At 39.8% G+C, this 94,624-nt stretch carries 94 protein-coding genes, 10 tRNA genes, 1 rRNA gene and 1 other annotated feature; of the genes, 18 read left to right on the forward strand and 87 right to left on the reverse strand.

What is annotated here, in order from left to right:
• Positions 1-217: 217 nt before the first annotated feature.
• Complete coding sequence (locus ACTQXY_RS02325) at positions 218-718, forward strand: GNAT family N-acetyltransferase (protein ID WP_004614634.1); 501 nt, start codon at positions 218-220, stop codon at positions 716-718.
• 34 nt (positions 719-752) lie between these two features.
• Here the strand turns inward: ACTQXY_RS02325 and ACTQXY_RS02330 are convergent, their stop codons facing one another.
• The 5 genes from ACTQXY_RS02330 to ACTQXY_RS02350 form a co-directional block, all read right to left on the reverse strand.
• Entirely contained in the window at positions 753-1,763 is a 1,011-nt protein-coding gene (locus ACTQXY_RS02330) for a hypothetical protein (protein WP_441658119.1), read from the reverse strand.
• Positions 1,764-1,775: 12 nt separating this feature from the next.
• Positions 1,776-2,753, reverse strand: coding sequence for a prolyl oligopeptidase family serine peptidase (locus ACTQXY_RS02335; RefSeq protein ID WP_441658120.1), 978 nt, complete (start codon positions 2,751-2,753; stop codon positions 1,776-1,778).
• Between the two features lie 16 nt (positions 2,754-2,769).
• Positions 2,770-3,426, reverse strand: a complete 657-nt coding sequence (locus ACTQXY_RS02340; RefSeq protein ID WP_441658121.1) for a hypothetical protein — start codon at positions 3,424-3,426, stop codon at positions 2,770-2,772.
• Between the two features lie 214 nt (positions 3,427-3,640).
• Positions 3,641-3,714: transfer RNA gene (locus ACTQXY_RS02345), tRNA-Pro, on the reverse strand.
• Between the two features lie 10 nt (positions 3,715-3,724).
• Positions 3,725-3,795: transfer RNA gene (locus ACTQXY_RS02350), tRNA-Gln, on the reverse strand.
• A 179-nt stretch (positions 3,796-3,974) separates the two neighbouring features.
• Between ACTQXY_RS02350 and ACTQXY_RS02355 the strand changes: the two genes are divergently transcribed.
• From ACTQXY_RS02355 to ACTQXY_RS02365, 3 genes are all read left to right on the forward strand, one after another.
• Positions 3,975-4,616, forward strand: coding sequence for a DUF6198 family protein (locus ACTQXY_RS02355; RefSeq protein WP_441658122.1), 642 nt, complete (start codon positions 3,975-3,977; stop codon positions 4,614-4,616).
• A gap of 16 nt (positions 4,617-4,632) precedes the next feature.
• Complete coding sequence (locus ACTQXY_RS02360) at positions 4,633-5,424, forward strand: MerR family transcriptional regulator (RefSeq protein ID WP_441658123.1); 792 nt, start codon at positions 4,633-4,635, stop codon at positions 5,422-5,424.
• 153 nt (positions 5,425-5,577) lie between these two features.
• Positions 5,578-6,261 (forward strand): phosphoribosylaminoimidazolesuccinocarboxamide synthase, encoded by a 684-nt coding sequence (locus ACTQXY_RS02365; RefSeq protein WP_004614648.1) that lies wholly within the window; start codon positions 5,578-5,580, stop codon positions 6,259-6,261.
• A gap of 47 nt (positions 6,262-6,308) precedes the next feature.
• Here ACTQXY_RS02365 and ACTQXY_RS02370 read toward each other — a convergent pair whose 3' ends face one another.
• From ACTQXY_RS02370 to ACTQXY_RS02390, 5 genes are all read right to left on the reverse strand, one after another.
• A complete protein-coding gene (locus ACTQXY_RS02370; RefSeq protein WP_441658124.1) occupies positions 6,309-7,523 on the reverse strand; it encodes an LL-diaminopimelate aminotransferase in 1,215 nt (404 codons plus the stop codon).
• A gap of 16 nt (positions 7,524-7,539) precedes the next feature.
• On the reverse strand, positions 7,540-8,373 hold the full coding sequence (dapF, locus tag ACTQXY_RS02375; RefSeq protein ID WP_441658125.1) for a diaminopimelate epimerase: 834 nt from the start codon (positions 8,371-8,373) through the stop codon (positions 7,540-7,542).
• Positions 8,374-8,393: 20 nt separating this feature from the next.
• Positions 8,394-8,942: an ANTAR domain-containing protein gene (locus ACTQXY_RS02380; RefSeq protein WP_441658126.1), complete on the reverse strand. Its 549-nt coding sequence runs from the start codon at positions 8,940-8,942 to the stop codon at positions 8,394-8,396.
• A 43-nt stretch (positions 8,943-8,985) separates the two neighbouring features.
• Positions 8,986-10,239, reverse strand: coding sequence for a type I glutamate--ammonia ligase (gene glnA, locus ACTQXY_RS02385; RefSeq protein ID WP_441658127.1), 1,254 nt, complete (start codon positions 10,237-10,239; stop codon positions 8,986-8,988).
• Between the two features lie 133 nt (positions 10,240-10,372).
• Positions 10,373-11,122, reverse strand: coding sequence for a polysaccharide deacetylase family protein (locus ACTQXY_RS02390; RefSeq protein ID WP_441658128.1), 750 nt, complete (start codon positions 11,120-11,122; stop codon positions 10,373-10,375).
• Between the two features lie 192 nt (positions 11,123-11,314).
• On the opposite strand from ACTQXY_RS02390, the gene rd reads away from it, so the two are divergent.
• Positions 11,315-11,473 (forward strand): rubredoxin, encoded by a 159-nt coding sequence (gene rd, locus ACTQXY_RS02395; protein WP_004614654.1) that lies wholly within the window; start codon positions 11,315-11,317, stop codon positions 11,471-11,473.
• A 47-nt stretch (positions 11,474-11,520) separates the two neighbouring features.
• Here rd and ACTQXY_RS02400 read toward each other — a convergent pair whose 3' ends face one another.
• The 8 genes from ACTQXY_RS02400 to ACTQXY_RS02435 all read right to left on the reverse strand — a co-directional run bounded on the left by ACTQXY_RS02400 (position 11,521) and on the right by ACTQXY_RS02435 (position 18,815).
• Positions 11,521-12,840, reverse strand: a complete 1,320-nt coding sequence (locus ACTQXY_RS02400; protein WP_441658129.1) for an ATP-binding protein — start codon at positions 12,838-12,840, stop codon at positions 11,521-11,523.
• Complete coding sequence (locus ACTQXY_RS02405) at positions 12,830-13,510, reverse strand: winged helix-turn-helix domain-containing protein (RefSeq protein WP_373206944.1); 681 nt, start codon at positions 13,508-13,510, stop codon at positions 12,830-12,832. Before ACTQXY_RS02405 ends, ACTQXY_RS02400 begins: the two co-directional genes overlap by 11 nt.
• Before the next feature lie 24 nt (positions 13,511-13,534).
• A complete protein-coding gene (gene phoU, locus ACTQXY_RS02410; RefSeq protein WP_441658130.1) occupies positions 13,535-14,191 on the reverse strand; it encodes a phosphate signaling complex protein PhoU in 657 nt (218 codons plus the stop codon).
• 1 nt (position 14,192) lies between these two features.
• Positions 14,193-14,942, reverse strand: a complete 750-nt coding sequence (gene pstB, locus ACTQXY_RS02415) for a phosphate ABC transporter ATP-binding protein PstB (RefSeq protein WP_441658131.1) — start codon at positions 14,940-14,942, stop codon at positions 14,193-14,195.
• The gene (pstA, locus tag ACTQXY_RS02420; protein ID WP_441658188.1) at positions 14,929-15,789 is read right to left on the reverse strand and encodes a phosphate ABC transporter permease PstA; all 861 of its coding nucleotides are present in this window, start codon (positions 15,787-15,789) and stop codon (positions 14,929-14,931) included. The genes pstB and pstA overlap by 14 nt, the downstream gene beginning before the upstream one ends.
• Positions 15,790-15,793: 4 nt before the next feature.
• On the reverse strand, positions 15,794-16,684 hold the full coding sequence (pstC, locus tag ACTQXY_RS02425) for a phosphate ABC transporter permease subunit PstC (RefSeq protein ID WP_441658132.1): 891 nt from the start codon (positions 16,682-16,684) through the stop codon (positions 15,794-15,796).
• A 19-nt stretch (positions 16,685-16,703) separates the two neighbouring features.
• Complete coding sequence (locus ACTQXY_RS02430) at positions 16,704-17,612, reverse strand: substrate-binding domain-containing protein (protein ID WP_441658133.1); 909 nt, start codon at positions 17,610-17,612, stop codon at positions 16,704-16,706.
• Positions 17,613-17,783: 171 nt separating this feature from the next.
• Entirely contained in the window at positions 17,784-18,815 is a 1,032-nt protein-coding gene (locus ACTQXY_RS02435) for a putative sulfate exporter family transporter (protein WP_441658134.1), read from the reverse strand.
• Positions 18,816-18,962: 147 nt separating this feature from the next.
• Between ACTQXY_RS02435 and ACTQXY_RS02440 the strand changes: the two genes are divergently transcribed.
• Positions 18,963-19,853 (forward strand): LysR substrate-binding domain-containing protein, encoded by an 891-nt coding sequence (locus ACTQXY_RS02440; RefSeq protein ID WP_441658135.1) that lies wholly within the window; start codon positions 18,963-18,965, stop codon positions 19,851-19,853.
• A gap of 36 nt (positions 19,854-19,889) precedes the next feature.
• Here ACTQXY_RS02440 and ACTQXY_RS02445 read toward each other — a convergent pair whose 3' ends face one another.
• Both ACTQXY_RS02445 and ACTQXY_RS02450 read right to left on the reverse strand, forming a co-directional pair.
• The gene (locus ACTQXY_RS02445; RefSeq protein WP_373206949.1) at positions 19,890-20,591 is read right to left on the reverse strand and encodes a GTP pyrophosphokinase; all 702 of its coding nucleotides are present in this window, start codon (positions 20,589-20,591) and stop codon (positions 19,890-19,892) included.
• A 117-nt stretch (positions 20,592-20,708) separates the two neighbouring features.
• Positions 20,709-21,773, reverse strand: a complete 1,065-nt coding sequence (locus tag ACTQXY_RS02450; RefSeq protein ID WP_441658136.1) for a PTS sugar transporter subunit IIC — start codon at positions 21,771-21,773, stop codon at positions 20,709-20,711.
• A gap of 154 nt (positions 21,774-21,927) precedes the next feature.
• On the opposite strand from ACTQXY_RS02450, the gene ACTQXY_RS02455 reads away from it, so the two are divergent.
• Positions 21,928-22,191, forward strand: a complete 264-nt coding sequence (locus ACTQXY_RS02455; RefSeq protein WP_156558047.1) for a hypothetical protein — start codon at positions 21,928-21,930, stop codon at positions 22,189-22,191.
• Positions 22,192-22,249: 58 nt separating this feature from the next.
• On the opposite strand, the gene ACTQXY_RS02460 is transcribed toward ACTQXY_RS02455, so the two are convergent.
• The 4 genes from ACTQXY_RS02460 to ACTQXY_RS02475 all read right to left on the reverse strand — a co-directional run bounded on the left by ACTQXY_RS02460 (position 22,250) and on the right by ACTQXY_RS02475 (position 27,890).
• A complete protein-coding gene (locus tag ACTQXY_RS02460) occupies positions 22,250-23,650 on the reverse strand; it encodes an FtsX-like permease family protein (protein ID WP_441658137.1) in 1,401 nt (466 codons plus the stop codon).
• Positions 23,619-25,109: a COG1361 S-layer family protein gene (locus tag ACTQXY_RS02465; protein WP_441658138.1), complete on the reverse strand. Its 1,491-nt coding sequence runs from the start codon at positions 25,107-25,109 to the stop codon at positions 23,619-23,621. The genes ACTQXY_RS02460 and ACTQXY_RS02465 overlap by 32 nt, the downstream gene beginning before the upstream one ends.
• Positions 25,096-25,818 (reverse strand): ABC transporter ATP-binding protein, encoded by a 723-nt coding sequence (locus tag ACTQXY_RS02470; RefSeq protein ID WP_004614673.1) that lies wholly within the window; start codon positions 25,816-25,818, stop codon positions 25,096-25,098. Before ACTQXY_RS02470 ends, ACTQXY_RS02465 begins: the two co-directional genes overlap by 14 nt.
• A 149-nt stretch (positions 25,819-25,967) precedes the next feature.
• Complete coding sequence (locus tag ACTQXY_RS02475) at positions 25,968-27,890, reverse strand: C69 family dipeptidase (protein WP_441658139.1); 1,923 nt, start codon at positions 27,888-27,890, stop codon at positions 25,968-25,970.
• Between the two features lie 242 nt (positions 27,891-28,132).
• Here ACTQXY_RS02475 and ACTQXY_RS02480 point away from each other — a divergent pair, with 242 nt between their 5' ends.
• Positions 28,133-29,074 carry a PD-(D/E)XK nuclease family transposase gene (locus tag ACTQXY_RS02480; RefSeq protein ID WP_441658140.1) on the forward strand — a complete coding sequence of 314 codons (942 nt, stop codon included), beginning with the start codon at positions 28,133-28,135 and terminating at the stop codon, positions 29,072-29,074.
• 21 nt (positions 29,075-29,095) lie between these two features.
• On the opposite strand, the gene ACTQXY_RS02485 is transcribed toward ACTQXY_RS02480, so the two are convergent.
• From ACTQXY_RS02485 to ACTQXY_RS02575, 19 genes are all read right to left on the reverse strand, one after another.
• Positions 29,096-30,736 carry a Na/Pi cotransporter family protein gene (locus tag ACTQXY_RS02485; RefSeq protein WP_441658141.1) on the reverse strand — a complete coding sequence of 547 codons (1,641 nt, stop codon included), beginning with the start codon at positions 30,734-30,736 and terminating at the stop codon, positions 29,096-29,098.
• Positions 30,737-30,839: 103 nt separating this feature from the next.
• Positions 30,840-31,196 (reverse strand): SpoVA/SpoVAEb family sporulation membrane protein, encoded by a 357-nt coding sequence (locus ACTQXY_RS02490; RefSeq protein ID WP_004614680.1) that lies wholly within the window; start codon positions 31,194-31,196, stop codon positions 30,840-30,842.
• A gap of 13 nt (positions 31,197-31,209) precedes the next feature.
• Positions 31,210-32,214 carry a stage V sporulation protein AD gene (locus ACTQXY_RS02495; protein WP_441658189.1) on the reverse strand — a complete coding sequence of 335 codons (1,005 nt, stop codon included), beginning with the start codon at positions 32,212-32,214 and terminating at the stop codon, positions 31,210-31,212.
• The gene (locus tag ACTQXY_RS02500) at positions 32,214-32,672 is read right to left on the reverse strand and encodes a SpoVA/SpoVAEb family sporulation membrane protein (protein WP_441658142.1); all 459 of its coding nucleotides are present in this window, start codon (positions 32,670-32,672) and stop codon (positions 32,214-32,216) included. Before ACTQXY_RS02500 ends, ACTQXY_RS02495 begins: the two co-directional genes overlap by 1 nt.
• A 13-nt stretch (positions 32,673-32,685) precedes the next feature.
• On the reverse strand, positions 32,686-33,102 hold the full coding sequence (locus ACTQXY_RS02505) for a stage V sporulation protein AB (protein WP_441658143.1): 417 nt from the start codon (positions 33,100-33,102) through the stop codon (positions 32,686-32,688).
• Entirely contained in the window at positions 33,062-33,727 is a 666-nt protein-coding gene (locus ACTQXY_RS02510; protein ID WP_441658144.1) for a stage V sporulation protein AA, read from the reverse strand. Before ACTQXY_RS02510 ends, ACTQXY_RS02505 begins: the two co-directional genes overlap by 41 nt.
• Positions 33,718-33,885, reverse strand: a complete 168-nt coding sequence (locus ACTQXY_RS02515; RefSeq protein ID WP_441658145.1) for a hypothetical protein — start codon at positions 33,883-33,885, stop codon at positions 33,718-33,720. Before ACTQXY_RS02515 ends, ACTQXY_RS02510 begins: the two co-directional genes overlap by 10 nt.
• A gap of 100 nt (positions 33,886-33,985) precedes the next feature.
• The gene (gene sigF / locus ACTQXY_RS02520) at positions 33,986-34,699 is read right to left on the reverse strand and encodes an RNA polymerase sporulation sigma factor SigF (RefSeq protein ID WP_441658146.1); all 714 of its coding nucleotides are present in this window, start codon (positions 34,697-34,699) and stop codon (positions 33,986-33,988) included.
• Positions 34,678-35,133, reverse strand: coding sequence for an anti-sigma F factor (spoIIAB, locus tag ACTQXY_RS02525; RefSeq protein ID WP_441658147.1), 456 nt, complete (start codon positions 35,131-35,133; stop codon positions 34,678-34,680). Before spoIIAB ends, sigF begins: the two co-directional genes overlap by 22 nt.
• Positions 35,130-35,444 carry an STAS domain-containing protein gene (locus tag ACTQXY_RS02530; protein ID WP_441658148.1) on the reverse strand — a complete coding sequence of 105 codons (315 nt, stop codon included), beginning with the start codon at positions 35,442-35,444 and terminating at the stop codon, positions 35,130-35,132. The genes spoIIAB and ACTQXY_RS02530 overlap by 4 nt, the downstream gene beginning before the upstream one ends.
• Before the next feature lie 99 nt (positions 35,445-35,543).
• Positions 35,544-36,881 (reverse strand): tetratricopeptide repeat protein, encoded by a 1,338-nt coding sequence (locus ACTQXY_RS02535; RefSeq protein ID WP_441658149.1) that lies wholly within the window; start codon positions 36,879-36,881, stop codon positions 35,544-35,546.
• Between the two features lie 19 nt (positions 36,882-36,900).
• On the reverse strand, positions 36,901-37,035 hold the full coding sequence (locus ACTQXY_RS02540) for a hypothetical protein (protein WP_022250536.1): 135 nt from the start codon (positions 37,033-37,035) through the stop codon (positions 36,901-36,903).
• Positions 37,028-38,332, reverse strand: coding sequence for a glutamate ligase domain-containing protein (locus ACTQXY_RS02545; protein ID WP_441658150.1), 1,305 nt, complete (start codon positions 38,330-38,332; stop codon positions 37,028-37,030). Before ACTQXY_RS02545 ends, ACTQXY_RS02540 begins: the two co-directional genes overlap by 8 nt.
• A 34-nt stretch (positions 38,333-38,366) precedes the next feature.
• Positions 38,367-40,568: an LTA synthase family protein gene (locus tag ACTQXY_RS02550; protein WP_441658151.1), complete on the reverse strand. Its 2,202-nt coding sequence runs from the start codon at positions 40,566-40,568 to the stop codon at positions 38,367-38,369.
• 38 nt (positions 40,569-40,606) lie between these two features.
• Positions 40,607-43,255, reverse strand: coding sequence for a valine--tRNA ligase (locus ACTQXY_RS02555; RefSeq protein WP_441658152.1), 2,649 nt, complete (start codon positions 43,253-43,255; stop codon positions 40,607-40,609).
• 71 nt (positions 43,256-43,326) lie between these two features.
• Positions 43,327-43,572: a binding site (T-box leader), on the reverse strand.
• Positions 43,573-43,652: 80 nt separating this feature from the next.
• Entirely contained in the window at positions 43,653-44,300 is a 648-nt protein-coding gene (locus tag ACTQXY_RS02560) for an HAD-IA family hydrolase (RefSeq protein WP_441658153.1), read from the reverse strand.
• Positions 44,301-44,317: 17 nt separating this feature from the next.
• Positions 44,318-45,181, reverse strand: coding sequence for a YitT family protein (locus ACTQXY_RS02565; RefSeq protein ID WP_441658154.1), 864 nt, complete (start codon positions 45,179-45,181; stop codon positions 44,318-44,320).
• Positions 45,182-45,199: 18 nt separating this feature from the next.
• Positions 45,200-46,210: a type I asparaginase gene (locus ACTQXY_RS02570; protein ID WP_441658155.1), complete on the reverse strand. Its 1,011-nt coding sequence runs from the start codon at positions 46,208-46,210 to the stop codon at positions 45,200-45,202.
• 75 nt (positions 46,211-46,285) lie between these two features.
• Entirely contained in the window at positions 46,286-46,912 is a 627-nt protein-coding gene (locus ACTQXY_RS02575) for a TetR family transcriptional regulator (RefSeq protein ID WP_441658156.1), read from the reverse strand.
• 161 nt (positions 46,913-47,073) lie between these two features.
• Between ACTQXY_RS02575 and ACTQXY_RS02580 the strand changes: the two genes are divergently transcribed.
• Together ACTQXY_RS02580 and ACTQXY_RS02585 are read left to right on the forward strand one after the other, a co-directional pair.
• Positions 47,074-49,176 carry an MMPL family transporter gene (locus ACTQXY_RS02580; protein WP_441658157.1) on the forward strand — a complete coding sequence of 701 codons (2,103 nt, stop codon included), beginning with the start codon at positions 47,074-47,076 and terminating at the stop codon, positions 49,174-49,176.
• Positions 49,157-51,412 carry a hypothetical protein gene (locus tag ACTQXY_RS02585; protein ID WP_441658158.1) on the forward strand — a complete coding sequence of 752 codons (2,256 nt, stop codon included), beginning with the start codon at positions 49,157-49,159 and terminating at the stop codon, positions 51,410-51,412. The genes ACTQXY_RS02580 and ACTQXY_RS02585 overlap by 20 nt, the downstream gene beginning before the upstream one ends.
• A 167-nt stretch (positions 51,413-51,579) precedes the next feature.
• Here the strand turns inward: ACTQXY_RS02585 and ACTQXY_RS02590 are convergent, their stop codons facing one another.
• The 9 genes from ACTQXY_RS02590 to ACTQXY_RS02630 all read right to left on the reverse strand — a co-directional run bounded on the left by ACTQXY_RS02590 (position 51,580) and on the right by ACTQXY_RS02630 (position 56,714).
• Positions 51,580-52,116 (reverse strand): HD domain-containing protein, encoded by a 537-nt coding sequence (locus tag ACTQXY_RS02590; protein WP_441658190.1) that lies wholly within the window; start codon positions 52,114-52,116, stop codon positions 51,580-51,582.
• A 228-nt stretch (positions 52,117-52,344) separates the two neighbouring features.
• Complete coding sequence (locus ACTQXY_RS02595) at positions 52,345-52,659, reverse strand: ArsR family transcriptional regulator (protein WP_441658159.1); 315 nt, start codon at positions 52,657-52,659, stop codon at positions 52,345-52,347.
• 63 nt (positions 52,660-52,722) lie between these two features.
• Positions 52,723-53,142 carry a PPC domain-containing DNA-binding protein gene (locus ACTQXY_RS02600; protein ID WP_156557006.1) on the reverse strand — a complete coding sequence of 140 codons (420 nt, stop codon included), beginning with the start codon at positions 53,140-53,142 and terminating at the stop codon, positions 52,723-52,725.
• A gap of 14 nt (positions 53,143-53,156) precedes the next feature.
• Positions 53,157-54,140, reverse strand: coding sequence for a Gfo/Idh/MocA family oxidoreductase (locus ACTQXY_RS02605; RefSeq protein ID WP_441658160.1), 984 nt, complete (start codon positions 54,138-54,140; stop codon positions 53,157-53,159).
• Positions 54,137-54,337, reverse strand: a complete 201-nt coding sequence (locus ACTQXY_RS02610) for an FCD domain-containing protein (RefSeq protein ID WP_441658161.1) — start codon at positions 54,335-54,337, stop codon at positions 54,137-54,139. Before ACTQXY_RS02610 ends, ACTQXY_RS02605 begins: the two co-directional genes overlap by 4 nt.
• 49 nt (positions 54,338-54,386) lie before the next feature.
• The gene (locus tag ACTQXY_RS02615) at positions 54,387-54,830 is read right to left on the reverse strand and encodes an Rrf2 family transcriptional regulator (protein WP_004614710.1); all 444 of its coding nucleotides are present in this window, start codon (positions 54,828-54,830) and stop codon (positions 54,387-54,389) included.
• 68 nt (positions 54,831-54,898) lie between these two features.
• A complete protein-coding gene (locus ACTQXY_RS02620) occupies positions 54,899-55,309 on the reverse strand; it encodes an arsenate reductase/protein-tyrosine-phosphatase family protein (protein WP_441658162.1) in 411 nt (136 codons plus the stop codon).
• A gap of 14 nt (positions 55,310-55,323) precedes the next feature.
• Positions 55,324-56,337 carry a permease gene (locus ACTQXY_RS02625; protein WP_441658163.1) on the reverse strand — a complete coding sequence of 338 codons (1,014 nt, stop codon included), beginning with the start codon at positions 56,335-56,337 and terminating at the stop codon, positions 55,324-55,326.
• A 104-nt stretch (positions 56,338-56,441) separates the two neighbouring features.
• Entirely contained in the window at positions 56,442-56,714 is a 273-nt protein-coding gene (locus tag ACTQXY_RS02630) for a metalloregulator ArsR/SmtB family transcription factor (protein ID WP_441658164.1), read from the reverse strand.
• A 145-nt stretch (positions 56,715-56,859) separates the two neighbouring features.
• Here ACTQXY_RS02630 and ymfI point away from each other — a divergent pair, with 145 nt between their 5' ends.
• Positions 56,860-57,594, forward strand: a complete 735-nt coding sequence (ymfI, locus tag ACTQXY_RS02635) for an elongation factor P 5-aminopentanone reductase (RefSeq protein WP_441658165.1) — start codon at positions 56,860-56,862, stop codon at positions 57,592-57,594.
• Between the two features lie 17 nt (positions 57,595-57,611).
• Here the strand turns inward: ymfI and ACTQXY_RS02640 are convergent, their stop codons facing one another.
• Both ACTQXY_RS02640 and ACTQXY_RS02645 read right to left on the reverse strand, forming a co-directional pair.
• The gene (locus ACTQXY_RS02640; RefSeq protein WP_441658166.1) at positions 57,612-58,382 is read right to left on the reverse strand and encodes a type III pantothenate kinase; all 771 of its coding nucleotides are present in this window, start codon (positions 58,380-58,382) and stop codon (positions 57,612-57,614) included.
• Positions 58,383-58,395: 13 nt separating this feature from the next.
• Positions 58,396-59,052, reverse strand: coding sequence for an ECF transporter S component (locus ACTQXY_RS02645; protein ID WP_441658167.1), 657 nt, complete (start codon positions 59,050-59,052; stop codon positions 58,396-58,398).
• A gap of 290 nt (positions 59,053-59,342) precedes the next feature.
• On the opposite strand from ACTQXY_RS02645, the gene coaBC reads away from it, so the two are divergent.
• Positions 59,343-60,542 (forward strand): bifunctional phosphopantothenoylcysteine decarboxylase/phosphopantothenate--cysteine ligase CoaBC, encoded by a 1,200-nt coding sequence (gene coaBC, locus ACTQXY_RS02650; protein WP_441658168.1) that lies wholly within the window; start codon positions 59,343-59,345, stop codon positions 60,540-60,542.
• A 156-nt stretch (positions 60,543-60,698) separates the two neighbouring features.
• Here the strand turns inward: coaBC and ACTQXY_RS02655 are convergent, their stop codons facing one another.
• From ACTQXY_RS02655 to ACTQXY_RS02710, 12 genes are all read right to left on the reverse strand, one after another.
• Complete coding sequence (locus tag ACTQXY_RS02655) at positions 60,699-62,219, reverse strand: hypothetical protein (RefSeq protein WP_441658169.1); 1,521 nt, start codon at positions 62,217-62,219, stop codon at positions 60,699-60,701.
• Between the two features lie 23 nt (positions 62,220-62,242).
• The gene (locus ACTQXY_RS02660) at positions 62,243-62,731 is read right to left on the reverse strand and encodes a hypothetical protein (RefSeq protein WP_441658170.1); all 489 of its coding nucleotides are present in this window, start codon (positions 62,729-62,731) and stop codon (positions 62,243-62,245) included.
• Entirely contained in the window at positions 62,731-64,122 is a 1,392-nt protein-coding gene (locus tag ACTQXY_RS02665; RefSeq protein ID WP_441658171.1) for a cation:dicarboxylate symporter family transporter, read from the reverse strand. Before ACTQXY_RS02665 ends, ACTQXY_RS02660 begins: the two co-directional genes overlap by 1 nt.
• A gap of 166 nt (positions 64,123-64,288) precedes the next feature.
• A complete protein-coding gene (locus ACTQXY_RS02670; protein ID WP_441658172.1) occupies positions 64,289-64,819 on the reverse strand; it encodes an isochorismatase family protein in 531 nt (176 codons plus the stop codon).
• A gap of 14 nt (positions 64,820-64,833) precedes the next feature.
• A complete protein-coding gene (locus ACTQXY_RS02675) occupies positions 64,834-65,586 on the reverse strand; it encodes an exodeoxyribonuclease III (RefSeq protein WP_022250512.1) in 753 nt (250 codons plus the stop codon).
• Complete coding sequence (truA, locus tag ACTQXY_RS02680; protein WP_441658173.1) at positions 65,583-66,332, reverse strand: tRNA pseudouridine(38-40) synthase TruA; 750 nt, start codon at positions 66,330-66,332, stop codon at positions 65,583-65,585. The genes ACTQXY_RS02675 and truA overlap by 4 nt, the downstream gene beginning before the upstream one ends.
• Before the next feature lie 64 nt (positions 66,333-66,396).
• Complete coding sequence (gene nrdR, locus ACTQXY_RS02685) at positions 66,397-66,849, reverse strand: transcriptional regulator NrdR (RefSeq protein ID WP_441658174.1); 453 nt, start codon at positions 66,847-66,849, stop codon at positions 66,397-66,399.
• 51 nt (positions 66,850-66,900) lie between these two features.
• Positions 66,901-67,161, reverse strand: a complete 261-nt coding sequence (locus ACTQXY_RS02690; RefSeq protein WP_441658175.1) for a YlmC/YmxH family sporulation protein — start codon at positions 67,159-67,161, stop codon at positions 66,901-66,903.
• Positions 67,162-67,206: 45 nt separating this feature from the next.
• The gene (locus ACTQXY_RS02695) at positions 67,207-68,421 is read right to left on the reverse strand and encodes an ABC transporter permease (RefSeq protein WP_441658176.1); all 1,215 of its coding nucleotides are present in this window, start codon (positions 68,419-68,421) and stop codon (positions 67,207-67,209) included.
• Positions 68,422-69,195, reverse strand: a complete 774-nt coding sequence (locus tag ACTQXY_RS02700) for an ABC transporter ATP-binding protein (protein ID WP_004614728.1) — start codon at positions 69,193-69,195, stop codon at positions 68,422-68,424.
• A 100-nt stretch (positions 69,196-69,295) separates the two neighbouring features.
• Positions 69,296-70,780 carry a glutamate/gamma-aminobutyrate family transporter YjeM gene (gene yjeM / locus ACTQXY_RS02705; protein WP_441658177.1) on the reverse strand — a complete coding sequence of 495 codons (1,485 nt, stop codon included), beginning with the start codon at positions 70,778-70,780 and terminating at the stop codon, positions 69,296-69,298.
• An 18-nt stretch (positions 70,781-70,798) separates the two neighbouring features.
• Positions 70,799-72,196 (reverse strand): aminopeptidase, encoded by a 1,398-nt coding sequence (locus ACTQXY_RS02710; RefSeq protein WP_441658178.1) that lies wholly within the window; start codon positions 72,194-72,196, stop codon positions 70,799-70,801.
• 227 nt (positions 72,197-72,423) lie between these two features.
• Here ACTQXY_RS02710 and ACTQXY_RS02715 point away from each other — a divergent pair, with 227 nt between their 5' ends.
• Positions 72,424-73,110 carry a helix-turn-helix domain-containing protein gene (locus ACTQXY_RS02715; RefSeq protein WP_022250506.1) on the forward strand — a complete coding sequence of 229 codons (687 nt, stop codon included), beginning with the start codon at positions 72,424-72,426 and terminating at the stop codon, positions 73,108-73,110.
• Here ACTQXY_RS02715 and ACTQXY_RS02720 read toward each other — a convergent pair.
• From ACTQXY_RS02720 to ACTQXY_RS02735, 4 genes are all read right to left on the reverse strand, one after another.
• The gene (locus tag ACTQXY_RS02720) at positions 73,094-73,627 is read right to left on the reverse strand and encodes a ferritin-like domain-containing protein (protein WP_441658179.1); all 534 of its coding nucleotides are present in this window, start codon (positions 73,625-73,627) and stop codon (positions 73,094-73,096) included. The genes ACTQXY_RS02715 and ACTQXY_RS02720 overlap by 17 nt on opposite strands.
• 87 nt (positions 73,628-73,714) lie before the next feature.
• Positions 73,715-73,897, reverse strand: coding sequence for a ferredoxin (locus ACTQXY_RS02725; RefSeq protein ID WP_004614733.1), 183 nt, complete (start codon positions 73,895-73,897; stop codon positions 73,715-73,717).
• Positions 73,898-73,953: 56 nt separating this feature from the next.
• The gene (locus tag ACTQXY_RS02730) at positions 73,954-75,690 is read right to left on the reverse strand and encodes an ABC transporter ATP-binding protein (RefSeq protein WP_071143663.1); all 1,737 of its coding nucleotides are present in this window, start codon (positions 75,688-75,690) and stop codon (positions 73,954-73,956) included.
• Positions 75,683-77,416 carry an ABC transporter transmembrane domain-containing protein gene (locus ACTQXY_RS02735; RefSeq protein ID WP_441658180.1) on the reverse strand — a complete coding sequence of 578 codons (1,734 nt, stop codon included), beginning with the start codon at positions 77,414-77,416 and terminating at the stop codon, positions 75,683-75,685. The genes ACTQXY_RS02730 and ACTQXY_RS02735 overlap by 8 nt, the downstream gene beginning before the upstream one ends.
• A gap of 169 nt (positions 77,417-77,585) precedes the next feature.
• Here ACTQXY_RS02735 and ACTQXY_RS02740 point away from each other — a divergent pair, with 169 nt between their 5' ends.
• From ACTQXY_RS02740 to ACTQXY_RS02750, 3 genes are read left to right on the forward strand one after another with little or no spacing between them, the layout of a single operon-like run.
• Positions 77,586-78,137: a prolyl-tRNA synthetase associated domain-containing protein gene (locus tag ACTQXY_RS02740; RefSeq protein ID WP_373206976.1), complete on the forward strand. Its 552-nt coding sequence runs from the start codon at positions 77,586-77,588 to the stop codon at positions 78,135-78,137.
• A 22-nt stretch (positions 78,138-78,159) separates the two neighbouring features.
• Positions 78,160-79,062, forward strand: a complete 903-nt coding sequence (locus tag ACTQXY_RS02745; protein ID WP_373206977.1) for an ABC transporter ATP-binding protein — start codon at positions 78,160-78,162, stop codon at positions 79,060-79,062.
• Positions 79,037-81,058, forward strand: a complete 2,022-nt coding sequence (locus tag ACTQXY_RS02750) for a DUF6449 domain-containing protein (protein WP_441658181.1) — start codon at positions 79,037-79,039, stop codon at positions 81,056-81,058. Before ACTQXY_RS02745 ends, ACTQXY_RS02750 begins: the two co-directional genes overlap by 26 nt.
• Before the next feature lie 46 nt (positions 81,059-81,104).
• On the opposite strand, the gene ACTQXY_RS02755 is transcribed toward ACTQXY_RS02750, so the two are convergent.
• Positions 81,105-82,841 (reverse strand): S8 family serine peptidase, encoded by a 1,737-nt coding sequence (locus ACTQXY_RS02755; RefSeq protein WP_441658182.1) that lies wholly within the window; start codon positions 82,839-82,841, stop codon positions 81,105-81,107.
• 106 nt (positions 82,842-82,947) lie between these two features.
• On the opposite strand from ACTQXY_RS02755, the gene ACTQXY_RS02760 reads away from it, so the two are divergent.
• Positions 82,948-84,090 (forward strand): DUF4317 family protein, encoded by a 1,143-nt coding sequence (locus tag ACTQXY_RS02760; protein WP_441658183.1) that lies wholly within the window; start codon positions 82,948-82,950, stop codon positions 84,088-84,090.
• Positions 84,091-84,132: 42 nt separating this feature from the next.
• On the opposite strand, the gene rbr is transcribed toward ACTQXY_RS02760, so the two are convergent.
• Both rbr and ACTQXY_RS02770 read right to left on the reverse strand, forming a co-directional pair.
• Entirely contained in the window at positions 84,133-84,738 is a 606-nt protein-coding gene (gene rbr, locus ACTQXY_RS02765; RefSeq protein WP_004614768.1) for a rubrerythrin, read from the reverse strand.
• Between the two features lie 57 nt (positions 84,739-84,795).
• A complete protein-coding gene (locus ACTQXY_RS02770) occupies positions 84,796-85,812 on the reverse strand; it encodes a glycosyltransferase family 2 protein (protein WP_022250496.1) in 1,017 nt (338 codons plus the stop codon).
• 131 nt (positions 85,813-85,943) lie between these two features.
• Between ACTQXY_RS02770 and ACTQXY_RS02775 the strand changes: the two genes are divergently transcribed.
• Positions 85,944-87,164 (forward strand): diphosphate--fructose-6-phosphate 1-phosphotransferase, encoded by a 1,221-nt coding sequence (locus tag ACTQXY_RS02775; protein WP_441658184.1) that lies wholly within the window; start codon positions 85,944-85,946, stop codon positions 87,162-87,164.
• Positions 87,165-87,353: 189 nt separating this feature from the next.
• Here ACTQXY_RS02775 and ACTQXY_RS02780 read toward each other — a convergent pair whose 3' ends face one another.
• The 14 genes from ACTQXY_RS02780 to ACTQXY_RS02845 form a co-directional block, all read right to left on the reverse strand.
• Positions 87,354-89,258 carry a hypothetical protein gene (locus tag ACTQXY_RS02780; protein WP_441658185.1) on the reverse strand — a complete coding sequence of 635 codons (1,905 nt, stop codon included), beginning with the start codon at positions 89,256-89,258 and terminating at the stop codon, positions 87,354-87,356.
• Positions 89,243-90,646 carry a tetratricopeptide repeat protein gene (locus ACTQXY_RS02785; protein ID WP_441658186.1) on the reverse strand — a complete coding sequence of 468 codons (1,404 nt, stop codon included), beginning with the start codon at positions 90,644-90,646 and terminating at the stop codon, positions 89,243-89,245. Before ACTQXY_RS02785 ends, ACTQXY_RS02780 begins: the two co-directional genes overlap by 16 nt.
• A 184-nt stretch (positions 90,647-90,830) precedes the next feature.
• Positions 90,831-92,063 carry a 6-phosphofructokinase gene (locus tag ACTQXY_RS02790; protein ID WP_004614773.1) on the reverse strand — a complete coding sequence of 411 codons (1,233 nt, stop codon included), beginning with the start codon at positions 92,061-92,063 and terminating at the stop codon, positions 90,831-90,833.
• 102 nt (positions 92,064-92,165) lie between these two features.
• Positions 92,166-92,735, reverse strand: coding sequence for a glycerol-3-phosphate responsive antiterminator (locus tag ACTQXY_RS02795; protein WP_004614774.1), 570 nt, complete (start codon positions 92,733-92,735; stop codon positions 92,166-92,168).
• Positions 92,736-92,751: 16 nt separating this feature from the next.
• Positions 92,752-93,453 (reverse strand): transglycosylase domain-containing protein, encoded by a 702-nt coding sequence (locus ACTQXY_RS02800; RefSeq protein ID WP_441658187.1) that lies wholly within the window; start codon positions 93,451-93,453, stop codon positions 92,752-92,754.
• A gap of 183 nt (positions 93,454-93,636) precedes the next feature.
• Positions 93,637-93,710 (reverse strand) — tRNA-Arg (locus ACTQXY_RS02805).
• A gap of 4 nt (positions 93,711-93,714) precedes the next feature.
• Positions 93,715-93,801 (reverse strand) — tRNA-Leu (locus ACTQXY_RS02810).
• Positions 93,802-93,826: 25 nt separating this feature from the next.
• Positions 93,827-93,899: transfer RNA gene (locus tag ACTQXY_RS02815), tRNA-Val, on the reverse strand.
• A 37-nt stretch (positions 93,900-93,936) separates the two neighbouring features.
• A tRNA-Asp gene (locus ACTQXY_RS02820) sits at positions 93,937-94,010 on the reverse strand.
• Positions 94,011-94,029: 19 nt separating this feature from the next.
• Positions 94,030-94,103 (reverse strand) — tRNA-Ile (locus ACTQXY_RS02825).
• A 50-nt stretch (positions 94,104-94,153) separates the two neighbouring features.
• Positions 94,154-94,226, reverse strand: a tRNA-Thr gene (locus ACTQXY_RS02830).
• Positions 94,227-94,240: 14 nt separating this feature from the next.
• A tRNA-Glu gene (locus ACTQXY_RS02835) sits at positions 94,241-94,312 on the reverse strand.
• 5 nt (positions 94,313-94,317) lie between these two features.
• Positions 94,318-94,390: transfer RNA gene (locus ACTQXY_RS02840), tRNA-Asn, on the reverse strand.
• 86 nt (positions 94,391-94,476) lie between these two features.
• A 23S ribosomal RNA gene (locus ACTQXY_RS02845) occupies positions 94,477-94,624 on the reverse strand; the annotation flags it as partial.

Raw genomic sequence — 94,624 nt, forward strand, 5'->3', positions numbered from 1 at the left:
CGGTATGTAATTGGATTGCGCCCAATGAAGCATTTAGAAGAAGTGTTAAATTCTTAAAAAAGAGACAGCAGGCAAAGTCAGAAAAAGAGGATCATTCATGCGTTTGTCGTGTAGCATAAATTGTTACCATTGACATACGACTCTTTCTCCCTTTACAATAAAACTTAATCACGTGTTACTGTGAACAGCAACACTCAAACAAAGGAGGATTACTATCTTGGATGGTTTAAGAATTATTCCCGTCACAAATGAAGAGCTTATTTTTTCTGTTTCCGCACTTGCAGATGAAATCTGGCATGAACACTTCTCATCGATTCTTTCAACAGAACAGATTGATTATATGCTCGAAAAATTTCTTTCACCGGAGGCTTTGGCAGACCAGATTAATCATGATTATGAATATTTTTTATTTTCATACGAGTACACATTTGCTGGATTTGCCGGCATTCACGAAGAAAATGGCAGCCTGTTTTTAAGCAAGCTCTATGTACATAAAGATTTTCGCGGCAAAAAAATCGCTTCTTATATGTTCCGGAAATTTATCGAGATCTGCAAGATGAGAAATCTGAATAAGATTTGGCTTACCTGCAATCGTTTTAATGAGAGCACACTTGCGGTCTACGAACATCTCGGATTTCAAAAAGTGAGAACCGAAGTAACCGATATCGGACAAGGTTATGTGATGGACGACTATATCTTAGAATATAAAGTAGAATAGTATCAGGGCAGAGTGATTACACTCTGCCCTGATACTATTCTACATACTGATCTGCATAATATGCCCCATAATCTTCCGATTCAATTTTCTCACTCGGTGTGAGAATGATAATTCCTTCTTCCACCGTCACGGTCGTTCCTTCCGGCAGCACCACGTTGTGGTAAATTTCCCCCGGTTCTCCAAGCAGCACACTTCCTGTGCTTATTTCATACTCTTCAATATCCTCTTCGCGAATGGTACCCGGCACAATGTATTTCATATATCCCATTCCATACTCCTCTTCATCAGGACGCCGAAACGTGACATCATAAACTCCCGCCGGAAAATCTTTCCCCGCAACCGCATCCTCTTTGATCTCCACGCTTTCTGTCAAAGGATTTTCCATTCCCGATTTCATTCCTTGCACCTGTGCATTCTCAGAGATGAATTTTACTTCCAACTGTGAATCTATATCTACTTTCGCCCCTGCAAACAAACGAAAATCTTCTATCTCTCTTTCCACACCTTCCTCTTGTGCATCTGCCAAAAATTCAGAATAGTACACATGGTTTTCACTGTCTTCCAAATCAACGCTTCCACTTCCTGATAACAATTCTACCCTGTACTGACCCTCCGGAATATGCAGCCCGACAATATATTCTCCTCCCGTGTAGGTCTCCTCAAAGCGCTCTCCTGTCTCAGGCAGCGTCTTCTCCAAATACTTATATGGATCATATTCCGCCACAGATTCTTCTTTCCAACTGCTCATTTGTATCTTTTGAGCAATTTGGACAAATCCATTGATCACAAATATCAAAATCCCTATGACAACAAAAATCTTAACCGTATGTTTGCCTTTCTGAAATTGTTTTGCCGGCTCCTTCTCCACAGTATGGACTTTCGAAACTGTCTCCGCCTCATGATGTACATGCGTCAAAGGCTTATGAGTGCATCTGCTTTCATTCACTCTGTAAGATGCATCACTTTTTGAATTGTCCAGACCACACTCCACGCATTTATTGTTTACCAGTTTTCCTCCGCATAAGCTACATCTTCGTCTTCTCATTAGGCTCCTCCTTTATCGGACATTCCTCTTAACGTTTACCAAAATTGCTTTCACCCAACGGTCGGCAAGCTCCGGCCAGATAGACACCTCTTCATTCGGTTCATCTTTCGGTCGAACCTTTGTGACTTCTTCATAAACTTTTTCTTCTGCCTCTTTCGGCAATGTAATCGTTCCATTTTCGATGCTTTTTACCAAAAGCTGCATCTGCTCTTTTGTATATGCGCCTCCGCATTCTCTGCTCGCCCACTGTTCATTGGCAAGTGACAAGCCATGCTTTCCGTGTGAAAATATGTGGAACGCATACAAAACGCCCTGATCTTTACAAGCTCTTGCAAACAAGTGGCTGTTCTCCACCGGCACGGTCTGATCATCTACCGTGTGCCACACAAAGCAAGGCGGCATTTTCTCTGTCACATGTTTTTCCGGCGACATATATTCCATCTCTTTTTCAGAAGGCTCTTTTCCGTATAGCGCTTCAAACGAACCTCTATGCGCATATACTCCGGAAGTAATAACCGGATAAGATAAAATTACCGCGTCCGGTCTGCACGAGAAATGTTTATACACTCTGTTCTCATCCTGAATCTCTTCATAGTGTACGCACACGCTTGCGCAAAGATGACCACCTGCCGAAAATCCACACAAAATAACTTTTTCTGGATCTATCTGATATCGTTCCGCTCCCTGCCTGATCTTGCGGATAGCACGCGCCAAATCTTTCATCGGCTGCTCCTTTAACGGTTCTGTCATCGTCAAATCGGTCGTATACGTCAGCACAAACGTGTTATATCCCTTATCATAAAACGCTCTTGCCACAATCTCACCTTCCCGCTGTGAGACAAATCGATACCCCCCGCCCGGAACGATGATCATGCAAGGTCTGACCTTTTCATCTTCATGAATATAACTCACCAGATTCGGTACAAATCCACATGCAAGCGGATACGAATATTCTCCGTTTTCCCATAGTCTGATCACTTCTCCAAACATCTTTTCCCCTCTCTTTTTACAATGCTTTTACAGCATCTAAAACAGCATCTCGCTCCGCTGTATTCTCAGGTCCATACGCAATACCGATCAGCACCGCATATCCATCTACCATACGAACATACGACTCACTGCATCGCTTTGTGTCATCCGATGTAAAATCAAGTTTCAGACACTCGTATGTCTCACCTGCAATTTTTTTTGAAAATATCTCTCCATCATTTGTAAATTTTACTTTCGTCTCATATTGCTGCATAACTGTCTTTTTACTGGACTCCACATATTGTTCTGCCGACATATCGTCACCTTCCATGTTCCATGTAATCACACTGACAGATGTTCCTTTTTCCGAGATCGCTGCCATCTCCATGCGTCTTCCACTTGTACTTTTCATTACATTAGCAAAAGAAACACTTGATTTCAATTGCTCATCAATCTGATCCTGAGAAGACATCTCAAATCCTTCCGGCGCGTCAAAAGAAATACCCAGCAGCTCACTTTCGTAATGAGTACCCGTAATCTTTCCTGGTTTGTAAGAATCTTTTTCCATAATCATCTCCACGATTACCAATCCCATAATCGCAAAAACAACCAATAACAATAAAGGCAGCGCCGTACGGACATACCCCGGCTTCGTTTTTACACTTTGAAAGTTTCTTTTTTCTACTTTTTTCATGCGCGTTCTCTCTTTCTTTTCTATATTCTCTTTTCCTATTTTCTTATAGTAAATATAGTAACTTTTTTTCCGCATTTAAGCAATAGTATTCTACTCAAATAAGCACTAAAGATTTCCTATGCAACAAAAATAAGCTTTCAGATAAAACAACACAATCTCTGTCATCTCATCTCAAAGCTTATCGCTAAACAATATACGAATTTCCAATAAAAAATCGGAGTGACGTGATTCGAACACGCGACCTCTACGTCCCGAACGTAGCGCTCTACCAAGCTGAGCCACACTCCGTTTTTTGTAACTACGGAAAAGGGATTCGAACCCCTACTAACAGAGTCAGAGTCTGCTGTGCTACCATTACACCATTCCGCAATGTTCTGTTTTCTCTTGCGAACAAATATTATTATACATATATTTCAAAAAATTGCAAGCACTTTTTTAAATTTTTTTTATTTTTTTGTTTTTTCTTACAATTCGCACTAGAAATCCCTTGACCTTGGCATTATACTAAGGTTTACCATTTGATTATCAAATCTAGGAGGTACTTCATAATGAAAACGATTTGGGAACGGTTCACAGACGGATTTACTCTTAAAAAGATCACATGGATCGTACTTGGCGCTGCCATTTGTTCTTTTGGAATTTACAATATTCATCAACAGACAGGAATTACCGAAGGAGGCGTGCTTGGCATGATGCTGCTTATCAATCACTGGTTTGGCATCTCTCCTTCTGTTATCACTCCGATACTGGATATTTCCTGCTATCTGCTTGCCTTCAAATATTTGGGCGGTAGATTTATCAAGATTTCCATTGTCTCTACGCTCAGCGTCTCTTTGTTTTTTGAAATTTGGGAATTATTCCCTCCGGTCATTCCGGATCTGACACCTTATCCACTTGCCTGCGCTTTGCTTGGAGGTATTTTTGTCGGAATCGGAGTTGGTCTGATCGTTCGGCAAGGCGGCTCAAGTGGTGGTGATGACGCGCTGGCACTCACAATTTCCAAAGTGACGCGTTGGCGCCTTTCCAGAGCCTATCTGTTTACGGATTTTCTGGTACTTGGATTGTCTTTGTCTTACATTCCTTTTGAACGAATCATTTTTTCTGTAATAACTGTTATGGTATCGTCACTATTGATTGATTTTGTCCAAAATTTCAATTTAGACGAAACTTCTGTACCTGCCAGCGAATAAATAGGAGATATGCATTATGAAAAAATATTTTAAAATTGGGGAAATCGCAAAACTTTATCACATTGGAACGGATTCTTTGCGTTATTATGAAAAACTTGGGATTTTGACTCCCAAGCGCAGCGAAAATGATTATCGGCTATATAGCCTTCATGATATTTGGCGTCTGAATGTCATTCGTGACCTGCGAAATCTGGATTTTTCAATGGAACAGATTAAAGACTATCTGAATAACCGCAGCATTACCTCTACCGAATCTCTGTTTGAACAGGAATTGTCTGCAATCGATAACAAACTGGAAGAATTATATGCGCTGAGAGAAAATGTTCAAAATCGTCTTCAGACTTTAAAAGACGTCAGGCGCCATCCTCTTGGCATCATAGAGCAGACTTATCACCATACGAGACATTGCCATATGATACAGTCCGGCTACCAGACAGATGAGGAGATGGACGTTCTGATCAAGCAGCTGCTAAATAAAGATGAACATAATCTTTATATCATCGGAAATAATCGGATTGGCTCTCTTCTTGCTTTAAACGATGTGCGTAAACGGTATTTTCAGGGTTATCAGGCTGTATTTATCATTGATGAGCACGGAAACGACACACTTCCCGCCGGTAATTATCTTTCACTTTGCTATCAGGGAAGCTGCAACCAAAACGCCAAATACATACCCAAAATGCTTGACTACGCATCCCAAAACGGATTGACACCTGTCGATCCTGTTCTTGAAATTCTTTGGGTTGACATCCATCAGTCAGAAGATGCAAATGAACACATCATACAATTGCAGATACGATGTATCTAATTTTTAATCTGTTTTTTTTATTTTTTTATACAAAATCACTTTTTTTGAAATCTTTACAAAAAATAAATTGTACAAATTCCAATTTTGTGATAAAAAATAAAGGTAAGGTTTTTATTCTAGCCCTTAATTCAAACACAGAAAGGATATTTTAAGATGAAAAAGATTTATGAAGGAAAAACAAAAGACGTATTTAGCCTTGACAACGGAAATGTATTATTAAAATTTAAAGACGACTGTACTGGAAAAGACGGAGTATTTGATCCAGGCGAAAATGCTGTTGGTTTAACAATCGAAGGAATCGGAAAAGCAAACTTAGAGACTTCTGTTCATTATTTTGAATTATTAAAAGAAGCCGGAATCAAAACACACTATGTAAGTGCGAATGTAGAAGAAGCTACTATGGAAGTACTTCCAGCAACTGTATTCGGACACGGACTTGAAGTAATCTGCCGCCTTGTTGCAACAGGAAGCTTCATTCGCAGATACGGAGAGTACATGGAAGACGGGACTGTATTAGACGGTGGATATGTAGAATGTACATTCAAAAATGACGCTCTTGGCGATCCACTTGTTACAAGTGAAGGTCTTGCAGCTTTGGGAATCATGACACCTGAGATGTTCGAAAGCATGAAAGAACAGACATTAAAGATTACAAAGATCGTTGCTGATGATTTAAAATCAATCGGTCTTGATTTATGGGATATCAAATTCGAATTTGGTTACAACAACGACGAAGTAATCCTAATCGATGAGATCGCTTCTGGTAACATGCGCGTATACAAAGACGGAAAAATTGTAGAGCCAGTTGAATTGACAAAATTAATTTTAAATAGATAATTCTTTTTTAAGGAACGTGAGAAATTTTCCCACGTTCCTTTGTTTTATTACAATTTCTGAATCCGCTCGATCGCTGCAACTGTATTTTCATATGTTCCAAACGCTGTCAGTCGGAAATACCCTTCCCCGCTCGGGCCAAATCCAGAACCAGGTGTTCCAACAATTCCTGCATTCTCTAACAGATAATCAAAGAACTCCCATGAAGTCATCTGATCAGGTGTTTTCAGCCAGATATATGGTGCATTGATTCCACCTGATACAGTGTAACCCGCTTCCTTCAGACCATTCGAAATCGTCTTTGCATTTTTCATATAATACGCTACCTGTTCTTTCAGCTGCGCTTTTCCAACCTCTGAATACACAGCTTCTCCTGCTCGCTGAACAATATACGGCGCCCCATTGTACTTTGTGCCATGACGTCTCGCCCACAGTGAATGCAGTGTCACATCTCCACATTTCAACTCTTTTGGAATGACTGTAAATCCAAGACGGACACCCGTAAATCCGGCATTTTTTGAAAAACTGCGAAGTTCGATTGCGCAAGTTCTCGCCCCATCACATTCATAGATACTGTGCGGCACATCTTCTTCTGAAATGTATGCCTCATACGCCGCATCATATATGATGACAGCTCCGACTTTATTCGCATAATCAACCCACACCTGCAGTTGTTCTTTTGTAATCGTAGAACCTGTAGGGTTATTCGGGAAACAAAGATAGATAATATCCGGTGTCTCCTTTGGCAGTTCCGGTGCAAATCCATTTTCAGCAGTACATGGCATATAGATCACATCGCTCCACATCTCTGTCTTTGCATCATACACTCCGGTGCGCCCTGCCATGACATTCGTATCCACATACACAGGGTAAACCGGATCACATACTGCAATTTTATTGTCTTTGCTGAAAATCTCCTGAATATTTCCGGAATCACATTTTGCACCATCCGAAATAAAAATCTCGTCCGCTGAGATGTCGCAGCCTCTTTGGACATAGTCATTTTTTGCGATTGCACTTCTTAAAAATTCATATCCCAAATCCGGCGCATAGCCATGAAATGTCTCCGACACTCCCATCTCGTCTACCGCCGTATGAAGCGCGTCAATGATCGCAGGCGCAAGCGGTTGTGTCACATCGCCGATTCCAAGTCGGATGATTGACTGTTGCGGATTTGCCTGTGTATAGGCAGCCACTTTCTTTGCAATTGTCGAAAACAGATAGCTTCCCGGCAGTTTCAAATAGTTGTCATTTATTTTAAACATATTCTTTTCCCTCCGTTTATAGGTTTATTTCTCCGTCAAATGAAACTTCAGCCGGACCGGTCATATATACCTTGTCCGCCTCTTTATCCCATTCGATTTGTAAATCCCCTCCAAGTAATTTTACTGTCACTTTATCTTCTGTAAGTCCATTTAGAATACATGCGACTGCGACTGCACACGCTCCCGTACCGCAGGCCATCGTCTCTCCCGATCCACGTTCCCACACACGCATCTCAACTGTATTTCGATCAAGCACTTTCACAAATTCTGTATTCACACGATTCGGAAAACGCTCATGATTCTCAAATGCCGGACCGATTGTCTCAATATCAAGTCCTTTCACATCTTCTACATAGACGACCGCATGAGGATTTCCCATTGAGACTCCGGTCATACGGTACTCAATTCCATTCACATTGATAGGCTCATCAATCACACGGTCCCCATCCGCCACAATCGGAATATTTGCCGGCACAAGCTTCGGACTTCCCATATCTACTTTTACAAGTTTCACTTTTCCATCTTCCACTGTCAAATCTAAGTATTTGATTCCGGCAAGTGTCTCAACAGAGATATGCTCTTTCTCTGTCAGACCGTAATCATACACATACTTTCCAACACAGCGGATTCCGTTCCCACACATCTCACTTCTCGAACCATCCGCGTTGTACATCTCCATCTCAAAATCAGCCACATCGGACGGATTAATCATGATCAATCCGTCTGAACCGATTCCAAAATTCCGGTTGCTTACCTTTTTCGCCATCTCTGGCGGATTTTCAATAGTCTCTTTAAAACAATTCACATATACGTAATCGTTTCCCAAACCTTGCATTTTCGTAAATTTCATTTCATTTCTCCTAAACTCTCTTATCCTGACATAACACTTAGTACCATCTGTGCCGTCTCTACCATATTTGTTCCACTGTCCATACTACATCTTTGCAAATAATGATGAGCCTCGTCCTCAGTCATGTTGTTACGGTTCATCAGTAATACTTTCGCTTCTCTCAGTAACGCCTGTTCTTTCTCGCTGCGGGCTTTCGGCTTCACATTCCTCTTCTTTCTCCGCCGTTCTATCGCCTGCAGCATCATATTCAGCGTGCTGAGCAAATCGTGCACCTTCAGCGGCATCGTAAGTCCTACCACGCCGTTTACAATCCCATCTCCCCATTTATCCGGAGATGCGATCACGAGCATCTCAAATGTATCCGGCAGATATTCCCGCAATTCCGTATACATCATATCCAGCATCTTATAACCGCAAATCACAATTCCTTCATCCAACGTCTCCGCACTTTGTATTGCCTGGGCTCCTGTCGTCCCGATTCCTGTAACTGCCAGACCATTTCGCACTAAGATATTACGAATATTCGTTGCTGTATCCTTTTTGGGAAACACAACAATAATTTTACTCATACTTACCTCCTTCGGCTCAACGGGTTATTCATTACAGAAAGACTCAAATCTTGTGCAAATATTTTTCCAGTTCCCAGCCTGTCACATACTCTCGAAACTGCTGGTATTCATTTTTCTTTGCCATCACATATTTGGCTGATAGATCTTCTCCCAAAACATTTTGAACAAATGTATCCTCTTCAAAAGCTCTGACTGCTTCCAGGAGACTTCCCGGAAGTAACTCATTATATTTTTCCATGTGTTCCGGCGGAAGGATCTTCTTTTCAATTCCTTCTAATCCAGCCGCGAGACACACTGCAAATGCGAGATATGGATTGGCAGATGGATCTGGACTTCGCAACTCAACTCTCGTTTTCTCCCCGCGTTCTGCCGGAATCCGAAATACCGGTTTTCTTCTTGTCACGAGTCTTTTATAAGAATTTACAATCGGATTGGTGATCAGTGTAATCGCCTGAATATGTTTCATAATTCCTCCGATGAAATAACTTGCTTCCTGACTCAGTCCATTCTCACCGTTCTCATCGGCGAACAGATTCACTCCGTCTTTTGTCAGAGACATATTCAGATGCATACCCGAACCATTTTCTCCTGATTTTGGTTTCGGCATAAATGTTGCATGCAGTCCGTGCCGTTTTGCAATCGTCTTTACCACAAGTTTAAATGTCATCATCTTATCGGCGGCAGCCAATGTCTCATCATATCGGAAATCAATCTCATGTTGTGCCGCAGCCGCTTCATGATGAGAAGTCTCGATCTCAAATCCCATATCCTCCAATGTCAGGACCATATCACGTCTTGCATTCTCCCCGAAATCCAGAGGTCCCAAATCAAAATATCCTGCATTTTCATGGGATACGGTTGTCGGGAGTCCATGATCATCTGTATGGAACAAAAAGAACTCACACTTCGGGCTTACTTGTAGTTGATATCCCATAGATTTTGCTTTCTCAACCGTCTTTTTTAGAATATGCCGCGGATCATTCTCAAAAGGGGTTCCGTCCTGACGATACACATCACAAATGAGTCTCGCAACCTTTCCCTGCTGTGGTCTCCACGGAAAAATCTCAAATGTATTCAAATCCGGATACAGATACATATCCGAGTCCTCATCCTTTGCAAATCCCTCGATGGAAGAACCGTCAAACACACATCGGTTATCCAGCGCTTTTTCCAGCTGGTTTGTCGTGATTGCTATATTTTTCATCATTCCATATATATCTGTAAATTGAAGCCGGATAAAGCCGACATCCTCTTCTTCTACAAGTCTGTATATGTCTCTTCTTGTATAGTTTCTCACTGATATCCCTCCAAATCATGAAATAAAAATGGACGTTCTCACTCCACGGAAAACGCCCTTGTTTCTTATAATTATATCTACCTGCTTTACGTTTGTCAATTACTTCTAAAATGATTTTATCAGTCTTAATTTCTCATTTATTTTTTATCTGTCTTCCGGTCACATCCAAATGATAATTTTCTTTATAAATCAGTTCTGACACCGGAACCAATTCATATCCTTGTTCTCGAAGCCCCAAAATCACAGATTCCAAAGCATCTTTTGTATATTTTGCTCCACTATGCAGCAAAATAATCGCCCCGCCTTTTAATTCTTTATTTTCTAAAATAGTTTTTACAATGCTCTCCTTCCCATAATCCTTCCAATCCTGAGAATCAATCGACCACTGTATCACTTCGTATCCACAAGCTTTTGCTGTCTTGATCACTTGATCATCATAATCTCCATAAGGAACTCGAAACAGTTTCATCTCCATCCCAGTCAAGGCTTTTACTTTTTCGTGTACAGATACAATCTCTTCTTTGCAAGCTTCCTTTGAGAGCTGGCTCATCGATTTGTGATTCTCACTATGATTTCCGATATCGTGCCCTGCAAGCTGAATCTGTTTTACATCTTCCGGATATTTCCCTACCCAGTTTCCTGTAAGAAAAAACGTTGCCTTCACATCATATTTATCCAGCACATCCAAAATCTGCTTCATATATTCATTTCCCCATGTTGCATCAAAGGAAAGCGCCACCCGCTTTGCTTCTGTCTCTACAGAATAAATCGGCAATTCTCTGCCGTTGACTGTGTTGCTTACAGATATTTCTCTCACCGCACCCACACACGTTCCTAGAATAAACAAGCAAACCAATACAGACATCAGATTTTTTCTCTTCATCCAAACACCCACTCTCTCTTTTTATTAATATATGCACAAACTTTTCAGACATAACATCTATGCAAATTGCACAAAATAGGAAAGATTACTATTTTTATCTAGACATTTACCAAAAATTCTGCTAGAATAAATTTTGTCAAAAAGATTATGATAGTAACTGATCTATCATGTTATTTATAAGGAGGTATTACTATGAAGAAATATATTTGTGAACCATGTGGCTATGAATACGATCCAGAAGTTGGTGATCCAGATAACGGAATCGCTCCTGGAACAGCTTTTGAAGATATCCCGGAAGATTGGGTATGTCCAATCTGCGGAATGGGTAAAGAAGTATTTGTAGAAGCTTAATCTTTCATAAAAATAGAATGTGCAACATCCGCACATTCTATTTTTTATTATTTACGCTCAAACAAAATCTCCATTCTTGTTCCTTCTCCAACTTTACTGTTCACTGTAATCTCTGCATTGTGCAAAATCGCACCGTGCTTCACAATCGAAAGTCCAAGCCCAGTTCCTCCGGTCTCTTTTGAATGACTTTTATCCACACGGTAAAAGCGCTCGAAAATACGTTCTTTCTGGTCTTCCGGTATTCCAATCCCGGTATCCTGAACAATCACTTTCGGTCCTTTGAGTGTATTGCCCGCCCAGATTTTCACTTCACCGCCTGACACATTATACTTGATCGCATTTTCACAGACGTTGTAGATCATCTCATCCAAAATTCTTTTTACACCATGATAAATCACCGTTTCTCCAATCACTTCCAGATGAACTTTCTTCTTCTCTGCCTGCGGTGCCAATCTGCTGCAAATTTCCCGCGCTAATCCGAATAAATCCACATCCTCCTGTTCGATTTCCACATTCCCCTCATCCAACTTAGACAACTTAATAATATCTTCAATCAAGGTAATCAGACGACTTGCCTCATTATATATCCGCTCAGAAAATCCAATCATGTCATCCGGTTTCACAAGTCCGCTCTTCATAATCTCAGCATATCCAGAAATAGAAGTAAGCGGTGTCTTCAATTCATGAGAAACATTTGCAGAAAATTCCTTTCGCATGTTTGCCACAGCCTCTTTTTCTTTGTTCTGTTTGTCAATACTTAGCAACAATGGTTTCAATTCTTCATATACATTGTTCTCAAGCGGTTCTTCCAAATTCAGATTATTAATTGGGCGTATCAATCTCGACGTCTGCCATTTTGCAAGAAAATAGGCAAAGCAAAACATTCCAACCGCAATTACCGCCATATAAGGCAGCATATCCATAATTGCCGGCTGCACATTATCTACTGTTTTTGCAACTCGCAGGATATTTCCATCATTCAAGGTCAGTGCGTAGTAATATGTCTGCTCTCCTAAGGTGTTCGACCTTCTCAAATCTTCCCCCCAACCATTTGCAAATGCATCCTTGACTTCTTTTCTCTCTTTGTGATTTTCAAATGTGAAATCATCTTCTTTTGAATCATATAAAACAGTGCCATTCTCATCAATCACTGTCAGCCTCGTCTTCACCTGTGCCGCATCCATATCTTCCAGATACTTTGTCCCGGATATGTTGATTGCCGTCTGAATATATACTGCCTCCTGCTTTAGCTCTTCTTTCATATTATTCAAAGACTGGAAATACGTAGCCGCAATCAAAAGCGAAAAGGTTATAAGAAGTGTAATGCAAAGTACTAAAAGCATACTTTTTTGTATTTTAGCTCTCATTGATCTCACCTAATCTGTAGCCGACTCCCCGCACAGTCTGAATCATATCACCGGCGCTTCCAAGTTTCTGTCTGAGTGTTCGCACATGAACATCCACTGTACGTGTCTCTCCGTCAAAATCATATCCCCATACTTCCTCTAATAAACGGTCTCTCGTCAACACAATATTCTGGTTCTGCACAAGGCGACCGAGCAGTTCAAATTCTTTCAACGTAAGAGTCACCTGTTTTCCATCCACAAACACTACATGCTTTTTCAAATCCATGGAAAGGCTGCCGACAGAATACTGTCCCTCTTCCTTCTCTTTTTTTGTTCTTCGAAGCACTGCCTTGATTCGTGATACCAACTCCATCATTCCAAACGGTTTTGTCACATAGTCATCCGCTCCACCATCAAGACCTACTACTTTGTCATACTCCGCCCCTTTTGCTGTCACCATAATGACCGGTATTTCCTTTGTCTTTGCCGAATTCTTAAGTTTCTTTAACAATGATAGTCCATCTTCACCCGGAAGCATGATATCAAGCAAAATAAGCTCTGGCGTCTCAAACGCCAAAGCTTCCATAAAGGATTTTCCATCTTCAAACCCACGGGCTTCCATCCCCGTCGTGTTCAATGTGTATACTACCAGTTCCCGAATATTCCCATCGTCTTCTACACAATATATCATCCCTTGATTCTCCTTTATCTTTTCCTATACAGCTGCCATTCCTTTGTGTACACCTGTGATAGAAAATTCTACCCATTCCGCAATATTTGTCGCATGGTCTCCGATACGCTCCAAATATTTTGTGATCATAATCAGATCGATTGCTTTTTCTCCCTGATTTCCATGATCCTCAGCAATTAATTTTACCAGTTTTTGCTTTGTCTGGTCAAATAATTTATCTACCTCATCATCTGCAAGCATTACTTTTCTCGCAAGTTCCAAATCTTTATTCACATATGCAAGGACACTGTCATTCACCATCTTACTTGTAGCTTCCGCCATCTTTCCAATAACAGGGATCTCCCTTGCCTCAGACATGCCTGCTGCGATAATAATATCTGCAATATCAGAAGTCTGATCCCCGATACGCTCCATATCCGTGATCATCTTTAAGGCTGCGGAAATCTGACGCAGGTCACGAGCTACGGGCTGCTGCTGCAACAAAAGTTTCAGACATAATCTTTCAATGTCTTTTTCTATCTGATCGATTTCTTCATCTTCTTTCATTACAAGTCTCGCAAGCTCTAAGTCTCCTTTTTGAATTGCTTTTGCCACATTTGCAATCGCTTTTTCACAGAGACTTCCCATATTAATCAACTGGGTACTTAAATTTTCTAACTGCATGTCAAACTTATTTCTCATACTATCCGAACCTCCCTGTAATATAATCTTCTGTCCGCTTATCCGACGGAATTGAGAACAATTTCTCTGTCTCATTGTATTCAACCACTTCTCCCAAAAGGAAAAAGGCAGTATTATCAGACACACGAACAGCCTGCTGCATATTATGTGTAACCATAACAATAGTATAATCTTTTTTCAATTCCATCGCAAGATCTTCTATCTTCGAGGTAGAAATCGGGTCAAGAGCTGACGTAGGTTCGTCCATCAAAAGCACTTCCGGTTGTACCGCCAGCGCACGCGCAATACACAATCTCTGCTGCTGTCCACCAGACATACCAAGAGCGCTTTTTTTCAATCTGTCCTTTGTCTCCTCCCAAATTGCCGCATCTCGCAATGATTTTTCTACAATATCATCCAGTTTTGCCTTGGAGCGAATTCCATGTGTTCTCGGCCCAAATGCAATGTTGTCATAAATACTCATCGGAAACGGATTTGGTTTCTGAAATACCATTCCAACACGTTTTCTCAAAAGATTTACATCCATACTTTTATAAATATTTTGATTATCCAGTAAGATTTCCCCTTCAATCTTACATCCTTCCACAAGGTCGTTCATACGGTTCAACGATTTTAAGAGTGTTGATTTACCACATCCGCTCGGTCCGATAAACGCCGTAATTTTATTTGCCTCTATATCTAAATTCACGTTTTTCAGCGCTTTAAAGTCACTGTAATAAAGATCCAGATTTTTGATACTAATTTTCGCCATTTCCGTTTCCTTTCGTTATCTTTTTCGCTATAAATCCTGACAGCCAGTTAATTCCGATCACAAGTACAAGCAGTACTACTGCTGTTGCATACGCCTGATCCATATGAAGCCCTTCTCTTGACATACTGTACATATGAACCGCCAGCGTTCTTCCTGATCCCATCACTCCAGTCGGAATTTCCGCAACAGTTCCGGCTGTATAAATAAGTGCTGCCGTCTCACCGACAATTCTTCCAATTGCAAGAATGACTCCTGCCAAAATTCCAGGCACCGCCGATGGAAGCACAATTCGAAACACTGTTCGAAGTTTACCCGCTCCAAGTCCAAAACTTCCTTCCCGATAACTGTCGGGAACTGCTTTTAACGCCTCTTCTGTAGTACGCATGATGAGCGGAAGAATCATAATCGCCAATGTAAACGCTCCCGCCAGCAAGGAATATCCCCATTTTAAAGTTGTCACAAAAAACAACATTCCAAAAAGCCCATATACAATCGATGGAATTCCAGACAATGTTTCTGTCGTAATTCGGATAATATCTACAAACTTATTTCCACGTTTTGCATACTCTACAAGAAAAATTGCTGAGAAAATCCCAAATGGAACTGCAATAATCAAAGATAACAAAGTCATAACAATTGTGTTAATCAATGCCGGAAACAAAGAACCATTTTCACTTGTATATTTCAGTGCAAACAACTCTGGTTTGATATGCGGAATTCCATTAATCAAAATATATGCAATTAAAAATAATAATACTGCAAATGTGATAATTGCAGAGAGTATAACCAAGAGCATCAGCACAAATGATCCCGGTGTTCTCTTGTAAGAACGCAGTTTTTCTCCCATCTTTTTACTCACGGTGTTTCCTCCTATTTAACAATGATACAGAGAGATTGATAATCAGAATGAACACAAACAGCACAACCGCTGTAGCAATCAACGCCTCTCTATGTAATCCAGTCGCATACCCCATTTCCATAACGATATTTGCCGTCATAGTACGCACACCCTTCATAATACTGATTGGCATTCTCGCTTGATTTCCGGCTACCATGATAACTGCCATCGTCTCTCCAATCGCACGTCCGATTCCAAGTACAATTCCAGCTACTACACCTGACTTTGCCGCCGGAAGCACAACTGCAAAAATGCTTCTCTCATGTGTTGCTCCAAGTGCAAGTGCTCCCTCATAATACTGGTTCGGAACACTTCTGATTGCAGACTCTGTCACGCCGATAATTGTCGGTAAAATCATCATTCCAAGCAAAATGGAAGCTGTCAGCATACTATTTCCATCACCTGATGCTTTTACAATTCCCGCACGCTTCAATGTTATACCAAGCTCTCGAATCATCGGAACCATCACAACCAGTCCAAAGAATCCATATACTACAGATGGAATTCCCGCTAAAAGCTCTGTCGCACCTTTTAATACCGGATAAATTTTCTTCGGGCAATATTTCGCCATGAATATCGATGTCAAAATTCCAATCGGCACTCCAAAAAGAATCGCTCCAGCAGTCACATAAATACTCCCCACAATCATCGGGAAGATTCCATAGATATCATTGGAAGGTCTCCAACGCTCACCACTTAAAAATTGTAAAAATCCGATTTCTTTCATCGCAGGAATCCCATTTGCAAATAAAAATACACAAATGAGAGCTACCGCCAGCACCGAAGCACAGGCGGCAATGAAGAACACTCCCTGCATGAATTTCTCGTTCCATGCTTTTTTCATCGTCTTTCGTTTCCTCTACTTATTTTATAATTTCATCCCATGAAAGTGCATCACCAACATAGATTGATTTTACCTGATCACTTGTAATGTCATCCAATGTGTTTGCTTTGTTGACAATCACTGCGATACCATCTGTTGCGATTACAGTTGCTTTCAAGCCTTTTGCAAGCTCTTCCTCTTTCACTTCTCTGGATGCCATTCCGATGTCGCAGATACCGTCTGCTACAGATGTCATACCTGTTGTAGAATCACTTTCCTGAATTTCAATCTCTGCTGATGGATTTACTTTTAAATATGCTTCTTTTAATTTTTCCATAACCGGCGTGATAGAAGATGAACCTGCGATGGATACTTTACCTGCCGATTTGCTTCCTGCATATGCCTGAACGTTATCCAAAGCAATATATCCGCTTTCTGACACAACTGCCTGACCTTCCGTGCTCAAGATAAAATTGATAAAGTCCTGAGCCACCTCGCTTACATCACCTTTTGTTGCGATATTAAACGGTCTTGCCACTTTGTATTCGCCAGATTTGATGTTTTCTTCTGTCGGCTCTGCCCCATCTACTTTCAATGCTTTTACAGTGTCATTTAAAGAACCAAGTGAAACATATCCGATTGCATACTCATTGTCCGCCACTGTTGATAACATAACGGATGTACTATTTGTAATGTTAGCCTCCTCTGTTGTGTTATCTACTTTTTCTCCTGAAGCGTCTTTTTCTTCAATTCCGAACAACTCGATAAAAGCACCTCTTGTTCCCGAACCATCTTCTCTCGAAACAACCGAGATATCATTTGCCGCATCAAATTCTGTCTCTGCTTTTCCATCTGTTTTATCTGAATCACCTGAGTTTCCACATCCAACTGCCATTGAGGCTACCATTGCTACTGTTGCTGTTAACGCTAAAAACTTTTTCATTTTCATTTTTACATTTCTCCTTTTTCAGTAAAAGATTTTTTATTCCTTAACTTCTTCACAGGTCATATCATATCGAACCTCTGTTAAATCTAAAACGCAAGTAATGTTAAATCTATGTAAAATAATTTTACAAAAACAGGTTGGAAAATCAAACGATTTTCCAACCTATCAAACATTTTACCATATATGCATTACATGCTGCATTCCAAGACTTACGATTGTAATTCCAAGCCAGCATGACATTCCAAGAAGAATCGGGCATCCCCCGCTTTTTATTAACTTTACAACGTCTGTATTGAATCCAATTGCCCCCATCGCCATAACAATAAAGAATTTAGACAAATCTTTAAGCGGCACAAATACTTCTGCCGGTACTCCCACTGCTGTAGCGATTGTCGTAATCACACTCGCTCCGATAAAGAATAAAATAAAGAACGGAAATACCTGTTTCAGGGACACTTTATCTCCTTCTTTCTCCTCTGCTTTTCTCGCCCTTATAAATGCAAGTACAAGTGTAATCGGAATAATTGCTAAAGTTCTCGTCAGCTTTACAGTCACTGCCTTATCAAGTGTCTGGCTTCCCAAATTATAAAGGCTGTCCCATGTAGATGCTGCTGCTGTAACAGAAGATGTATCATTTACCGCCGTTCCCGCAAATACACCGAACGCTTCTCCGGATGTGGTAGAAAAACCAAGTGCACCTCCAAGTGCTGGGAAAATTAATGCCGCCAAGATATTAAAGAGAAAGATAACGGAAATCGCCTGCGCCACTTCTTCTTCATCTGCATCAATGACAGGTGCCGTGGCTGCAATCGCAGAACCTCCACAGATGGAAGAGCCAACTCCAACCAATGTTGAAATCTTCGCTGGTATGCGAAGTACACGGTGAAGTACATATGCAATCACCAATGATACCGTAATCGTACAGAGTATGATCGGCAAAGACTGTTTTCCGGTCTCCATCACAACTTTTAGATTCATTCCAAATCCTAATAACACAACTGCATATTGTAAAATCTTTTTCGATGTATACTTAATTCCTGATGCAAAGGACTCTTTCTTTTTTACAAGCGGAGCAAAAATCATTCCTCCAAGAATCGCAAATACAGGACCTCCTATAATCGGAAATTGTTTTCCAAGCAGACTTGCCGGTACTGCCAATGCCAGACACAACAAAAGTCCTTTCCAGTTTTTAGATATAAAATTCATAGTAACCTCCCTCTACATTTCCGCACAGTTTCATTTTACAGCTACACTATACAGGATTATTATCATTTTGTAAAATTATATATATTGATATAATCATAAATATTTGTTATGATTATAAAAATTATTACCATATTAAAAGGAGAAACTATGCTTGATTTTCGAATGGAAACATTTTTAAAGGTCTGTGAATATATGAATTTTACACATGCCGCTCATGATTTGAATCTGACTCAGCCTGCTGTTTCACAACACATCAAATATCTGGAAAAAGAATATGATGCACCATTGTTTTTGCGTGATAAGAAAAAACTAACACTGACTCCTGCGGGTGAAATTCTTCGCTCTGCTTTAGAGACGATGCGAAATGATGAGAACACTATGAAGATACGCATGAAAGAAAGTCTCTGTGGAAAAAAGATCCTGACTTTTGGTGTCACAATGACAATTGGCGAATATGCCATAGTCCCTTCCCTTTCTGCATTCATCAAAAAGCACCCCGACACCGATATTCACGTTCGTTACGCCAATACGCAAACACTACTCTCTTTTTTATACGAGGGAAGCATTGATTTCGCCATAGTGGAAGGGTATTTTAAATCCGATAATTACGAGACCCGTATTTTTAAGACAGAAGAATATATTGCTGTGGCTTCCAAAAACCATGTGTTTCAAAAACCTGTTCACTGTCTGAAAGACTTAACCTCTGAACGTCTTTTGATTCGGGAGCACGGCTCCGGCACAAGAGCAATCCTGACGAAAACACTTGCTCTCAAAAATATGTCGATTCAGAATTTCCCTCATATTGTGGAAATTGAAAACATCCACGCTATCGTCAGCCTGCTTTGTCAGGACTGTGGCATCTCATTCCTGTACAAATCAGCTGTTGAACAGGAAATAAACGATGGTCGCCTGAGACAAATTCCACTCTCTGACTTTATGGTCATGCATGATTTTACATTTCTTTGGAATAAAGACAGTGTCTTTTCACAGGAATATGAAGTAATCTTTAATGAATTACAATCTTCTATCCTTCCATGACACCAAAAAAGGAGTGCCATTTGGCACCCCTATCCTCTATAATCCAAATTGAATATTATTTTCATCAAATTCTTCCTGTCTTTCCTCTTCTCGTCCATTCTTCTGCTGCATGAGACATTCTAAAATTGCTTCGTTCAAAGACAACATCTTTTCATCCAACGCAGATACCATCTCCGCACATTCTCTTAAATCTCTGCTGATATAAGCCGGCGCTTTTCCCTCAAACTTATAGTAAATCTTATGTTCTAAACTAGCCCAAAAATCCATCGCAATCGTACGTATCTGAATCTCAACTTTTGTATTCACAACGCTATCTGACAGGAAAATGGGAACTGCCACAAGCATATGATAACTTTTATATCCACTTTCTTTTGGATTCTTAATGTAATCCTTGATGGAAAGCACTTTCAAATCGCTTTGATTCCCAATCATCTCCGCAAGTCTGTAAATATCGGAAGTAAACGAACAAATCAATCTCACTCCTGCAATATCGTTCACATATTTTACCATATTCTCAATCGTTGCCTCGTATCCGTATCTCTTTAATTTTTTGACAATGCTCTCTGCCGTCTTAATTCTCGTTTTAATATGTTCTATTGGATTATACTGATGCACATGCTGAAATTCATCATTCAAAATCTCTAATTTTGTGCCCACTTCTTTCAATGCTGAATTGTACAAAAACATAACTGTTTTCCAACTATCAACATCTTCATAACTTTTAATTGCATCTAACATCAAGTTCTTCTCCCCTATCTTACTCGAAGAGTAATTATTACTACAATAGTATACCATAATCCAAAGAGACTGTCATAAACTTCATGCTTTTTTTAGAAAGTTTCTCTTCATCAGCCTTTATAATTCTAGTTTCATATCGCCATACTGAATCCATTTTTTCTTTCTCATAAATTCTGAAATGAGCAGTGTCACAACAGCTGGAAGGGCAATTTGTATCACTATAATTTTCACAAGCACAACCATCGGCGGCTCCACTGCCGTCATCGTCTGCCATGTCATAATCTGTCCGACAAGTCCTGCTGTTCCCATTCCAGAACCTGTTGCATTGCTTGTCATGTGCAGAATCATCGTTCCGACAGGTCCTAAGATAGCACTTGATAAAATTGCAGGAACCCAGATAATTGGCTTTCTCACAATATTTGGCACCTGAAGCATCGATGTTCCGATTCCTTGTGCTAATAGTCCCCCGATTTTATTTTCTCGATAGCTTGCAACTGCAAATCCAACCATATTACAGCAGCATCCAATTGTTGCAGCTCCTGCCGCAAGACCGGAAAGATTCAAAATAATCCCAAGTGCCGCGGAACTAATCGGAAGTGTCAGAATCATTCCCATCAAAACCGAGACAATAATTCCCATCAAAAACGGCTGCTGCTCTGTTCCCCAATTAATCAATGCTCCAAGCGCTGTCATAAATTCAGAAATCGGAGGTCCAACTAAAAGACCTACCGCCGATCCGGCTGTAATCGTTACAATCGGAGTAACCAAAATATCCACCTTTGTTTTTCCTGAGACAAGATGTCCGAATTCAATCCCTACATAAGCTGCAAGAAATGCTCCCAACGGTTCTCCCGGTCCTGAAAATACCATGGCACCATCTACAAGAACACTTCCCGCGAGCAGTTTTGCCGCAAATGCGCCCACCATTCCGGCAGTCGCTACTGACAGCACAACAAGCGGACTTTCCTTAAAGCGATAGGCAACACCTACACCAATTCCTGCCCCCGTAAACGCAGCTGCCATCTTTCCAAGTACAAAAATCATATCCCCGACATTCCCGCCAATCAAACTTCCAATCTGCTGAATAATCGTGCCGACGATCAATGTTGCAAAAAGTCCTTGTGCCATTCCTGTTAATCCATCAATAAAAATACGATCTAATAATTTCTTTAATTTTTCCATTCTACGCTCCCATTACATTTTATTTTACATGTGTCTTGTCACTAGCAAAGTCTACCATATCTACCTATAAAAAGTCAAGCATGTCTATATTGAAAATCAATTGCAAAGTATTGTATAATGATGCATACGAACAAATATAGAAAGGATGACAACCATGTTTCGTTTATGGGGAAAAATATTTAAAGATAATCGAATGTTAAAAGATACTGTCATCTGTGATGATACAGACGATACAAGAACGCACAAGATTTTTCATGCGCTGGATGAGATTTGTTACCAGTTTGATTTAAGTAAACCGATTTGGCTGGATTCTACGATTGCCGAATTCAAAAAACATGACAAAGCACGCTTTTATCAGGACAATTTCGTAGATTCCATTGATTTTGACTATCTGGAAATTCATATCATTGAAGAGTAACAAATGAGGGATGTGAGCTTCTCAAAAGCCACATCCCCAATTATCATTTTTCAAATTGCTATTCATTTCGAATTGCTGCAAGCGGGCTTAATTTCATTGCGCGCCGTGCCGGGAAGTATCCTGCCGCCATTCCCACAAGAATCGCAAATGCAAGTGAAATCAGCACAAGCCAAGGTGGAATGTAAGAAATTCCATCTGTCATCCCCATCTCAGTTCCCATGCTTCCAACCACTTTATTGACCACGAATGACATCATAAGACTTAAAATATTTCCGATCACGCCCCCGATCAGTCCGATAAATCCGGCTTCCAGCAGAAACATCTGCCGAATATTTTTCAGACTGCAGCCTAACACTTTAATAACACCGATTTCTTTCGTTCTTTCATAAATCGACATCATCATCGTGTTTGCAATACCAATCGCAGCAACAAGAAGGGATACCGCACCGATTCCGCCGAGAACCGCCTGTATCATTGCAAACTGTTTCTGCATACTTTCCAGATACTCTGCATTGCTGTATGTCTGAAATCCCAGTGTCCTAATTTCATTGGAAACAGATTCTACATTGTCAAGATTATCCACTTTTACCTGTGCTGAACTATACGTAAAATAACTGTAAGGTTTCCCGCTGCTCGTGGACGGTTGCCCCGGAATCACTCTTCCCCGAAATTCTTTTTTCAAAATGGTTTTCAGTGTCTCGATATCACAATAAGTTGAGTAAGAATATGCATTGTATTCATCAACGGTTCCTTCCACGACACCGGACGCTTTTACAACATATTTTTTTGCTGTCTTTGGTGTCTTCGTTGCTGTCTCTCCTCCATTTTCCACATTACCAAAACCACTTCCCGACTGGCTCTGGTAATAGGCATCTGTATCCAAGATCAAAAACAGAGAATCCTTGGCGAAATCAATATCCGGAAGTTCTCCGGTATCCCAATAACCACTGCCTCCTGATTTATTGCTGAAATTCGTGATTACCATGTTTCCCATCACCAGATCTAATGAGCTTCCATTTTCAGCCGGTAAATTTCCCCCCTCTTTCAATGGAATGTTCATTTTTTCCAATGCCTCATGGGACATTCCCTGCAACGTCAAAAATCCTTCATAATTGCCCTTTAACGCAATTGCCGATACTTCTAAAACAGGACTTACAAATTCTACATTTTCTAACTTTTTCAATTTTTCAATCACATCATCTGTGATATATTCTTTCGATTCCTCTCCGGAATCTACCATCATGCCACCCTGCCCGCCTTTTCCTGTCACCTGAATGGTCGTCAAACCACCAGATTTTTCTATTTCTTTATAGGTAGACTGCTGAAGACCAAGTCCGAGAGAAATCATAACAACAATGGAAGCTGTCCCAATCACAACCCCTAGAACGGTTAAAAAGGTTCGAAGCTTTCTGCGTTTCAGATTTCCACTACTCATTCTCAGTAAGTCTATTAAGCTCATCCTCTAAAATCTCCTCCTCTTCTGCTCTTCTCTTTTTCTCTTTTTTCTTCTTCACAATTACAACTACAACAATCACTCCGATGATAATTACTCCGACAATCACCGGAATAATCGGAAACGCTTTTTCTTGCTCAACCATTTCACTTTCATTCATCATCATGTCATCTGTCATCGGTGCTGTCACTAAAAGTGTCAGTTCTTTTTCAGTTGTAAATACTGCTCCCGACTCATCTTCATAAGTAACAACCATCTTAACTTTACCATCACCTGTTGTCTCTGACTCTCCGGTTATCATACCATCAATTGAAGCTGTCGCTCCGGATTCTACATTTCCGACAAAAATCTCTTTGGATTTGATTCCTTCACCCTCAAATTTTGCTTTTACGTTATACAATTTAATTCTTCCCATGTTATACAGGCTGCACATGACATTAACTTCGCTTCCAACTTCCACAGTCTCTCCACTCAGCTCAAATTCACTGAATTCAAATCTTGCATCCTGCTTAACCGGAACTGAGATACTTGATGTACTTTCAAATTGTGTTCCGCTTCCATCTTCATACTTCATAGACATCTCGACACTATATGGTTTCTGTACCAGATCTGATTTTGCATTCATATCAATCGAAATATCTTTTGTCCCATTTGCTCCGATGCCATCCAGATATACAGTGCTAGAACCGGACGCCGGAAGGAACGCCGGAGATGCAGTGTTTGCATCCTGTCCTTCTGTCGGTGCGTTAAAGTCAAACAGCATATTTTTTACCGCTGTTGTCTTGGATGTATTTTTCAAATGTACAATCAGTTTAAAATTACTTCCCGCCTTTACTTCTGCCGGATCTGTTGAAAATCCTGTGACAATTACTCTCGGAACAGATGTCGATGTTGTTGCTGATCCGCCGCCTGCACTATCTCCTCCAGTATACATCATCGGTTCACTGTTGTAGACACCTGTATCCCCCGAAGGCTGCTGCGGTTGTGAATCTGTCTGTGGTTTTTCTTCTGGTTTTTCCTGTGGCTTCTCTTCCGGCTTAGCTGTCATTTTTACAAATACACTCTGCTCAAATGCATTTTCCAATCCATCGTAAATGACATTGAATTTTACATTATAATATTTTGATGCCACATCTTCCCTTGCTTTCACATCATATGTGATCTCATAAGATTTTCCTGCTTCGATCTTATCCACTTTCTGTTCATAGGATACATTTTCAATTTCAAACGGCCACTTCTCAATATTTGCCCTCACCTGCGGAGCTACCACTACATTTTCAATTGCTGCATCTGTGCCGTTTGTAATCGTAAGCTTTAACTCTTTTTCTTGTCCATACTGATAAGCCGGTGTCGCAGTTCCACTCGCCTTTACGGTCACTTTTCCTGCTGCGTGCAGTGGCATCACCATCCCTGCCACCAGAATCATACTCATGGCAACCATCATTATTTTCTTAATCTTTCTCATCTTCTTTCTCCTCTCCCTTTGTACGGTTGTCTTCTATCTTTACAATCTCTCCATCAATAATATGGAAAATTCGATCGGCATACGAAGCCAGATGATTGTCATGTGTAACCATAACAAGCGTCTTTTTCTGCTCCCTTACCACCTTCTGCATCAGTTCCATCACCTCTTTGGATGTATGCGAATCCAGATTTCCTGTCGGCTCATCCGCAAATATAATCTTTGGATCAACAACTAGTGCCCTTGCAACTCCGACTCGCTGCTGCTGCCCTCCCGACATCTGATTCGGCAAATGCTTTTTATGCTTTTTTAAATTGACCAGATCCAGCATCTTATCTGCTTTTTTTAGTCGGCTTTCTTTTTTCTCTCCGCGAAAGCTCAAGGGCAATGCCACATTTTCCACCGCATTCATCGTCCCGATCAGATGAAAAGACTGAAAAATAAATCCAACATGATCACGTCTAAAGCTGACAAGCTGATCTTCCTTCAGCTTCTCCATGTGCTCGCCGTTGATGATCACTTCTCCTTTTGTCGGTTTTTCCAATCCGGCAAGCATATTTAACAACGTTGATTTCCCCGATCCCGAAGTCCCTACAATCGCACAGAACTCTCCTTCGTTGATTGAAAAATTCACTCCATTCAAAGCATGCACAACACTGTCCCCGACACGATAGAGCTTAAACAAATTCTTCACTTCTATAATTTTCCCCACAGATACTCTCCTTCCTGTTTTTTTCTTAATTTTACTATACCAAAGGATTTTCTGAATATTATATAGGAAATCTTAAGTTTTCCTTAACCTATAAAATAAGTGCTTTTAAGCAAGAAAAAAGAGCCTCTAAAAGCTCTTTTCTCTTGACTTTATTTTTCTTCTCTTCGTTTCCAAACGTTCACACTTACCAACGAACTTCCTGCCGCTACAGCCAACAGCCACATCAATGGAGTAGCATCTACTGTTTTTGGTGAAGGCTGTGTTGGAGTCGTTTTCTCTTCCGATACCGGTTCCTTCTCTGATTGTGGTACCGCTGCCTGTATTTTTTCCAAGCCTTGTAATGCACTGTCAAGCTGTTTTGTCGCTGCATCAATCTCATCTTGAACTGCAAATTCATCTGCTAATACCGTCTTTGCGTTTTCCAGTTCTTTTTCTAATGTCGCATAACTGGCTTCTGTATACATATCTTTCTGAACAGCTTCCGCTTTGGCAATCAACGCCTCCAACGCTTCTGTTGAAACTTCATCCATCACACGTGCAACTGTGTAATTTGGCATTATATTCTCTGTCAATACAGATGGTACAAACATTTCTGTTGATCCACTTTCTTTGAACGCTTTTAATTCTGTCAAAATACTTTTTGCACTGTTAAATGCATCCTGTGCAATTACTTTTCCAATCTCTGTTGCTTTTTCCTGTGCAAGTTCCGGTGATTTTTCATATAACTTCTGCATATCCACATCAACTTGTTTTTGCTGTTCAATCAATTCTGCCTGATACGCATCCCAGTATTTTCGAATATTTGTCCCATACAATTCTCGATTGTCATCTGCCAGATCATTCAAGTCATTGAACACCCAAAACATAGAATCTTCTACAGATGTCAGCTCATCATTGTGGTATCCATCCCATGTCTCTGTCAGCATTGCTCCATAATACGGAAGATATAAAGAAAACTCTGCTCTTGACATCGCAAGCCATTCTACTCCTGACATTCCCTGATACATCCCGTCACGCATCTCCAAAATATGGCATTCTGCCTGATTCTTATTGCCGATTGCATAGATTGACTCATTTACATTGGAATCCATCTTTGTTCCTTCTCCTCTGTATGCCAGAAACTTCATGATATCCTGTGTAGAAAATTTTTTATCTGGCGTAAACAACAAATCATACGGACCATAAACTCCAGCCTCTGAAGGCTCAATACTTAAACCCTCTCCTTTTTCATGGTTCAAGTAATATGTCCCTTGCCACAAACGTGTCAGCTGACCTTTTCCCGGGTTTTCTGCACCATATGTCTGTGTGACATGAATCATTCCATCTTCCGTCTTTAAAAATCCATTTTCTTCCGCTAATGATACCAATCCTTCAGATGCAATCACATTTTCTGTATCTGTCACATCAACCGTTCCAAGAAGCATCATATTCGGAATTGCCGCAACCTGATCTTCCGGCAGCTTAATGGCTGCATATTGATGACCGGAAACAATTTCCATGTACCACGCTTCATTTGGATCACTGATCATAATCGTGTTACATTCCCCCGAACCGTATTTTTCCACAATCTCTCCTAACAATTCCACGCCGTCTCTTGCTGTTTTTGCCTGTCCAAGTAGAATCGATCCCATCGATAATTCACAGATACCGGTATCCACCAATGGATCTGCCGCTTTTGCCTTATCATTGTAATAGGTAGATACAGTGGCCGTCATAGCAACCTCATTTTCATTGATTCCAACCTCTGCATAAGGCTCTTCTCCTTCTCCAAACAGTGGTGAATCTTTTGCCAGTGTATATTGGTATGTGTGTTCTGGATATGGCATTGAAAATCCATATGCATCTTCAAAAATTGCTCCTGGTTCATGGTCTTCTGCTGGGTGCACCGTAAATATTTTTGTATGTCCCGCTCCGATATCCTCTGATCTTCCAATATAGGATGAGCCATTCTCTGAAACTTCTTTCCCTACATATACTCCCATACAGGCAAATGCCTGCATAGAACTCCCCATGGCCATTGTGCCTGCCAAAACCAGTGCTGCTATTTGTTTCTTCTTTATCATTTTCCCCATTCCCTTCATTTCCTTTTTGTATAACTATACATTTTACTCTTATATTATACATCTTATTTTTTATTTTTCAAGCACTTTTTTGTATTTTATACACTTTTAATGTTTTTTTATTCACATCATATTCTGTTTTATGCACTTTTTATGTGCTCAAACTTCTTTACTTTTCCTAAAAAGTATGTTATTTTGAAGAATTTCTGAATATCTGTACAGGTATATCCGGAGTCAAAGTATTATACGATTTTATGATTAAAGAAATACTGAATCCAGAGGCAGTGCCGAAACGAATTGGAGAACTACTGTCTTTACTGCTAAACCAGAAAGTAAAAGCACTAACCGTACTGCCAAATGATACTACCCGCATCGCTGATGAAACATCTCTTATTATCACCGATATCGTTGTAGAACTAGAAGACGGCAGTATCGCAAACATTGAAATACAAAAAATCGGGTATCAGTTCCCCGGTGAACGATGTGCCTGTTATTCCTCAGACTTGCTTCTACGGCAATATAAAAGAATAAAAGGAATGCAGAAAAGAAAATTTACATATAAAAGTATCAAAAACGTCTACACCATTGTCTTCTTTGAAAAAAGTCCAAAAACATTTCATAAATTTCCTCAAAATTATCTTCATTTTTTTGAACAAAAATCTAATACTGGATTGCAGATGGAATTGTTACAAAAATATATTTTTATTCCTCTTGACATCTTTAAAGAAAATCAGCAAAATAAAGATATCAAAAACAAATTAGATGCATGGCTTGTATTTTTAAGTATGGATAATCCCGAAATGATTGTAAAACTTATCGAAACATATCCTGAATTCAAGCCAATGTACGAACAGATCTACGATATCTGTAGAAATATTGAGGAGGTCATGGGGATGTTTTCTAAAGAATTACGAGAATTAGACAGAAATACTGTCTTATATATGATTGATGAAATGCAAGATGAGCTAGACCAAAAGAAAATACAATTGCAAGATACAGAATCCAAATTAAATGATGCACACACTCAACTAAACAGTACACAGGATGAACTGCAATCCGCACAGGATAAGCTGCACTCCACACAGGATGAACTACACTCCACACAGGATAAACTGTACTCCACACAGGATGAACTGCAAAAAGCTCTTTTAAAAATTGCAGAATTAGAGCATCAACATACTAAAAAAAGCAGGTAGCTCCTACCTGCTTTTCCACTCTTATCCCATCTGTTCCAATACTTCTTCTGCAATATTTCTTGCATGGTCTGAAATACGCTCCAGGCAAATAATCGTATCTAAGAATACAACTCCCGCCTCTGTATTGCACAGATTGTTTGTCAAACGTTTGATATGTTTTGAACGAAGTTTAATTTCCAGATCATCTGCCTTCGTCTCTTTCTCAATTACCTTTAACGCCTTGTCCCGACTGCTTTCCACAAAAGCTTCTAATGCATAGCGGTAGCTGTCTGCACAAACTTCTATCATCTCTTTGATTTCTTCTTTCCCTGTCTCAGAGAACGACAATTTCTTTTCTTTTAACGTCTCTGCAAATTCTGAGATATTTTCACAGTAATCACTGACACGTTCAATATCAGAAACAATTTGAAGTAGGTGTGCCACTTGCTGATGTTCTTTTTCTCCAATTTGAAGTCCCGTAATTTTGATCGCATAATCTGTGACTCCCGCAGTCAGTTTGTCCACTTTGGATTCATCTTCTTTCAATGTATGAATATCTTCTTCACTCAGTGTAAAAAGAACGCGTTTTGCCGCATCTAAAGTCTCATTCACAATCGCTCCCATGCGTGCCACTTCACTGACTGTAGCTTGAAGTGCAAGAGAAGGAGTCTGTAACATTCTATCATCCAGTGAAACAACACTGTCATCTCTTTCATCATCCTTCACACCACTGATTTTCTTAGCAAGTCTGATAATCAGATTGGATACTGGGAACAGCATTACGGTTGTTGCAATATTAAAAATTGTGTGTACTGTACTAATCTCTGTCTGTGTAATCTGACCGTGTCCCCAAACAGGATTGACCACTTTGAAAAACACAATTGCTACCACACTAAAAATAATCGTTCCAATGATATTAAACAATAAATGCATAAGTGCTGCTGTCTTAGCATTCTTTTTCGCACCCATACTTGACAACATTGCAGTTACACATGTACCAATGTTCTGTCCCATAATAATATAAATTGCCGCATTAAATGGAACCAACCCTGCTGCTGCAAGACTCTGCAAAATACCAACAGACGCTGATGAACTCTGGATAATCGCTGTAACAAGTGCTCCCGCTATAATTCCCAATAAAGGATTCTTTCCTAAAGTCACGAAAAGATTTACAAATCCTTCTGACTCTTTTAACGGATCAACTGCTCCTGACATTGTAGAAATACCGACAAACAAAAGACCAAATCCTACGATAATACTCGCAATATCCTTTGTGGATCTTCTTTTTCCGGTCAACATAATCACAACACCAATCATAATCGCAATCGGCGCCAGTGTTGTCGGGCTCAAAAATTTTGCCCATTCCACGCTGGAAACAAGCCATCCTGTTACCGTTGTCCCGATATTCGCACCCATGATAACACCCATTGCCTGTGTCAGGTTCATAATTCCTGCATTCACAAAACCTACAACCATGACAGTCGTCGCCGACGAACTTTGAATCACAGCAGTAATAAATGCTCCCAATAGTACTCCTAATAACTTATTTTTTGTCAATGCTTCAAGAAGCGATTTCATCTTATTCCCAGCTGCATTCTCTAAGCCTTGAGCCATAATCTGCATTCCATAGATAAACATCCCAAGCCCGCCGAGGAAAGGGATAATAATGCTAGTGTAATTCATAGGTTTCCTCCTTCAAATCCTCTCAATAAACTCACTATTTTTACCATAACATTATCTACGGAAGAAAACAACAAAATTTTACATTTTTTTGACATTCTTTTAACTATTTCTTCATTTTCGGGTCGAAAATGAGCGAAGCGAGGTAACCAAAAATAAGTGCCGCAGAAATTCCAACTGCACTTGCCGTAAATCCTCCCATAAATATACCGATAAATCCTTCTTTCCCGATTGCCTCTTTCACACCTTTAAATAGCAAATTGCCAAATCCAAGCAACGGAACACTCGCACCTGCCCCTGCAAATTTTAAAAACGGCTCATAAATGTTTAAGAATCCCAATACAGCACCGCCGCACACAAGCAGCACCATCACTCGTCCAGGCATCATTTTTGTCCGATCCAATAGAATCTGAATCAAGGCACAGATAAGCCCTCCTATCCAAAATGCATTTACATACTCCATATCCTTCTCCTTTTTAACAATGTTCCAACACAATCCCATGCGCGATTCCAGGAACGCTCTCTCCCTCATTAAAACTAACTGTTGACATCAAAGCCCCGGTTGGCACAAATAACACTCTCTTCCATTCTCCGCTTGCAAGTTTTGGAAGAATATACGCAGAAAGCGTAACCGCTGCACAGCCGCACCCACTTCCTCCTGCATGTGTGTCCTGTGTCTTCTGATCAAAAATCATCATCCCACAGTCTGCATGATTGTATTTGATATCTTTCCCCTGCTTTCTTATCAGATCAAAAAGAATGCTTTGTCCCACATATCCAAGGTCTCCTGTAATAATACGGTCATAGTCACTCTCCTGTCTTCCAAAATCCTGAAGGTTCTGTATAATCGTATCACAGGCTGCCGGTGCCATACATGCACCCATGTTCTGAGAATCCTTCAATCCAAAGTCTACAATCTTGCCGACTGTCACACCAGCTACCCTCACATGACTTTTCTGCCTTCCGATTAAAAATGCCCCACTCCCTGTCACTGTCCAGTGCGCTGACAACGGTCTTTGACTTGCATACCCAAGCGGAAAACGAAATTCTTTTTCTGCACTTCCAAAATGACTTGATGTCACAGCCAGCATATATTCGCCATACCCCGCTGCCACACTCATCGCCCCCAATGCAATTGCCTCTCCTGATGTTGAACAGGCTCCATAAAGTCCAAACATCGGAATCTGAAGTGCCTCCACTCCCATAGATGTCGCAATTCCCTGACGCAGTAAATCTCCTCCAAACAGATATCTGACTTTCTCCAACGCAATATTTGCTTTTCCAACTGCCAAAAGACATGCCTCTTTCTGCATCGTACTCTCTGCTGCCTCCCAAGTATCTTCTCCAAACAGATTTTCCATCTCCACCATATCAAATAATTTTCCCAAAGGACCTTCCCCTTCTTTCTTTCCCACAACAGAACCACTGCTGATAATATATGGTGCTTCCTGAAATGCTATGCTTTGGCTTCCTTTCGTCATCATAGTACAATCCCCACTTTCATTAAGAAATAGTAAATCAATCCAAGTACCCAGGAAGTCAGTATCCCATATAAGATAACAGGACCTGCTATCGTAAAAATCTTACATCCGATTCCAAATACCTGTCCTTCTTTCTTATACTCAATCGCTGGTGCTGCCACAGAATTGGCAAATCCCGTGATTGGGACAAGCGCTCCTGCACCACCCCATTTTGCAATACTTGGATAAATATTAAAGCCGGTCAGCAATACACTGATGAGCACCAGAACTAACGATGTCCATGAACCCGCTATTTCTTCTTTCATTCCTGTATTTTTACAGTAATTCAGAATCACCTGCCCAAGCAGACAGATAGTTCCTCCCGTCACAAACGCCTTCGCCATATTTGCATAGACATTGTGTACCGGTGTTTTTTCTTTCACATAGGCTGCATACGCCTGTTCACTCATTTTTTTCATTTTTTGTCCTTTCCTACCATCCTTTCAGGAAAAACAGCAATGCGCCAATTCCCTTCCCGATGGCCATGCTTAAAATGATATACGGCACTCCTCGCAACAATTTAACGCGCCGGATAAAAATAGGAAAAATATTTAAAATTTCTGCCAGTGCCATGGACCAGCACCCTACAAAAATTCCTGCACAAAGTCCAACTGGACCAATCAGAAACTGTACACCCGGAATACAGATTTGGTAGACATACATAATATTCCCTAATATTCCTCCAAGCGCAATCATTTCTTCGTATAAAATAACATTTGCACCTGTGTGTGTCCTGTCTGCAAAATCAGACACCACCCCCAGACCAATGATAAACGAAAATAGTCCTCCTGCCACCGCAATTCCAGAGCTAAGTCCGATGACTGCGAGAATGACTTGTCTTGCCCACATCCATCTCCTGCTCCTTTCTGGAATAATTCTCAATCAACGTTGTCTGGATATCATTCTCGTACAATCGCATTTCCACCTCCATCGGAGTCGGATCGACCGTAAATTTCTTCCCTCCGAAATGATTGAAAAATACTAAAATTCCGACAATGAGCCCCACACAATACGTCAATTCCAATACACTGAATCCTTCTTTGGGTTTTCCCATAAAAAACTCATAAATCTGTGAAAACAGTCGTGAGACATCCACATCGTTATTAAACGCCATAATGGAGAATCCAGCGCCGATAAATGTGACCGCCACAACCCCAACAATCTTTAGGAAATGTCCAATTGGATTTGTCACCTTCTGTTCCTCGTATGTGATGATAATATCCGGCACTCCCAAATTTTGAATATCCAGATTTGGATATTCTCTGTGAATACACTCGATAATCTTCAGTATTGATACCACATATCGGTGCTTTCCGGTATCTGGAATTTTTAACAGTAGAATCGTTTTAATTCTAGCAGCAATCTTTTCATTGGCACATTCCAAGGATAAAATATCCCCAAGTCTCACTTCTCTTTTTTTTACTTCTACATTCTGTTCACTCTTGATATAAACGGTATCCTTTGTCACTGCCATAATTTTTTTATCCCCATCTCAACATTTGAAATCAAAGTCCCTGTATTTGCCGTTCCATTTCCTTTTATTTCATAATAATAATAGAACAGTCCGATTCCAATCGCTGCAAGAACAATGCATGTCAAACAGATGCGAATTCTCCTTCTTGCCTTTTCCATTATTTTCACCTTCCCTTCATATGCACTTTATTATGTCATTTTTTCTCAAAACTATGCAAAAAACCGAGTTCGTACTTTTTCTATTACGAACTCGGTCAATTTAAACCTTCTGCCTCAAATTTTTCAAAATCTTTTTTTCCAATCTCGACACCTGAACCTGAGAAATTCCAAGTGTCTTTCCAACCTGCGACTGTGTCTGATTTGCAAAATAGCGCAAATAGATCAACTGGCGCTCTTCTTTTTCAAGCCCCTCCAAAAGTTGCATAAGTAACATCTGATTGAGCACCTTTTCTTCCTGTTCCCCGGTCTCCTCCAATTTATCCATCAGCTGAATTTCATTTCCATCTTTCTGGTAAATTGGTTTATGAAGTGATTCCACTTCACCGCTCGACTCCATCGCCATGACAAGCTCTTCTTTTTCTACTTCCATAGCTTCTGCTAATTCTTCCAAAGTTGGATCTCTTCCAAGCTTTTCCTGTAGCTTTTCTTTTGCAAAATATGCTTTATATGAAAGTTCTTTCAGCGATCTGCTCACCTTGATCATTCCGTCATCCCGCAAAAAGCGCTTAATCTCCCCAGATATCATTGGCACCGCATAGGTTGAAAATTTGACATCATACGTCATATCAAATTTATCAATTGCTTTCAAAAGACCAATACTTCCAATTTGGAACAAGTCCTCCGGTTCTGCACCTCTTCCGTAAAATCGTTTTACAATACACCAGATCAGACCGATATTTTCCTCCACTAATTGTTCTCTCGCTTTTTCATCCCCATCGTGTGATTGTCTGATCAAAGCGATTGTGTGGTCCATAATTTCCTTCCTTTTCCGATTGTTTTTTGCATTCTTACCGTCGTTCCTTCTCCTTCTACTGATTCCACACAAATATGATCCATAAAAGCTTCCATAAACGAAAATCCCATCCCCGACCGATCCATTTCAGGCTTTGTTGTAAATAACGGCTCCATCGCTTTTTGTACATCCGCAATTCCTCTTCCACGGTCCTCCACTTCTATATAAAGCGTTTGCTCTTTGATATTGCATCGTATGAAAATTTTATGTACTTCATTTTCATATCCATGAATTACCGCATTTGTTACCGCTTCAGAGATCGCTGTCTTCACATCTGCGACTTCTTCTACCGTCGGATTTAACTGTGTCATAAATGCTGCCACTGCAACTCTTGCAAATCCCTCATTTGCAGACAGACTGTCAAAAATCAACTCCATTTCATTTGTATTTTTCATATCGTCTCCTCCTCATACATCTGAATTATTTTTGTCACACCGGACATCGTTAAAATCTTTTTCATTCTTTCATTTGCATGGACTGCCCATACTTCTCCTCCTAGCAGATATACCATCTTGTATCTTCCCATAATCACTCCGATTCCCGAGCTGTCCATAAAATTTGTCTCCTGAAAATCAAAAATGACACACTTAATATGATTTTCTTCAATCAGTTTATCCGACCCCTTCCGAATCTCTTCTGCATTGTGGTGATCCAACTCGCCTGGCAGAAAGATTGTGAGACAATTTTCCTCTACCTGATACTTCATACTTCTTTCCCTCCTGTTAAAAAATCACGTCTGTTTTTTATGCACAAAAAGGATATGTAACCCAACTCGTTACATATCCTTTCTCTTTCGTACCTCTTATTATTGGCTATTGCTTTGACCTTCTTCATTCGTTCCATTCAGTGCATCTGTTGCTTTTTGTGCAACATCACTATTTGGAAACAATTCAATCACACGATTATATTTCTCTGTTGCTTTTTCCGTATCACCATTTCCCGCATAGGAATCTGCAAGCAGCAAGAGTGCCTTTCCATCCTCATAGGATTCATTCATCTTCATGACCTTTTCTAAGGATTCAATCGCTGTTCCATAATTTGCAACCCGATAACTTTGTCTTGCTGAACGATATAACTTGTCACATTGTTTCGGGAATATATCTCCTGTCATTTCATCATACTGTGCTTTTCCGACTTCTCCTAATGAATCCGTAGAAAGTGCAAGCAATTCATCAATTAAGTTCGTCGTATTATAATTCTTCTGATTGTAATGAGAAATCACATTGATCAATGCCTCATAACTGCTCTGTGTGTTGGCTGCTTTCTGTTTTTCGGCTTCCAATTCCTTTTCTTTCGCCTGATAGCCTTCCACCTGCTTTTGCAGTGCACTAATTTCACTTTCTTTGGCAGCAATCTGGTCGCTGTATGCAACCACATCTTTATTCGTCTTTGTCGATTTATTATGGTTAATTGCTGGAACAATCAGAAACCATACAATTGCCGCCCCTATCAGTATTCCGACTACAATATTCAAAATCGTAATTGTTGTGGCATTGTCTTTTAAAGATGATGACACTGGCTGAATAATTGTTTCATTTCCAAGGTTATATGTAACAGTCTGATCCTTTTCTTCGTCAGATTTCGAGGCTTTCTTATTATGCAATTTTGTAAGTTCATGCATATATCGAATGGTAATCTCATTAGTTGCATCTAGCTTATGCGCTTTTCTTAAAACTTGTCTCGCCTTTGCATATTGTTCTGTCTTTAGATACAACAGAGCAAGTAGTTGATATGCTTTCAAAAATGTCGGATGCGATGTAACCACTTTTTTCAGCTGAATCACAGCCAAATCTTCCCCATCCTGTTGGCAATATGTAAGACACTGATTGTATTTCTTAATCGCCTGATTCATCGTCTCCAGTTCACTCGGTGTCTCCTGCACTTTTTTGATATAATAATCTGCAATGTTCTCATGAGATTTAATATTTTTACTAATAATCCATTCTACAAGCGCTTCCCCGACTTCTCCCTGTCCAAAATACATAAGTCCTAACAGATTTCTAGCCGCAATATTATCTCTGTTAAATTGAAGACTTTTCTTCAAGGAAATAATCGCTCCGGACAAATCTCGTATATTTGCCCTACGAAGACCATCATTATACCATTGATTCGATTGATATAGAAACTTTTTTGTATACTCCACTGAAATTCACCCTTATCCTCTACTTATTCTGTTTCATCATTTCACGTAAAATGTCTGTCATATCTGTCATATCTTCCTGATAGACAGCCTCTTCGATATCTTCCACTTCCAAACTTGGTTTAAATTTTTTCAATTCTTCTTCAAAATTAAGCATGCTTTTTTCCTCCCGCTATCAATTCTTTGAGCATCCCGATCAGATACAATGAACCAAGGCAATACACCCTGCCATGCTCCCCTTTTTCTTCCAATGCCATGTAAAACGCTTTCTCGAGATTTTCCTCTTCTATAATCTTTTTATCTGTGTATTTTTGAAAAACATCGGCGAGCTCCTTTGTGCTCACCCCGCGTTCATTCTGAATCTGAGTTAATATATACTGCTTAGCATCTACTGATTCACAAAGCATTTGTATCATCGTTTCATATTCTTTTTCTTTTACCGCTGAGAACAAAATAATTTTTTCAAAGTTATTTCCACGTTGTGTGTTCACACTCTCTGCAAACGCTTCGATTGCCCCCGGATTATGAGCACCATCTAAGATAACCCCCGGCAAAATCTCCTCCATCCTGCCTTCCCAGTGAGTCTTATAAAAAGCATCTGTCCATCGATTCAAATGTTTTTCTTCTTTTATAAGATACTGCATTGCTTCCAATGCGAGCATTGCATTTTCCACCTGATAAAGTGCTTTTGTATCAAGTTTCCAAATACTATTCTCATAATACGCATTTGTAATTGAAAATGCAATATCTTTACTCGTGATTTCCAGAATTTCGTACGCATTTTTCGAGATTTCTCTACAAGGCGCTCCGACCTTTTCTGCACACTCTCGAATTACTTTTGCACTCTTTTCTTCTTTTCCTATATAAATCACTGGCACATCCTGTTTTATGATTCCTGCTTTCTCTGCCGCAATCTGTTCGATTGTCTCACCCAATATCTCTGCATGATCCAAACTGATCGATGTAATGATTGTCAAAAACGGCTTATCAATTGCATTCGTCGCATCCAATCTTCCGCCGATTCCTGTCTCTAATATAATGTACTCCACCCCACTGTCTGCAAATGCGGTCATCGCCATTGCGAATAAAAACTCGAAAAAAGTCGGGTGTGGCTTTCCCTCTGATTTCATTCTCTGCACAGCTGCAAACACTGTATTAAATATACTTAAAAACATCTCATCACTGATTTCTTCTCCATTGATACGAATCCGCTCATTCATCTTCACAAGATGCGGAGATGTGAAAAATCCGACAGTCTTTTTTTCAGCAAAAAGAAGCGACTGCATATATGCACATACCGATCCTTTTCCATTTGTCCCAGCAACATGAATGATCTTTTTCCCTTTCTCCGGGTTCCCAAGAATCTTCAAAAAATCTCTTGTGTGTTCCAAACTGTTTTTCTTTGTAAATTTCGGTATCTCTAAAATATACGCAATCGCTTCTCTATAATCCACTTATCTCACCATCATTTTCTTGTGTATTTTCTATCTATTGTTCTGTATTCTCTGTTGTTGTACCCTCCGTCTGATCAACGGCCGTATCCGGTGCTTCCACCAGTTTTCCACCTTGATAAATATACTGTTTCGATGTTCTGAAAATTCGATTGCTTGAACCGACCTGACTGACTTCAATCGTATCGCCCTCTTTTATCTCAGTATCCAAAATATCGATTCTTGTATTATTTAAAAATGTCGTCTTTTGTTTTTCACCATTGACATAAACCTTACTTGACTTTGTAAAGTTCTCTCCGTACAAGCTGTAACTTCCATCCATCTGCGCAATTAACTCGCTCAATGACACATCAAGCACACCCATCTGCATATGCCCTTCTTCTACCGGATTATTTTCTTTTCCGCCATAGACATACTGCTCTCCATATAAAATATCATACTGTAACAACTCCAGATCTGACAGATAATGCTTTGTCTGACGCCTTGTCTGATGATAATTAAAGATTGTTCCGGAATGAATATCCAATCTGTCAAATACATCTGCCATAATCTGATATGACGGAATATTACGGTCTTCTTTTTGCAGTCCGATATTGTCCCAGATCACATAATTAGTATTGTACAGATAACGATTCTTCAGATCTTTTGCTTCCAATCCCATCGTAGGAAGGTGATCTCCGTACAGTACGAGCACTGTCGGCTCTCCTCTTTCTTTTAATTTCTGTAAAAGTTCTCCAACAAACTGATCTGTCTCGTACAACTGATTCACATAATACTCCCACGCATTTGTACGACCTTCATCCTCAATTCCATTTACCTTGATTCTTGGATTCTCCAACACTTTTTCTTCCGGATAATCTCCATGTCCCTGCACTGTAATGCCAAATACAAAATCTTGCTGTTCTGTGGAATCCATCGCATTTAAAATATGCTGTGTTAGAATATCATCTTTTGCCCATCCATTTTCTGTCACCTGCAAAATATTCATAAACTCTTTACTTGTATAAGTGTCAAATCCAATATTGTTAAACACATCTGCACGGCTATAGAAGTTTCCCCCATTGTTGTGCAGTGCGTGTGCACCGTAGCCAAATCTTGTAAGTGCGGTTGCTGCACTCTCTGCTGTCTGATATTTCAAGACTGTTTTATATGGATATTCCCCAGGTCCGAAATACCGAAGATTCATTCCTGTCAGCACTTCAAACTCTGTATTGGCAGTTCCCGCACCTACAGAAGGTACTTTGAAATACCCTGTAGAATAATTTTCCATCAATTTTCTAAAATTCGGAATGGGATCTTCTGATGTCGTGAAAAATTCTACTTCACTTGGGTCAAAGAACGATTCCAACTGAATAAAAATAATATTCGGCATCTCTTTTCTGCCTGTAGTCGCCTCTGTAATCTTCCCGTTATTACTGATCCGATCAATCGTCTCCTTACTGTAATCATTCGGCTGAGATATCCCTGTATTAAACACACTTGCACTAAAGCAGTATGGAAATCCATAATCCTGATACGCAAATGCGATATTTCCAAAATAATTTGAAACTACACGCTTATTGATTGCCAGATTTGTGATCAATCCGGTAATTCCAAAGCAGAACACAATCCCGATCAGAGCAATAATACGATGCATCTTTCCCTGGTATTGTCCGCCTCTTCTCCACATGGATATGAGCCACACAACCACTGCAATGATTCCTACAGCCAGCATCATGCCCTCAAATCCGGAAAAATATTTATCAAACAATGTCACCGCATCGCCCGCAACCTTTAAATCCTGTGCATTGAACGGCGTTACCCTCACCATCAGCATATAGCCATTTGTGATACCAAGTATCATCCAGAAAGCAGTAATCAATATACGCACAAAAACACGTCTTCTCACCAAGTATACGAGTAAAAATGTGATAAATATCAAGTACGTATTGAACAAAAATGTCCAAGGCGAACCGACCATATAGTCCCATGCTGCAAAAAACGAGTGTCTTGAAATTGATTCAATCACAAGATTGATCAGGCATGCGTACAACACATGCAGCAAAAGCGAAAATCGGTTCATCACTTTATAGACCGGCTGCATTTTTTTTGCAAAAGCACTGTTCCTTCTCTTTTCCAAAATTGCTTCTCTTCGAAGCTTCTTTTTATGCCAATATTCTTTGATATCTTCCTTTTTTAAATGCCTTAGTTTTTGAAATTTCCCCTTTATATCTGGTTTCCTGATGTGGATTCGTTTCATACTCTAACCTCACCTATATTTCCTGACTTTCGCAGGACTTATTTTTGAAGTCCTGCAAGTCTTTCTTTTACCTGTTCCATCATTTGTGTATATTTTTCTAATTTTGCCTTTTCTTCATTAATCTTAGCTTCCGGCGCTTTGCTGATGAATTTTTCATTGCCAAGCATTCCGTTTACACGAGCAAGTTCTTTCTCTAATTTTGCTTCTTCCTTTTTCAGACGTTCAATTTCCTGTTCAAAATCTACCAGTTCTGCCAACGGAAGATATACAACTGCATCTGTCACAACAACAGAAACTGCATCTTCAGCAATTCCTTCCTTGTCTGACTGAATCACAATCTCACTTGCATTCATTAAAGGAGCAGAAGAGATTTTGATTTCTTCCAAACCATCTCTCAATGTCTCATTCTCGCATACAATAAATGCTTTTGCTTTACGGCTAGGTGCAACATTCATCTCTGCGCGCACGTTACGCACACCACGAATTACTTCTTTCATGTGTTCTACCACATTCTCTTCTGCCGCAAAATTCCACTCTTCTTTATATTGTGGCCATGTCGACATCATCAAAGACTCTTCTTCCGGCACTAATGCACTGTAGATTTCCTCTGACACAAACGGCATAAACGGATGTAACAATTTCAAGCCGTTTGCCAATACTGTTTTCAAGGTCCATAATGTCGCATTTGCAGCTTTTGCATCTTCATCTGCATGATACATACGATATTTTGCAAGCTCAATATACCAGTCACAGAACTCATCCCAGATAAAGTCATATACTTTCTGAAGTGCGATTCCAAGCTCAAACTTATCCATATTCTCTGTCACGTCTTTTGCAAGTGTATTCACTTTTGAAAGAATCCACTTGTCTGTCGGTGTCAGCTCGCCAAGATCCGGTGTTGTAATTGTCTTATCTTCCATGTTCATCAAGATAAAACGAGATGCATTCCATACTTTGTTCGCAAAGTTTCTGTTTGCCTCAACCCTCTCATCATAGAAACGCATATCATTTCCCGGCGCATTTCCTGTCACAAGCGTCATACGAAGTGCATCTGCACCGTATTGTTCGATCACTTCCAACGGATCGATTCCGTTTCCAAGTGATTTACTCATCTTACGTCCCTGTGAATCACGCACAAGGCCGTGGATAAATACTGTGTGGAACGGTGTTTTTCCTGTGTGTGCAAATCCAGAGAATACCATACGGATTACCCAGAAGAAAATAATATCATATCCTGTTACGAGCACATCTGTCGGATAGAAGTAATCCAATTCTTCTGTGTTTTCCGGCCAACCAAGTGTTGAGAACGGCCAAAGCGCTGAACTGAACCATGTATCAAGTGTATCTTCATCCTGTGTAAAATGTGTACATCCACAGTGCGGACATACTTCCGGCATCTCTCTTGCCACTACAAATTCTCCGCACTCGTCACAATAGTAAGCAGGAATTCTGTGTCCCCACCAAATCTGTCTTGAAATACACCAGTCACGGATATTTTCCAGCCAGTGCAGATAAATCTTGTCAAAACGTTCAGGAACAAATTTTAATTCTCCAGTCTTTAACGCATTGATCGCCGGTTTTGCAAGTTCTTCCATCTTCACAAACCATTGTTGTTTAATCAACGGTTCCACTGTTGTGTGACATCTGTCATGTGTTCCTACATTGTGTGTGTGGTCTTCGATTTTCACAAGGTATCCCTGCTCTTCCAAATCTGCCACAATCGCTTTTCTTGCCTCATAGCGATCCATACCTGCATATTTTCCACCATGTTCATTGATTGTCGCATCATCGTTCATGATATTGATCTCCGGCAAGTTGTGACGTTTTCCAACTTCGAAGTCATTCGGGTCATGCGCTGGTGTAATCTTCACCGCACCTGTTCCAAATTCTTTGTCTACATAGTAGTCTGCCACAATCGGAATCTCTTTATTTACTAATGGGAGTAATACATTCTTTCCAACAATATCTTTGTATCTGTCATCATCCGGGTGAACTGCGATTGCAGTATCTCCAAGCATTGTCTCTGGACGTGTTGTGGCAATCTCAAGGAAACGGTCTGTTCCTACGATTGGGTATTTGATATGCCAGAAATGTCCTGCCTGTTCCTCATGCTCTACTTCTGCATCAGAAAGGGAAGTCTTACATACCGGACACCAGTTGATAATTCTGGAACCCTTGTAAATATATCCTTCTTCATACAACTTGATGAACACTTCTTCTACTGCTTTGGAGCATCCCTCATCCATTGTGAAACGCTCTCTGTCCCAATCACAAGATGTTCCCAGTTTCTTAAGCTGCTGTGTGATTGTTCCGCCGTACTCTTCTTTCCATTCCCAGGTTCTCTTTAAAAATCCTTCACGTCCCAGCTCTTTTTTGTCAATTCCTTCTTCTTTTAACTGGTTTGTAACCTTTACTTCTGTTGAGATTGCCGCATGGTCTGTTCCCGGAATCCAAAGTGCATTGTACCCCTGCATTCTCTTATAACGAATTAAAATATCCTGCAATGTATTGTCAAGCGCGTGTCCCATATGCAGCTTACCTGTAATATTCGGTGGCGGCATAACAATTGTAAATGGTTTCTTGCTTCTATCTACTTCTGCGTGAAAATATTTATTCTCACACCATCTTTCATAAAGTTTCGCCTCAATCTCCTTTGGATTGTATGTCTTCTCTAAATTTTTACTCATTGCTTCCTCCTTGTAAATCCCTCTCATGATTCGTATTATTCGTAACAAAAAGCCCTTTACATCATGAAAATGTAAAGGGCGAATAATCGCGGTACCACCTTTGTTATATACGAAATCTTTCATATATATCTCTTCGGTTCTTTAACGTGAACCACCCCGTGACTTCCTACTTTGACCTTATTATATAATTATACACAGTTCAGAAATCCGGTTCGAAAGCTACCTTCTACATTTCTATCTTGAAACCACCTTTCAGCCTAAGGGCGGTTCTCTCTTTCAAGCGACTTATGTGTACTCCTCTTTCTCATTACCTTTTGCTATTAGAAACTACTGAATATATTATCCTCGAAACAACCATTTGTCAAGCCGTTCCAAAATTCTTCATACATTTTTAAGATTACAGTTCTTCCCTCAACTCGCTCACCGTCTCCACAATGCAATCTGCGCCATACCGTTCAAATTCTTCTCTGCTTCCATATCCATAAAGTACACCAATGCAGGAAAGTCCATGCTCTTTCGCTCCGATAATATCATGCTCCCGATCTCCTATCATGACCGCCTGTGAACATTCTTTTATATTCATCTTCTCTAATGCATATGCGATCACATCGCCTTTTTTCACTCTTCGTCCATCCAGCTCACTTCCTGCCACATAAGAAAAGTAAGAATCTAAATGAAAATGCTCCAATATCTTCTGTGCATAGACTCCCGGCTTTGAGGTCGCAAGAACAATCTCTTTTCCACTTGTTTTCAGTTCCTTTAACAGATTTTCCACCCCGTCATACACTTTGTTTTGAAACATTCCACACGGTTCAAAATATTCCCTGTATTTTTCCACCGCAAGGTGTGCATCATCCTCACTCAGTCCATAATAATGCATAAAAGAATCCTTAAGTGGTGGTCCAATGAACTTGCATAATGTGTCCAAACCTTCCACATCAATCCCGAAATGTTTCAATGCATATGCAACCGACTTCGTGATTCCTTCTTTCGGGTCTGTCAATGTTCCGTCCAAATCAAACAAAATATATTTGTAATCTCTCATCTTGTCCTCCTGTTACGTTAAATGCCCCGCATCTTCTGTTTCACATTCCACTGTCCAATCACTTCATTTACTGTTGAGACAGTGACAAATGCATTCTCATCAACCGAATGTAGATAATTCAATACTTCCGCATATTCATTTCTTGTAAGAATCGTCACCAATTCTATCTTTTCTTCATTATTATATCCACCAATTGCCGGATACAATGTCACACCACGGTGTAATTCGTGGACAATAAAATTTTGTAATTCTTTGTACTGTTCCGTAAGAATACAGATTCGTTTTCTTCTGTTAAATCCATCAATAAAATGATCCAGAACAATTCCATTTGCATAAGTTCCCAAAATACTGAGCACCAATGTCTTCGTATCATACACGAAAATAGAACTGATCGCCGTACACATTCCCGCAAGTGTCATCGCTTTTCCAATCTCAATATGCAGATATTTGTTCAAAAGTTTCGCCACGATGTCCAATCCTCCAGAAGATGCGTTGGCATTGAACAAAAGAGCAAGTCCCACACTCACGACAAGGATATAACAGATCGTGTCCAACACCACATCATTTGTCAGCGACTTGTTATTTGGAAATATCAACTCAAATACATACAAAAACACCGGCATTAAAAGCGATGTGTATACGGTCTTTGCTCCGAATTCTTTTCCGATAAACAGAAAGCCTACCACAAGAAGAACCGCATTCAAAATAAATGTCATAACCGAAATTTTAAGTGGTATAAACGTCGCCAGTACCATCACAAGTCCCGACAAGCTTCCCACAACTACATTACTTGGCAACAGAAAAAAATAGACTGCCATCGAAACAATCAATGTTCCCAGTGTAATAATTACATATTCCTTTATCTTCTTTGTCCGTTCCATAAATTTTTCTAATCCCCTCTATTTTTTTGTAAAAAGAATGTCATGGTTCACCATCGTATAAAATCTGTTCTTAAACTCTTTATACTTCATCTTCGGAAGCCCCATCAGCCACATCAATTTAGTAATCGTTGCCTCCAAAGTCATATCATACGCTTCGAGCAAATTAAAGTCCTGTTTTACTTTTTTCCCAACTTCGTAGACCGTCATATTACTTCCCTCATTTGCCACCTGTGTTGTCATAACCACGATTTTCCCTCGTTCAATCCAACTACTCATCTCTTTGTAGAACGTCTCCACAATTGTTTCAGGAAGACCTCCAACGCCAAAACTCTCAATTACAATCGCGTCATAATTTTCAAAAATGTACGTCAAAATATCTGCTTTCATTCCCGGAATCAATTTCAATACATAAATGCTTTCCTTCATATCATAATAAAACATTACGTCTTCTTCATAAGGAATGGAAGGAATATAGCGGATCACACGCTGATCCTGGATCACAGCAGGATACGGAAAATTAATGCTTGAAAACGCATTGTAACTTTTCGCTCGCTCTTTTTTTGCTCTTGTTCCAACAATCACTTTTCCATCAAATACAATCGTCACATCCTGTGATTCTTCATCTGCCGCATAGATAAAACTATCAAGCAGATTCGTCTTTGCATCTGTCACATCCATATTAATCGGCTTTTGTGCCCCGGTAATGACAATCGGCTTTGAAGAATTTTGAATCATATAGGATAATGCCGCCGCTGTGTATGCCAGCGTATCCGTTCCATGACAAATGACAAATCCATCATATAGTCCATAATTCTTTTCGATCGTCTCTGCAAGAAGTCTCCAATGCATTGGCGTGACATTTGTACTGTCAATATTACATACTTGCAATGTATCCACATCACAGACATTTTCAACCTGTGGGATATAGGATAAAATATCCTCCGATGACAGTCCCGGTGCAAGTCCATGTTCCGTTTGTTTCGAAGCGATTGTACCACCTGTACCAACCATAAGAATCTTTTTTTTCATTTCACATCAACCTCACTGTCTCATTTTAACATGTCTTTCCACGGAATACAACCACAGGATTTTCTTTCTTTAAAATTAAATCTTCTGCTCTTCATGTCTCTGTGTTGTGTACATATGACTTTTTATAATGGCACGGATGCTGGCATTTAGATATGGTTTCAACTCTTCATAACTGACTGGATCGCTGTCTAGTATCGTGCTGTACGAGGTAGAACTTGCCAACTCTATAATGAGAAACAGCATCGTATCTGGTGCTTCAATCTGTACGCCCGGACATTCTGCCAACAACTCATCGAACAGATGCTTTACCCCTGTTGCCTCTTCTTTTTGCTCAATGGCTGCCCTGAAAATTCCCCAGCTCAAATTTTTTGAGACAAACCGGAGAACTGCCTTATTCTTTTTCATCTGCTCTAACACATAGTCCACAATAAAAATAATTTTATCTTCAAATTTCGGAACATTCACTTTTTTCAGTTCTGTATTTGCCGCCTTAAAAAGTTTCTCTGCAGTCCTTGCAATCAGTCTGTCTCGAATTTCAAACTTGTCCTTAAAATAAAGATAAAACGTACCTTTGGCAACTCCTGCATCCTGAACAATATCATGTATCGACGTCTTGGAAATTCCTTTTGACATAAACAAATTATACGCGCTTCTAAAAAGCGCATCTTCTTTCTGCTGTTTATTTTCATCTACTTTTCCCATATATTTTTCCTCGCTTTGTCCATTTTCTTTCCCTATTATAATTTCAAAATGACCAAAAGTCAACTTTTTACTTCCAAATTATTGACTTATAGTCATTTTTAGGTTATACTCTTAGATAGTTAAAAATGACTGTTAGTCACATTTGAAAAGGAGGAATTTTTATGGTGAAAGTAGGAAAAAAGATTGCAAAACACCGAATTGCCATTCTAATTATCGGTTTTTTGCTTTTAATCCCTTCTGCTTTCGGATACTTCAACACCAGAGTCAACTACGATATCCTGTATTATCTTCCGGATAATATTGATACCATGAAAGGTCAGGAGATTCTGATGGATGATTTTGGGAAAGGCGCCTTCGCAATGGAGGTAGTCGAAGGTATGACAACCAAAGAAGTGACCGATGTAAAAAAGAAAATTGAAGCTGTAGACGGTGTTGCCGATGTCATCTGGTACGATTCGGTCTCCGACCTGTCCGTTCCGATTGATTCTCTTCCAGACAAAATCAAAGACATTTTTCAAAAAGATGATTCCACACTGATGGCGATCTTCTTCGACGACACAACTTCTGCTGATAATACAATGGATGCCATCACAGAGATTCGAAGTATCACAAATAAGCAATGTTATCTTAGTAGTATGTCAGCAGTCGTAACGGATATCAAGGCACTCTCCGAAAAAGAGACTTCTATGTACGTGCTGATCGCCGTGGTACTTACATCCATTGTTCTTGCTCTCTGTACAAATTGCTGGATTCTTCCGGTATTCTTTATGATCAGTATCGGAATGGCGATCGTATATAATATGGGAACCAATTATTTTCTTGGAGAAATTTCCTATATTACAAAAGCGCTAAGTGCTGTCCTTCAACTCGGAGTTACAATGGACTACTCGATTTTTCTGTGGCACAGTTATCAGGAAAATCAGGAACGTTTTCCAAACGACAAAGACCGTGCGATGGCCCATGCCATCTCCAACACTTTTTCTTCCGTTTTGGGAAGCTCTGTCACTACCGTAGCCGGCTTTATCGCACTTTGCTTCATGAGCTTCACACTCGGAATGGATCTTGGCATCGTCATGGCAAAAGGTGTTGTCTTCGGTGTCCTCAGCTGTGTGACTATTCTTCCTTCTTTTATTTTGGTTTTTGACAAATGGATTGAAAAAACTTCACACCGCTCCCTCATTCCTAAGATGGAAAAACTGACACACTTTGTCACGGATCATTACAAAATATTTGCCGTTGTCTTCCTGTTAGCATTAGGTCCTGCAGTCTGGGGATACACGAAAGCCGATGTGTATTATAACTTAGATGCTACCCTTCCAAAATACCTGGACAGCATAAAGGCAAACGAAAAGCTGAGCAATACCTTTGACATGAATGCAACACATATGGTTTTGGCAGACGCTGATCTGTCTTCCAAAGAGGCAAAGGAAATGCTTCAGGAGATGTCTGATGTAAAAGGTGTCAAATTTGCACTTGGACTTGATAGTCTTCTCGGTTCTTCCATCCCGCGCGATATGATTCCAGGCGAATTGACAGAGACATTAAAACAAGGAGACTGGCAATTGATTTTAGTACAGTCTGAATATAAAGCTGCAACCGACGAAGTGAACAAGCAATGTACCGAATTGAATAAAATCATCAAACGCCATGACAAATCCGCAATGTTAATCGGCGAAGCACCGTGTACGAAAGATCTGATTACAATCACCGACAAAGACTTTAAAGTAGTCAGTGTCATTTCGATCATTGCAATTTTCATTATCATTGCATTTGTATTCAAATCCGGCTCACTGCCACTGATTCTTGTATCTGTCATTGAATTTGCAATCTTTATCAACTTGGGAATTCCATACTATACTGGAGTGAAGATGCCGTTTATTGCATCTATCGTAATCGGTACGATTCAGCTCGGTGCAACTGTCGATTACGCAATCTTGATGACAACACGGTATAAAAAAGAGCGCTGCAAAGGAAAACCAAAGAAAGAGGCTGTTTATATCGCGCTTTCAACTTCCATCAGCTCCGTTATCGTATCTGCACTTGGATTTTTTGCCGCGACATTTGGAGTCGGACTATATTCTGACATTGATATGATTTCCGCTCTCTGCAGCCTGATGGCACGTGGTGCAATTATCAGTATGTTCACCGTAATCTTTATTCTTCCGTCCGCACTGATGATTTTCGATAAACCAATCTGTGCAACGACAAAAGGAATGCGTTCAATCAATCAGGAGGTAACTAATTATGAAAAACAGAGATTATAAAAAACTTGTAACAATTGCAACAGCTGTCACTTTAATTGTTGGATCTTTGGGTGCCGTATCGTCTCCAACACTTGCAAAAGATACCAAAACTACCACTCAGATAACGACAGCAGAAAAGAAAACCACAAAAGAAAAAGAGGTCTCTTCTGATTCAAAACCATATAAATCTGAGACAGTATATGCAAAGACAGACGAAGACGGAAACGTCACATCTATCATTGTGTCTGACCATCTAAAAAATATTAACAGTACCGGAAAATTCAGTGATACCTCCACTTTAAGTGATATCGAAAATGTAAAGGGCAACGAAACATTTTCTAAGCAAAAAAATAAGTTAATCTGGAACACAGCCAAAAAAGATATCTGCTATCAGGGTACAACCACGCAATCGCTTCCTGTCGGAGTCAAAGTAACTTATACTTTGGACGGCAAAAAAATCAGCGCCAAAGATCTAAAGGGGAAAAGCGGTCATCTTGTTGCGCGCTACCAATATGAAAATACAACGATTTCCAAAGAAGATTACGTTCCGTTCTTAATGGTGACAGGACTGATTTTCGACACAGATAAGATGACAAACCTGCAAGTGACAAATGGTAAAATTTTCTCCGACGGCGACAGAGACATTATAATCGGAATGGGACTTCCTTCTTTAAAAGAAAAATTGGACGTCAAAAATCTGGCTCTGGACATTCCTGACTATTTCGAGCTGGAAGCTGATGTCACAGATTATAAACTCTCTGAAGGAATGACGATTGCCACAAACGATATTTTCAATCAATTGGATACAGAAGGATTTGACAGTTTGTCTGAACTAGAAGATTCTATGCAGACACTTCAGGATTATTCCAACAAATTGGTAAGTGGTTCAGGAGAATTACGAAATGGACTGGACACCCTGCTGTCTTCTTCCGGTACATTGACAGACGGGATTGATCAATTGATCGCCGGCAGCAATACGCTAAAAGACGGTACTTCTTCCCTTGCATCCGGAAGTAAATCTCTGGCAGATGGAAGCGCTGCCCTCACAGATGGAACCTCACAATTAAAAGACGGCACAAACACACTCAATGCCGGTGCTTCCAAGGTAAGTCTGGGGCTTACTTCCGCCTCTAAGCAGGTTTCTGCCGTACTTCTTCCTGGCGCAGTTCAGTTAGATGAAGGCGTTGCGAAAATGCAGGAGCAGCTAGCTCCCGGAATGTCTTCGCTTGCAGGCGCTCTGCTGCAATTAGACGCCGGACTTAACAATCCGCTTACCGCAGAACAGCCTGGACTAAAAGCCAGTATTTCTGCTGTAAATGATGTGATGAATACAGGCACTTCACAGACTGGTAACCAAAGCCTGAAAGATATTGCAAAAAATACTGCCACTGCTGCACAGACACTTGCCCAGATGTTTCCACCTTCTTCAACAAGTGATGAAGCAAACAGCGCAATCGCTTCCTTATCTGCATTATTAGAGCGTGACGATCTCCCAGAAGATGTAAAAGCATCTATTCAGGAAAGCATCAATACGTTGCAAGAACAAGCCAGCACACAGGAACGTGCAAAATCAGATATTCAGGAATTGTTAAAGAACCTAGTTATTGGCACACAGACAACCAGCGCTGTTGTAGATCAAGTTGCTCAGAATACGATTGCAATCAACGCTGGAACCGATAAACTTTCCTCCGGCGTCAGTGAACTTAACAACGCCGTAACCGGTCAAAATGGTCTCATCGACCAAGTGAATGCTGGTGTCTCCACTTTAAAAAACGGAACCTCGCAACTTTGCGAAGGAATCGGCGGACAGAACGGTCTTGCCAACGGCTTGAATCAACTCGCAAGTGGCTCCTCTCAGGTAAGCAGTGGGGCTGCCACTTTGAACAAAAAAATGACTGAGGCATATAACGGTGCCAAAAGCGTTTCAGATGGTGCAGCACAATTAAACTCCGGTGCCGCACAATTGGATTCCGGTGCTGGAACACTTGTAAATGGTCTCCAGACGTTAAACAGCGGTTCCGCCGCACTGATCGAAGGCGTGAAAAAACTGGATGACGGCGCCATCGCACTGAATGATGGTATGATTCAATTCAATGAAGAGGGAATCCAAAAATTGGTCGAAGTATTTGACGGTGACATTGATGGACTGCTCAATAAAGTCAATACAATATTAGACAGCTCCAAATCTTATAAGAACTTCTCCGGTATCTCTGACGGTATGGACGGAGATGTAAAATTCATCTTTGTGACAGAATAACTCTCTGTTGAATACACTAAACAATCGTGTTATACTCAACTGCCCACAAGGGATTAACCTATAAAGAATGAACATAGAAATACCACCGCTCAACTCCAAGTGGTGGTTTTCTATGTTTTAAATCACCAGTGACAAATCAGGTAAATGATATCATTTCATTACATGTGTTACCCAAAATTCTTTTCCACCAACTCGCAATATTCCAAGTACACTGGATTTTCTTTCATCGCTTCCCTCAGTGAATCTCTGACACCTTTGTAATACCAGCCGATGATTTCCTTATCTTTCATGCAAAATCTCTGCCACAATTCTTCTCCACATTCCGGATAATCACGGTCAATGTCGCGCATATTCGACAGCTTATCTGCAAGACTGATCATCTGCACTTCCCTGCACGCTGTCTTCAAATGTTCAATCGTCGCCCCTTTGCGCTCCATCCATGTCTTAGACTTATCTTCACTTTCCTTCGCCACAAACTCTGCTACTCTTTTTGTAAACTCCCGACAGATCACTTCTTCCGTAATTTCTTCGCAGTCTTCAATTGTATCATGCAAGATTGCCGCACTGATGATCTCCTCGTCCTCTGTCATAGACGCTACAATTCTGCCCACCTCTAATGGATGTACAATATACGGTCTGTCCGTACCTTTTCGAACCTGTCCCTCATGTGCCTGTGTCGCAAACATAATCGCTTTTTCTATCACTTCGATACCGTCCTTTCTACCTTTTTCTGCCATTGGAAATTGAATACTTTCTTGTCTTTACTTCAAGAATGCCTGTGTCGCAAGCTATATATAATACAAATTTTAACACTCATCTTCTAAAGCCACAACCTCTTCTCAGCGATTTATGAATTTTTATCAAATTTATATATCGCTAAATATAGATATTTTATCATTAGCAATAGGCAGGAAGATTCCTGCCTAAGAGATTTAAAGTTCACTACGGATAAATTCTGCAAGTTCTTGAATGTTTTTTTCGTTCCTCCTGTAATACGTCCATTTACCGAACCTTCTAGATTCCAAAAGCCCTGCACGTTGTAACATATCTAAATAGTGCGATATAGTTGATTGTGAGATATTTGTCTTCTCGCAAATAGAACCAACACATACACTGTTTGAAAAATCATCTCCATCCGGAATATGTAGCCCTTGTGGCGGAAAATATTTTTCAGGTTCTTTCAACCATTTTAAAATGTTTAATCTCGTTTTATTGCTTAATGCTTTAAATATATCTAATTTGCTCATGTTTGCATTATATATCTATTTTTACAGATATGTCAATATTAAGCTCTGTAAAAATAAAACAACTTAAAATCGAAACAGATTAAGCCCGATCTGTTCATCATAATACCTGTCTACTGCTCCATCAATGACTGTAATCACCATCTCACAAGTTGCACTTACAACAGCCTGATTCAAGTGCCCGCCAAAGACTTCGCCCTTGTCGTTACCTGCGCTCATATGCAGATGACAATAAAACTCATCATTCATTGTATTGACTGTTCCTGTCAGAGACACAATTTCAAAACTTCCGCAAAATTCATTTGCCAAATATTCTTTTTCATCTGTTTTAAACACACCGACTGTAAACTTATTCACCGCCCCCAACGCCTGTACGCTTGCCAGTTTTATCTCTTCTTTTAGGGCAATTTCTTTTACCTGTGCAAGAATCTCTTCTCCTCTGTCCAGTCGCGCAACGATGGTATCTTTAAATCTTCTATACTCCATAACAATCCCTCCAATTATAAACTTTCTCGTTCTTCCGGATAAGACAGTCCCCACGCCTTTCTGATTTCAGTCATAACGTTCATCACATCCACCGTATAATCAAAATGCATCTCATCTGCAGCACCTGACACTGCCTCTTCCATATCATTCACCTCATACCAGAGTGCATCCTTCGTACTTCCACACTCTATGACTTCCTGCGAGGCATCTTCTGTATAAGTGATTACAGCTTTTTCTGCCCGTGGATAGTCATAAATCTCAACATAGCCATTCTCAAATGCAAGCATTCCCCTCTTCGGCTGTTTTGCATGCAGGGTAAGCGCTATCGTAGCCATCTCTCCTGCCGGATTCATTAGCAGGATTCCCGCCTGCTCATCCACTCCACTAGGGGCGAATTTCACCTGTGATACAACCTGATCCGGTGTACAGGACATAAATGACCGAATAAGCGAAATGGCATATACGCCGATGTCCAGCAAGGCTCCGCCTGCTAAATTCGGATTAAAGAAACGGTTCTGCATATCGTATTCCTTATAACTTCCAAAATTCATCTGAGCCATGCAAAGTTTCCCTAACTTTCCGCTTTGAATCACTTCCTGCAATTTTTTATACAAAGGCATATGATAGATCGTCATTGCCTCCGCCAAAACGACACCATTTTCTTCTGCCAGCTGTTTTGCTTCTTCCAGTTCCTTTGCATTCAGCGTAATAGATTTTTCACAAAGCACATGTTTTCCATGCTTCAATGCCTCTCTCAAATATTGTATATGTGTATTGTGCGGTGTGGAAATATAGACAATATCCACATCATCATCCTCAAAAAGATCCTGTATATTCTCATAAACTTTTTCAACTTCATACTTTTTCGCAAACGCAACTGCATTCTCATATGTTCTATTTGCAACACCGTAGAATGTTCGTCCGTCTTTTTGCATTGCCTGTGCCAATTCATTGGCAATCACACCACATCCTAAAGTAGCCCAACGATAAGTTTTCATTTCTCGGTCCTCCTAATCGAATCTAAGTCAAGAGCAAAACGAATTTGAATAATATGCTCCTGCATTTTTCTATATGCCATATCCATATCCTGATTTTCAATAGCTGTTACAATCTCTCTGTGCATCTTTTGAGATTCTGCAAAATGCTGCCTGTCAACTGTATACTGTTCCGCAAAAAAATCTTTTTCAATGGTCACATGACCTCAAAGACTTCACCCAGAAAATTTCTAAGTAAAGTCTCTCTATCTATTCTCTTTCTTTCGCAATATAATATTGTGTATCTTTCATCACATCTTCTAATGTAATTTTACCAAGCTCATTTTCCAAGGCATCTTGTATCTGTATAAGTTTTCCGTCCAAAACATTGTGAATATTTCTTCCAACCGGACACTTCTGATTCGGATTTTCATGAAAATGAAAAAGTTCTCCATGCTCTACACATTCTACCGCCTGATAGATATCAAAAAATGTAATCTCATCAAGTGGTTTTGCAATCGAAGCACCTCCACTTCCTCTCTGCACTTTCACAAGTCCTGCTGCCTTTAATTGAGACAATATCTTTCGAATAATCACCGGATTGACGTTGATACTAGCAGCCAAAAACTCACTGGTCAGTTTAAATTCCTCTTTAAATGTATCGATACAGGCAAATATATGAACTGCAATTGTAAAACGGCTTGAAATCTGCATGGTAGTTCCTCCCTTTCGTGCTTTTCTCTACCACAGATTATAATGCCATCTCATTGTAGTGTCAACAATTACAACTTTTCTTCTTCCACTCTCTTTGCCAAGTCTAATATCTTCCCATGTATCGTCTGAATCACATCCAAAAATTCTTCATCACTCTTTCCAGTCGGGTCTTCAATTCCCCAATCCTCTCGATGTCTGCATGGTAAATTCGGACATGTCACATTACATCCCATAGTGATGACAATGTCCACCGGTGGTATTTCAGACAACAATTTTGAATATTGTATTTCTTCCATATCAATCTGATACTGCTCTTTCATCAAACGGACAGCATCTTGATTGATCTGTGGTTTCGTCTCCGTACCTGCTGAATAGCTTTCAAAAATCTCAGAAGCCAAGCTTTTCCCAAGTGCTTCCGCAATCTGACTTCTGCAAGAATTATGGACACATACAAATGCCACTTTCTCTTTCATTTTCATCTCCTCCTGCTCATCTACATCAAAAATACATGAAATGCATTAAACACATATCCAACTATTATAATTCCGGCCGCACAAATTGTAATAAATACACCTAGCAACTTTGGTTTTACAGCCTTTTTCAACATAATCATGGACGGCAGACTCAGTGTTGTAACCGCCATCATAAAAGAAAGAATCGTTCCAAGTTGCGCCCCTTTTGCAAGCAGTGCTTCCGCAATCGGAATTGTCCCGAAAATATCCGCATACATCGGAATTCCAACCAAGGTTGCAAGGACTACGCCAAACGGATTGTTGCTTCCCAAAATGGATTCAATCCACGTCTGCGGAATCCAATTGTGAATAATCGCTCCAATTCCCACACCCACTAAAATATACGGAAATACTTTACGAAATGTCCATTGCACTTGTTCTTTTGCATACATAACTCGTTCTCGCTTTGTGACAGTCGGGGAGTCACTCTCCACATGACTGGCGTTTCTGATAATTTCTTCCACATACGTTTCCATATGCATTTTTTCTATAAGCGTACCTCCTATTACCGCAATCGCAAGTCCTAAGATAACATAGACAAATGCAATTTTCGCGCCAAAGATGCTCATCAGCAATACCAAACTTCCCAAATCGACCATCGGTGAAGATATCAAAAACGAAAATGTTACTCCAAGCGGCAATCCTGCACTTGTAAATCCCATAAAAATTGGAATACTTGAACACGAGCAAAACGGAGTCACGGTTCCAAGCAACGCCGAAATTATATTTGCCCATATTCCATGAAATCTTCCTAATATCTTTTTACTTCTCTCCGGTGGAAAATAGCTTTGAATATAGGATATGATAAAAATAAGCAAGCATAATAAAATCGTAATCTTAATCACATCATATAGGAAAAACTGAATGCTTCCTCCTACTCTTCCTTGAATATCTACCCCCAACACTGACAAACCTTTTCCGATAAGTTCATTCATCCATTTCATTCCAAGTATCTGTTCCTGCAAAAATTGAAACATTAATTTTAAATTCTCCATTCAACACCTCCATATTGTTTTTTCATATCAAATATTTTTGATGTGTTAGACTTTTATAAAAGCCATCTAATGATGACTTTTTATTTCCGACTCCTCTTCCTCTGCTAGGATGTAAGTTCCGTCAACCTCTTGATTGCATATTCTCTCCCACTTTTACTGATGGTGTAGTGCGTCCATTTACCTTCCTGTCTGCTTGTTACTATTCCCGACTCACACAAAATCTTCATGTGATAAGATAACGCAGACTGAGCGATATTCAATTCTTCCATCAGGACACACGCACACTTTTCACCGCCTTTGAGCAATTCCAGTATCGAAAGTCTCTTTTCATCACAGAGTGCTTTAAATATGATCGTATCGTTTCTATACCCATTCATTCTACGAACACCTCACATCAAATATTTTTGATGTATTCATTGTAATCTAATTCATGACGAATGTCAACTAAAACCACCTTGTGATTGCCTCTCCTCCCCAATTACGCTATAATGATGTCATCAACGAAGGAAATGAGGAATTTTTATGCACAAAAAAACGGTATTAGTCACTGGTGCTTCCCGTGGGATCGGACGTGCCATTGCAATGACATTTGCACAAAATAATTACCACGTATTCTTAAATTGCCGTCACTCCATCTCAGAACTGGAATCCGTAAAATCTGCAATCGAAGCAATTCCTTACGGCTCCTGTGATATGTTTATCGGCGATGTAGGAAATCCACATTCTGTCAAAGAGCTGTACGAGATGATTTACACAAAATACGACTGTCTGGATGTACTTGTCAACAATGCGGGAATTGCTCACATTGGTCTGCTAAGCGATATGAGCGATGAAGAATGGTGTAATCTTTTGGACACGAATCTTTCCTCTGTATTTTACTGCTCCCGTGAAGCAATTCCAAAAATGGTGTCAAAAAAATCCGGTAAGATTATCAACATATCCTCGATGTGGGGAACAGTCGGTGCCTCCTGCGAAGCTGCCTATTCCGCAACAAAATCCGGTATCCACGGGCTTACGCGGGCTCTTGCCAAAGAGCTTGCTCCAAGTAATATTCAGGTAAATGCTATCGCATGCGGTGCGATTGAGACGAGCATGAATGCCCAACTGAGCGCAGAAGAAAAATCTGCCTTTGAAGAAGAAATTCCTGCGGGGCGTTTCGGCACACCGCAGGAAGTCGCTGATTTGGTATGGAATCTTGTCAACAGTCCTTCCTATCTGACCGGTCAAATCATCGGTCTGGATGGCGGTTATATTTAAAACCGCCATCTAAAGCACTATTTCTGATTCTTTTCATATATGAGTTTTAGACCTTTCAACAATAAATTTTCATCTAAAAACATATTCCGACCGCAATGGAGAACGATATACTTCGCAGCCTCCCCGGTCGCAACAATAGCTGCCGCTTTTTCTTTCAATTCTCTCTCAATTCTGGCAATGGAGCCATCTATACAGGCAGCAGTCCCATAAATGATTCCACTTTTCATACATTCCACCGTATTACTTCCAATAACCTTTTTCGGCTTTTCCAAACTGATTTTCGGAAGCTGCGCCGTTCCTTGCGTCAGAGATTCCGAAGAAATCCGGACTCCCGGAATAATCATTCCTCCGATATAATGTTTTTTTGCATCAATCACAGAAAGGGTCGTCGCTGTTCCCATGTTGACTACAATGAGCGGAAGTGGGTACTCTGCTATCCCTGCTACTGCATTTGCCACCAGGTCACTCCCTACCTGTCCCGGCTGATCCATCATAATATTCAATCCGGTCTTTACTCCCGGTCCGATAATCAACACCTCATTTCCGGAAATCCTCTTTGCCGCCTCTTTTACAACATTTGTCACCGGAGGCACCACAGATGCGATAATCGCTCCCTCTATCTGATTCATATTCAAGCCATGTAATTCAAATATATTTTTAAAACTAATTGCATACTCCAGCTCTGTTCTTGTCAGGCTCGTGGAAATGCTCTCCACAAAGACTATATTTTCACCTTCAAAACATCCGACCACGGTGTTCGTATTCTCGATATTAATTGCCAGAATCATATTTTTCCTCCTGCTATCCTGTCACGAGACGCGATTTCAACAGCGTTCTTCCGACAACTGCCACAATCACTGCCGCAACAATCGCCTCAGGTATTCCATTCATCGCAATGACGGATAAAATAAAGCCATACACTGCATTTGCCGCAACTCCATTTGCCGCTGCATAGGCATCTCTAAAAAACACAAAAATCAAATTCATTACTAACAATGTGTTGACAAAAGATCCCGCAAGCCCTGCAATTCCTAGGGCTACCAGCATGCCTGATCCTTTGGACTTCATTTTCTTATACAATACTTTAAATACAAAATACGGAATAATCCCAACTAAAATACGTGGGACAAAACAGATAATAATACTTCCGATTCCTCCCTGCATCTCACCGAGTGAATAAAACGGTGTAAACACAAACGATGTCACTGTCGGATTCATCGTATTATTAATAAAACTCGTCAGTCCAAAAATGCCTCCTAAAACAGCGCCTTTCTTTGGACCAAGTAAAATAGAACCGATAATAACCGGTACATGGATAATCGTCGCCCTTGTAAATCCAAGCGGGATATATCCTAAGAATGGGGTAAATGCCATGATAATAATCAGTGCCGCGAACAGTGCAACCTGTACCATGCCAAGTGTCTGTGACCTTCCGTCACCCTTTGCTTTGTTATTCATTTTTTCCTCCTTGTTATCATTCTCTTACGAGATACAATACATATCGCTCCAGTTCACACATACACATACGTCTGAGAACGCTCATGCTCACATGAAAACGTCTGATGTCGTGTGTTGATGAACGGAATGGAATTCCGTGAACTGCAACGGAGTTACTGTCTCAGTATACCATCCTCCTTCACACGAAAACAACCATGTTTTCAAAAATAAACACAAGATTTGCGTACACTTTTTCTAAATATGTGCTAGAATAATTTACAAACCATTCAGAAAGCAGAGGATTTCAAATTATGTTAAAGGGAAAAACTGTTATTTTAGGTGTTACGGGAAGTATTGCCGCCTACAAAATCGCCAATCTTGCCAGCATGCTTGTAAAGCTTCATTGTAATGTCCATGTTATCATGACAAAGAACGCAACAAATTTTATCCATCCGATTACATTTGAAACATTGACAAACAATCGTTGTCTTGTTGATACATTTGATCGAAATTTTCAATATAATGTAGAGCATGTAGCGCTCTCCAAACAGGCAGATGTCGTTTTAATCGCTCCTGCAACTGCCAATGTTATCGCCAAACTGGCAAATGGACTTGCTGATGACATGCTTACAACTACAACACTCGCATGTACCTGTAAAAAAATCATTTCGCCGGCGATGAATACACAGATGTATCAAAATCAGATTACACAGGACAATCTGCAGAAATTAAGAGATTACGGATTTGAGGTGATTGATCCGACAACCGGAATGCTTGCCTGCCGTGACGTAGGAGAAGGAAAACTCCCTGAGCCAGAAACTTTACTAGACTATATCTTAAAAGAAATCGCATACGAAAAAGATATGAAAGGATTAAATGTCCTTGTCACCGCCGGACCAACCACAGAAGCGATCGATCCTGTTCGCTATATTACCAATCATTCTACCGGAAAAATGGGGTATGCCATTGCAAACTGCGCAATGCTCCGCGGGGCCAATGTAACTTTGGTCACTGGACCTACTTCACTTCCGAAACCACCATTTGTCAATACGATTTCTATTAAAAGTGCTGAAGAAATGTTTGAGGCCGTAACTTCTTGTTCCGATACTCAGGACATTATCATCAAAGCTGCCGCCGTGGCAGATTATCGTCCTGCCTCTGTCAGTGATGAAAAGATGAAAAAGTCAGACGACTCTCTCTGTATTCCATTAGAGCGCACGAAAGATATTTTGAAGCACTTAGGAGAACACAAAAAAAATCACCAATTTTTATGTGGCTTTTCTATGGAAACAGAAAATATGTTAGAGAATTCCCGTGCGAAACTGGAAAAGAAACATCTCGATATGATTATTGCGAACAATTTAAAAGTGTCCGGTGCCGGATTCGGAACCGATACGAATGTCATTACGATGATTACAAAAGAAGAAGAACTCGCATTAGACATTATGACAAAAGCCGAAGCGGCAAAACAAATTTTAGATAAGATTCTTGAAAAGCTAACATTGATATGATCATTTTGATTTCAAAGACCTGATGGCTTTTGGAATGTTCATTTTGGCATTACTAACATTCGTTTTTACGTTTATCAGATAATGTTTTAGAGCATAGAAAACCACTCCAAAACTTTGGCGAGCGATGGAGTGGTATTTCTATAACCATATATCTACCTATTTTTCTAATTCTATACCTACATTCTGTGCATAGCTTTCGAACACAGTCTCAATCTGCGAATTGCATGCTTCCATGTTCTTTTCTTTTCCGATATAATATCTCTTTTCAGAATCTGTCGTATACGGCAATTCCACAGAAGCCGTAATCGGTGCAGCAAAACCATCTTCATCTTTTGCATCTTTATTATAAGCAAAGAAATATGGTTCCTGAATCAATGCATAACCATCTTCTGTTGTTTTTGCTGCTGTCAGATTTGTAAGATGTCTGTCAATCAATCCTGTATACATTTTCGCAATTGGAGAGTTTTCTTCACAAATAGAAGTTGTCTGTGTGTATCCCCACTTATTAACAGTTATTCCTCCGTCAATCTGAGGATCATACAGGTACACACGAACATTGTTTTTCACTGCATACTGATTGATTTGTCCAATAATGGCACGTGTTTTTTCATTTCCAGGACCACCTATGAGCACAAGCGAATTTCCCTTTTCATCAAGCAACCATTCCAGTTGACGGTATGTAATCGGGTAAATATTGATCTGCTCGTCAGAGCCAAAAACTTCTGTTCCGTAACTGTTGAATGCATCTCGAATATATGTTTCTTTTGTATACTTTGAAAATTGAATGTTATTTGTTTTAATAAATTCAAACATTTGTTTTAGACGTGCTGTATACTCATCCGTCACATACTTTCTTACCTGATTTCCATCTTTATCAAGAACCGGATTTCCTTCGTCGTCCGTTTCCTTCACATAAAGACCTTTGGAGTCACGGTCAACCATCTCCTCAAAAGCATACATGATTGGACATTTTCCGCTTGTATTTCCTTTCCCACTGTAGTCTGTCTGATTATCTTTGTTATAAAGAAAGATAATAGGCTGTTGCAGTCTTCCGACTGTCACCTCTTTCCCTTCTGCATTGGTATAAGAAAGTGCAGTATCGTGATCTGACGGATATGCAATCCAGTCATCCAAGTTTGTAAGATATCTTGACACAAACTCTCCATACATATAATTGTATTTTGTTCCAAGCGTTGTCTTTTCATTCGACATACGGACAAACATAGAACCGTCATCACCATTATCTACATTAAAATCATAAGAATAAATAGTATCAATTCCGTATTCCTTTGCATATGCGTTTACATAAGGACTCATTGCACGGCTGTTATGACACCATGAACCGCTCAACTGAATCAGGTAATTTCCTTCCTGTCCCAAAAGCTGAATGAGCTGGTCATAGCTGATGTCCTGAAATACAATATCTTTATCCTCAAACGTATCAATTCCATCCTGTCGTTCTGCATCTGCTTTGGAGTGTGCATTAAAGTCACCGTAAGCATATTCTTTTTCAAACTCATAGTCCGGGGAAGAAAGTTGTGCATTCGAGACTTTGAGTTCTTCTTTTTCTAAAGTTTTAACATTATTTTTGATGCTGCTGTTTTTTCCTGAGCAACCCGTAATCATTCCTGCCGCCATCACTGTAACAAGAACAGCAGAGATTAGTTTTCTTTTCATGATCAATCTCCTCCTATCTTTTCCTAACACATTGGAATAGATACTTCTTCCGAAGAACCACCGGAACTTCCTGTTGAAGTATATTCAGATTCCAACTCTACCAGGTCTGCATAATTTTCGATAAGAGTATATTGTTCAGCTGTCAGATAGCTGTCAATCACTTCTCTTGCTTCTGTTACATATTTTTTCACATCATCAAAGGAATAGCCTTCTACAGTCTTTCTTGCATCTGCAACACTTGCCGCTTTAATTGCCAGACGTGCATATTCTATTTTTGCCGCATTAAATACATTCATATTTTTAATCTTCTTTTTGAGATCAAAATTCGGGTCTAATGCATTATAATATTTTACTGCACGATCGATTTTTGCTTTTGATTCCTCTGTATAAGTTACTTCTCCGATATTTTGAATGGCATCATTTGTTCTTACCACTGAGGCTTTTACAGAAAATACAGAAAGTCCCAGACATACAAAAGCTGCCACAATCAGTGCAATTGTTGATTTTTTCATTATGCCCGTCCTCCCTTTTTCTCTAATTTTTCATCCTCTGTCTGAAAAATTTCGTCATCCAAAAGTTCTGTTTTTCTTGCAACAACAGCAGCTGTCACATTTGCTCCTACGACATTCGTCAATGTTCGTGCCATATCTGTAATGTTATTGATCGGAGTCAGAAGTACCACTGCTGCAATCGGAAGATTTACTGCACTGAACAGTGATACTGCTGTCACAACTCCGATTCCCGGCATTCCGGCGCTTCCCATCGAAAGTACAAGGCACATAAAGCACATGATGAGGTATTGACTGATATTCCAACTCTGCCCCGTTGCATTTAGATAGAACATAGCTAACAAAATCGGCCAAATACACGTACAGCCCGCCATTCCAATTGTTGTTCCAAGTGGCGCTGTAAAGTTCGCTACCTCCTCATCTACACCAACCTTATGTATCAGACGGTCAATTGTAATCGGAAGCGAGCCGACACTACTCTGTGTCGTAAATGCTGTCGCCTGTGCATCAAATGTCTTTTTAAAGAATTTGAGCGGACTTATTTTTCCTGCAAATTTCAGAATGAACGCATTTACAACATAAGCCTGTACGAAGCATACCACATAGACAACCGCAACAAGCAGAATCAATTGTACCAAAGCGTCTTTATCACTCAACAGCTGGCTTGCAGACACTGCTGTCAAACATAGCACTGCATATGGAGTCAAATCAATGACGTAGGAAAGAATTCGGAAAATAATGTTCTTCACCGCCTCAATAATACTTTTAAACGGCTTCACTTTATCTTCACCTTCGTCTGATGCTACACTTACATATGCAACCGCAATTGCAACTGCAATAATGATAATAGCTACAACATTGTCTGCTGCCAGATCCCCAAACACATTTGTCGGGAACAAGTTCAAAATAATCTTGTCAAAAGATGTCCCCATTTCCTTATATGCGTCAAGTGTTGTACTGGAGACTCCTGCAATGTCGGCAAACACCGCTTGCGCTCCCTTTCCAACCTGTGTTGCCATCCCAAAGACAATTGTAACTACAATCGCAATTGCCGATGAAACCAAAAGCCAGAATACAGACTTTGTTCCAATTCGTTTCATTTTTTCTTTATCGTTTAACTGAATCAATCCTGAAATGACAGAAACAAGAATCACCGGTGCGACAAGTGCCGTAATCAAATTCACATAAATATCGCCGATCAATGCAAGCCATGTCATATAAGAATTGTTCTCGGACACAAATACGATTCCAAGCACCGCTCCCATTACCATACTGATCAAAATGACAAATGTCCAATTAATTTTATATGCCAGTTTGTTCAACACTTTAAATAAAAGCAAGGCAATGATAAGTACAAGCAAGGCAATCCAATTTACGCTTAAAAGTGCATCCATTTTTAAAACCTCCTCTTTCTTTTCTCAACATTCCTATTATAGTATTGTAAAAAGTCAGAAACAAATTGGTTTTTTTGATATATATATTGGATTTTTCTATAATTTTAAAAAATCCTCGCTTTATAAACCTAAAATGATTTATAAAACAAGGATTCTATCGCCCACTCTATTTAATCAATCTCTGTATCTTTTTACTCTTTTCCGTCCCGGCTTCTTTTAGCAGTTCAAACAGCACTGACTCGTACGTCGTAATAATTGCGCCTTCCTCTTTCATCCGCTGCAATGCAATCTTTTTGTCATCTTCTTTTCTGCTGGAAACACAATTCTCCACAATAACCGGAATAAATCCTGCTGCTTTTAGATCAATCACCGTCTGAAGTACACAAATATGTGTCTCAATCCCGCAGATGATAATATATTTTTTGTCTCTTATCTTTTCTTTTACACCTTCATATGCACTAAACGAAATCTTTTCCACATACTCTTCTGTTCCCGCAGCCGTTGTAATCTCATTAACAGTCTCTCCAAGTCCTTTTGTGTACTGCTGGGTAAGAAACATCGGAATCCCAAGCACATTTAACCCTCGAAGCAAAATGTCAGATTGACAGATCAAATTTTCCTTTTCGTGCATGACAGGCACTAATTTTTCCTGATAGTCAATGACAAGTGCCGCTGTATGTTCCGCCTCTATTCTCATCTTATGTCTCCTCCTTATTTTAGATCCAGTTCAATCGGGCAGTGGTCCGATCCCATCACATCAGTTAAAATTTTTGCGTCTGCAAGCCTGTCTTTCAAACTCTCTGACACACAGAAATAGTCGATTCTCCAGCCGGCGTTCTTTGCTCTTGCACTGAATCGATATGACCACCAAGAGTAAATTCCTTCCATCTCCGGATAAAAATAGCGGAATGTATCGATAAAACCGGCTTTTAAAACTTCACCGAATTTTGCACGTTCCTCGTCTGTAAAACCGGCATTTTTCCGATTTGTTTTTGGATTTTTCAAATCAATCTCCGCATACGCCACATTCAGATCCCCCGCAAAGATAACCGGTTTCTTCTGTTCCAATCCTTTCAGATATGCAAGAAAATCCGTCTCCCACTGCATGCGGTATGAAAGTCTTGCAAGTTCACTCTGTGAATTTGGCGTGTACACGGTCACAAAATAAAACTCCTCAAATTCCAGTGTGATAACACGCCCTTCTTTGTCATGCTCCTCTATCCCGATGCCATATTGTACTGACAATGGTTCCTTTTTTGTAAACACAGCCGTCCCGGAATATCCTTTTTTCTCTGCATAGTTCCAATATTGATGGTATCCTTCCAATTCCAAATCTAGCTGTCCTGCCTGCATCTTACTCTCCTGAATGCAGAAGATATCTGCATCCGCCTCCTGGAAAAATTCCAAAAATCCTTTCTGCACACACGCACGGATTCCATTTACGTTCCACGATATCAGTTTCATCTTTCTTCTCCTTCCTGATAATATACTTTTTCTAAAAACAGTCCTCTCGCCGGCGCTAAAAAGCCTGTCAGTTCTCGTTCTTTCTGTTCAAGAGCCATCTTTATATCTTCAATACTCTTTTCTGCGCATCCTACTTCCAAAAGTGTTCCTGTCAGAATTCTCACCATATGATACAAAAATCCGGTTCCATAAAATTCAAACTCCAGCCTCGTCCCTTTTTTTACAATCTTAATCTCATAGATTGTCCTCACTTTTGATTTCTCGTCTTTATTATCCGTAAATGCTGAAAAATCATGTGTTCCTTTCAGATACTCTGCCGCTTTCTTCATATCATCCAGATGTAGTTCCTTCGTAAAATGATATGCATATCTTCTTGTAAAAACACACGGCTTCTTTCGTGTATCAATACAATACTTATACTTTTTCGCCTTTGCACTGTAACGGCTGTGAAAACTTCCAGGAACAAGCTCCATTTCTTTCACACAGATATCCTCGGGCAAAAGACAATTCAGTTCTCCCACAAAACTCTCATCTAAAAGCCCCAACACTTTCATGTTTGCCACCTGGCCATTTGCATGAACACCCGCATCCGTTCTTCCGGAGCCATCAATTTCGACCGGATAACCAACCATCTGCTCCACCGTACGTTCCAAAATTGTCTGAATTGTCAGATTGGTCAAATTTTGTCTCTGCCATCCTTTGTATCTTGAACCATCATATGCAATTATCATTTTATAATTTCTCATCTATACTGCTCCCTTTACTTAAAATAGAGAGTTCCGTTTCCGGAACTCTCGTATCAAGTGTGTTTTATTTATCCAGAATTTTCTTCAATTCTGCCACAAATGTATTCACGTCCTTGAACTCTCTATACACCGACGCAAACCGCACATAGGCAACCGGATCTAAATTCTTAAGCTTTTCCATCACAATCTCTCCAATCAGATTGCTGGAGATCTCTTTTTCTTCCCGCTTAAAAATCTCCGTCTCAATAGCTTCGATCGTCCTTTGAATCGCCTCTGCAGACACCGGTCTTTTATAGCACGCCCGCAAAATGCCGGCCTCAATTTTTGACCGATCATACTGCTCTCTATTATTATCTTTTTTTATGATAATCAAAGGAATCGTCTCAACCTTCTCATATGTAGTAAATCTTTTCCCGCACTCATCACAGGCTCTTCTTCTTCGAATCGAATTCCCGTCTTCTGTCGGTCTGGAATCAATTACTTTCGTATCTGGATTACTGCAATATGGACACTTCATATTCTGTTCCTCCTCAAGATTTTCTCATATCGTCATTTTAGCAGATAATAGTTAGTCTTTGCAAGTTTTCAGACATTTTTCTTCACATATTTCTACCATGATAATATCCGGTCCTACTTTTTTGATACACTCAAATGGAATCACATATTCCGAATCGCATCCAAACAGCCCATGCATCTTCGCCTGCCCCGGTACAACGATCGCCTCCACACATCCTTTGGATAGATCAAATACCAGATCCACCACACACCCAAGCCGCCTGCAGTCACAAAGATTAATCACTTCTTTCTGTCTCAATTCACACAACCGCATCTTTTTTCCCTGACTCATTTATTATTCAGTATATGCCGATTTCCTCTATGCTGCCATCACTTTTTCACTTTCAAATGCTTTTACAATAATACCCACAAGCAGGAAACCGATTGCAAATGTCATCGCTACCGTCACCCCATACTGTGCCATTGTCACCTCATGACTTAAGATTCCTTTTAAAACCAAAGAAATATTATAAACCGGAATATAGTACATCTTTCCATCTGTGTTTCCTGTAGTGAACATCGTCATCAAACCTACAACAAGCACTACCATATAGAGCGGCATTACATAGGTAGTCGCCTCTTTGATTGTCTTTGCAAATACCGAAGTAAGTGCGATCATCGTAGAATATAAAAACGCAACTCCAATAAGCAGGACTGCAAGCATTGCAATCTGGTTTGCATTCAAACTGATATTCAAATTCTCACCTGATGTTCCAAGCATCGACTTGGACATCAATGGCATAAATGCCACCATCGCTCCCACGTAAATTACCGAAGAAATTCCAGACAATGCCATCAATGCAAACACTTTTCCGAGCACGATCGAACTTCTCTTGATCGGCGCCACAAGAAGGCTTGCCATTGTTCCTCGTTCTTTTTCACCCGCAATCATATCCGTTCCGATTCCCATTGCTCCTGCAAATAAAAGAATTGTGATAAAATACGGAAGCATCATTCCAAGCGCCTTTCCACTCGCCTTTTGCTCGTCCTGAATGACCATCTTATCGTTGTCAGAATTCACTGTAAACACTGCAATCTGCTCTAAATCTCCCACACGCTCTGTCAGCAGTGTCTGACGGTACGCCTCAAGTACTTCCAAAGAGAGCTCTTTATATGCCGCATTAGAATATTCTTCCGACGGATTGTAATAAGTCTTAATCTGTGGAACCGGATCTCCCTCCTTGTAATTTTGAATCATCTCATCCATATTCTTTGGAAACTCAATCAGAAGATCGGCTTCTCCATCCCGAATCTTCGTCTCCACATCTGCCCTCTCACTTTCGGAAATTGTATGTATCTTATAATCTGCATGGATACTCTCTAAAAATTTTTCAAAACTTTCCTGTTCATTCTGAACATAGACAATCGGCTTGTGTTTTGTGATGTCATCCTCCATCCCTGTAATCATCTGACTCATCAGATACATAATTCCAATCATGATAATAACCGGCAGAAAAAATACCGAAAAGACCATTTTTTTATCCTTGAAAACACGTACCATCTCTTTATTGAAGATTTCTTTGATGCTCTTCATCTACGCCTCCCCCTTTCTGCTTCTGTACAACTCGAAAAATGCATCCTCCAAATCTTTCGTCCCTGTACTGTCCAGTATTTCCTGCAATGTACCTTCACTCACCTTCTGACCGTCAATGATCACTCCAATCCGGTCACAAAGCTTTTCTGCCTCCGACATAATGTGCGTGGAGACAATAACAAGCTTTCCCTCTTCACGTAATTTTTTCAGGTAATCTGTCACACCTCTTGCGGTCACGATATCAAGACCATTTGTCGGTTCATCAAAAATCACGATTTCCGGATCATGTACAAGACTTACCGCAATTGCCGCCTTTTGTTTCATTCCGGTCGACAGTTCTTTGATCTGTTTATGCGCAAAATCCTTAATTCCAAAATACTCAAATAATTGTTCTTTTCGTTCTTTTAAAACCTCTTTTGACACACCGTGAAGCCTTCCAAAAAATTCAAACATATAGTCGGGTGTAAACTGTGGATCAAGCTTAATGTCACTTGTCAAGAAACCGATGCTTTTACGCACCTGCTCCGCCTCTGTCACCACATCATGCCCTGCAACCTTAACCTCACCTTCTGTTGGCTTAATAATCGTTGCAATACAGCGAAGTGTCGTCGTCTTCCCTGCACCGTTCGGTCCCAATAGACCATATATTTCCCCTTTGTGTGCATTTAGGCTCAAATGATCTACCGCTACCTTTCGATTGCTTTTTGTTTTGGATTCTTTCATCTGCTTTTTGTTCAGTTTATACACTTTTGTCAGATTTTTTATCTCTATCATATTCCCCCACCTTTCTTAATTTCCTTGGTATGCAATAAAAAATCACCACTTTCCTTCTAATTTATCTAAAAAGTGGTGATTTGTAAACCTAATATTTCTTTTATTTCATTTTTTTCTCATATCTGCCGTGCAATACTAATGCTACTACAGTGAACAACACCGGTCCTACGATACTCCAAACAGTTGTCGCAACATCTCCCGCCATCGCCGGCTGGATGATTGTAAAGAAGTTCGCAAACCCAACCGTCACTGTCACCACTATTGTAAAAATAATGGATACTGTATCATTTTTAAAGATCACAAATGGTTTATGAATATTTTTATTCTTCTTAAATTTGATAAACGCTGCCGAAATAAACATATACGGAAGTGTCATCGCAACGTTTGTCATCGATACAAGAATGTTGAAAAATTGTGTCATCGTATCTCCACCCATAGAGATTAGCAAAATAAATGCCACAACTACCACTGCCTGAATCTTCAATGCAAACTTTGGCATTCCACCTTCCATTTTGCAGAATTTCTCTGGGAGCAGTCCTTTTGGGCTTCCCTCAATCAACTGTTTTAATGGTGAGTAGCATAAAGTAAACACCGCACCTGCCAAAGACAATAAAATAGAGATTCCCATAATTCTCGCTGCCCAGTCTCCCATCTGTATGCAGGTTCCCTGACTTGCCCCAAATGCAGCTCCAATCTGATAGCCAAGATTATTCATAATTACATAGGAAGCATTTCCTTTATGTACGGTAGCAGCTGAAAGTGTGTCGCTCCAATTTGTAAAGATTCCGACACAAAAGATTCCGATGGAATATCCAACCGCAACAATAATCGCTGCAATTGTAAGACCTTTTCCAAAGTTCTTTTCCGGATTTTCAGTCTCATCTACAAGACCTCCGACTGCCTCTGTTCCGCCATATGCGAACAATGCATATACAAGAAACGCCAGCATAGCAAGGCTTCCTGCATATTCTGGATTCGGAGATTCCACAAGTGACGCCGCAGAAACGATTGGCTGAGCCAACTCTCCTTTATTTCCAATCAGTACAAGAAGCGCTCCTCCGATTAACATGACATTTAAGAACATACATGCGATTCCACCGATAGATGCTACTTTCTGGATATTTTTCAATCCTTTGCTTGCAAAAAATGTAACGGCAATGATAAAAACTACACCGAGAATCCCAAGTGTCTGTGTTGATTTCAATCCAAACAATGTCCAATCTGCTGTCGTATCTTTCCCAAAAATCGCATTGGAAAGCGGAACCATAATTCCCGATGAGATATTTACAAGCCAGATTACATAAGATGTATACCACATGAATGTTGCCACGAACGCATATTTTGTTCCGACACAAATCTGCATCCATGAAAAGATTCCACCTTTTTCATCTTTAAATGCCGAGCCATACTCTGCCACCATGAACGCAAACGGAACAAAGAAAAGTACCGCTGATAATAGGAAAAACGGAATTGCTCCATATCCCATCAGATAAAATGATCTCGGCATATTATTAAATCCATAGACCGATGTAAAGATCATTAGAATCAATGCTCCCATTGTTAGTTTTTTTGTTTTTTCTGCCATTCTTTCTCCTCCTGTACTCTATGCGTTCGCCAAAAAGGCACGATATCCCTTTACGGCTTCGTAGATATCCGCTTTGCTGCTCACCTCGTAAGGTGCATGCATACAAAGAAGTGCAATTCCGCTGTCAATTACTTCCATCCCGTAATTTGCCATGATATAAGCAATTGTACCGCCGCCTCCGGCATCCACTTTTCCAAGCTCATCAAACTGATATGCCACATTTGCATCATCAAAGATTTTTCTTAAAACTGCAATATATTCTGCATTCGCATCATTAGAACCGCTTTTTCCTCTGACACCGGTAAACTTATTCATGGAAATTCCTCTACCAAAGAATCCGGAATTTCGTTTTTCATAATGCTCTGCATACAGCGGATCATACGCCGCGCTTACATCTGAGGAAAGCATTCTGGAACGTGCAAGCGCTCGTCTTACTTTCAATTCAGATTCCCCTTCTGTCAGTGCAATTAACTCAGCAACTGTATTTTCAAAGAAATGTGACTGCATTCCTGTCGCACCTACACTGCCGATTTCTTCCTTGTCCACAAGAAGACACACACCTGTCTTTTTCAGATTTTCTGCCTCCAGCATCGCAAAAAGGGATGTAAATGCACAGATTCTGTCATCCTGTCCATACCCTAAGATCATACTGCGGTCAAAACCAAGATCTCTTGCTTTACCCGCTGGCACAATTTCAAGTTCTGCTGACTGAAAATCATCCTCTTCAATCCCATACTCCTGTTTTAAAATAGAAAGAATATTGGCCTTCACCAACTCTTTTTCCTCTTCTTTCAAATCTTTACAGTCTCTCAAAGGCATATTTCCGATCAAAAGATCCATATTTTCACCTTCAATAACCTTTGCCGCAGTCTTTTCCATTTTTTCGCCCGCAAGATGGATCAAAATATCCGTAATCGTAAATACCGGATCTCCTTCTTTTTCCCCAACGCAGATCGGAACGGTCTTTCCGCTTTTCAGTACAGCTACACCGTGTAGCGCAAGCGGCTGTGCAACCCACTGGTATTTTTTGATTCCACCGTAATAGTGTGTATCCAGATAGGCAAATCCATCCGCTTCATACAGCGGATTTTGTTTTACATCCAAACGTGGTGAGTCAATATGTGCTCCAAGAATATTCATTCCATTGGAAATCGGCTCTTCCCCGATTTGAAATAATGCAACCATCTTATGCATCCAGACCGCATACACTTTATCACCTGTTTTCAGCTGTTTGTCCTCGGCAATATAGGCATTCAAATCTTTGTATCCAGCCTCCTTAGCCATCTCAACTGCCAATGCCACACATTCGCGCTCTGTCTTTCCTGCATCCAGACATGTTTTATATCGCTCACAGACCGCATCAACTTCCTTAAGTTCCTTCTGGTCATACGACTTCCATACACTCTGTTTTCCCATTGCAAACCCTCCAATCATTTTTCACAATTTTTTTTATTTTTTTATATTTTATTTATACATAGTTTATAAATCAAACATCTTCTATTTTCTTGACAAGAAATTTTTCATATAGTATTATATTCTGAGTAAAATTTTCTTACAAATTATTACATAACAAAAGTTCTATATATTAAAAAGATTAATTTTTTATCCAAAAATTGATTTATAAGAAATTCAGGAGTATACACATGACAATAAACGAGCGCGTCGGAAATAATATCCGCAAATACAGAATTGCACACCACTATACATTAAAAGACTTATCTGCACTTGTACACAAGAGTTGTTCTACTCTTTCAAAATATGAAAAAGGAATTCTTCCTGTCAGTGTTGAGACGCTGGAAGAATTCGGGGAGGTTTTTCATATTCCCACTTCGCATCTCTTGTCTGCGCCGTCCGAGGGGAAACCGGATGTCTCTCGCAAAAGTCTCCTCAAAAAATACTACATGTACAATTATGATGGCAGAAGAAAACGAATTATGAAAAGTATTATTGAAGAATACGCCACAGATCAGCCGGATACCTATTCGATTCAGCTTTTCTATGACGTAGATGATCTGGAACACTTTGGAAAATGCGAGGTAATCTATTCCGGTGAAAGCACAACCTTTGGGCCATGGCAAAATTATAGTTTAAAAAATACTGCAAATACACTGGAGGAAATTTGGATGTGCACCGTAAATACCTTTTCTCAAACGGATCTGAAAAGTGGTATCTTGTCCGGTATCTCACAACTTACCATGCGCCCCTGCAGCCGAAAGATCCTGATCACGTCTCAGATACAAAAAGAAAATCATTTCATAGATGACCTGCTGCTCTCCAAAGAGGATATCCAGCAGATTAAAAAATACAACTTATTTACACTCGGGGAATAGCCGTTTTTACGTATTTTTCATACAATTGCTCTATGATTTCAATATGCAGCCATTCATCTAAAATAATTCGCTCCAGATTTGCGACAACATACTCGTCCTGGATCCATTCTGCCTGTCTTTTATAGGTTGCAATCGCAAGCTTTTCCCCTTCATATGCATGTTTCAGCATCATATCTATCCGCCTTGGGTATCGGTTGCACCCAGGGCTCCAATATGTAAATCTTCTCCGCTCAACACTCCAAAGCCTTGGGTCTGCCCCAAGTTTCTGCGCCAGCTGCCCATAAATATTCATGTGGTGCATTTCCACCATACTGATCTTGTGAAATGTCTTTCCGATTTCTTCATACTTGCCATTTGCGATCAGACTGTTGTAAAAATACAGACTGACTGCAGACATCTCTGAGTTGCAGGCTCCGATATTGCTTAACATCGCCATTGCATACCTCGGATTTTTTTCACATACTTTCACAGGAGGATATTCTGCAGAATCTCTTACCTGAATCTCTTCTTCACACATAAAAAAGTCTCCTTTATTTCTCTATACTTTACACTTTATGGTAAAGTCAGAAAAAGGAGACCTCTTTTTTTCTTTTCTCTATAAATTCTATTCTTCGATGTCAATCACTGAGACAGGACAGCCATCTCTTGCTTCTTTTGCTTCCTTTTCGTTCTCTTCAGTCACGTCTGCATGTACCTGTGCAATCTCATCACCCATGCAAAACACTTCCGGGCAGATACTTACACACATCCCGCATGCAATACATCCATCTTCTACAACTGCTTTCATCCTGTAATTCCTCCTGGTTCTTTTTTTACAGTATGTCCGCTTTTTTGTGTTTTATACTATGCAAACTGACTTTGATATAATTTTGCATAGAAACCGTTTCTTGCAAGTAACTCCTCGTGGTTGCCCTGTTCTACAATATTGCCATCCTTCATCACTAAAATGATATCTGCCTCTTTTATTGTTGACAGACGATGTGCCACAATAAAACTCGTTCTCCCCTCCATCATTTTCTGAAATGCTTCCTGAATCTTAATCTCAGTTCTCGTATCAATTGACGATGTCGCCTCATCCAGTATCAAGATCGGTGGAAGTTTCAGCATCACTCTGGCAATACACAGAAGCTGTTTCTGTCCCTGTGACAGATTCCCTCCATCTTCCGAGATGACTGTATCGTACCCATCGGACATGCGCTTGATAAATCCATGTGCATGCGCTGCCTTTGCAGCCTCAATAATCTCTGCTCTCGTAGCTTCGGGTTTTCCATATGCAATATTTTCAGCGATTGTTCCTGATTTCAGCCAGGTGTCCTGCAATACCATTCCAAAATTTGCACGCAGGCTGTCTTTTGTAATCTCTTTCACATCATGTCCACTCACATAGATTTTCCCCGCATCGATATCATAGAACCGCATCAACAAATTGATCAAGGTTGTTTTTCCACATCCTGTCGGACCTACAATCGCAACCTTTTGTCCCTGTTTTACATGTAGATTCAGATCTTTCAACAACGGTGTATCCTTTCGGTAAGAAAACGAAATATGCTGCAATTCCATACTTCCATCTGTCTGCTGCAAAATCAGTGCGCCTTCTTTGTCTTTCGTTTCTACCTCTTCATCTATAAAATCAAACACTCTTTTCGCACACGCAAATGCATTCTGGATCTCTGTGAGCACACTCGATATCTCATTGAATGGTTTTGTATATTGATTGGCATAGGTGAGAAAACAAGACAACTGTCCAACCGTGATCACGCCCTGCATCGCCAAAACGGCTCCAAAAATTCCCACACCCGAATATACAAGCCCATTCACAAACCTTGTGCTTGGATTCGTGATGGAAGAAAAGAAAATGGCGCGGATACTGCATGTTTTTAGTTCCTCGTTAATTGTATCAAACCGTTCTAATGAACGTTTTCCATACCCAAATGCCTGCACAACTTTTTGATTTCCCACCATCTCATCCACGAGAGATGTCATCTGTGCCCGCGTTTCAGACTGTATTTTAAACATGTTATACGTCTTTTTTGCAACAAAACTTGCGACAAACAATGACAATGGTGTGATGAAAATAACAATGAGCGAAATCTTGACATTGATAGAAAGCATAAATGCCAATGTCCCGGCAATTGTCACAACACCTGTAAACAGCTGTGAAAATCCCATCAAAAGTCCATCTGAAAATTGCTCTACATCTGTGATGATTCTGCTGATCGTCTCTCCGTATGGGTGACTGTCTACATATTTCAAAGGAAGTTTTTGCAGATGTTCAAATGCATTCATACGCACATCCTTTACCACCCGGTACGTAATCTGATTATTGCACAGATTCATCAGCCATTGTGCCATGCTTGTCACTCCAATGATAACTGCAAGTTTCACAAGTATTTGCAGAATTTTCCCAAAATCGACCTGCCCCTTTCCTACAATAAAATCTACCGCATCCCCAATTAAAATCGGTGCATACAAAGTAAAGCCCACTGTGATCACAGCAAAAACCAACGATAATATCAGATAATGCAGATACGGCAGCAAAAGCTTTCCGACTCTCTTAATCGTTCCATGATGTTTACGCATGATGTCCCACCTCCTCTTTTGAGAATTGCGAACTGCAAATTTCCTGATAAACTTCACAGGTCCGAAGCAATTCCTGATGTGTTCCGATTCCTGCCATTTTGCCGTCATCCAATACAATGATTTTATCCGCCTGCATGATCGATGAGGCTCTCTGGGACACGATAAATACCGTCATCTGATCTGTATTTTCTGCAATCGCTTTACGCAGCCTCGCATCTGTCGCAAAATCAAGTGCAGATGCGCTGTCATCCAAAATCAATATCTCTGGATTTTTCACAAGTGCTCTTGCAATGGTAAGCCTCTGTTTTTGTCCTCCTGACAGATTCTTTCCGTTCTGGCTGATTTTGGCATCCAGTCCTTCTTTCTTTTTCTCTACCACTTCCAGAGCCTGTGCCGTTTCCAATGCTCTGTAAATCATCTCGTCTGTTGCATTTTCATTTCCCATTTTCATATTGTCGCGAATGGTTCCACGAAACAATACTGCTTTTTGCGGAACAACACCTATTTTCTTTCGAAGCGTCTCAAGCTTATAGTTTTTCACATTTTCTCCATTTACCAATATCTGTCCTTTCGTAACATCATAAAATCGAGGGATCAGATTGACCAACGTCGATTTCCCGGATCCGGTTCCTCCGATCACACCGACTGTCTCTCCCCTTTTTACAACGAAACTGATATTTGATATCGCTTCTTCTGCACCGGAATAAGACATACCGACCTCATCAAAGATCACCATATTCTCTTTATTTGATTCCTCTCTATCATATTCTCCATCGACAATATCTGACGTCAATTCAAACACTTCATTAATACGAGACGCTGATGCAAGCGCTTTTGTGAAAGATACGATCAAATTAGCCAATGCAATAAGCGCTAGAAGAATCTGAGACATATAATTGACAAGCGCAATCACTTCTCCCTGTGAAATATTTCCAATATACACCTGCTTTCCACCAAACCAGACAATTGCAATTGTTGCCACATTTACAATAATGTAAGTCGCTGGATTTAAAAGTGCCGAAAGTTTTCCTACCAGTATCTGAACATCGAGCAAACTGCTGTTTTCCTCTGCAAATGTTTCGATTTCCCGTTTCTGTGTACAGAACGCCCTTACAACACGTATTCCGGAAAGGTTCTCTCTCGTAGATAAAAGTATTCCATCCAGCCTGCGCTGCACTTTTTTATATAACGGAATCGTGATCATCATAATTCCATAGATCACAACTGCAAGAAGCGGTACTGCCACCACAAAAATCAGGGCAGCTTTCACACTGATTGTAAAAGCCATGATCATTGCTCCCACCACAATAAACGGAGATCGTAAAAACAGACGCAATACCAGATTCACACCGGACTGTACCTGATTGATATCGCTGGTCATCCTCGTCACAAGCGTCGCGCTTCCCGCCTGATCAATCTCCGCATAGGATAACGAATTGATATGCGCAAACAGATCATGGCGTAATTCTGTTCCAAACCCGACTGCTGCCTTTGCCGCAAAGTACTGTGCCGTCAAAGAGCAGGCAAGTCCAAGTACTCCAAAAAGAACAAGCACCGCTCCCATTTTCCAGATATAAGGCATATCCTGATTCTTGATCCCAATATCAATAATATTTGCCATAACAAGCGGCACAATCAATTCAAAGCACGCTTCCAGCAGTTTAAACAATGGTCCGATAATACTTTCTTTTTTATAATGTTTCAAATAACGAAGTAATTTTCTCATGCTTTTATTTCTCTCCCGCAATTTGTTTTCTTCCTGTTTTTCTTCTATTAATTACAAAATTTAATATAATACCATGTACATAAACTTGTCAATTCTAGCTTGTTATTTGTTTCACTTTCCATTATACTTAGCCATAGAAAGAACTCTATACAAGAAAGGAACTATTTTTATGAGTGAAATACATATCAGCGAAAAACATTTTACTTCTGCCCCGACAGACGGAAACCGTCTGCCAAAAGAGATGGCAGTATATGAGCTATTAGATAAACTAAAAATCCCATATGAAGGAGTAGACCACGATGTTGCCGGCACAATGGAAGAATGTGCTGCTGTTGACGAAGCCCTTGGGGTTACAATGTGCAAGAATCTATTCCTGCGCAATCAGCAAAAAACAACCTTTTTCCTGTTATTGATACCGGGAGACAAAAAATTCATGACGAAAGATCTTTCGAAGCAGCTTGGCATCTCAAGACTTTCTTTTGCCGAGCCAGAATATATGGAAAAATTTCTGAATATCACTCCTGGATCCGTAAGTGTTCTCGGACTGATGAACGACAAAGACTGGTACGTAGACCTTTTGATTGACAAGGACTTAATGAATGATGAATATATCGGATGCCACCCATGTATCAATACTTCCAGTCTCAAGATCAAAATGGATGATATTATCAAAAAATTTCTAAAATATACCGGACACCGTCCAAGATACGTAAAATTGTAACAGCTTTCTAGGAGGAAACACAATGATTCAGGTTGACAGTCTAAGTAAGTCATATGGTAAGAAAATGGCACTTGATCACATAACCGCTTCCATTCACGATGAACACATTTTCGGTCTGCTTGGGACAAATGGCGCGGGCAAAAGTACCTTTTTAAAAATATTAAGCGGTATTCTAAAGCCTGATTCCGGAACTGTCATCATCGATGACCATCCTGTATTTGAAAACGAACTTACAAAAGCAGATATTTGTTTTTTATCCGATAATCCATATTTTTTCCCAAATGCGACTCCTCATACTATGGCGCATTACTACAGCCTTGCTTACTCACAATTTGATACGATCCGTTTTGAAGAGCTTGCCAGACAATTCCATATAGATATTCAGGAAAAAATCAGCGATTTTTCAAAAGGAATGAAAAAACAAGTCTCTATTTTGCTCGGCATCTGTGCAAACACAAAATATCTTTTCTGTGACGAGACGTTCGACGGTTTAGACCCTGTTGTTCGCCAGTCTGTAAAAGGTATTTTTGCAGCTGAACTTTTAAATAGAAATTTCACGCCGGTCATCTCCTCACACAATCTGAGAGAACTGGAAGATATCTGTGATCATATCGGACTTTTACACAAAGGCGGAATACTTTTATCTCAAGATTTAGAAGACTTGAAATTCCATGTACACCGCCTGCAGTGCGTGATTGAAGATCCTGTCGCAGAAGAAGAACTTCTCAGACAGTTAGAAATTCTGCACCGCGAAAAACGTGGTTCACTGACTACCATCGTTGCACGCGGAACTCGTGAGGAAATTTTAGAAAGGGTCAATACAAAATCGCCTCTTTTTGCTGAGGTATTACCCCTTTCATTAGAAGAAATCTTTATTAGCGAAACGGAGGCTGCCGGATATGACATCAAAAATTTCATGTATTAAATTTATAAAAGAAGATTTGCGCCAAAGGACTTGGCTGATTGCAATTCTTTCCACCGTAACATTTTTATTTCAGCCTCTGATGCTTATTATCGGGATCAATGAAAAGAAAAATTGGATAAACACTGTTTCTCCGGGCTTTACCATGAAAGATTTTAAATTTTGGTTATTTAATTTCATGGGATTTAATAATAACGCTGTTGTCTTTTGTGTGATTTTATTTGCAATCCTTTGTGGGGTGTCTGGTTTCTATTATCTGCATTCCAAAGAAAAACTAAATCTTATACACAGTTTGCCAATCCGACGTGAGAGACTATTTTTTATCCAATTTGTAAGTGGATTTCTTATTTTTCTGATTCCATTTACGCTAAATCTGTTAGTCAGCATGCTAAGTATTTCCTTTCAGGGATACATGTCCTTAGAATTATTAAAAGTAAGTTTTGCTGCATTTGGAATACATGTTTTGTTTTTCTTATTCTTATATACACTTACCGTTTTTTCTATGATTATGACAGGGAAATTATTGATTGGACTCATTGTCACACTTAGCCTTTTTTCATACGGAACTCTTATTATTGCACTTTTCCGATTATTGGCGATACGCTTTTTCTCTACATATTTTTTGAAAGTTGACGCTTATTGGTTTAGTTGGTTCAAATCACTTTATATAACAACTGATGGAAGCGACGGGCTTTCTTCTCCTTTGTTAGCGTATATTTCCACGTTAAACCAAATGTCTAACCAGACAGTTCCGTACAAGTTAATTCTTTTTTCAGTGATTGGAACAGTCGTATTTTTACTGCTTGGGATTTTTTTGTATCGATTGCGCCCTACAGAAACTGCTGGGAAGCCAATCGCTTTCCCAAAAGCAGAATCTGTACTGAAAATATTATTGAGCATTCCGCTTGGAATCTGCGCTGCATTTTATCTTGATAGTTTAGCGAATCAAGCTTCCAACAATATCGTAATTTTTATACTTGCTATATTATGCACATTTATTTTTGCAATTGTAATTGAATTTATTTATACAATGGACTTAAAACATTTATTTGCCAAAAAGGGGGCTTTATTGCTTTCTGTGAGTCTTGCATTCGGAATCACTGCAATCTACAAATTTGATTTGTTCAAATATGATAACTACATTCCGAAAAAAAATGAGATCGAGAGCATCGCAATTTACATGGAAGATTTTAATACTCGTTTTAATTATCCAATTCCTACCAATGTCCAGTCAATCAAAGACTTTTTAGATTCTTCTGCACTAAAAGACTTTGATCCAGTTTATCAGCTCGCTCAAAAAGGGGCAGCCACATTTGATATGACGGACGAAACTGCTCAATATGTAAATTTGAAATACAACTTAAAAAATGGGCGAAGTGTTTACAGAATGTATCTGATTAACAAAACTGATGCGCAAAACTGTGCCAAATACCTTCTAAACAATCAACAATATAAAGAAGCATTGTTTCAGACTAATTTGTATTCTTCTTTAGACTTTCAATATGCGGAGGTAACTGATATTTACCAATCCACGAGTAAACTGAATATTTCAGCTGCTCAAATGAAGACGTTGTTGGATATTTATCAAAAAGATCTGGTCAATGCCAGCTATTTTGATTTGACCAGTCAATTTCCAAGCGGAACTATTAATTTTGCTCCGAAGAATTCGTCTGATACATACATGCGACCACTTTTTTGCAGTTTTACAAACACATATGACTATTTAAAAGAACTTGGCTATGACCTTCCAACAAAAATAGAGTTAGATAATGTGCAACGCATTGAAGCAACGAATCAAGACAATCAAAAAAATATTGTTTTCAATACTCCGGAAGACATTGCAAAGATTCTTCCAAAACTCACATGGGTTCCCTACTATTTCTATAAAAAACCGATTGAATTTATTGTAACATTTAAAAGCAGCATTTATAGTTCTTCCAATCTATTTTATCTGAACTCCGAACAAATTCCAGATTGTCTCAAAGATCTTCTTAATTAAGAGAAAAGTCTCTTACGCATCAGCCCTGATGTAAGAGAGACTTTTCTTATATCGGAATACTGTCTCTTACGCACAGTGCTCCATATCCCACCTGCGGATTCGGATACTCTGTGAATCCAGGCAGCGGTCTCGCTCCCCTTTGCATATATGCCTTTACCTTTTCTCCATATAAATACGGATCATTTTCCTTAATGATTCCCCACTCCATCATAAGCGCCGCTCCTCCGGTTACAAACGGTGTGGCAAATGATGTCCCACTGAAGCTTGCATATGTGCCACTAGTCGTCGGTGCTGTAACATTCACACCTGGCGCAACAATATCCGGCTTTGATAATCTCCCTGCCCCCCTTTGTCCGCGTCCTGAGAAATCCGCATAGGAAAAAGTAAGTGCATCGTATGCCCCCACACCAATTGTACGCGAAGCTGTGGATGGTATCGTGAGTGTTCCGGTCTCCGTCGGGAATAAAAATGCTGTTCCCGGATTCAATACATTTTCACTCGGGAGCCACATCGCATAATTTCCTGATATAATCTTTCTCGGTGTCAACACAATCTCCCAAATGCCACTGTTGATATATACCTCTTTCGGTAGAAAATCAACATAGATTTCCTGTGCAGTGCTGTATGGACTTGGTTCTCCATAATAGAGCAAAAGTTCTGTATTTCCCACAGAAAACCGCTGTGTTCCAAGCACTTCCTGAATCGGTCCTATTCTTTCCCCAGACGGTGATACAAAAGAAATATCCATGATGTCATAGTAAGCTTTCCAAATTTGAAGATTTAGCGCGGGTTCCTGCTCCTGCACTGCAAGCTGGATAACCGTTTCTTCATTTTCCCTGACAATTCCAGCTGTGTGCCCTGCACTTCTTCCTTCATTTCCCGTTCCAATACAAATCACACTCTTCCATATATTCGCAATATCCTCTATAAATCGTTCTAGTAAGCTCGTTCCGTCATGAGAACCATATGTATTTCCAAAGCTGATATTAATTGCCACCGGCTGTTTATAAAAAAGTGCTTTTCGTACTACGTAATCTATCGCCTGCATTAGTTCTGTTGTGCGAGGGAATCCTTCTTCCCTCGGATTTCCAAGTTTCACCACAAGAAGTTCACTCTGTGTCGCAACTCCCCGATAAATTCTCCCTCTGCTTCCTCTTCCATTTCCAGCTGCAATTCCTGCTACTGATGTCCCATGACCTGATACATCCACGCTCGGCACAATTTGCATACGCATCGGCACTATCGGCTGCTTTATTGCTTCATCGATCTGTTCTCTCGTAAATTCTGTCCCTATCAAATATCCTTCCGGTGGATTTCCCATGATTGTCTGATCCCAAAGATTACGTATTCTTGTCGTTCCGTCGTCATTGCGAAAATCCGGATTTGTATAATCGATTCCTGAGTCGATAATTGCAACAAGAACCCCTGAACCAAACAATGAAAATGGAGGGTTCTGCACTGGTGGCACACAGGATACTCTTCTCCCGTTTGCTGCCTGAAAAAATAATCGTTTCGGCTTTTCGACATATTCAATCTGTGGAAAATCAGCCAAACGTTCTACCAAGCTCTCTGGTACTGTTAAAATTGCAAATTCATTGCTCAATTCAACCACCTGAATTCCTATTTCCCGCAGTTCATTCAATGTCCCCGAATATTTCACTATCAGTTGCCATTCCCTGTCATCTATGCTATATCCAACATCTAATTCCAGCGATTTTTCCCGTTCTCGTCTTGTAGCATTCAATGCCAGATTTAACAAATTCTCTATTTTTTGGTCTGCCATATTTTCACCTCCCATACTAACATATTCATTCCGATAATTTATTTGTAAAATTTTTTTTCATATGCTAATATTACATCAGTATTATGATAAAAGAGGAGTATCCATTATGAATAAAAAAGAAGTATTAGAACTTAGAAAGCAGTTCAAACCCGAAGACTGCTCTATCACCCGAATCTGCGGCTGCTATGTAGATGGGGAAAAAGAAATTAAATCACAGACGAAAGATGCCTTTTTGTCCCTTCCGGAAGAAGAAATTTTCAAATATCTCAATATCTTTAAACAGACACTTTCCGGAACAATCGGAAAAAATCTGCTGAACATGGAATTTCCACTGGAACAAGAACTCTCCGGCGGAACACAGGAATTTCTTTTGCAGCTTCGCGACAGTAAACTGCAAGATGATATGCTCATCGAAGAATTTTATCAAAAGATTATTGAAAATTACAATTATGGAGAGAATTACTACATTATTCTCATCCACGTTGCCTATGACATTCCAGGAAAATCTACTGATGGAACTGAGATGTTCGATGCTTCAGATGAAGTTTTTGAATATGTGCTTTGCAGTATCTGTCCGGTTCACCTTTCCAAAGAAGGACTTTGCTACAATCCTGAGACGAACCATGTCGAAAACCGGATTCGTGACTGGATTGTCGAACCACCGGTAAAAGGATTCTTATTCCCTGTATTCAATGACAGAAGCACTGATATTCATGGAGTATTGTACTACTCAAAAAAGCCAGAAGATTTACAACCTGAATTTATCGAAAACGCTCTCGGATGTACCTTCCCAATGTCAGCAGGCAGTCAAAAAGATACCTTCCATGCCGTTGTGATGAATACACTTGGCGAAGAGTGCGATTATACGGTTGTTAAAAATATTCATGATAACTTAAATGAGATTATCGAAGAGACCAAAGATGCTCCGGAAGTGCCTGTACTTACGAAACCCGAAGTAAAACGCCTCCTTGCAAAAAGCGGTGTTGCAGATGAAAAAATTGAAATATTTGATAATAATTTTGACACCATAGCAGGCGAAAAAGCATCTTTTCTGGCAACGAATATTGCTGAGACCAGAAAATTCAGTATTGAAACACCTGATGTTTCCATCAAAGTCAATCCAGACCGCACCGATCTTGTGGAGACAAAAATGATCGATGGAAAACAATGCCTCGTCATTGAAATCAACGATCAGGTAGAAGTCAACGGTGTTCCTGTCCGCACTTTGCCAATTGGCACAGTAGAATAAGTATTCTCCCGATAAGCCTTAACGCTTATCGGGATACTGTCATTATTCACATTCCATCAGATATGGTGCAAGGCTTACAGGAATAAAATAACCTCTTTCATGTCTGCATACGGGACATACTCCCGGTACTTTCAATCCACTATGAATATGCCCACAATTTAAGCACATCCATTTTTCACCTTCTTGACACTCAAAATATGCTCCTGTCTTTAACAGTTCCGCCAGTTTTCCGAATCTGTCTCCATGAATCTTCTCTATTTTCGCAATCTGATAAAAAGCGGATGCAACTTCCATAAATCCTTCTTCTTTTGCCACGTCACCAAAAGACTGATACACATCATCCGCCTCTTCATATTCATTGTGCTGTGCCGCATAAAGTAGTTCTTCAGTCGAATCCTGCTTATCAACCGGATATCCACCACAGATTTCAATCGTTTCTCCTGCCATCTCTTTTAACAATTCATAAAATCGCTCTGCATGAGCCCGCTCCTGTTCTGCCGTAAATAAAAATATTTGACTCACCGCATACAAGCCCTCTTTTCTTGCTTCCTCTGCCGCAAAAGTATAACGATTTCTTGCCTGACTTTCTCCTGCAAATGCTTTCATCAAGTTTTCTTTTGTTTTACTGTTCTTTAACTGAGACGCCATCCTTTCCACTTCCTTTCCTTGAAAAGTATATCCAAAATTGCTTCACTTATCCGAGAATCAATTAAAACCTATAATCTGATTTGCAACTGTATATGCCATAGAGGATATCTTTCTTCCTGATTTTCCCGGCAAGTTAATAGTCTCTCCCAAAATGCCATGTCTTATCTTCCAATATACTCGATGGTCTTTCTTTTTCAGATATTCCCACAGTTCTTTCTTTTTATCAAGATTTTCCTGACTCTTAGATCGAATACATATAATAGAGGAAACCGTCATCATAATCGCCAAATAATTTGTCATATAATTCCGAAGCTTTTTATTTGGAATTTTTCTTAGAGAATACATATCAATCATTGTTTTGGTAACAAATATCTGCTGGTCAATGCGCTTGATCATGTTTTTCTCATTTACCGACTGATCCTCCCGCCCAATGAAATAACGATAAAAATTCACATCCAGATAATAGAATGTTTTCACATGCGGCAACGGATAATAAACATAAATATTATCTACATAAAAAGTGTGTTTTGGCAGCTCCAGCTTACACATCTTCAAAAGCTCCGTCCGATAAATGACTGAATGCATCAAAATATATTGAGCGAGACGGAAATGTCCCATCTCTTTCCATGTGATAATTCGATCTTGCGGCATCACATTCCGGTAATGAATCACCTTCTTATGTTTTGCTCCTACTTTTTCATACACATAATTGGAGACAAGCATATCAATTAACGTCTGCTTTTCAACCAGTTCGTGTAATACACTTAAAATCTTTTCCAATGCCCCTTCATCTACCCAGTCATCGCTGTCCACTACTTTAAAATAAAGTCCGGTAGCATGCTTCAATCCTGTATTTACCGCATCTCCATGTCCTCCGTTTTCTTTATCGATTGCTTTTACAATCGTCGGATACTTTCTTTCATACTGTTTTGCAATCTCTGATGTTCCATCCATCGATCCATCATTTACAATAATAATCTCTACATCTTCGCCGCCTTTTAAAATCGACTCTATTGCATGTTCCATATAGCTTTCTGAATTATAGCAGGGAATCGCAAATGATATATACTTCATGATTCAATCCTCCCAATCTTTTACGTTCTTAATAGTATAATTCATTTTGGGCAATTTTCCAACACATATATTGTAAATTCCACGAATTTCCGTTATAGTAAATATAGATTACATAAATGGAGGAATTGCAAATGAAAAATATGATCGTCGGTCAGTCTGGAGGCCCTACTGCAGTGATAAATGGAAGTCTGTATGGTGTTGTATCCGAAGGCTTCAAACATCCGGAAGCGATAGAACATGTATATGGTATGATAAATGGAATCGAAGGTTTTCTAAACAATCAGATTATGGACATACACCCATTACTGAAAAACGGAGATTTAGAACTCATCCGAACTACTCCTGGTTCTTACCTTGGGTCTTGCCGCTACAAGCTGCCTGAAGATTTAAATGATCCCGTATATCCTGAACTATTTCAAAAATTTGAAGACTACAATATCGGTTATTTCTTTTATATTGGTGGAAATGACTCTATGGATACTGTCAGCAAGCTTTCTCGCTACGCAGCCAAGATTCAAAGTCCGATTCGTGTAATCGGTGTTCCTAAAACAATTGACAATGATTTGGTTGAGACTGATCACACACCTGGATTTGGCAGCGCCGCAAAATTTGTCGCGACTACAGTACGAGAAATCGCTATTGATGCATCTGTATACGACAATAAAAAATCTGTAACAATTGTAGAAATCATGGGACGTCATGCCGGATGGCTGACTGCTGCAAGTGCTCTTGCAAGAAAATTTGAGGGAGATAATCCGGTGCTTATCTATCTTCCAGAAGTTGCATTTAATCAGGAAGAATTTCTCGAAAAAGTGAAAAAAGCTTTAGAGACAACCCCTAATCTTGTTGTATGTGTTTCCGAGGGAATCAATGATGGAAATGGTACTTTTATCTGTGAATTTGCAAGCGACGTGGGTGTTGATACCTTTGGTCATAAGATGCTTACAGGCTCCGGAAAATACCTGGAGAATCTCATAAAAGAAAAGCTTGGTGTAAAAGTGCGTTCCGTAGAGCTGAATGTGAGTCAGCGCTGCTCTTCTTCCTGCCTTTCTAAGACAGATTTAGATGAAGCGGATCACTCCGGTGCTTTTGCCGTAAATGCAGCATTGAATGGGGAGACAGGAAAGATGATCTCTTTTGTGAGGGCGAACACTTCCCCTTATGAACTTTCTTTTTCTACTGCGGATGTCAATATCATCTGTAATCAGGAAAAAGCTGTTCCTCTCTCTTGGATCACCAAAGATGGTTCCGATGTAACTGATGAGTTTATTCGTTATGCAGCCCCATTAATTCAAGGCTCTGTAGATGTTCCAACCGAAAATGGACTTCCGCTCTTTGCATTCCGTAAATAGTAGAAAGATGTTTCGTTCATAATTTGTTCATTTATCTTTCAAAATTACTTTACTTATTTAACATTGTTTCTTCACTTTTCTAGAATATACTAACAGTATCAAAAGAAAAGAACTTAACAATTATCTAAAGTATTAACATACTATTTGAATAAACTTTTTCATAATACGTGCCGGGAATTGCGAAAGCAGTTACCCGGCATCCTCCCTGTTTTGGGAGGTTTTTTTATATCTGATTCCAATCACCGAAATTCCTATTATAACAAGAATCCACATCAGGGCCTCATAACTTTTTTGTCTCTTCTCTGTTGTTCTCTCTTCTAATATTTCCTTTTCAGGTTGTATCAAATTTTGAAAAAATGACTTTTCTCCTTCTATCTCAAATGTGACTTTTTTCTCTGACTGATTCCCTGCCAGATCTCTGGCAAATACCAAGACTTCATAACTTCCACTTTTCTCAAATATATGCGAAAACTTTCTCTCATTCTCTCCTATTTGTTGTTTCTTTTCATTAATAAAGACCGCATCTAAAAAATCATGTTCCTCTCCCAGGACAATCTCCAGTTCCTTCTCCTCTTTTGAGCAATCGATTTGAATTTCCGGAGGTGTATGATCTATGAAGAATCCTACTTCCATACTCGATGTATTTCCCACCAAATCTTCCGCAATCAATTCCAATGAATGCTTTCCTTCGCGCGTATATTTTTTGTTTTGCTCACAAATTCTTCCATCCATGTTAATCCGATAAGTATATGTGGTAAAATCCTCTACAATTTCAGAAATGTCATATTTCCATTCAAAAAATGGCACATATTTTCCCTCTAATTCTTCTATTTTATGTATCAGCGGATTCTCTTTATCCATAATAATCTGCATCTCTTTTTCACTTCTGTTCCCCGCCTGATCAACGGCTTCCAGATAAACTTTATACTTTCCACTCTCCGTCAGATTCTCTTTCGCAAAATATTGTGCTCCGTCCTTTTCCCAACTTTCTATTCTTTTTTGTATCCTATTCCCATTGGCATCATTCCAGATAATCGTACCACCCACAGATACTATTCTTTGATTATCAATTGCTTTACATGTAAGCATTTTATCATTGGCTGCTATACAATAATCTTCTGCTCCCTCTAAAATCAGCTGCGGATTCTCATTATCAAATAAAATCTTTTCTCGTTTCTTTGTGTAATTCCCCGCCCAATCGCTTACCTCTACCACAATTTCAGACAGTTTATCAACAGAGATTGTTACATTCTCTGTCTCTTTTTCTCCACACTCATACTCTCTATTTTGCACAACCTTATTATTTACTGAACAAATTACCTGTTTGATGCCTGATGCAACTCCATGTTCACTTATGTCAATCTGAATCAGACATGGTTTGTTATACCATTTTTCTAACCCTTCTGACGCTCTGATTAAAATTTCCGGTATTTCATCTTCACAAATAATTTTTGAGGACTTGGTTACTTCTCCCTTGTTTCCAGCTCCGTCTATCGCATATGCAGAAAGATTCCCTTCAAATCCAACCGGAATCACAACACTTACGCAATTTCCTTCTAAAAACTGATACTCTTCCTCATTTATTTGATAATAAATTCCCTGAATCCCTGAAGTATCATCCGAAGCAGTCATTTCCACTGTTATCTCCTCATTTGAAATAATCTGTTCTTCACCATCATGTTTCGAATATTGAAAAGAAATTGGGTCTGCCGGTGCCTCCTTATCGATCTTGATTTCCCGTTTCTGCTCGGTGCCTTCCACCATTTTTCCCTCCTTGTTTTCCATCCATACAATCAGATGATAGTTTCCCTTCTCAAATAAACTCTCCTCCAGCACGATTTTTTCTTTCGCTTTCTCCAATTCCCCAGTCAACTCTTTCCCATCCGGGAAACTCAGCTGAAACTTTGTAATGCATTCCTGATCTAAATGTTCAATTTCTACTTTGACTGATTTTGTGTAATATCCTTTTTCCCCATTTGGCTCTTCACAATAAATCTGATACATCTGCACCTTTTCTTCAGCCCGCGAGCCAAGCACATTTAATAAAAATATCATACCTAAAACAATTAAAATTTTCCCTATTTTTCTACCCATATAACCTCTCCTTCAATCTTTATTCCACATTCTTCCTGCAGTTTTCGAAACATTTCCTCCTCAGCTAATTCCGGACATTCCTTCAATATTTTTCTTATACTTTCCTCACACATCTCTTTTGTTGTCTCGTTATCCTTACACTGTATCTGTATCAATTGAAGACGAAGCTCTTTTGATTTGGGATTTGCCGCTATCCCCTCTTCACACAGCCGCAACGCCTCTTGTTCATCGATATCTTGTGCAATTCTTACCATAGAACGATAGAGTTCTTCTGTTTGATTCCATTGACTTACCTTCCTATACTGTTCTAATGCCAACTCTTCCTTTCCTGTTTTTTCATATGCTTCCGCCAATACGGTCCGAACTTCATTTTCTATCCTTTGATCCACATCATTTTCTTTCCATTTTTCATATGTCGATAATATCTTTTCCCCCAATCGGATTCTCGCTTCCAGTGAGGCCGTACCTTCTATCTTTGCCCACACACGAAAAAGCATTCTATTTTCTGCCAACTCGCCTTTCTGACCTTCTTCTATCTCTGATAATACAGACTCCATCTCCTCCTCACTTTTTTGACTCTCTCCAAGCATATAGGCCGACAGTTCCTTATAGTTTTCCGCAGCCTCTATCTCATCTTCTGCACATTCAAACATTTGCATACTCTTCCTATAGTCCTCCATCTCTAAAAAATAAGTTCTGCCAATCTCCAAGAAATCTACCTTTTTCTGGTCAATAATCGCTTCTGGTCTCTTTTCCTCCATTTCATCACTTAGAAACATACTCGCACCGCCACCCAAAAGCACAATTATTCCAACTATAATCCATTTTATTTTTTTGTTTTTATTCGTTTTTTTATATTTTAATTGTGGAAAATCAAAAAGAATTTCAGAAATTTTTTGATATTGTTGTTTTACGTTGTCTGACAGACATTTTGAAATGATTTTTTTCAACTTACTCTCTTCATGCTTTGTAAGCTTTGGCTCTATGATTGCTTTTGCCAAAATAAACTGCATCGTTTTTCCAATTGAATACATTGCCTCATAGGAATTTCCCTTTTTTAAAAATCCATCCCGAATTTCTCCTCTTCCCATTTGATTCACGATATGCTGATTTCCTTTTGCATTGAGATCCAACAACATCAACTCCCCACTTTTCTTAATAATCATGCAAAACGGAGTGATATAGCGATACGGCTTTGCATCTCTGACATCTTGTAAATATCCAAGCTGTTTGATCATCTGACATAAGTAGGAAAATAGCTGCTCTTTTGCTATCATTCCATGCTTCTCCAGATATTCAGGTAACATTGTTCCTAAAACACAGTCCGTAATAATATGGCAAGAAGCATTCTGCTGAATCAAACGGATCACCTCGTATTCTCTTTCCAAATGCACTCCTCCTCTTCTATTCAATTTTTATTCATGGAACTCGGAGCCTCGACTAAACTCCTTAGAAATCTATAGAACTTTTAGAATATGCATCTATACTAGCCCACTTTCTGTCAAAAAGCAAGCATTTTTTGAAAATAAAAGCAGAACAGAAATACCACTCCTTCTGTTCCGCCCTTCTTACCTAAAATGGTCTATACAAATGCCTTGGAATACCATCTACCATAACAGGAGATACATCCCCTTGAATCAACGGTTTTACATAAGTAATAAACTCCTCTGTAACATATGTTCCCTCTTGGTTTACCCAATTTCTTGGAACTAATTTCTCTCCGTTCGCTATTTTATGTACATCTTTTACTTCCGTTCCACTTTGATATGGATCATCTGAAAATCGCTCAATGACAACCATTTTCCCTGAATCTCCTTCATCGGCTGCTTTTACAGCCGCTCCACCTACCTGATATGCTTCCAAAATATCCACACGGGATGCAAGGTGAGATGCTGCTCTTTGCAATGTACTCAACTCAATCGCACGTGTCTTACAACCTACCTCGCCCGCAACAAAATTTGCCAAATAGCTTGCTGTTCCTGTCAGTTGTTTATGTCCAAATGCATCTACAAAATCAACACCTGTTCCAAGCTCACATACATAACGCCCATCCTCAAGCTTGATTCCCTCAGAAACCGCTACTACAACAGACATCTTCTTTTCCATCAGTTTTTTTATTTTTGTACTAAATTTTTCAAGATCAAATGCTAACTCTGGAAGATAGATTAAATCAGGTCCCGGACAATCCTCTCCCTTTGCAAGTGCCGCTGCCCCTGTAAGCCATCCTGCATTTCTTCCCATAATCTCAACTATGGTAACAACACCTTTTTCATATTCTAAGCAAAATCCGTCTCTTATGATTTCTTTTACAGAAGTTCCAATATATTTTGCCGCACTCCCATATCCAGGTGTATGATCCGTCAAAGCAAGATCATTATCAATTGTCTTTGGACATCCGACAAATCTCGTTGGCTGCCCAGTTACAATTGCGTAATCCGACAATTTTTTAATAGTGTCCATTGAATCATTTCCTCCAATATAGATAAACGCTTCAATTTCCAATTTGTTGAGTATTTCAAAAATTTTCTCATAAACATCTCTGTTTTCATGAATTTCTGGAAGCTTATAACGACACGACCCCAAATATGCTGCCGGAGTCCGTTTGAGCAGCTCCACATCCAGCTCATTTGTGATATGCTCTGATAAATCAATGTACCGCTCCTTTAAAAGTCCCTGAATCCCATGAAGCATTCCATAGACTTTTTTTGCACCACGATCTTTTGCAGTTCGATACACTCCCGCTAAACTTGAATTGATTGCTGCGGTAGGTCCACCCGATTGTCCTACAATTACATTTCCCTTCATATTCCTTTACCTCCATATTGAGATTACCATGTTATCTTTATTTTAGGGTGTTTTGAACTATTTGTAAAGAAATATAATTATATTTTTGTATATTTTAGACAATTACATCAACCAAACATCTTGGTTTGTAGTAGAAACAGATATTGCTCCTGCAGATAATGCCGCCATAACATCTTCCTTGTCCATCACCAAACCACCTGCGATAACCGGAATATTCCCCATCTTACATATTTTCTTTATGATTTTAGGCATGACCCCTGGCAAAATCTCTATAAAATCAGCTTTTACCAGATGGCATTGTTTGCTTATATTTTCAAATGCCATAGAATCAATGATAAAAAAGCGTAATATGGTATATAACCCCAATTCCTTTGCCCTCTTAACCAACAATGGCTTTGTAGAAATAATTCCATTTGCCTCTGTATGCTTTTTTATAAAATCCACTGCAATCTCTTTCGAGCCAAGTCCACTGATCAAATCAATATGAACCATCGCTATTTTCCCTTTTTCCCTCACTTTTCTCACAATCTCATCAATATTGCATACATCTCCAAAAAGAATAAAAACAACTCTGATCTCCTCAATCCTACAGCATTTTTCTAATCCTTCAAAATCTTTCACCGCCGCAATAACAGGGCTTTCCTCCATCGCATCATAAAATTGCTGATTCATAAATCATCCTCCAAGTCTACTCTAATATTTTTTCTGCCTCTTCTGATGTCAGATATTTATATTTTATCATCTTTTCTAATACTTGTCTCTGTCTTTGTGCTGCGAGATCCGGATTAGCAGTCAGCGCATACACTGACGGTGCATTCGGGATTCCGGCAAGCAAGGTACTCTCATATTCTGTCATCTCTCCCGGTTCTTTCCCAAAATATCCCATACTTGCATCTCTTACACAATAATAATTATTACCAAAATAAATAGAATTCACATACAATTCCAATATGTCTTTTTTACTATATTCTTTTTCCAATGCAACTGCCATGAAAACTTCCGCAACTTTTCTCTCTACTTTCTTTTCCTGAGTAAAATAAAGATTTTTGGCAAGCTGCTGTGTAATCGTACTTCCTCCCTCCACAAATGACATTGCTCTAATATCATTATACGCGGCTCTCAAAGTAGCTAATACATCCACTCCCCAATGCTCATAAAATCGATGATCCTCCACGGAAATAATAGCCTCAAGATATATCTCGGGTAATTCTTCTATTTTTGTATAATTCTCTTTCGCTCTTATTTCATTCACCTTATCCTCGATACTCACTTCTTCTATAGCATTTTTATACATATTGTAGCCTTTGTAAATAAAAATGCCACTTACGCATACAATCATTATAAAAGCTACAGCAAGCAGTCCTTTTATAATTTTTCCTATTACTTTCATCTTTCGTCCTCCTCGTATGTTACTACTATAACATACAAATGAAAATATAGTTTTGCGATATTCTTAAATTCTTCTTATTATGTATGTACTTTCAGCTATATTTCAGAAATTTTCTCAAATACAAAAATAGTGCAAACTCTTTAAGTTAAAGAATTTGCACTTTCTCAAGGCTTAACGCCGAAGCGTGGGTGAGAAGATTCGAACTCCCGACCTTTTGGTCCGTAGCCAAACGCTCTATCCAGCTGAGCTACACCCACACAATGCCGCAAACCGGAATCGAACCGGTACGGGAGTATAAGTCCCGCAGGATTTTAAGTCCTGTGCGTCTGCCTGTTCCGCCACTGCGGCATTCTACCTAATAGAAATTAGGCAATGGGACCAACAGGGCTCGAACCTGTGACCCCCTGCTTGTAAGGCAGGTGCTCTCCCAGCTGAGCTATGATCCCATAAAATATTAAATTATATGTATCGCTTTGATACAAGCGACCCGGAAGGGACTCGAACCCTCGACCTCCGCCGTGACAGGGCGGCGCTCTAACCAACTGAGCCACCGGGCCAAAATACATTTTTAAAAAGTGGACCTTCAGGGACTCGAACCCAGGACCGATCGGTTATGAGCCGATTGCTCTAACCAACTGAGCTAAAGGTCCAAATCTTTTTTGTCTTATAACCTAAAGACCGCTTATTTTGCATAAGCAAAAGCCGATGATCGGACTCGAACCGATAACCTGCTGATTACAAATCAGCTGCTCTGCCAATTGAGCCACATCGGCATATGATAAATAAGTGACTCCTACGGGAATCGAACCCGTGTTACCGCCGTGAAAGGGCGATGTCTTAACCGCTTGACCAAGGAGCCAAAAACTCCCCCTGTTGGACTCGAACCAACGACAACTCGGTTAACAGCCGAGTGCTCTACCGACTGAGCTAAGGAGGATTATTTTTAGGTACTTTCATATACCTTCAAAATCACATACAATCCACTTTGATAAGTCTCTCTTCATCCTTCTTCCTATCACCTGTTTGGTTATGCCCTCGACCGATTAGTAACAGTCAGCTGCATACATTACTGCACTTCCACCTCTGTCCTATCTACCTTGTCGTCTTCAAGGGGTCTTACTAACTTGACGTTATGGGATATCTCATCTTGAGGGGGGCTTCACGCTTAGAT

The sequence above is a fragment of the Faecalimonas sp. LCP19S3_D12 genome (assembly GCF_052121495.1).
GTDB lineage: Bacteria > Bacillota > Clostridia > Lachnospirales > Lachnospiraceae > Faecalimonas.

Coding starts and splice junctions, on each gene's coding strand:
- ACTQXY_RS02505 (WP_441658143.1), bottom strand. CDS start 33,102: ATGTGGGCAAGACAAGTCATTCTCGCAGTCATCGGACTTAGCTCTGGA.
- rbr (WP_004614768.1), bottom strand. CDS start 84,738: ATGGCGTCTCAGTTAAAGAACAGTAAAACAAAAGAAAACTTGATGAAA.
- ACTQXY_RS02715 (WP_022250506.1), top strand. CDS start 72,424: ATGACAATAAACGAGCGCGTCGGAAATAATATCCGCAAATACAGAATT.
- ACTQXY_RS02740 (WP_373206976.1), top strand. CDS start 77,586: ATGAGTGAAATACATATCAGCGAAAAACATTTTACTTCTGCCCCGACA.
- ACTQXY_RS02430 (WP_441658133.1), bottom strand. CDS start 17,612: ATGAAAATGAAAAAGTTTTTAGCGTTAACAGCAACAGTAGCAATGGTA.
- ACTQXY_RS02515 (WP_441658145.1), bottom strand. CDS start 33,885: ATGGAAAAGGCAAGAAGGAGAATTCGCATCTGTTTGACATGCATTGTT.
- ACTQXY_RS02615 (WP_004614710.1), bottom strand. CDS start 54,830: ATGCAGATTTCAAGCCGTTTTACAATTGCAGTTCATATATTTGCCTGT.
- ACTQXY_RS02755 (WP_441658182.1), bottom strand. CDS start 82,841: ATGGCAGACCAAAAAATAGAGAATTTGTTAAATCTGGCATTGAATGCT.
- ACTQXY_RS02530 (WP_441658148.1), bottom strand. CDS start 35,444: ATGAAGTATCAGGTAGAGGAAAATTGTCTCACAATCTTTCTGCCAGGC.
- ACTQXY_RS02480 (WP_441658140.1), top strand. CDS start 28,133: ATGATTAAAGAAATACTGAATCCAGAGGCAGTGCCGAAACGAATTGGA.
- pstC (WP_441658132.1), bottom strand. CDS start 16,684: ATGAAAAAAGCATGGAACGAGAAATTCATGCAGGGAGTGTTCTTCATT.
- dapF (WP_441658125.1), bottom strand. CDS start 8,373: ATGAAATTTACGAAAATGCAAGGTTTGGGAAACGATTACGTATATGTG.
- ACTQXY_RS02400 (WP_441658129.1), bottom strand. CDS start 12,840: ATGAGAGCTAAAATACAAAAAAGTATGCTTTTAGTACTTTGCATTACA.
- ACTQXY_RS02750 (WP_441658181.1), top strand. CDS start 79,037: ATGACATCAAAAATTTCATGTATTAAATTTATAAAAGAAGATTTGCGC.
- ACTQXY_RS02340 (WP_441658121.1), bottom strand. CDS start 3,426: ATGAAAAAAGTAGAAAAAAGAAACTTTCAAAGTGTAAAAACGAAGCCG.
- ACTQXY_RS02475 (WP_441658139.1), bottom strand. CDS start 27,890: ATGGGGAAAATGATAAAGAAGAAACAAATAGCAGCACTGGTTTTGGCA.
- sigF (WP_441658146.1), bottom strand. CDS start 34,699: ATGGACCACACAATCGCTTTGATCAGACAATCACACGATGGGGATGAA.
- ACTQXY_RS02690 (WP_441658175.1), bottom strand. CDS start 67,161: ATGCGGTTGTGTGAATTGAGACAGAAAGAAGTGATTAATCTTTGTGAC.
- ACTQXY_RS02700 (WP_004614728.1), bottom strand. CDS start 69,195: ATGATAGAGATAAAAAATCTGACAAAAGTGTATAAACTGAACAAAAAG.
- ACTQXY_RS02595 (WP_441658159.1), bottom strand. CDS start 52,659: ATGAGCAAATTAGATATATTTAAAGCATTAAGCAATAAAACGAGATTA.
- ACTQXY_RS02465 (WP_441658138.1), bottom strand. CDS start 25,109: ATGAGAAAGATTAAGAAAATAATGATGGTTGCCATGAGTATGATTCTG.
- ACTQXY_RS02390 (WP_441658128.1), bottom strand. CDS start 11,122: ATGAAGAGAAAAAATCTGATGTCTGTATTGGTTTGCTTGTTTATTCTA.
- ACTQXY_RS02655 (WP_441658169.1), bottom strand. CDS start 62,219: ATGAAAAGAAAACTAATCTCTGCTGTTCTTGTTACAGTGATGGCGGCA.
- ACTQXY_RS02335 (WP_441658120.1), bottom strand. CDS start 2,753: ATGTTTGGAGAAGTGATCAGACTATGGGAAAACGGAGAATATTCGTAT.
- ACTQXY_RS02745 (WP_373206977.1), top strand. CDS start 78,160: ATGATTCAGGTTGACAGTCTAAGTAAGTCATATGGTAAGAAAATGGCA.
- ACTQXY_RS02485 (WP_441658141.1), bottom strand. CDS start 30,736: ATGAATTACACTAGCATTATTATCCCTTTCCTCGGCGGGCTTGGGATG.
- ACTQXY_RS02490 (WP_004614680.1), bottom strand. CDS start 31,196: ATGGAGTATGTAAATGCATTTTGGATAGGAGGGCTTATCTGTGCCTTG.
- ACTQXY_RS02445 (WP_373206949.1), bottom strand. CDS start 20,591: ATGTTAGATGCAATTAAAAGTTATGAAGATGTTGATAGTTGGAAAACA.
- ACTQXY_RS02440 (WP_441658135.1), top strand. CDS start 18,963: ATGCTTGATTTTCGAATGGAAACATTTTTAAAGGTCTGTGAATATATG.
- ACTQXY_RS02495 (WP_441658189.1), bottom strand. CDS start 32,214: ATGACGAAAGGAAGCCAAAGCATAGCATTTCAGGAAGCACCATATATT.
- ACTQXY_RS02585 (WP_441658158.1), top strand. CDS start 49,157: ATGAAAAACAGAGATTATAAAAAACTTGTAACAATTGCAACAGCTGTC.
- ymfI (WP_441658165.1), top strand. CDS start 56,860: ATGCACAAAAAAACGGTATTAGTCACTGGTGCTTCCCGTGGGATCGGA.
- ACTQXY_RS02555 (WP_441658152.1), bottom strand. CDS start 43,255: ATGAGTAAAAATTTAGAGAAGACATACAATCCAAAGGAGATTGAGGCG.
- ACTQXY_RS02330 (WP_441658119.1), bottom strand. CDS start 1,763: ATGAGAAGACGAAGATGTAGCTTATGCGGAGGAAAACTGGTAAACAAT.
- ACTQXY_RS02355 (WP_441658122.1), top strand. CDS start 3,975: ATGAAAACGATTTGGGAACGGTTCACAGACGGATTTACTCTTAAAAAG.
- pstA (WP_441658188.1), bottom strand. CDS start 15,789: ATGGGAGAAAAACTGCGTTCTTACAAGAGAACACCGGGATCATTTGTG.
- ACTQXY_RS02565 (WP_441658154.1), bottom strand. CDS start 45,181: ATGGAACGGACAAAGAAGATAAAGGAATATGTAATTATTACACTGGGA.
- ACTQXY_RS02380 (WP_441658126.1), bottom strand. CDS start 8,942: ATGAGTAAAATTATTGTTGTGTTTCCCAAAAAGGATACAGCAACGAAT.
- ACTQXY_RS02800 (WP_441658187.1), bottom strand. CDS start 93,453: ATGAAAGTAATAGGAAAAATTATAAAAGGACTGCTTGCTGTAGCTTTT.
- ACTQXY_RS02560 (WP_441658153.1), bottom strand. CDS start 44,300: ATGAGAGATTACAAATATATTTTGTTTGATTTGGACGGAACATTGACA.
- ACTQXY_RS02605 (WP_441658160.1), bottom strand. CDS start 54,140: ATGAAAACTTATCGTTGGGCTACTTTAGGATGTGGTGTGATTGCCAAT.
- ACTQXY_RS02405 (WP_373206944.1), bottom strand. CDS start 13,510: ATGATATATTGTGTAGAAGACGATGGGAATATTCGGGAACTGGTAGTA.
- ACTQXY_RS02660 (WP_441658170.1), bottom strand. CDS start 62,731: ATGAAAAAATCAACAATTGCACTGATTGTGGCAGCTTTTGTATGTCTG.
- ACTQXY_RS02580 (WP_441658157.1), top strand. CDS start 47,074: ATGGTGAAAGTAGGAAAAAAGATTGCAAAACACCGAATTGCCATTCTA.
- phoU (WP_441658130.1), bottom strand. CDS start 14,191: ATGAGAAATAAGTTTGACATGCAGTTAGAAAATTTAAGTACCCAGTTG.
- ACTQXY_RS02780 (WP_441658185.1), bottom strand. CDS start 89,258: ATGGGTAGAAAAATAGGGAAAATTTTAATTGTTTTAGGTATGATATTT.
- ACTQXY_RS02360 (WP_441658123.1), top strand. CDS start 4,633: ATGAAAAAATATTTTAAAATTGGGGAAATCGCAAAACTTTATCACATT.
- ACTQXY_RS02575 (WP_441658156.1), bottom strand. CDS start 46,912: ATGGGAAAAGTAGATGAAAATAAACAGCAGAAAGAAGATGCGCTTTTT.
- ACTQXY_RS02790 (WP_004614773.1), bottom strand. CDS start 92,063: ATGAAGGGAAATGTAATTGTAGGACAATCGGGTGGACCTACCGCAGCA.
- ACTQXY_RS02630 (WP_441658164.1), bottom strand. CDS start 56,714: ATGAATGGGTATAGAAACGATACGATCATATTTAAAGCACTCTGTGAT.
- ACTQXY_RS02670 (WP_441658172.1), bottom strand. CDS start 64,819: ATGAGAATAGAGGCGGAACATACAGCGGCACTTGTCATTGACTATCAG.
- ACTQXY_RS02770 (WP_022250496.1), bottom strand. CDS start 85,812: ATGAAGTATATATCATTTGCGATTCCCTGCTATAATTCAGAAAGCTAT.
- ACTQXY_RS02730 (WP_071143663.1), bottom strand. CDS start 75,690: ATGCGTAAACATCATGGAACGATTAAGAGAGTCGGAAAGCTTTTGCTG.
- ACTQXY_RS02540 (WP_022250536.1), bottom strand. CDS start 37,035: ATGCTTAATTTTGAAGAAGAATTGAAAAAATTTAAACCAAGTTTGGAA.
- ACTQXY_RS02665 (WP_441658171.1), bottom strand. CDS start 64,122: ATGGATGCACTTTTAAGCGTAAATTGGATTGCCTTGCTTGTACTTATC.
- ACTQXY_RS02450 (WP_441658136.1), bottom strand. CDS start 21,773: ATGGAAAAATTAAAGAAATTATTAGATCGTATTTTTATTGATGGATTA.
- ACTQXY_RS02620 (WP_441658162.1), bottom strand. CDS start 55,309: ATGAAAATGAAAGAGAAAGTGGCATTTGTATGTGTCCATAATTCTTGC.
- ACTQXY_RS02760 (WP_441658183.1), top strand. CDS start 82,948: ATGAATAAAAAAGAAGTATTAGAACTTAGAAAGCAGTTCAAACCCGAA.
- ACTQXY_RS02455 (WP_156558047.1), top strand. CDS start 21,928: ATGTTTCGTTTATGGGGAAAAATATTTAAAGATAATCGAATGTTAAAA.
- ACTQXY_RS02725 (WP_004614733.1), bottom strand. CDS start 73,897: ATGAAAGCAGTTGTAGAAGATGGATGTATTGCATGCGGGATGTGTGTA.
- ACTQXY_RS02600 (WP_156557006.1), bottom strand. CDS start 53,142: ATGGAGTATAGAAGATTTAAAGATACCATCGTTGCGCGACTGGACAGA.
- ACTQXY_RS02645 (WP_441658167.1), bottom strand. CDS start 59,052: ATGAATAACAAAGCAAAGGGTGACGGAAGGTCACAGACACTTGGCATG.
- pstB (WP_441658131.1), bottom strand. CDS start 14,942: ATGGCGAAAATTAGTATCAAAAATCTGGATCTTTATTACAGTGACTTT.
- ACTQXY_RS02550 (WP_441658151.1), bottom strand. CDS start 40,568: ATGAAACGAATCCACATCAGGAAACCAGATATAAAGGGGAAATTTCAA.
- ACTQXY_RS02625 (WP_441658163.1), bottom strand. CDS start 56,337: ATGGAGAATTTAAAATTAATGTTTCAATTTTTGCAGGAACAGATACTT.
- ACTQXY_RS02775 (WP_441658184.1), top strand. CDS start 85,944: ATGAAAAATATGATCGTCGGTCAGTCTGGAGGCCCTACTGCAGTGATA.
- rd (WP_004614654.1), top strand. CDS start 11,315: ATGAAGAAATATATTTGTGAACCATGTGGCTATGAATACGATCCAGAA.
- ACTQXY_RS02365 (WP_004614648.1), top strand. CDS start 5,578: ATGAAAAAGATTTATGAAGGAAAAACAAAAGACGTATTTAGCCTTGAC.
- spoIIAB (WP_441658147.1), bottom strand. CDS start 35,133: ATGAAAAATACAAATGAAATGGAGTTGATTTTTGACAGTCTGTCTGCA.
- yjeM (WP_441658177.1), bottom strand. CDS start 70,780: ATGGCAGAAAAAACAAAAAAACTAACAATGGGAGCATTGATTCTAATG.
- ACTQXY_RS02795 (WP_004614774.1), bottom strand. CDS start 92,735: ATGAATCAGCAATTTTATGATGCGATGGAGGAAAGCCCTGTTATTGCG.
- ACTQXY_RS02710 (WP_441658178.1), bottom strand. CDS start 72,196: ATGGGAAAACAGAGTGTATGGAAGTCGTATGACCAGAAGGAACTTAAG.
- ACTQXY_RS02510 (WP_441658144.1), bottom strand. CDS start 33,727: ATGGCAGTGACAAAGGATACCGTTTATATCAAGAGTGAACAGAATGTA.
- ACTQXY_RS02720 (WP_441658179.1), bottom strand. CDS start 73,627: ATGTGTGAAGAAGAGATTCAGGTAAGAGATTCTGCAGAATATCCTCCT.
- ACTQXY_RS02435 (WP_441658134.1), bottom strand. CDS start 18,815: ATGAATTTTATATCTAAAAACTGGAAAGGACTTTTGTTGTGTCTGGCA.
- nrdR (WP_441658174.1), bottom strand. CDS start 66,849: ATGAAGTGTCCATATTGCAGTAATCCAGATACGAAAGTAATTGATTCC.
- ACTQXY_RS02570 (WP_441658155.1), bottom strand. CDS start 46,210: ATGAAAAAAAAGATTCTTATGGTTGGTACAGGTGGTACAATCGCTTCG.
- ACTQXY_RS02695 (WP_441658176.1), bottom strand. CDS start 68,421: ATGAAGAGCATCAAAGAAATCTTCAATAAAGAGATGGTACGTGTTTTC.
- ACTQXY_RS02640 (WP_441658166.1), bottom strand. CDS start 58,382: ATGATTCTGGCAATTAATATCGAGAATACGAACACCGTGGTCGGATGT.
- ACTQXY_RS02370 (WP_441658124.1), bottom strand. CDS start 7,523: ATGTTTAAAATAAATGACAACTATTTGAAACTGCCGGGAAGCTATCTG.
- ACTQXY_RS02460 (WP_441658137.1), bottom strand. CDS start 23,650: ATGAGCTTAATAGACTTACTGAGAATGAGTAGTGGAAATCTGAAACGC.
- ACTQXY_RS02735 (WP_441658180.1), bottom strand. CDS start 77,416: ATGAGAAAATTACTTCGTTATTTGAAACATTATAAAAAAGAAAGTATT.
- coaBC (WP_441658168.1), top strand. CDS start 59,343: ATGTTAAAGGGAAAAACTGTTATTTTAGGTGTTACGGGAAGTATTGCC.
- ACTQXY_RS02500 (WP_441658142.1), bottom strand. CDS start 32,672: ATGAAAAAAATGAGTGAACAGGCGTATGCAGCCTATGTGAAAGAAAAA.
- truA (WP_441658173.1), bottom strand. CDS start 66,332: ATGAGAAATTATAAAATGATAATTGCATATGATGGTTCAAGATACAAA.
- ACTQXY_RS02675 (WP_022250512.1), bottom strand. CDS start 65,586: ATGAAACTGATATCGTGGAACGTAAATGGAATCCGTGCGTGTGTGCAG.